Here is a 92,155-nt window from a genome sequence, read left to right on the forward strand (position 1 = left end):
GGCCGCGCGGCCGGACGCCCCCGCGCGGGGGCAGGCCCGCCCCCCGCACCCGCGGTTCAGCGGACGACCACCGTCCGCTGGGCCGAGAAGTCCCCCCATTTGCCGTCGGGGAGTTTGGCCCGGACCTTCACGCTGTAGCGGGTACCGGGCGGGTCGGTGACCACCATGGTGTACTTCGCCCGGCCGTCCGGGGGGTCGCCGCCCCAGACGATGGTGGTGCCGAGTTTCCCGTTGAGGTACAGCTCATGGGATTTGACGTCCCCGCCGAGGTCGGGCGGGAGCCAGCTGAGGTCGATCCGGCCATCGGCGACCTCGGCGGTCAGATCGGTGGGGGCCGTGCTGGGTCCCTTGCCCGCGGCGGGCCGGGTCGTCAGGTCGACGGCGTTGCTGTCGGGCGAGGAGTTCTCGGCGGCGTCCCGGGCCCGGACGGTGAAGGAGTAGACGATGCCGGGGCGCAGTCCGGGGACCTTGGTACTGGTCTCGGTCCCGGCGGCGCTGTGGATCCGGGTGTCCTCCTGGTAGATGTCGTACGCCGTCACCTTGTAGTCGTCGGTCGAGCGGCCCCAGCTGAGGGTGACCGACCGCTGGCCGTCGACCGTGCCGCGCAGCCGGGTGGGGGTGGTGGGGGCCTTCTTGTCGTCCGGGGTGGGGGCGGGGGTGGTGACGGCGGCGGGCGGGCCCGCCGGGGAGACATTGCCCGCGGCGTCCCTGGCCCGGACGGTGAAGGTGTACGCGGTCGCCGGGGTGAGCCCTTCGACATCGGCCATGGTCCGGTCGCCCGGCACGGTCTTGACCTTGCGGTCCTTCTGGTACAGCTCGTATCCGGTGACGGCCTTGTCGTCCTTGGCGGCGTGCCACATGAGGTGGACGGAGGTGGCGCTGCCCGCCTCGGCGTGGACGCCGGTGGGGGTGGTGGGCGGCTTGGTGTCCTTCTTCTCCCCGCCGTCGGAGCAGCCGGTGAGCAGCAGCAGGACGGCGGCGCCGAACAGCGCGGCGGAAGTGGGGGGATGGCGCACGATCGGCCTCCGCTGGCGAGAGCGTGGTAATGGTCCAGACCAACGGGTCCAATATCGCGCCGGTCCGGCTCCGGATCAACCCCTCTTGCCCCGGCTCCCTTTCGGGATCCCCGGGGAAGGGCCCGGCCGGGCGGAAAGTCCGACTTAGAGCCCGCCCGGGTGAACCCTTCCCGGTGACCGGCCGGGCAGTCCGCTGTACGTGCCACAGTTATTCTCCCGGGTCCGTCCGTCTCGTACGGCGTGGCCGGTTCCCCGCGCACTCGTCCCCGGGGACAGGCGCGTTCACGGCCCGGCTGCGTCAGGAAGGCGGGAGACGGAGATGTCGACGCGGAATCGCCCGACCCCGGTACCGGTTTCGGCCGGATCGGAAGTCCTCGAAGTGCTGCGGACCCGGAGCGCGGTCCGCCAGTTCACCGACCGGCCCGTCGGCGACGACGAGTTGGACCGGCTGCTGGACGCCCTGCTGGCGGCGCCCAGCGGCGGCAACAAACAGGCATGGTCCTTCGTGGCCGTCCGCGATCCCCGGACGTTGCGGCTGCTGAGAGCCTTCTCGCCGGGGGTGATCGAGCCCCCTCCGCTGCTCGTGGTGGCCTGCTTCGACCGCTCGCGGGCCGTCAAGGACGACGGCGAGTTCTGGGACGAGGGGCTGCTGTGCGTGGCGATGGCCGTCCAGAACCTGCTGCTCGCCGCGCACGCCATCGGTCTCGGCGGCTGTCCCGCCGCGAGCTTCCGCAAACCGGCTGTCCGGCTGCTGCTGGGACTGCCCGAACACATCGAACCCTTGCTGTTGGTCCCGGTGGGGCAGCCGAGGCGGCCCCTGGTCTCACCACAGCGCCGGAACCGCGAAGAGGTGATCAGCCATGACTACTGGGGGCACGACGCGTGAGTCCGCCGATGAACCGGACGGCGGCGGCCCGCCGGAGGCCGCCGGTACCGGGACCGCACCGGCTGCCGAGGCCACGGGGGCGGACGCGACCGGAGGCGGAGCGGGCCGCGGGACCCCGTACCCCGACCCGTCGACCGACGAGGAGTTGCTGCTGCTCGCCGCCTATCTGTTGAGCAGCGGGCGGGGCCTGCTGGACGAACCGCAGGTGTACGGCACCTTCCGGTGTGTCGACGCGACCCGCCGGGTGCTGGTCCTGCTGCGCCGCCGGGGAGTGGGCCACGAGGAGCTGGACCGGCTCCACCGGGAGCTGGAGGACTTCATGTGCGGTCCGATGACCCCGCGCGATCTGCCCGTCTTCCTCGACGATCTGTGCGGACGGTTCACCGTACTGCTGCGGGACTCCGATCTGATCGCACCGGCCCCGGTACGGGCCCCCGCCCCGGCCGTCTGAGGGGCGGCCGATGACCGGCACCACGACGGGGCGAGCCCCGGAAGGAAGCGTGATATGACGACGGGATTCGACGTTCTGCCCGTCACCCGGACGTGTCAGAGACTCCTCCTGCGCGGCGACCACGCGCTGATCGGGGTCAGTACCGGGAACAGCTACTTCAGCCAGGATCGGCTGGGCGCGCTGCTGGCCTGGGCGGAGCGGCATTTCACCCGGGTCGACCTGCTCTACATCGACACCCATATCGAACCGATGCTGCTGGCCACCGGTATGACTCCGGAACAGGCCGCCAGCCGGACGAAGAGCATGCTCAAGGACGTCCGGCGGAGGATCCGCCGGGCCCTGGAGATGACCGAGTCGGCCGAGGAGGGCCGGATCCGGGTCGGACCGCTCTCGGCTTACCTCCGACTGCCCGAGTATCTGGCGGTGCTGCGGCGGATCGATACGGACCTCGGCGACCGCGGCGTACTCACCCCCTCCGCCGAGGAGCAGGTACGCGAACTGGTGGCGAGCCACGCGCCCGGTGACCCGGACCCGGCGGCCCGGGCCGCGCTGCTCCAGGCGGGTATCGAGTACCTCCGGGCCGAGCTGCCGTTCCTGCTGGACACCCCGGCCATCCTCGGGGTCCCGACCTCCGTCACCTGCTACCACAAACTGATGCCGGTGGTACGGGAGATGTTCGAGGGCCTGGGCTGCCTCAGCCGCAATCCCCGCCAGGGCTTCCTTGTCGTCCGCCCGCCGCGACCCGCGTCCGGGGGCCGTTTCGGAACCCTGCTGCCCGGCCCTTCCGACCGTTTCGACCTATCCGACCCATCCGAACCCTCCGGCCAGAGGAGAGACGAATTGACACTCATCGAACAGTACGACGAGATCTCTGCGGACTACACCGATGTGGAGAGGGTGTTCAGCACCTATCGCACCCTGATCGAGATCCCGTCCCTGCTCCGGGCCATCGGCCCGGTCGAGGGGGCCGCCGTCCTGGACGTCGGCTGCGGGTCGGGGGCGTACACCCGGCTGCTGCGGCGCCGGGGCGCGGCGGAGGTCCTGGGCGTGGATGTCTCCCCCGGGATGGTCGAGGTGGCGCGGCGGTTCGAGGAGCGCGAGCCGCTGGGCGTGCGGTACGCGGTGCACGACGCGGCGGGCATGCCCGAACTCGGCCGGTTCGACGCGGCGGTCGCGGTCGCCGTGCTGCATTACGCGGAGAGCCGGGCGAACCTGCGGAGCATGCTGGAGAGCATCCGGGCGAACCTGGTGCCCGGCGGGCGGTTCGTCGCCTATGTCGGCAATCCCGGGCTCCCGGCGGGCGCCGTCCAGATGAACGGGCTGGTCGTCCACCGTCCGGAGAACGCGCGGGACGGCGATCCCTCGCCGCTGACCATCCCCACGATCCCGCCGACCGTGCTCCCGGCCCGCTACTGGCGCCGCGAGACCATCGAGGAGGTCCTGCTGGAGGCGGGGTTCCACGATCCGGTGTGGGAGCCGCTCGACGGTCTTCCACCGGGTGCGGGCGAGCCGGTGAACCTGCTGTTGAGTGCGCGGGCCAAACCGGTTGGTCGGTCAGCAGCGGACGAGCGGTCGCGCCCTGCGGAGACGGCTCTGTCGGGGGCCTGACCCGGTGGCCGGCCGGGGCCGGACGCCCCGGCCGGCCCGGGCGGGGGCGGCGGCCCCGATTCCGTCCCGCCCGGAACCCGGGGAAAGGGGCTGCCCGCGCCCAAGGGCCCCGGCCTACCATGCGCCGAGATCGACAACTCCGGCGAAGGGCGGCCGTCATGACGAACACTCCCGCGCAGTCGCGGGCGCAGGCGCAGTGGTACTCCCCCACTCCCCTCGCCCCACCCGGTCCGGTGCCGGACGACCGGACCCGGCGGCGGGTCCGGGCCTGGCTCGGCGAACGGACCGACGAGATGGCCGAGTTGCTGATCCGGCTGGTCGCGGTGGAGTCGGAGAACCCGCCGGGCCGGGAACTCGGCCGCTGTGCCGCCACCCTGCGGGACGCCCTGGCCGGGCTGGGGATCGAGGCCCGGCTGCTGCCGGTCACCGCCGCGCCCGCCGGTCCCGAGGATCCGGCGGTCGTCCGGGCGACCGTGGGCGACGGCGACCGGCTGCTCTACTTCCACGGCCACTTCGACGTCGTCCCGGCCCAGGACCGGGGGCAGTTCAGCGCCGTACGGGCGGGCGGCCGGATCACCGGACGCGGTACGGCCGATATGAAGGGCGGCGTCGTCGGCATGGTCTACGGGGCCGTCGCCGCCCGTGAGCTGGGCCTGATCGACGACGGCCGGATCGTGCTGCACCTGGTGTGCGACGAGGAGACCGGGAGCGTCGCGGGCGCCGGTGAACTGGTCGCCCGGGGCCTGATCGACCCGGGCGCGCTGGCCGTACTGACCGCCGAGCCCAGCGGCGGCGCGATCTGGCACGCGGCGCGCGGCGCGCTCACCCTGCGGGTCGACGTCCGGGGCACCGAGGCGCATGTCGGACAGGCCGAGCGGGGGGTGAACGCCTTTCTGCGGATGCTCGACCTGGTCCGGCCCGTCGAGCGGTACGCGGCCGAGCTGGCCGGGCGCCCGACCGGATTCGCCACGGGCCCCGACGATCCGCCGGGCAGTCAGCTGGTGATCGGCGGTCTCGCGGGGAGCGGCGCCAACTTCAATGTCGTACCGGGGACCGCGTACTTCACGATCGACGGCCGGTTCAACCCGGAGGAGGACCCGGTCGTGGAGGAGCGGCGGCTGCGGGCACTGATCGAGGAGGCGGCGCGGGAGACCGGGACCGAGGTCACGGTGGTCCGGACCCAGCTCCAGCCGTCCGCCGCGACGGACCCGGGGCATCCGGCGGCCGGGGTGCTGGCCCGTACGGTCGCCGCGGTCGAGGGCGTACCGGCCCGTTTCGAACTCTGTCCGGGGATCCTGGAGACCCGCTGGTACGCCCGGCATTCCGTACCGGCCTTCGGGTACGGCCCCGGCCGGCTGGACGTGTCGCACGGGCCCCGTGAGTACGTGGAGGAGGCGGCGCTCCACCGGACGGCCGAGGTGTACGCGCTCTATGCGGGTGAGCTGCTGGGCTGACCGAGAGGAGCGGGGCGGAGCGCGGCCCGGCGTACCCCCGGCCGCTGGTGACCCGCCGGGGGCCGTCGGCTCAGCCCCCGGCGGGTACGGCGCCGTGCCGACCCCCGGCGGGTACGGTGTCGGTGGGCGGCACCGACGCTCCAGGCGATACCGAGATCGCGCCGCTGGCGACGGGCGGAACGGCCGAGGACGGAGCGCCGCGAGAGATGTTTCGCCCCCACCGCATCCTCCGCCCGAGCCCGGTCCGTCCCACCGCGCGTGGCCGCACCACGGGGTTACTCAATTAGGCAAGGCGAACCTATCCATCGGGGCCGCCGCCCCCGGGCGGTCGCCCAGGGGCGCGAGGAAACCACGCCACGAGCCGCAGGGGGCCGCGCCCGGGAGCCCGCGGCATGGCCACGGCGCGCCCGGTACCGGAACACGCCGGATCGCGTCGGCGTGGCCCGCGATGAATTCCCGGCCGTGCCCGAGTCTCTGTTGATATGGACTCGACACAGCCCCCTGCCCCGGCCCCCGCGCCCGCCCTCCGCCCCGCCGCCGACGCGGTCGTACGCCTCCTCGGAGGTGTCGACGACGCCCGGCTCGAAGCCCCCACGCCCTGTCCCGACTACGCGGTACGGGAGCTGCTGGGGCATCTGTCGATGCTGGCGACCGCCTTCCGGGACGCCGGGCGCAAGGATCTGGGGCAGACCACGAACACCGCACCGGACAGCGCCCGGCCCGTCCTGGAGCGGGACTGGCGGGATGTGCTGCCGGTCCGGCTGAGGGAGCTGGCGACGGCCTGGAGCCGTCCCGAGGCATGGGAGGGCATGACCAGGGCCGGGGGCGTCACCATGCCCGCCGAGATCGCCGGGCGGGTCGCTCTCGACGAACTGATCGTCCACGGCTGGGATCTGGCGGTGGCCACCGGGCAGCCGTACGACCCGCCGGAGGACGGGCTCCGGGTCGCGCACGACCTGCTGGCGGCGGCCGGGGAGGACGATCCGACCCGGGGCACGATCTTCGGCCCGCCCGTCCCCGTCCCGGCGGACGCGCCGCTGCTCGACCGGGTCGTCGCCCTCAGCGGCCGGCGCCCGGACTGGTCGCCCCGGTAGCCGGGGCGGCCGCGTCAGCCCGGTATCGGCAGTCCGGTATCGGCGGTCCGGCCGGGGACGCGGCCCGGTCCGGCGGTCCCGGATCCCGCCGCCAGCAGGGCCCGTACTCCGGCGCGGAGTTCGTCGTCGGTCCGGATGGCCCGCCCGGTGTCGAGCGGGTCCCGGACGCGGCGGTCGCGTTCCGCGAGGTCGGTCAGCCGGGCCGTGTCGGCGGGGGTCAGGGCCTCGGCGCCCAGCCGCTCCAACGCGGCGAGACAGCCGGGCGGGTCGATACCCCGTTCGAGGGATTCGAGGACGAGGCCGGCCGCGCCGGGCGGTGGCGCCCCGATCGCGTACAGCGCCAGGATCACCGCCGGGACGGCACATGCCGCGTCGAGGAGGCCCGTCAGCGCCGGGACCAGGGGCCGGGCCGCCGGGCCGAGTTCGGCGGCGGCCCCGGCGCAGCGATGCGCCACCCGGGGCGTGCGGCGGCCCGCCGCCGCGGTGAGGACGTCCTGGAGGACGGCGACCGCCTCACCGGGGTCGCCGGTGATCCGGGCCAGGGCCGTGGCCGTGGCCGTGTCGGCGAGGAGTTCGGCTTCGGGCGCGTCCGCCGCGGGACCGGCGAGAGCGGCCCGCAGCCGGGGTATCAGCACCAGCCCGTCGGAGCCGAGTCCGGCGGCGGCGCGGGCGATGTGCTCCCGGGTCGGCAGGGCGTCGGACCCGCCGGCCAGCGCGTCCCTGAGCAGGTCGATCAAGGGCTCGCTCTCCCCGGTGAGGGTGTGCAGGGCGTCGGCGGCGGCGTACCGGTCGGCGGGCTCTCCGGCCGACGCGGTACGCCGCAGCAGGGCGGCGGTCTCCCGGCGGGCCTCGGGCGGGCAGACCGCGACGACGGCCGGGGCGAACTCCGCGGGGGCCCGGGTGAACAGCGCCGTCAGTTCGGGCAGGGCGGCGGCGGCGAGCCCGCCCCAGGCGGTGAGCCGGTCCGCGAGCTGCCGCCCGGCGAGCCGGTCCGCGGGGTGCGCCGGGCTCCAGCCGGTGTCGACGGAGGTCAGGGCGATCCGGATGGAGTTGAGCAGTTCGGGTGTGTAGGCCAGGGGCAGGGCGCCGACGGCCGGTGCCCGCTCGACCAGGACGGCGACGGTACGGCCCCGGGCGCCGAGGTCGCGGCCGAGCAGACGGGCGGCCCCGGCCGGGGTGATTCCGGCCAGTACCTCCAGGGCCCGCGCGGCGAGTTCGCCGCCGCCTTCGGCCAGGGCCGCGAGGGCGGGTACGGCGGCCGCCGCGTGGTCGCCGAGCCGTTCGAGGACCGGGAGGAGCGACGCGGTGTGCGGGAAGGCGGGGTCGTCGAGGAGGGAGACCAGGACGGGCGCGAGCCGGGGCGGCGCGCCGCGCGACACCGTACAGAGGTGTTCGGCGGCCCAGAGGGCTTCGGCGCGGGCGTCGCCGCCGGGGAGCCGGAGCGCCGATTCGACCACTCCGTACGCCGCCTCGCGGCCGGGTCCGGTCTCCCTGGCCAGCAGGACGTCGACCACATGGCGCAGGGGCGCGCCGTAGGCGGCGGCGAACCGGCCGGAGACCAGCGGGGCGGCGGGCAGCAGCGACAGCAGGGCGTCCCGGTGGCTCTCCGTCCAGGCCGCTCCGGCCTCGGCGACGGTCACCAGGGCCGTCAGCCGGGCCTGGGCGCAGTCGCCGTCGCCGTCGCCGTCGGCCAGGGTGTCCCCGGCCCGTTCCACCGCGCCGGCCGGGTCGGCCCTGGCGAGCGCGGCCAGCAGCTCGGCCCGGGCGACCGGGTCCTTCTCCTCGGCGCGGCGGCGGTGCAGGGCGGGCAGGGCGGCGGGGTCGGCGGTGGCCCCGGCGGCCCAGATCGCGGCCCGCCGGATCCGGGCGTCCGGGTCGTCGATCAGCGGCAGGATCAGCGGGAGCCGGGCGGCGACGGCGGCCCGGCAGCCGACGGCCGGGGCGGGCCCCACCGGGCGGCCGTCCTCGGCGCCCGAGGCGATCGCGCCGAGCAGGGCCAGGAGTTCGGCGGGGCGCACTCCGGCGGCGGCCAGCCGGGCGAGGAACGGCACGGCCTCGGCGCTCGCCCCGTACACCGTCCCCTGATGGACGATGCTCCCCCACAGCTCGTCAAGGGCCTCGGACGCCTCGTCCGGGTCGCCCGCGAGGGCCCGCAGCAGCCCGGGAACGTCCTCCGCGGCGCCGTAGGCGTGCTCGGCTTCGGCCCAGCGCACGGCGTCGATGCCGACGAAAACCCGTTCGAGATCCATGCTGCCGAGCATCCCACGAGGGTCTGACATCCCGGCCGGACCGACGGACCGACAAGACCGGCAAGACCGGCAAGACCGGCAACCGCCCCGCGATACGTATCTATTCGGCGCGGGCGAGTACCGCGAGCCGTCCGGCCTCCGCGCGGGTGGCACGGGCGATCGCGGCTTCGTCCACCGTCACCAGGCGGCCGTCCTCGACCACGGGCCGGCCGTCCACGAGGGAGAGCGTGACGGGGGCCGGGGCGCCCAGCACGAGCGCGGCCACCGGGTCGGCGATGGAGGCATGGGCGAGGGTGTCCAGCCGCCAGAGCACCAGATCGGCGAGTTTGCCGGGCTCCAGGGAGCCGGTTTCCGCCTGGCGGCCCAGGACCCGGGCACCGCCGTAGGTGCCGAGCCGGAGCGCCTGACGGGTGGTCAGGGCTGCCGCGCGACGGCCGCCGAGCCTGCCGACCAGCAGCGCGTTGCGGAGTTCGGTGTGGAGTTCCCCGGTCTCGTTGGACGCCGTGCCGTCGACGCCGAGACCGACGGGGACCCCGGCGGCGAGCAGCTCGGGGACCGGCGCGATCCCGGCGGCGAGCCGGGCGTTGGAGGAGGGGCAGTGCGCGACACCGGTTCCGGTCCGGGCGTAGGCGGCGATGTCGGCACCGTTCAGATGGACGCAGTGCGCCAGCCAGACATCGTCGCCGAGCCAGCCGGTCTCGGCGAAGTAGTCGGTGGGCCCCATCCCGAACCGCTCATGACAGAACCGTTCCTCCTCGACGGTCTCGGAGCCGTGGGTATGCAGCCGTACGCCCTTCCGGCGGGCCAGCGCCGCGCCTTCCCGCATCAGTTCGGCGGAGACGGAGAACGGGGAGCAGGGCGCGACGGCGATCCTGGTCATCGCGCCGGGCGACGGGTCGTGGTGCCGGTCGATCGCCTCCTCGGTGGCGGTCAGCGCGCCGTCCAGGCTCTCCACCGCGAAGTCGGGCGGCAGTCCGCCGTCCGAGGCGCCCCGGTCCATGGACCCCCTGGCCAGGGTGAGCCGGACGCCCAGTTCGCGGGCCGCGCCGACGACCGCGCCGGTGAGGTCCCCGGCCCCGCGCGGATGGACGTAGTGGTGGTCGGCGGCGGTGGTGACCCCGCCGAGGGCCATCGTCGCCAGCGACCCCTCGGCCGCCGCGCGGACCATGGGTTCGTCGATCCGCGCCCAGACGGGGTAGAGCGCGACGAGCCAGTCGAAGAGGTGGTGTTCGGTGGCGAGGCCCCGGGTGAGCCACTGGTAGAAGTGGTGGTGGGTATTGATCAGACCGGGTGTGACGAGATGGCCGGTGCCGTCGATCCGGCGGACCGGGCCCATGGGTCCGCCGGGCGCGGGGCCCGGTCCGACCGCCTCGATCCGGTTGCCCCGGACGACGACATGGCCGGTGGCGTACTCGGTGTCGTGGGCGTCGACCGTCGCGACGGCACAGTTCTCGATGACGATCCGCTGCTCCGCCGCGCCCGCCGCCGTCTCGGGCTCGTTTTCCTCCGGGATGGCCGGTCCCTCCGATTCCTCTTGCTCCGACGTCCGGTCGCTCCGGCTTCGCCATGACCCGAGCCGGACCGATACGGGGGTCAGAGGTTGGTCATGTCCACCGGGATGGCCGCGTCGGCGCCGTCCCGCAGTACGGTCGCCTCGATCAGCCCGTAGGGCCGGTCGGCGGCGAAGTAGACCTCGTTGTCGTTGGTCAGCCCGAAGGGTTCGAGGTCGACCAGGAAGTGGTGTTTGTTGGGGAGCGAGAACCGGATCTCGTCGATCTCGCCCCGCTCCTCGATCACCCGTGAGCCCATCCGGTAGAGCGTCTGCTGGAGGGAGCGGGAGTAGGTCCCCGCGAACGTCTCCAGGATGTGCCCGCGGGCCTCGGCGTACGACGTCTCCCAGTCGGGCGCCGGGTGCTGGTCCGAGGTCCAGCCGTACCGCCAGCGGGCGGTGACATCGGTCGCCAGGATCCGGTCGTACGCCTCCTCCAAGGTGGTGTACCGGTCCCTGGCGTACCCCCGGAACTCGGAGTCCGTGGTGTTGAGGAGCGTCAGCTCCGTCAGCCCCGAGATCACCTCCCACGATTCGCCGTCATAGCTGATCTGGGCGAGCCTGGTCTCCCGTCCCGCGCGGACGAAGGAGTGCTGTACGCCGTCCGGCCCCGGATGGCCGGAGCACGTGCGGGAACAGGACCCGGAGCGGGTACGGGAGCGCGCGACGCGCTCCCACGCGTACTCCTCGATCCTTATCCGGGCCCGGTGTACGGCCCGTTGGGAGGTCACGAAGTGCCGGGCCAGCCGGATGCCGAACTGCTCGGCGGAGGCGATGCCGTACTCCTTGGCGAAGGCGAAGACCGTGTTCTTGGTGGTATCGGTCGGCAGGACGGTCGCGTTGGAGCCGGAGTGGTGGGTCTCCGCCATGTCACCGCCGAGCGCGACGGAGACGCTGAGGTCCTTGATGTGGTGGGTGCCGCCGTCCCGGACGATCCGCACCACGCGGTTCTCCGCCTTGCCGTACTGGTTCTGGCCGAGGATCACGGGCATCGTCCTAGCTCCCTCGGTAGACGGAGTAGCCGAACGGACTGAGCAGCAGGGGTACGTGGTAGTGCTCGCCCGGTACGACGGCGAAGGCGACCGTCACCTCCGGGAAGAACACCGGGTCCGGGTCGCCGTCGTGGGCCCCGGCCGCGCCGGTCCGGAAGTACGTCTCCGTCCCGAAGTCGAGCCGGATGCGGGTGGCGTCCTCCGGCGGTGCCGGAAGGTCCTGGCAGCGCCCGTCCGGGCCGGTGGTGGAGCCGCCGCACTCCGTCCACCCGGCTGTCGCCCCGGACCGGGCCGACAATCGGACGGGGACACCGTGGGCGGGGCGTCCGGTACTGGTGTCCAGGACGTGGGTCGATACCGAAGCGGTGGTCTCCGTACTCATCTGCCTGCGCTTCCTCGGCGGTGCCGCCCGGGGAGGGCCGCACTCCGGCGAATGCCGGGGGCCGGTCGGTAGGCCCCGGGCCGAATCGGGAAAGGGACGGAAGGGACTGACAGGAAGGGTCAGCCTTCCGGTACGGAGCCGAGGAGCCGGGTGAGCCGGATGCGGTTGATCCCGGCCAGTTCGGTCCGGACGATCGCCCGCTCCTGTTCCGGCGAATGGCCGACCCTGGCCCGGGCCGCGTCCCGTAGCTGCTCGGCGGTCCGGCCGGTGGCCCGGATCAGCAGCACATGGCCGAACTTCTCCTGGTAGGCGCGGTTCAGCTCCAGCAGCTCCGCCCGCAGCGCGTCGGACGCTCCCGCCAGGCCCCGCTGTTCGCGGGCCGATACCGGGTCGCCGGGCTCCGGGCGGCCGATCGGCGGATGGCCCGCCAGCGCCTCCGCCAGGTCACCGGCCGTCAGCGCGGCCGTCGCGGCGTCGCCGGCGGCGAGCAGCCCGTCCGCGGTCGGATAGGGACGGCCGCCGAGCAGGGCGTCCCGCCAGGCCGTACTGGCGCAGATCGCGTGGAGCGCGGCACCGGCGGCCCGTTCCGGGGCGGAGTTGAACCGGCCGAGCCCGTCGGGCTCCGCCGGACCGCCAAGGGAGCCGGGCGCGGCACGCGTTCCCCGGAGTGGTGGACTCGACGTCACGGGACCTCCGTGGCTGCTGGTCACACGGGTCCGGCCGACCGGAATCGGCGCGTCCCCCGGTCGGTTCCGACGGCCGTGGGCCCGCTCGTCGGGCTCCGCCCAGCTAACGCGCTCCGCCATCCGGCGTCAACACTTTGTTGAAAAACTCCGGCCGGCACGGCGGGGGGTTCGGCCCGGCCTGCCGGCCTCAACGACCCCCGCTCGCCCGCTCCCGGTTGAGGTAGTTGTAGACGGTGAAGCGGCTGACGCCGAGCGCCCCGGCGACGGTCTCCACGCCGTGGCGGACCGCGAAGGCGCCCCGGGCCTCCAGATTCCGTACGATCCGCTGTTTCTCCTTGCGGTCCAGTTCGGCGAGCGGCTTGCCGTGGTCTCGCTCCAGCGCCGCCAGGATCCGGTCGAGGGAGTGGGAGAGCCCGGGGAGCCGTACGGCGACGACGGCGCGGCCCTCCCAGGAGAGCACCACGTCGTCGGGTCCGGCGAGTTCGGGGCGGACGAGTTCGGCGCCGATGGCGTCGGTCAGCGGACGGACGGCGGCGGTCAGCGGATGCGGGTCGGCGCCCTCGCCGCCGCCATCAGCACCTTCGCCGCCGCACCCGGCACCGCCGCCGCCGTGGCCGGTGCTCGTGGCCGGTCCGGCGGAGCCGGGGCCCGGCGCCGTACCGGAAGGTCCGCCGGACACCGGCCGCCGGACGTCGGGGGGAGGATTCATCGCCCCTCCCCCGGCACCACATTGACCTGGAGCGATATCCGGGTCGCCCCGGCCCGCAAGGAGCTGCGCAGCAGGGCGTCCACGGCGGCGAGCACCGTATCGGCCCGCCCCTCCGCCGTATTGCCGAAGGGCCCGACGTCGACGGTGTCCACCCCGGCGTCCAGCATCACCTCGCGGGCGGCGATCGCGTGCGGGGGCGTCCGGTCGAGGTCGAAGGGCTCGGTCGTGAACTCCACCGTCAGTCGCATCCGGTGCCCTCGCTCCCCCGCCGCGACAGCGGCGTTCCGGTCGGCGGAGGCCCGTGCGGACGCCGCGAGGCGACCCTAGCCGGGCCGCGCCCCGCCGTCCTCCCGGTCGCGCGAACCGCCCGCCCCCAACCACCGGACCGGAGGCCGGTCCGCCACAAGGACCTCCACCCGTCCGCCGGTCCGTCCGCGCGCCTCGGCGCCAGTGCGGCGGAATCCGTGCGAGCTGTGTGAGCAGATCCCAGTCCCGGGGCTTGTTGTACGGACTCCTCCAGACGGCGCCGTTCCCCACCCACCAGCCGCGGAAGGAACGGATCCCGTTCAACGTGGCCTCGTCGCCCGGCCGGCCCATGTCGCCGATCCCGGACTCGGTACCGCAGCAGTCGCAGATACTCGCGGTCGGCCAGCCGTCCTCCCAGGTCAAGCCGCCGTCGGTCCAGCGGCACATCCGGCAGATCTCCTCGTCCACGGGGACGAGCCCCGGTGGCGGCCCTGATTGCCCGGCCGTGGCCATCTCGGCCCTCTCCGCGTGAGTCGTCGCCGGATCGGCGTTCTCCCCACCGCAAACCGTTGTCCTCTCCAGCGACTTCGGTTTTCCGGGGGCGTACGGCGCCCCGCCCGCGCCCACGAAGCGCCCCGTCCGGATCACTACCGGCGAGTGGGGGCTCCCGGGCACCCGCCGGGTGCGGGACCATGTACCCGGCCGAACGACCGGCACCGCACAACCGCCGCGTACGGGTGGACGACGACAGAGGGGGACGCCATGACGGCCGAGCCGGTCCAACTGCGCTGCCCCGCCTGCCATCTGGACCATCGCTACGTCTCACCTGTCTACCCCTGCCCCTGTGGTGCCCCCGTATCGGTCCCCCTGCGGGGCACCGCGGCACCGGAAGTGCTGCGCCGCCGGGTCTGGGACGACGAATGGGTGACCGTCCACTGCGAAAGCTGCGGCCGGGACGACGACTGGCCCCGGCCCGAAGTGGGCTGCCCCTGCGGGACCCTGCTCCGCCCTCCGGTACTGACCCCGGACGCGCGGGACGAGGACGCCGCGGCGGCGGACGGCCCGCCGCCCGTCGCGGCCCCCGCGCGGGCCGCCGATCCGGTGGAACGCGTACCCCAGCCGCGTACCGGCGAGGAGCCGCGTCCCCGGTTCCGGCCGGTGCCCATCAGGACCGCCCGGGACGCGGTCGACGCCGCCGGGCGGTATCTGACCTGGCTCGGCTACCGCGATGTGGTGCCGCAGGTGGTGCACCAGCCCGAACCCCGCGCGGGGACCCCGGCGGGGCCCCGGACCCCGGCGGGCACGGATCTGCGCGGTCGCGGCGTGATCGCCCAGGTCGAACCCTCCACCCTGCGGACGACCCTGCGCGATGTGGAGTGTCTCTGGCTCAACGGCCTGACGGCCGCGGCGACCTCGGTCTACTTCGCGCTCGCCGGATATACCGAGGAGGCCCTGGCCCGGGCGGACGAGTTGGCGATACCGCTGTTCACAGTAGATCTCGCGGGCGAACCCCAGCCGGTGAACGGCCCGGCCCGGCGACTGCTGGCATCGGGCGCGCCATGACCCGCCGCAACGCGATATAACGCCCCTATCGGTACGCACGCCGCCGCCCCGCTCAGACGGCGGCGGACGATACGGCCGCGGTCACGGCCACGACCCGTCCCCCGTCGAGCGTCACGGCCTGATCGGCGGCCTCGATCCCGGCCCGCTGCTGGGTGACCAGCAGGGTCGTACGTCCCCGGGTGACGTCGAGGACATCGGCGAGTACGGCGGCGGCCGTCGCCGGGTCCGGCCCCTCCGTGGGTTCGTCGAGCACCAGGACGGGCGGGTCGGCCAGCAGCGCGCGGGCCGGCGGCAGCCGCTGCCGCCGGCCGCCGGAGACCGTGGCCCCGCCCCCGCCGACCAGAGTGTCCCAGCCGTCGGGCAGCGACTCGATCCGGTCGAGGATCCCGGCCCGCCGGGCCGCGCCGCGCAGTTCGGCCCCGGTCGCGCCGGGCCCCCGGCCGCACCCGGCGCACCCGCCTCCGCCACCGGGCGCCCCGCCGGTGGATACTGATTTCCATGCGTATACGACGGGCCGAAGCCGCCGATCTGCCCCTGCTCCAGGACATCGAGCGGGCCGCCGGGGAGCCGTTCCGGGCCCTGGGCATGGTGGAGATCGCCGACGACGAGCCCCCGGCGGCGGACGTCCTGGAGCGCTATCGCGCCGGTGGCCGGGCCTGGGTGGCCGTCGGCGCCGACGACCGGCCGCTGGCCTATCTGATCCATGACACGGTCGACGGCGCCGCCCATGTCGAGCAGGTGTCGGTCCACCCGGACGCGGCCGGCCGCCGCCTCGGCCGCGCGCTGATCGACCGGCTCGGCGACCGGGCGGCGGCCGGCGGACTCGCGGCGCTGACCCTCACCACCTTCGCCGAGGTGCCGTGGAACGCCCCGTACTACAGCAGGATCGGCTTCCGGGTGCTGGCCGAGTCCGAGCTCACGGAGGGGCTGCGGGAGATCCGGCGGACGGAGAAGGAACACGGTCTCGACCGCTGGCCCCGGGTCTGTATGCGGCGCGACCTCCCGGGCCCGGCGACGAAGCTCTAACGATCACGGTCGGCGCCGTCGGCCCCGGGCCACCGGCCGTGCCCGGTCAGTCCGTGGCGTACCGCTCCCGCAGCTCCACCTTGCGGACCTTGCCGCTGACCGTCATCGGGAAGCCGTCCACGATCTCCAGCCTGCGCGGGATCTTGTAGCGGGCGAGCCGCTGTTCGCAGTAGGCGGTCAGGGAGTCGAGGGTGGGCGGGTCGGCGGGGTCCCTGGGGACGACACACGCCACGATCTCCTCGCCGTACCGGGCGTCCGGCACCCCCACGACCTGGACGTCCGCGATCTGCGGATGGGTGTACAGAAACTCCTCGATCTCCCGGGGGTAGACGTTCTCCCCACCCCGGATGATCATGTCTTTGATCCGGCCGACGATCTCGACGAAGCCGTCGGACCGCATCAGGGCGAGATCACCGGTATGCATCCACCGCCCGGCGTCTATCACCTCGGCGGTCCGGTCGGGCTCGTCCCAGTAGCCCAGCATCACGCTGTAGCCGCGGGTGCACAGCTCCCCCGCCTCGCCCCGGGGCAGGGTCACCCCGGTGACCGGGTCGACGATCTTCACCTCGATATGCGGCAGGGCCCGGCCGACGGTGCCGGTACGCCGCTCGATGTCGTCGTCGCGGCGGGTCTGGGTGGAGACGGGCGAGGTCTCCGTCATGCCGTAGCAGATGGCGACGCCCGCCATGTTCATCTCGGTGACGACCCGGCGCATCACCTCCACCGGGCAGGGCGAGCCCGCCATGATGCCGGTCCGCAGGGACGTCAGATCGTGGTCGCCGAACCGGGGGTGGTCGAGTTCGGCGATGAACATCGTGGGGACCCCGTACAGGGACGTACAGCGTTCCGCGGCGACGGCCGCCAGGGTCGCCTCGGGGTCGAAGGAGCGGGCCGGGATCACCATGCACGCACCGTGCGAGGTGGCGGCCAGATTGCCCATTACCATGCCGAAGCAGTGGTAGAAGGGCACGGGTATGCATATCCGGTCCTGCTGGGTGTAGTCCAGGCTCTCTCCGACGAACCAGCCGTTGTTGAGGATGTTGTGGTGGGAGAGGGTGGCGCCCTTGGGGAAGCCGGTGGTGCCCGAGGTGTACTGGATATTGACGGGGTCGTCGCAGGAGACCGCCGCCTCCCGGGCCGCGAACTCCCCGTCGGTCACCCCTTCCGCCGCCGTCAGCAGCCCGTCCCAGGACCCGTCGCCTATGTAGTGCACGGCGCGCAGCCCGGGGCAGTCGGCCCGGACCCGCTCCACCAGGTCGCGGTAGTCGCTGAGCTTGTGCCGGAGGGTGGCGCAGAGCAGGGAGACCCCGGCCTGCCGCAGGACGTAGCCCAGTTCATGGGCCCGGTAGGCGGGGTTGATGTTCACCATCACGGCCCCGACCCGGGCGGTGGCGTACTGCGTGAGCACCCATTCGGGGCAGTTGACGGCCCAGATGCCGACCCGGTCGCCGATGCCGACCCCGGCCCCGATCAGGGCCCGGGCCAGCCGGTCGACGTCGGCGCCGAACTCCTCGTACGTCCAGCGCCGTCCGGTGGGCACGTCGACCAGCGCCTCCCGGTCCGGCCAGGCCGCGATCGCCCGGTCGAGGTTGCGTCCTATGGTGTCGCCGAGCAGCGGGCCGCCGCCGGTGCCGTGGTCGTAGGAGAGTCCGTCGCCCTCCCCGTGGCCGAGGCGCGTGGCGTGGTCGTCGATGAGCGTCATCGGAAGTCCCCCTCGTCGTACTCGGTGGTGACGGCTCCGGTCGCGGTGCGTTCCCGCAGCTCGATCCGGCGGATCTTGCCGGAGACGGTCTTGGGCAGGTCGGCGAACTCGATCCGCCGGACCCGTTTGTACGGGGCGAGCACCGACCGCGAGTGCCGGAAGAGCGCCTTGGCCGTGTCGGGGCCGGGCTCCCAGCCGTCGGCCAGGGTGATGTACGCCTTCGGCACGGCGAGCCGTACCGCGTCGGGCGCCGGTACCACGGCCGCCTCGGCGACCGCCTCGTGCTCCAGCAGCGCGCTCTCCAGCTCGAACGGGGAGATCTTGTAGTCCGATGCCTTGAAGACGTCGTCGGAGCGGCCGATGTAGGTGATGTAGCCGTCGGTGTCGCGGGCGCCGATGTCCCCGGTCCGGTAGTAGCCGTCGGCCATGGCGTCGGCGGTACGCCGGGCGTCGCCCTGGTAGCCCCGCATCAGCCCCACCGGGCGGACCGTCAGATCGAGCGCGATCTCGCCCTCCCGGGCCCCCGGCCGCCCGGTCAGCGGATCGAGCAGCGCGACCCGGTAGCCGGGGCTGGGCCGCCCCATCGACCCCGCCTTCAGCAGCTGGCCCGGGGTGTTGGCGATCTGGACGGCGGACTCCGTCTGCCCGAAGCCGTCCCGGACCGTGACGCCCCATTCCCGCCGGACGGTCTCGATCACCTCAGGATTCAGCGGTTCACCGGCGGCGACGACCTCGCGCGGCGGATTCCGCAGTTGCCGCAGATCGGCCTGGATCAGCATCCGCCAGACCGTGGGCGGGGCGCAGAAGCTGGTGACGCCCGCCCGGTCCATCTCGGTCATCAGCCGGGCCGCGTCGAACCGCTGGTAGTTGTGGATGTAGACGGTGGCCTCCGCGTTCCACGGCGCGAAGAGATTGGACCAGGCGTGCTTGGCCCAGCCCGGCGAGGAGATATTGAGATGGACGTCGCCGGGGCCCAGCCCGATCCAGTACATCGTCGCCAGATGACCGATGGGGTAGGAGGTGTGGGTGTGTTCCACGAGTTTGGGGCGAGCCGTGGTGCCGGAGGTGAAGTAGAGCAACAGCGGGTCGTCCGATCGGGCGAGACCGTCGGGGGTGAACTCGGGCTCGGCGCCGTACGCGTCCTCGTACGGCAGCCACCCCTCGACCGCAGGTCCGACCGCGATCCGCGAGTAGTCCCCGCCCACCTCGGCGAACTTGGGCACATCGGCGGAGCGCGCCACGACATGCGCCGCCCGGCCCCGGCGTACCCGGTCCCGCAGATCGGCCGGTCCCAGCAGCGGGGTGGCCGGGATGACGACCGCCCGCAGCTTCATCGCGGCGAGCGCCGTCTCCCACAGCTCGCGCTGGTTGCCCAGCATCACCAGAACCCGGTGACCGGGCCGTACGCCCCGCGCCCTGAGCCAGTTGGCGACCCGGTCCGAGCGGCGGGCCAGCTCCTCGAAGCTCAGCCGGGTCTCGGTGCCGTCCTCGTCCACGATGTGCAGCGCCGTGCGGTCGTTGCCGTCGGCGATCACATCGAACCAGTCCAGGGCCCAGTTGAAGTGTTCGGGACGCGGCCAGACGAAGCCGTCGTACGCGCCCCGGTAGTCCTCCCGGTGCCGTAGCAGGAAGTCCCGGGCCGCCCGGAACTCCCGTGTCGCATCGCCTGTCGCCATGTGGTCTCCTCCTTGCCGCACCACTCAGTAGCATCGTGTAATCAGTGACGTAGGTCTCACCACCCCCGATCGGGGGTGGTGCGGATACGAGGCGAGCCACGAAGGAAAGCAGGGCCATGCCGGATCCGGCCGAGGCGGTGGAAATGCAGGCGGCGCTGGTGGGGTTGCGCCGCAGCAGCGGATTGCCCGTGGTGTTCGGCGGGCTGTTGCACGAGACGAGCCGATTGCGGATCGCCCATGTCAGCGGGGCATTGACGGCGGCGCTCCACGGACTGGGCATCTCGGCCGGGAACGGCCTCGGCGGGAAGTCCATCGCCCTCTCCCGGCCGTGCGCGGTGACGGACTACCACGTCTCGCGGCATATCAGTCATGAGTACGACGCGGCGGTCTCGGCCGAGGGACTGCGGTCGGTGCTCGCCGTCCCGGTGGTGGTCCGCCGCCGGGTCCGCGGGGTGCTCTACGGGGCGCTGCGCAGACCGGTCGCGCTGGGCGACCGGGTCTTCGACGCGGCGGTGGCCGCGGCGCGCGACGTGGAACAGGCCCTGGTGGTCCGGGACGAGGTCCAGGAGTTGCTGGCGTGCACCCGCGAGCCGATCGCCGACAGCGGCTGCTGGGAGGAGGTCCGCCAGATCCACACCGAGCTGAGGGCGCTCGCCTCGCAGGTCGTGGACCCCGGGCTGCGGGACACGATCCTCGGGGTCTGCGGCCGGCTCTCCGGTGCGACGGTCGCCCCCGAAGGGGCCGTCGAGGCGGTCCCGCCGCCGGTCGCGCTCTCCCCCCGCGAACTGGACGTACTGGCCTGTGTCGCCTCCGGCGCCACCAACTCGACCACGGCGGAACGGCTCGGGCTGCGGCCGGAGACCGTGAAGGGCTATCTGCGGGGCGCGATGCGGAAGCTGGGCGCGCACACCCGGCTGGAAGCGGTGGTCGCGGCCCGCCGGGCGGGGATGCTGCCGTAAGGGAGTGCGGCGACGGCGCGTGCGGTGGCGGGCGGGCCGTTGCACTCCTGGAGGGACAGCAGATTCGTTCGTTCAGAACCCGGGAGTCGTCGATGGCCGTTCGCCGTGTCGTACCCGACATCCGGTCGGAGGCCGTCGCGGAGAGCCGCGAGTTCTACGGCCTCCTGGGCTTCCAGGAGGTCATGAACCACGGCTGGATCGTGACGCTGGCCCCCCGTCCGCCCCGGCGGCGCAGATCAGCGTCATGACCGGCGACACGACGGCGCCGGTCGACCCCGATCTGAGTATCGAGGTGGCCGATGTGGACGCGGCCTACGAGGCCGTGCGCAACAGCGGTGCGGAGATCGTCCACACCTTGCGGGACGAGGAGTGGGGCGTACGGCGGTTCTTCGTACGCGACCCCGGTGGACGGGTGGTCAACGTACTGGCCCACCGCTGAGGTCTCCGCGCCGAGGTCTCCCCCGGCCCGGCCCGGCGTCCGCCCCTCGGGCGCCCGCGCAAGGACGGCGTCAAAACTCGGTACGGGACGATCAGCGACGCGTCATGGAATGTCCCTCCCGGTCCCGGTACGGGCATAGCTTCGGTGCCCGGAACACCCGTGAACCGAAGGACGCAGCGCCATGGAAAGCCCCGCCCCCACCCGTAGCCGCCCCCGGAGCCACGACGGTGTCCGCATCCCCGCGCCCGACGGCGGCCCGGACGCCCCGGACCCCGAGGAACGGCCCGCCGGACGACCTGCCGGAAGGCCCGGGCCCGGCCCGTCGCGACCGCTGTACGTACCGGTCGGGCTCGGCTCTGCGGGCGGGCGCCGGCTCCGGTTCCTGCGGACCCCGCTGGGGGCGCGTACCGCCGTCGCGTTCACCGACCCCCGCAGACTCGCCGCGGCGATGGGCCGGGACGCCCGGTGGATCCGGCTCGCCGAACCGGCGCTGCGCGCCCTGGCGGAACCCCTCGGGGTGACGCTGGTGACGGTCGACCCCCTGTTCACGGCCCCGCTCCCGGCACCCGGCGGCGGTACGGCGCCGAGGACGGCACAGCCGGGCGTACGGCGCCGGGACCCGGCCCCCGATGCCCCGGCGACGGACCACCGCCGTGCCGCGCGCAACTGACCCGGCCCCGGCCCCTGTTCCCTCTTCCCCCTCGTTCCCTCTTCCCCTTGTCCGGACTTCTGGAGGTGTACGGATGACGGCGATACCGGCGATACCGGTACCCGTGTCGATCCCCGAACTCACCGGGCCGCCGCTGTGGCCCGCGTCGGCCGTCGCCGCGCCCGGCGGGGACGTCGCCGTCGCGGGCGTACCGCTGGCGGAGCTCGCCGGGCGGTACGGGACCCCGGTCCAGGTCGTCGACGAGGGCGAGGTCCGGGCCCGCGCCCGGGCCTGGCGCCGGGCGCTGCCCGATGCCGAAGTGGTCTACGCGGCCGAGGCGTTCCTCTGCCGCGCGATGGTGGACTGGATGGCCGAGGAGGGCCTGGGGCTCGCGGTCCGGTCGGCGGCGGAGCTGGAGCTCGCGGCCTCCCGCGGCTTCCCCGTCGACCGGATCGTGCTGCACGGCCATGCCAAGTCGCCGCGCGATCTGCGGACCGCGTCCCGGCTCGGGGTGGGCCGGATCGTGATCGAGTCGGCGGGCGAGATCGCCCGGCTCGCCTCCCGGGTGCCGGGGCCCGACCCGCAGCAGGTGTTGATCCGGGTGGTGCCGGGAGGCGTATCCGCGACGGGGGCCGTGTCCGGAGCCGGGACCGTGTCCGAGGCCGGGCCCGGTGGCCGTCGCGGTGGCCGTACCGTCGGCGGCGACCGCGGCTTCGGGCTGTCGATCGCGGCCAGCGAGGCGGAGGAGGCGGTCGCCCGCATCCTCGGCCAGCCCGGCCTCGAACTCGTCGGACTGCACTGCCGGCCGGGCTCCCGGCTGACGGCACCGGAGCCCCACGCCGCGGCGGTCCGCCATCTGGTGGCGTTCCTGGCCCGGATCCGGGACCGCTTCGGGATCGCGCTGCCGGAGGTCGTCCTCGGCGGCGACCCCGCCGTGCCCGGACTCCCGGGCGCCCCGGCGCCCGCCCCGGCCGCCTACGCCCGCCGGACCCGGGACGCCCTGCTGCGCCACTGCGCCGAAGCCGACTTCCCGCTCCCCCGGCTGACGGCGCAGCCTGGCCGGTCCCTGGTGGCACCGGCGGGGGTGGCGCTCCACCGGGTACTCGCGGTCCGGCGGTCACCCGGCGCCCGGACCCTGGTGGCCGTCGACGGCGGTACCGGCGACGGCCGGACCCGGTACGCGGTCCGGTTGATCGGACGGCCCTCCGCCGCGCCCATGCGGGCGACGACGGTAGTGGGCCCGTACGACGATCCGGACGGCCCGGGCGGCCTTCTGGCGGACGGGGTGGAGCTGCCCGAGGACATCCGCCCCGGTGATCTGCTGGCGGTTCCGGCCTCGGGGGCGTACCACCTGTCGGGGTCGTCAGCGCGCGAACCGGCGGGCCGCCCGCCGGTGATCGCGGTCGCCGACGGCCGCTCGCGGCTGCTGGTCCGCCGGGAGACACCGGAGTTCCACCGCGCCCGCGACATCGGGCTGTAGCGCCTCCCGCTGTGGGGTGCGTCGCGTCGGGGCGCCTGGTGCCGGGGCTCCCCGCCTCGTGCGGGGCCGTTCGCGCCTCAGGCGCCGGCGGGGGCGCCTCCCGCTGTGGGGTGCGCCGCCCCGGGCGCCGGGTGTGGGGTGCCTGTGGCCAGGCGGGTCTGTTCGCGCCTCAGGCGCCGGCGGGGCGGGGTCGCCTCCCGCTGTGGGGTGCTTGGTCCCCGGCCCGCTTGGTGCCGGGGTTGCCTGTGGCCAGGCGGGGTCTTCGCGCCTCAGGCGCCGGCGGGGCTGAGGGAGATGTGACCGTTGCTCCAGCGGCATGCGGGCGCACTTGTGCGGCGTCGGGAGGGTCGGTGGCCTCCGGGCTCACCTCCTCACGGACGGCGGAAGTGAGGGTCTCCTTTAGGAGACCCGATCTTCTCCGCCGCCCGTTGCGGGGGCGACCCTGCACCCCCCGACCACGCCGACTGGTCATGTCTCCTGGTGCTGGAGCCCGTCCCGGGGGAGGGGATGCTGCCACCTGGTGTGGTTGGTCCACCTGCTGGCAGGTGGCTGGCTGGTCGCGCAGTTCCCCGCGCCCCTGACGGGGCCCGTCCTCCTCTACGAGGCCGGCGAGAGGGAGGTGGTCAGGGGCGCGGGGAACTGCGCGAACAGCCACAGGCGGTCCGCAGACCGCGAAGAAGATCAGGCTGCCGGGCGCGGCCCGGGTCGTGGCGCTCACCCGGAGGGCCAAGGCGCTGGGGGTCCCCGACTAAGGCGTCTCGATCCCGACCCGGTAGCCGCTCCGGCCCGGGGCCAGCACCGCGAGGGTGCGTTCGGCCTCTTCCGCCAGCGCCTTCGCCCGCTGCGGCGGCAGTTCGGCGAACGGCCGGGCGGTCAGGGTCACCGGACCGTCCGGCTCCGTGCCTTCGTCCAGCCGCCAGATCCCGGCCAGGAATCCGTCGACGAGGAAGACCGGGAGGGACTGGTTGCCCTTCCAGACGAGCCCCGCGTACCGCGTGTCGCCGACCACGCGCCGCCGGTCGGCGTGTGAGAGCAGCAAATTGTCGAACTCGGGGAGGAACCTCGGCGGGGCGGGGGTGTCCTCGCCGGGGCGCGGCGCGTCGGGCAGATCGAAGAGTTCCACGCCGTACGCGCTCCGGAAGACCGCGAGCCCGGGGCGGAGCCGTTCGAAGGCGTCCCGGGTCCTGGTGAGCCCGGACCAGGTCTGGAAGTCCTTGACGGAGGCGGGCCCGAAGGCGGCCAGATAGCGGCGGACGACGTCGTCGAGGCCGGCCGGCGGGCCCGGCGGGCGACCCAGCCAGTGCTCGGCGGTGGTGAGTCTGACCTGCCCGCCGCGGCCCCACAGCCCGCGCGGCGTGACCTGGACCAGCGGCAGCAGACAGCGGGCGGCGACCGCGAGGGACGCGGGATCGGCGGCGGGCCACTCCGCGAGCAGCGCGGCCCGTAGTTCCGCCATGGTCCGGGGTTCGGCTTCGACCAGTTCACGGGCGGTGGCGGCGAGCCGGTCGAGGTCGACGCCGTCGAGCCCGCCCCGGCCGCGGAACGCCCTCAGCTCGCGGTCGGGGCCACCCGATTGGAGCAGTGGGCGCAGGGCCAGACAGTCATCGGCGGTGTGGGTGTGGAGGGTGGAGCGCATGGTGACCATCCGGGCCACCCGGCGCCCGGCCATCAGTTCGGAGAGTTCGGTGGGGTCGAACCCGTCGAGCCGGGCGGCGAGCGCGTGGTACGGGGGCTTGACGTTCTGCGCCTGGAGCCCGACGAGCCGGGAGACGGCGCTCTCGGCCGAGACCTCGGCCCGGGGCGCGCGGCGCAGCAGGAGCTGCCGGGCGAGGGTGGCGCGGTTGAGGGCGCGGTCGCCGAGTACGGGAGGGGTCGAGGGCGCGGAAGGTGTGGCGGGCATGGCCCCACGGTAACGAGGATCGCGGACAGTTCCGGTCCGCAATGCGGTGTCGCCCGGCCCCGCGCCCCGGCGCCGCCGCCACCGCCCCGGGGTCCGGCCGACGCCGCGCCGTGCCGCTCCCGCGTGGTTATCCTGCACGCACGCCGGGTAGGCGCGGCATCTGCCCACCGAAGGTACGCCGGGCCCGGCCCCGATTCCGGCCGTGGCGGCCCGGCCCGAGGTCGCGGCTCGGGAAGGCGGCGGGCGACCCGTCGTCCTCCCGGGACCCGCGAAGGAGGTGACCTGGATGTCCCCCACCCCGAAGCGGCCCCAGCGCCGCCGCCGTACGGAACCGACGCACACCGACCCGGCGCCGAGGCCGCCGGCCCCGGCTGCCGCCCCGGCCGGATATCCGGCCCGGGAGGAGACGGACGGGGAGCGGACGAGTGTGGTGCAGGCGGCGCTGTACCGCGACGGCCGCCGCGCGTCGACCCCGGATTCGCTGGCGGAGACGTACCGGCAACTGCGTACGCACCCCGACGGCATGGCGTGGATCGGGCTCCACCGGCCGACGGCGGAGGAGCTGTTCTCCCTGGCCGCCGAGTTCGATCTCCATGAACTCGCGGTCGAGGACGCTCTGGAGGCCCATCAGCGGCCCAAGCTGGAACGTTACGGCGACACGCTCTTCGTGGTGCTGCGGGCCGCCCGCTATCTCGACGCCCAGGAGCGGGTCGACTTCGGCGAACTCCATGTCTTCGTCGGCCCCGACTTCCTGATCACGGTCCGCCACGGCGCGGCCCCCGACCTCTCCGCCGTACGCCGCCGGATGGAGGAGACCCCCGATCTGCTCGCCCTCGGCCCCGAGGCGGTGCTCTACGCCGTCCTCGACGCGGTGGTCGACGGCTACGCACCGGTCGTCGCGGGCGTTCAGATCGATATGGACGAGATCGAGACGGAGGTCTTCGGCGGCGACCCCGCCGTCTCCCGCCGGATCTATGAACTAGCCCGCGAGATGGTGGAATTCCAGCGCGCCACCAGCCCACTCGTCGGAATGCTGAACGGGCTGATGGCGGGCTTCACCAAATACGGCACGGACGAGGAACTCCAGCGCTATCTCCGCGATGTCGCCGACCACGTCACCCATACCAGTGAACGGGTCGACGGCTTCCGCCAGGCCCTGGCGGATATCCTCACGGTCAACGCCACCCTGGTCACGCAGCAGCAGAACGCGGAAATGCGCGCCCTGGCCGAAGCCGGTTTCGCCCAGAACGAAGAGGTCAAGAAGATCTCCTCATGGGCCGCGATCCTCTTCGCCCCCACCCTGGTGGGCACCGTGTACGGCATGAACTTCGACAACATGCCGGAGCTGCACTGGGCGGGCGGCTATCCGTTCGCGATCCTGCTGATGGCGCTGGTCTGTACGAGCCTCTACGTGGTCTTCAAACGGCGCGGCTGGCTGTAGCCGGTACCGTCCGGCTTCAGCAACGCCGGACCCCAGCCCCGATGGCGCCGGCGCTGGTCCCGTTCACCACCGGGGTGACGACGGGGTAGCGCTCCACCCCGTCGCAGGGCACCACCTTCGCCGGCGCCAGACAGGCCCGCCGGAAGCCCGTGTTCAGCGTCGGCGTGGCAGAGGCCGTACTGCTCGGCCACGCGGCCGGGGAGTCGATGGCACCGCTGATGGTGACCGGGCCGCCCGAGGTGTCGCCGACCACCAGGACCGCCTGGGCCGCCGTGCTGTCGGCGATCACACACCCCTGGCAGCCGGCCCCCGCCTCCGCCGGGTGCGCCACGGTCGGCGAGCAGGCGTCGAAGACCAGACCGTCCACCGGCCGCCGGTTGGCGGCGGCGCCGGCCGGTCCGGCCGCCAGGACACCGACCGCTAAAACGCCTCCGGCCAGTGCCACGGCCCTGGCGATTCGACGTGTCTTCCTGAGTGCCTCCTGAAATCTCCATGGCCCGTTCGAACACGAGGGGGCATACCCGCCACCTCGGCGCTGGTATTCACCTCATCACCCGGGGATATCTGCACCCATACCCGTGACGGCCAATTCAAGCGGCCGGAAAGGTGTGTTCAGAATTCGGCGACGCAATATGTTACCCACCCGAAAACCATTCGGCGGATTGCCACACGGAGGTAAGGCGACTACGGTATTCGGCCCTTCGAACGGCGGGCGTGAAACGGATGGCGCCGTAAGGGCTGTCCCGTAATCCGCGGCGGATCAGCGCACGGCGTCAGATGCGGTGCGTCGCACGGCGGAGAGTCGTCCTCGTACTGGGCGTATTCGGACGATTCGACAACGCGGCGAAGTGCCGTAGCCGTCGTCGCGCGCCCGCCGGGGATTACGGGACAGCCCTTACGCACGCGTACGGGCGCCCGCCGAGTGGCGGGCGCCCGTAGGCCTCTCGTCGTGGTGCGGTGGCTCAGTCGTAGACGGTGGTGTGGATCCGGCGGGCCGCGAAGGCCAGGCAGAGGGCCGTGGCCGCCAGGAGGTAGCCGGTGTGCCAGAGGAGTTGGGGGGCCAGGTCGCCGACGCAGATGCGGCGGATCAGTTCGACCGCGTGGTAAAGCGGGGTGAACTCGACCAGGATCTGGGCGACGGGCGGATAGTCCTCGGTGGGCGAGAAGGTGCCGGAGAAGAGGAAGAGGGCCATCTGGGCCGTGGTGAGGGCGTCGAAGTCGTGCCAGCCGCGCATCAGGGTGCTGGCCGCCAGGCCGATCGCGGCGAAGGCGACGACCGCGAGGACGGCCGCCGGGAAGGCGAGCAGCGCCCAGCCGGTCGAGACCGTGTCCAGGAGGACCATCGCGACCAGGAAGAGTCCGCAGAAGACCGCGCCGCGCAGGGCGCTCCAGACCACTTCGGCGACGGCCACCTCGCGGGGGCGGACCGGGGTCACCAGGACGGCCTCGTAGACCTTGGACTGCTTCAGTTTGCCGAAGAAGGCGAAGGTGGTGGTGGAGAAGGCGGCCGTCATCGCGGAGGTGGCGAGCATCGCGGGGGCCACGAAGGCGGCGTAGGAGACGTCCTGGCCCCGGTAGCTGATGTCCTTGTCGATCAGGCTGCCGACGCCGATGCCGATGGAGAGCAGATAGAACAGCGGCTCGACCAGGCCGGCGACGACGAGCAGCCAGGCCGACGGGCCGGTCTGCATGGCGCGGGCGTTGCGCAGGACGACCGCGGCCGAGCGGTTGGTGGAGAAGCGTCCGGCGATCGCGTGAGTGAGCATCGGCTCTCCCCTCTCAGCTGTCGAGCCTGCGGCGGAAGGCCGCCTCGGCGCAGATCCAGCCCGCCGCCGCCACCAGCAGCAGGTATCCGATATGGACGAGTACCGGCCAGGCGGTCGATGTGCCCAGCGACGCGGCCCGGACCAGTTCGACGCCGTGCCAGAGCGGGGAGGCGTAGGCCAGCTGGCGGAAGCCCTGGGGCAGTTCGTCGACCGGGAAGAAGACACCGGCGAAGAGGGTGGTGGGGATGACGACGAAGCGGATCAGCAGCTCGAAGTACCCGTCGTTGCGGATGCTCGCCGCGAACGCCATCGTCGGGCCCGCCGCGCCGACCGCCAGCAGGGCGCAGACCAGGGGGACGGTCCATACCCATGGTGAGTGCAGGGTGCCGAAGAGCCAGGCGATGGCGAGGAAGGCGGCGACGGCCATGACCACCATGACGAGGACGTAGAGGATCCAGCCCGCGACCATGTCACGGATGGATACCCGGGTGCCGCGCATGGTGTGGATTCCGCCGACCCATTCGAAGTCGGTGTAGACGCCGTACGTCGACTCGTTGACGGCGATCTGATAGACCGTCGAGGCCAGGATGCCGGGGGCGATCCAGTCCAGGTAGGAGAAGCCGTCGACCTCGCCGACGTAACCGCCGACACCGGCGCCGATGCTCACCAGGAAGAGGTAGGGCAGGGCGAAGAAGGAGAAGACCGACGCTTTCCAGAGCCGTCGGTACAGCAGCATATGCCGTTCGAGGACGGCGACCGAGGGGTGGGCCATCGCTACTCCACCAGCGCCCGGCCGGTGAGGCGGAGGAAGACGTCTTCGAGCGTCGACCGGCGGACCAGGACGCTCGCGGGCCGCAGTCCGCGCCGGTGGACCTCGTTGACGACCGCGTCGCCGTCCCGGGCGTAGACCAGGACCCGGTCCGCCAGCGGGTCGACCCGGTCGCCGATGCCGTCGAGCTTTCCGGCGTACGCGTCGGCCGCGTCGTAGCCGAAGCGGAGTTCGACCACCTCGGGGCTGGAGTGGGTCTCGATCAGGGCCCGGGGCGAGCCCTCGGCGGCGATCCGGCCGTTGTCCATGATGACGATCCGGTCGCACAACTGCTCGGCCTCGTCCATGTAATGGGTACTGATCACCAGGGTCGTGCCGCGTTGCTTGAGCCGGAACAGCCGTTCCCAGAGCAGATGCCGGGCCTGGGGGTCGAGGCCCGTCGTCGGTTCGTCGAGGAGGACGATGTCGGGTTCGTTGGCCAGGGCCCTGGCGATGGTGAGCCGCCGCTTCATCCCGCCGGAGAGGGAGTGCACCCGGTCCTCCGCCCGGTCCTCCAGCCGGGCGAACTCCAGCAGCTCCGCCGCCCGGGCCCGGGCGCGCTGCCGGGACATCCCGAAGTAGCGCGCGTAGGTCGTGATGTTCTCGACCACCGTCAGATCCAGATCGAGGTTGTCGGCCTGGGGGCAGATCCCGAGCCGTTCCCGGATACGGGTCTGCTCGCGGGCCGGATCACGGTCGAGGATCCGCAGTTCACCGCCGGACGGGGCGCTGATACAGCTGAGCATGCGCATGGTCGTCGTTTTCCCGGCACCGTTCGGCCCCAGCAGGCCGAAAGTCTCCCCTCCGCGTAAGTCGAATTCGATGCCGTCGACCGCGGTGAAATCACCGAAGCGTTTCACCAGGTTCCGGGCCCGCACCAGGGTGCGTCCGCCCGGGCCGTCGGCACCCATGGGTCCGTCTTTCACCATCACGTAGTCCTCCGAAATCCCGCACCTGCGCGGCGGGTCTCACGGGCAACCTACAGATTTCAGACCCGAAACAACAGTCCGCTCCACGGCGGGGGTTCGGCAGCCGGGTCGCGGACGGGCCCGAACCCCTTCCCGATTGAATTCGACGCACCCGCACCGGCCCAATTCGCGCTCTCGACTGTGCACTTGTTCGGCGGGTGAACAGGGTCATACAGTGTGGCCATGCGAATTCCCACCATTGACCTCGAATTATGGGCGGCGGGCGGTACCGAAACCCGTCGCGCGATCGCCGAGACGGTTGACGAGGCCCTGCGGACGGCGGGCTTCCTGCTCGTCAGGGGCCATGGGATCGACGCCTCGGCACTGGCGGAGATCCGGGCGGCGGCGCGCCGGTTCTTCCATCTGCCGCGGGCGGCCAAACAGCCGTACGCGGTGCAGGTGGGCGGGCGCGGCTGGCTGGGGCCGGGGGCCGAGGCGAACGCGTACGCCGAGGGCGGCGAGGGGCCGCCCGACCTGAAGGAGTCGTTCGCCTTCGCCTCGTACGACCCCACGGGCGATCCCGTGGTGGACGCCGAGTGGTTCGACGGGCCCAATGTCTGGCCTGCCGAGGTGCCCGCGATGCGGCCCCTGGTGGAGGCGTATCTCGACCGGATGCGCGCACTCTCCGACGGGGTGCTGGAGGTGCTCGGGGTGGCCATCGGCGGCGGCGAGCGGCACTTCACCGCCCATACCGGTCAGGCGACCTGGGGCTTCAACATCAACTGGTATCCGGGGACGGAGCGGGTCGGGCCCGCGGCGCCGGGGCAGTTCCGGATCGGGCCGCATACGGACTTCGGGACGGTGACCCTGCTGGACCGCCAGCCCGGCCTCGGCGGACTCCAGGTCTACACCGACGAGGACGGCTGGCAGGACGCTCCGTACGATCCGGACGCCCTCACCATGAACATCGGCGATCTGATGGCCCACTGGTCCGGGGGCCGCTGGCGGGCCGGGCGGCACCGGGTCCTGCCGCCGCCCCTGGACGCGCCGGACGAGGAGCTGATCTCCCTCGCCTACTTCTACGACTGCGACCTGGGGACCGATGTGGGTGGGATCGACGCCCACGCGTTCCTGCGGGACAAGCTGGCCACGATCATCGCGGATTAGTGGCCCCCGGACGGCGGCGGTCCGCCGGCCCCCCGCGGGGTCGGCGGACCGGGGTCCGGGGCGCGGGACGCCGTACCGGCGCCGTCACTCGGCCTTGCGCAGCGGGTAGTAGAAGGTCGTCGTCCGGCCTTCCTCGACTTCGACCTCCTCCGCCTTCGCCCGGCCGCTGACGATGTCGGAGAGGACCCGGGCGTGGAAGCGGAAGTAGGAGGTCTCGGTGCAGGCGAGATGGTGGCGTACCCGCTTCGAAACCTCGTGCAGATTCCAGGCCGGGATCCCGGGATAGAGATGGTGTTCGGCGTGGTAGTTGGTGTTCCAGTTGAGGAACCCGAACCACTTGCTCCTCGTGTACACCGAATTGGTGTTCCGCCAGGGGTTGTCGGACCGTTCCGCGTAGTAGTGCTCGGGCATGATGGCGAAATTGTTGATGACCCAGGCGATGCAGGCCGGTGCGATGTACAGGGTGAGCATCACCAGCGGCCACAGTACGGTCAGTACGGTGACGGCGAGGATCCAGGTCAGCAGGATCCAGGTATCGCGGCGGATCGCGGACCGGGCCCGTTCGGTCGTGACGAAGTAGGGATACCGGTGCTGTACGGAGGCCGCCGACATCCGCAGGAACCCCAGGAAGTACTCGATATTCAGCATCGCGAGGACGTACTGCCCGAGGGTGGTGATCGAGCCGTCGGGTTCGGGGTCGTCGACGGTATGGGTATTGCGGTGGTGGTGCATATGGAACACCCGGTAGAGGGCGCTGTTCATCAGCAGGACGGTGCCGGACAGCTGGCCGGCGATCCGGTTGCCCCGATGGGTGCTCATGAAGGTGCCGTGCGCGGCGCAGTGCAGCACGTTGTGCAGGGACGCGACCACGAAGGCGGCCAGGGTCCAGCCGACCGCGTAGGCCCACCAGGTGTCGACGGCGAAGGCGCCGGCCACGGTGATCGCGTAGAGCAGGGCGTGGACCGTGGCGCGGCCCAGGGCGAGCCCGCTGGAACGGCGGGTCAGATCACGCAGTTCGGCGGAGGAGAAGACATCGTTCCGGTCGGGCTGGACGTTCTCCTGCGAGAGTGTCATTCCTGAATCTCCCAGAGTTTCGAAGCAGCGCATGGCGGGATCCGGTTCGGTCCGTGCCCCGGCCGCCGGCGGCATGGGCGCGGCGCGGACGGAGGAGTGGGACGGGAAATGGCCGCATTGCCGATGCGCCTGGATTTCCGTGCGGTAGACGCTTTCCCGGTGCCCGCCCGCCCTTCGGACACGGTGTCCGGGTCTCGGCCTCACCGGCAAGCTACAGATTTCGAAACCGAAACAACACCCCCCTCCGCCCAAACGCCCGCCGGGCGCCCCGGTGTGCGGATCGAGACGTGTTCCCGGCGGGTTTTCGGCGTTTCATTCGGGCGGGCCGGGATTCCCGGGGCGGACCGGGCGGACGTACGGCCGTCGCCCGGCGACCCGGTGCGGCGCTCGGCCGGGCACCCGGTACGGCCACCGCCCGGCGCCCCCGTGCGGCAGTCGGCCGGGGGCGGCGGGAGTACGTCGACGGCACGGGCGTCGACCAGCGGAAACCGGACACAGTCGGCGGGTCGGGCGGTGACGGACCGGGGCCGGCGGGGCCGGGCCGCGGTCGGCCCGCCGGGGCGTACCGGCGCCGCGCCGGGCCCGCACGACGGATTCCGTACCCCGGGAATTCGTTGCCGAATTCTTCTCCCACTAGCCGGAACGAAGACACCGGGCCGTTACCGGCAACCTGCAACACTCCCCGGGGCAACGGATTCCAAACCTTCGTTTGAACGAGGGCGCCGCGCCAGTGCCAACGTGGCATTACATTTGTAAAGCTCCCAGAAAAATACCGTCCGCCCGATTGATCCGATAATACTGCGATTTTTCTGGGGGGTGGCACGGTTAATTGGCGGACAAGACGAGCCGGTTGGCCGACTTCCGGCCTATCTCACCTCCCTCTTGCCGCCACGATCACGAATTTGATAGACAGTCACCTCGACCGTTCGATTCACTACGAATGCAGCAGGCGGGGGCATCGTGGACTCTGCGACGTTATCGAGTAGTACAGAAGTGTGCGGACTACTGGACATCGTCACTGTTATCCGAGACGAAATTCTCAGGCGCGGATTGGGCGCCACCCTTGATGGCATCTCCCTGGTCGGCACTGTCCGGCACGGCCGGGACTGGGCCGAGGCCGGCGGTATGGCCGGTATCCGGCCGCCCGATGTGGTGATCGTCAGCGACCTCGGTGAACTCGAAGGCGTGAGCACCGATTTCGGCGGCGTCCGGCCCAAGATCCTTCTTCTGCTCCACAGCGCCGATCTGACCGACCAGCGGATCGGCGGACCCTTCCACCCCGACGGCTTCCTGATCCTCGGCGAGCTGAGCACCACGGCTCTGGAGGACACCCTGCGCCAGCTCGCGGCCGGCCAGGTCCCCATTCCCGCACCGCTGGCCAGGGAGTTGATCCAGCGCGCCAACGGGCTTCCGGTATCCGCCCGGGAGCGCACCGGAACCCTGACCGTACGCGAGAACGAGACCCTGGCCCTGCTCGCCGAGGGGCTCAGCAACAAGCAGATCGCCCGACGACTGTCGATCTCCAGCCACGGCGCCAAGCGGATCGTCGCCAGTGTGCTGCTGAAGCTGGGGGCGCCGAACCGTACGGCGGCCGTCGTCACCGCCATTCAGCGGGGACTCATCCAGCGCTGACCCGACCGTGCACCGCGCGGGCGACGGAATCCCCACCGTCGCCCCGGGGCGACACCCACCCCCCGAGACGACACCCATCCCCCAAGACGACCCCCGACCCAACGACGCCGTTCTCCGACCGGCCGCCCCTACACCGGCCGCGACCCCCGCCGACCGCCACCCTCGTCACCCCCGTCCCCGGCCGGTCCCCACCGGCCACCCGTCCGCCCGCCCGTCCGGCCGCCCGGCGATCACCGCTCCGCCGGTCAGCCCTCCGGCACCAGGACGACCTTCAGCGCCTCCCGCGCGTCGAAGAGCCGATAGCCCCGGGCCGCGTCGGCCAGCGGCAGCCGGTGCGACACCAGCGGGGCCGGGTCCAGCAGCCCGGCCCGGAGCAGGGCGATCACCCGGTCCCGGACCCGGATCGGGTTCCCCACCGCGAAGCGCAGGGTCGTCTCCCGGGCGAAAGCCTCCTTGGCGTCCAGCGGTACGGCCCGCGAGCCGTGCGATCCGACGGCGACGACCGTACCGCCGAAACCGACGTTCGCCAGGGCGGCGACGAGCGCGGCACCGGAGCCGACCGCCTCGATCACGGCGGCGGCGCCCCGGTCCGTACCGTCCCCGAGGGCCGGGCCGAACTCCCCGGGTCCGACGGCCTCGAAGCCCAGTTCGACGGCCTTGGCCCGGCGCCGCGGGTCGGTGTCGGTGACCACGACCCGGGCCGCGCCGAAGACCCGGGCGGACTGGGCCGACAGCAGTCCGACCGGCCCTCCCCCGACCACGCCGACCACATCGCCCGGGGTGATCCCGGCGGCCTCGGCGCCGATGTATCCGGTACTGAGGACGTCCCCGACGAAGAGCAGCTGATCATCGGTCAGATCGCCGGGTGACGGGGAGAGCACCACATCGGCGAACGGGACCCGGACGTAGTCGGCCTGGCCGCCGTCGAGCGCGGCCCCGGCCACGGTGTCGTAGCCGAACAGGGTGGAGTCGGGGCAGTGGTAGTGATGACCCCGGGCACAGCGCCCGCACCTGCCGCAGGCGACGATGTCGGAGGCGCCGACCCGCTGCCCGACGGCGTACGGGACCTCCGCGCCCGCCTCGGTGACGACGCCCACGAACTCGTGGCCGAGGACGCTCCCGGCCCGGAAGTCCGGCAGCTCGCCCCGGTAGGGATGCAGATCCGTGCCGCAGATCGCGGTCCGCGTCACCCGGACCACGGCGTCCCGGTCGTGCCGTACCCGGGGTACCGCGAGTCCGGTGTCGACCTCGATCTTCCCCGGCCCCCGGTAGACGACGCCCCGCATCATGACTCCGCTCCTTCGTCCGGGAGTGCGACGACCGCCCAGTCCTTGGCGGCCACGGTGACACCGAGGGCCCGGTGGGCGGTGGTGCCGTGGTTGATCAGTACGGCCGACCCGGTACCGGCCACGATCTCCAGTTCGGGGTCGGCGGAGTCGAGCCGCGGCCGGATCCCGGCCAGTTCGGCGATCCCCTGGTAGAGCCGGTGCCACGGGGCGGACTCCAGCCGCCCGGGGACGTCCAGGATCCGTTCCAGCGGTACGGCGCAGAACACGGTCCGCCCGGCCCCGACGGGATTGACCACGATCGCCGGGGTGCCGTCGGCGAAGGCCGCGACGGTACGGCCGGTGGTCGCCCGCAGGGTGACGGGGGTGTTCCCGCCGGTCTCCCAGTCGACCGGCCAGTCGGTGCCCAGCCAGCCGAAGGACGCCTTGCCCGGGTCGCCCAGGGCGAAATCGGCGATCTCGGCCCCGGTCAGCTCCTCGCCCGGAAAGCCGTGGTGCCGGTCGCCGAGCGAGATGTACACGGTGGCGCCGCCTTCGGCCGCCGCCCGCAGCCGCCGGACGTCGGTCAGGGTCAGCCGGTCGGCGGACGGGCAGATCACCAGGTCGTGACCGTCCAGGGGGCCGACGGCGAACCGGTAGTCGAGATGTCCGCGTTTGAGCAGCAGATGGGCGTAGAAGGCGGCGACGGTACCGACGCCGTGGTCCAGATACGACTGTGGCCGGGCCCGGACGCGTTCGGGCAGATGGACGGCGATCCGCGGCGGCCGGGGTCCGGGCGTCAGTTCGGCGGCCGACCCGGCCAGCCGGACCAGCCGGTCGAAGGCCGGTTTGGCGGAGCCGTCGAGCCGCCGCAGCCCGGCGAACCGTTCCGCCGGGCGGTCGCGGTACGGCTCCTCCTCCGACGCGATGTCCTGCCAGCACCAGGCCAGTACCCCGCTCGCGCCGTTGGCCAGTGCCGAGGCGGCGGACGCGGCCAGATATCCGGCGGCCGTCTCCTCGTCCACGGCGTAGCTGCCCAGTTCGTCCACGAGGGGCACCCCGTAGGCGGCGGCGTACCGGGCGAGGAACGCGTTGAGGCTGGTGGCCTTGTACGAGAGCGTCGACTCGATGGAGCCCGCCGCCCAGGCCGGGAAGCCGTGGACGCCGACCAGGTCGAGCGGGCCCGCGTTGTCGGCGGAGAACGGGGACGGGCCGAAGACGGAGAGCGCGTTGTTGGCCTGGAGGACGAGGGTGCCGGGGGCCTCCTGCCGCAGGGCGTCCGCCAGCCGCTCGTACCAGGACGCCACCTCGGCCCGGGAGAGCCCGTCGGCCTCGGCCGGGGCCACGGCGGAGATCTCGTCGCCGAGGTCGAACGCGAGGACGTTGCCGTACGGCCGTACGGTACGGGCGACCCGCCGGGCGAACGCCTCCTCGCGCTCCCGCAGCACCGGATCGCGCCACAGGCTCCGGCCGTCGCGCCACGCCGGGTCGAGCAGCTGCCCGTTCATGAAGATGGTGAACACCGACAGCACACAGTTCAGCCCGTGCTCGGCGGCGGTCGCGACGGCCTCGGCGAGCCGGGCGAACGCCTTGGGCTCGGGCCGCCCCTCCTCGGGTTCGAAGTCGCGCCAGAACAGGAAGAGCCGGACGGTGGTGAGGCCCGCCCCGGCCACGGCCGCGAAGTCGTCGCGGATCGCGTCGGCGTCCCAGTCGCGCCAGATCCGGCAGCCCGCCCGGGACGGGTGGTAGTTGACGCCGACCACGGGCACGGGCCGGCCGTCGGCATGGATCCGGCCCGTGTGCGCGGTGTACTCCATCGCTCTACCTCCGGGTCGCCCGGCGCAGGCCGGTGGTGACGGCGTCGGCGACGAACTCGGCGTCGTCGTCGGTCATCCGGGCGTGCAGCGGCAGGGTCAGCAGCCGGGGCGCGACGTCTTCGGTGACCGGCAGCGCCCGGCGGGTACTACCGTGCCGGTCGCGGTAGTAGGTGAACTGGTGGCTGGGCGGATAGTGCACCGAGGTCTGGACCCCGAGGGCGTTCAGCTCGGCCCGCAGCTCGCCCCGGTCGACCCCGGGCGGCAGCAGGGCGACGGCCAGATGGAGGGCGCCCTCGTCCGGGCGGGCGTCGAACGGGATCGGCAGATCGAGCCGCTTGCGGTAGATCCCGTTAATGGCCCGGCGGCGGGCCCGGTCCCGGCCGAGCCTGCCGAGCTGGACCAGTCCGATGGCGGAGGACAGCTCCGTCGGCCGGTAGTTGAGGCCGACGGCGGGTACGTCGTACGCGGCGCCGCCGGTCCGCATCCGTTCGGTGGTGTCGCTGGTCAGGCAGTGGGAGCGCATCGCCCTGATCCGGGCGAGGAGTTCCGGGTCGCGGGCGACCACCATGCCGCCCTCGCCGGTGGCGAGGTTCTTGGTGGCGAAGAAGCTGAAGCAGCCGATGTCCCCGACGGTCCCGGCCGTACCGGACGGGGTGGGGACGACGGGCGCGTGGGCGGCGTCCTCGATCAGCGGGATGCCGTGGGCGCGGCCGATCGCCCGCAGCGCGTCGAGGTCGGCCGGGTAGCCGCCGTAGTGCATGGCGACGATCGCCTTGGTACGGGGGGTGATCAGCCGCTCCACGTCGTAGGGGTCGACGGTGAGGTCGTCCGGGGAGCGGATGTCGGCGAAGACGGGCCGGGCTCCGTGCAGGGCGGTGACCTCGGCGGAGGCCACGAAGTTCAGGGACGGGGTGATCACCTCGTCGCCGGGGCCGATCCCGAGGGCCAGGACCGCGAGATGGAGGGCGGCGGTGCCGCTGCTGACGGCGACGGCGTCCGCGGCGCCCAGGGCCGTGGCGAACTTCTCCTCGAAGGCGCGGGTCCGCCGCCCGAGTGACAGCCAGCGCGAGGCGAGTACCTCCGTGACGGCCTCGATCTCCTCGGGGCCGACGGTGGTGTCGGCCACCGTCACCTTCCACCGGGGGTCGCTGTTCACCCTGTCTCCTTTCCCGTGGGGGCGGTCGCGGCGGGCGGCCGTCCGGTGAGGGCTTGGCGGTATCCGGCGGCCACGTCGTCGGCGACCCGGTCCCAGCCGAAGTCGGTACGGCTCCGGGCCAGTCCGGCGGCGCCCAGCGCGTCCCGCCGGGCCTCGTCGGTGAGCAGCCCGGTCAGAACGCCGGCGAGTTCGGCCGCGCCGGGGCCGACGATCACCCCGTCGACCCCGTCCCGGACCACTTCCCCGACGCCGGGGAAGCGGCCGGTGACCACGGGCCGGCCGCAGGCCCACGCCTCGGTGAAGACCAGTGGGAAGACATCGGCGGTGGTCGGCAGGGCGAGCAGGGCGCAGGCGGCCATGGCGTCGGCCTTCTCCTGGTCGGAGACGGTGCCCAGATCGAGGACCCGGGGATCGGCGCGGACCGCGGCCTCCGCCGGGTCCGCCGGGTCGGGGTCGCCGCCGGGTCCGATCAGGACGAAGGCGGTGTCCGGCAGCCGGTCCCAGACCTGCGGCGCGGCGGCGAGGAGCTGCCGGTAGCCCTTGGTGGCGATCCGGCGGCCCGCGAAGAGCACGATCGGCCCCCGGACGCCGTGCCGGGTACGGAACCCGGCCCGGTCGGGGCGGCCGGGGAGATCGGCGGCCTGGGTGATCCGCCGCATCCGGTCGGCGGGGGCGCCCGCGGCGCGCAGGGTGTCCTCCTCGGCCGCCGTCAGGGTGTAGATGACGGCGGCCCGTTCGCAGGCGGTACGGCCGAGTTCCGGGTCCGGCCAGAGCTGGGGGTCGGTGGCGGGGGTGAGGACGAAGGGGGCCCGGTGGATCCGGGCCGCGACGAGGGCCTGGCGGACGTACTCGGGCCGGCCGAGGTCGTAGGCGTGCACCAGGTCGTACGCCGCCGGTCCGGTGGGTTCGCCGTCGTCGGGCCCGGCGACCCGGACGGCCGCGCGGTCGAGTCCGGGGGGCGGTACGGAGTCGGTGACGGCGGTCATCCGGTGGCCGTTCGCCGCCAGCCGGGCGGTGGTGTGCCAGGCCATCCGCTCGGCGCCCGCGTGGGTGCCCCGGTAGCCGCCGAAGGCCACCTGGACCGCGATCACGAACGGGCCTTCAACCGCTCCGGACGGGCGGCGGCGTACCACTCGTAGGTCTGCCGGAGCCCGGTGTCGAGGTCCACCCGGGGAGTGTGTCCGGTCGCCGCGCGCAGGACCCGCAGATCGGGCAGCCGCCGGTCGGGGGAGCCCGGGGGCGGCTGGTGGATCTCCACCTCGGGTCGGGTGCCCGCGACGGCGAAGAGGCGTTCGGCGAGGGCGAGGGCGGTGATCTCCTCGGTGTCGTTGCCGATATTGGCCACCAGGGGTTCGCCGGCGGGCAGCCGGGTCATCGCGACGGTGGCCGCGACGGCGTCGTCGACATGGCAGAACGACCTGGTCTGGTGGGCGCCGTAGATCCGGAACGGGTTCTCGCCGTCCAGCAGCCGTTCGATGAACTGGGGGATGACATGGGCGTAGCCCATCCTCGGGCCGTAGACGTTGTGGTAGCGGCCGATCCTGATCCGGAACTCCCCGCCGCCGTGCAGCAGCAGCGCCTCGGAGACGACCTTGCCCAGGGAGTACGCCGCCCGGGGCAGCGCCGGGTCGGGCAGGACGTAGGGCACGGTCTCGGGTGCGGGCAGTTCGGCCAGCCCGCTGCGGACGGCGCCGTCGCCGACCTCGCTCGTGGAGCTGAGGAAGAGTGCCGCCGGTTTGTGGCGGAGCGCCCAGTCCAGCACGTTCATGGTGGCCAGGACATTGGTCCGCAGGACGTCGCCCGGGGCCCGGTTGCTCTGGCCGACGCCGACCTTGGCGGCCAGATGGTAGACGTGGTCGACGGGGGGCAGCAGGTCGTCGGGGACGGGGAGCCTGAGGTCGTGCCGGACGACCCGGGCGTCCCGGCGGACGGCGGCGAACTCGTCGTCGGGGCGGCCCCGGGAGTAGTCGTCGATCAGGACGACCTCGGTACCCGACCGGATCAGCTCCTTCGCCAGGTGGAGTCCGATGAACCCGGCTCCCCCGGTGATCAGCGCGCGTTCAGACACGGCCCAGCCTCAGGTAGGTGATGTCGGGGTGGTGGGCGAGGGCGGCTTCGAGGGCGCCCCACATGTCGAACACCACGCGCGGGGCGCGCATCCGGGAGCGGACGGCCTCGGCGGTGACGGCGGCATAGCCCGGGTGGTCGTTGAGGACGATGATCCCGTCGGCGTCGCGCAGCCCGTCGGCCAGGGCGACCGGTTCGAATCCCAGCTCCTCGACGGTCTCCGGGGGGACGAGGAAGTCGTGGGCGGCCAGGGTCGCGACCCTGCCCTTGAGGGCCTTCGCCACATCGGGGGAGGCGGCGCCGCGGACGTCGTCGGTCTCCGGCCGTCCCTTGTACGCGATTCCGCAGACCAGGATCTTGGCCTCGGAGAGCGGCCGGTCGGTGCCGGCCTCGTAGGCGCGGACGAAGCGTTCCACGGCGAAGGCGGGCACGCTCTCGTTGACCCGGCGGGCGGCCGTGACCATGGGGGCGTCGTAGCCGTGGGCCCGGGTGCCGTAGGTGAGGAGATAGGGGTCCTTGGTGAGGCAGCTGCCGCCGACGAAGCCGGGGCGGGCCAGGTCGGGCCGGGGGTAGTCGCGGTTGGCGGAGGCGATCACCTCGTCGGCGTCGAGGCCGAATCCGGCGGCCATCATGCTGATCTCGTTGCCGAAGCCGTAGAGCAGATCGGTGTGCGCGTTGCAGACCAGCTTGATCATCTCGGCGGTCTCCAGGGACGAGACCGGGACGTGCCTGGGGGTGATCAGGGCGTGCAGTTCGCGGGCGCGGTCCCGGGAGCGGTCGTCGAGTCCGCCGACGATCTGCGGCAGTGCGACGAGTTCGGCCAGCGCCCTGCCCTGGATCAGCCGCTCGGGACAGAACGCCAGCAGGGGTTCGGCGATGTGTTTGCGCAGCCGGGGCAGTACGGTCTCGCGGCAGGTCCCGACGGGGACGGTACTGCGGACCACGACCAGGGTGTCGTCCGCCATGGCCTCGGCCACGGCCTCGGCGGCGGCCTCCAGATGCCCCAGGGCCGGATGTCCGGTCTCGGCCGACATCGGGGTGCCGACACAGATGACGACGGCGTGGGGCGCGCGGTCCGGGAGGGTCGCCGAGACGGTGAGGCGGCCCTTCGGCAGCCCTTGGAGGAGCTCGGCGAGGCCCGGTTCGTAGAACGGCGACTCGCCCGCCGCCACGGTCCGGCGGGTCGCCGGGTTGGTCTCGACGCCGACGACGTCGACCCCGGCCGCGGCCAGCGACGCGGCCAGCGGGAGGCCCACGTAGCCGAGCCCCACCACCACTACCGGGCGGCCGTCCCGCCCGTCACCTGGTGTGCTGTCGGTCATCGGTTCTCCCCATTCCGCATCGCCGCGGTCTCCCGCAGCCGATGCCGGTCGATCTTGCCCATGCCTGTACGTGGCAATGCGGTGAGTACGTGGACGCGGTGCGGCACCTCATAGGGCATCAGCCGGGTCCGGCAGAAGGTGAGGACGTCGGCGGAGTCGTGTCCGGGGCGGAGTACGAGGGCGGCGTGGACCTCTTCCTCACCGGCCCGGCCCGGCGCCCCGAAGACCAGTACCTCACTCACCCCGGGATGTTCGGCGACCGCCTTCTCCACCCGGCGGGGACTGACCTTGCGCCCGCCGACGTTGACGAACGCGTCCTTCCGTCCGACGACGACGATCTCGCCGTCCTCGCCGATCTCGGTGAGGTCCCCGCAGGCGAGATAGCCGTCCTCCGTCGGGGGCGGGGCGCCGCCGTCCGCGTACCCCTCGAACATCGTGGAGGTACGGACCAGGAGATGGCCCCGGCCGGACCGGGAGGCCGGGGCGCGGCCGGTCCGCAGCCGCCAGTCGACTCCGGGCGCCATCGCCCCGGCGCTCTCCTCGGCCCACGGCTCGTCCCGGTCGTAGCCGCAGGCGATCAGGCCGGTCTCGGTACTGCCGTAGACCTGGTGGACGGGGACGCCGAGCCGGTCGCCGGCCGCCCGGGCGGCGGCGCCCGCCAGGGGCCCGCCGGAGGAGAGCGCGACCCGGACCCGGCCGCGCGGCCCGGTCCGCGGCAGTACCGGGGTCAGCAGTTGGTACACCAGCGGGGTGCCGAGCAGTACGGTGCTGCCCGCGTCGAGGGCCTCCAGGGCCGCCCCGGGCCGGAACCGCGACATGGTCCGGAGCCCGGCGCCGGAGACCAGTGCCGTGGCCAGCGCGCCCACCAGGCCGAAGGAGTGTGCCAGCGGCACCATGGCGAGCACGGTGTCGGCGGGGGTGATCCGGTGGATGTCCCGGTAGAGCGCGCCGCCGGTGAGGGTGTTGCGCAGGGTCTGCCGGGCGATCCGGGGTTCGCCGGTACTGCCCGAGGTGAGCTGGAGGACGGCCGTCGCGGGGTTCTCCGGCGGCGGTGGCGGGCCCGCCGGGGCGGGTTCGTGCACCAGCTCGTCGAAGGTGCGCCGGTCGAGCCCGGGTACGGGCGCGACGTCGGACGGGCCGACGAGTCCGGCGAGCGGCAGCCGGTGGACGACCGAACCGGCCTCGCCCAGATGGGAGTTCTCCCGTTCGACCAGCAGGGTGTCGACTCCGGCGATGAAGAGCCCCAGCATGGTCGCCACACAGGTCGGCGTGTTGTCCACCAGGACGATCACCGGTCCCGGCGGCCGGTCCCGGGCCGTCAGACGGGCCGCCGCGTTCAGCGCCGCCGACAGCAGCTCCGTACGGGTCATGCTCTGCCAGGCGGCGCTGCCCCGGGTGCTGACGGCGATTCCGTGCGGGTCGCGGGCGGCTGCGGCCCGCAGCAGTCCGACGAGGGACGGGGTCGTCGGGGGCGGCCCGGACCGCCCGGGATCATCGGGCTGTTCGGACCGGCCGGGCCGGTCCGGTGAACCGTCGTCGGTCATCGGCCGCCCGTCCGGCTCGTCGTGCGGTGCGACCGTACGACTCCGGCCAGCGCGGCCGGGCTGGCGTCCTCGAAGACCGCCAGCAGCAGATCGGCGTGGAGCCGGTCGGCCGCCTCGGGGTCGGCCGGTTCGAAGCGTTCGGTGAGCCGGGCGATCAGATCCACGGCCCGCAGGGAGTCGCCGCCGAGGAGGAAGAAGTCGTCGGCGGGTGCCAGGGGCCGGCATTCGAGTACGGTCCCCATGTCCTGGGCGATCTCGTCGGTCAGCTCGTCCGTCGCCTCGTCCGTCGCTGGATCGTCGTTCGTCACAGACCCGTTGGCCTCTCTCGATGCCGTGCCGGAGTGGAGCAGGAGAACCGGTGTGCCGGGTTCGTCGGGCCGGTCTCCCGGCCCGTGCCGGGCCGGGGCGCCGCCGTTGCGTAAATAGAGGTCCGGATCCGCCGCGAAACAGCGCTTGGCCTCTTCGTATCTTTCCGGCGTCCCGATGTCGTGCCACCGGTCGGTGAAGGAATAGATGTGGACCCGCCGCCCGCTTTCTATCATCGACGCGACCAGGTCCGGCATGTCAATGACCTGTCCTGGAATGATGGCTTCGAGTACGGCCGGATCGGCCACATAAATCCCCGCCGATATATCGAGCCGAAGCGTCGGTTTCTCCCAGATCCCGGCCACTTCGCCGTCCCGGACGTCGAGGACGCCGAAGCCGATCGGCAGCGGGCGGCGGAAGGACGCGACGGTGAGCACTCCGCCGCTGTCCTTGTGCGTCCGGTACAGCTCGGCGAAGTCGAGCGCCGTCAGGACGTCCCCGTTCATGACGAGGGCCGGGCCGTGCCACCCGGCGACCCGGGCCAGCGGCGCCGCGGTGCCCAGGGGGCTCGGGTCGGTGCTGTAGTCGATCCGGACTCCCAGCGGCTCCCCGTCGCCGAACTCGGCCCTGATCTGGTCCGCCAGATGGGAGACACAGAGGGTGATATGGCTGAAACCGGCACCTCGGAGCCTTCGGATGATGACTTCGAGGATGGAGTACCGGCTGAGCTGGAGCAGGCCCTTGGGCCGGTTCTCGGTATAGGGCCTGAGGCGGGTGCCTTTGCCTCCGGTCAGGATGATCGCTCGCACTGGGGCCTCCCCGTGTCGCCTCGGTCATCGCGACGGGATCAAGGCTGGCGGCCGGGGACGGTCCGGGGAAGCCTCGAACGGCCGCACCGGGGAGCCTAGCCAAGTGGCCATGCCCGTACTGACCGTGGATTAAGTCCGGGCGCCTTCCATACACTCGTCGCCGACCCTCACGGAAACACGAATCCTGGGCAGGTGGACCTTGCTGGTGCGCTCGGTTGAAGAGGTCGTGGGAAGTGAATGCGATGTGCAGTGGGGTAATGGAACGAGCCGCCGGCTCGTGGTGCGGGCGGATCAATTGGGATTCGGCCTGACCGAGACCTATGTACAACCCGGCAGTGAATCGTATCTGCGCTACGACAACCATCAGGAAGTCTGCTACTGCGTCAGCGGATCCGGTTCAGTGGAGACCGAAGAAGGCGTTTTCGAGATCAAACCAGGGACGCTGTACGCGCCGGGAGTGGGCGAGCCGCACATTCTCCGCTCACAGCACGGGATGACGCTGATGTGCGTCTTCTCTCCGGCCCTGCACGGATCCGAGACCCATCTGCTCACCCCCGGTGTGCATTCGAGTTACTAGGGACGGGACGGTTCCGTGGCCGAGTCACCGACCCGGTGCGATGTCGCCTTCTCCGGCGAGCGGTCCGCCGCCGGACCGGCGACCTGCGCACAACGGCATATGTGGGATCTGATCCGGCGGCGGATGCCGGACTCCGCGTTCTACCACCAGCTCCACTGGGCGAAGCCGTCGCCCGGGAGCAGCATCTCCGATATCCGGGCCGTCCTCGGCGAACTGGTGAGCCGCCATGAGTCGCTGCGTACGGTCTACGGCCCCGGCCCGGACGGCGGACTCCGCCAGCGGGTCCGAAGATCCGGCTCGGTCCCGGTGGACCTCCTGCCGGTCGAGGGCCGGGCGGGACCGGCGGATGCGGCCGGGGCGGTGTCGGCCTGGGAGGCCGGCGTCCGGGCCGCCGGGTTCGACCACGGCTGCGATCCGCCGTTCCGGGCCGCGATCGTGTGCCGGGACGGCGAACCGGTCCGTACCGCCTTCCTCGTCTCCCATCTGGCCGCCGATCTGATGGCGTTACGGGTGGTCGAGGGCGAGTTCGTCCGGCTGACGGCCGACCGGGCGGCGGGCCGGACCCCCGCGCCGCCGCCCCCGTTCCGCCAGCCGCTCGACCAGGCGGAGTTCGAACGTTCCGAACGGGGCCGACGGCTGCTGGACCGGGCCGACCGCTACTGGCACGACCAGCTCGCGGCGCTGCCGCCGACCATGTTCCCGACCCCGGCACGATCACCCACGGAACCGGAACCGGAGCCGGAACCGGAGGCCGCCGGGCCGCCGTTCCCCAGTACGGCCCTGTTGTCACGCGCCGTCGCCCTCGCCCTGCCGGTGCTCGCCGAGCGCTACCGGTCCGGCAGTTCGGCGGTCCTGCTCGCCGCGGTCTCCCTGCTGCTGGCCCGGCGCGGCGGACTCCCCCGGTGCGGGCTCCGGCTGCTGGTCGCCAACCGGAGCGACCCGGCGTCGCGCGGCACCGTGGCCAATCTGCATCTGGAGGTCCCGGTGACCGTCGACGTGACGGGCGAGACCTTCGAAGACGTGGTGCGCTCGGCCCGGGTCGCGGCCCTGCGGGCCTATGCCAACGGGCTGTACGACCCCGGGCGCGCCGAGCGCGCGGTCCGGGAGCACGAACGGGCGCGGGGCGTACCGATCGATCTCTCCTGCTGTTTCAACGACGCCCGCGCGGTCCGGGAGGACCGGCCGGGGCCGGTGCCCCCGACCCCGGCGGAGATCCGGGCCGCGACGGCCGAGACCACCGTCGGGGACGGCGATCTGCACGAGGCGGAGCGTTTCTTCCTGGTGGTCCACGACGATGTGCCCGGCCGGATCCAGCTGGTCCTCGGCGCCGACCCCGGGGTCCTTCCCCCGGCGGCCGTCCGGGCGTTCCTGCGGGCCGTCGAACGGCTGCTGGTCGACCTCGCCGGGGACGGGCCGGGCCGCGCGGAGCGCGCCGGGGCCGCCGCGCGGGGCACCCCGGGACGGCCGTGACGAAACCGAAGACGAAGCCGGTGCCGGTGCCGGTGCCGGTGCGGAGGAGCGGCGGACACCGGTACCGGGCAGCGGACCGGACGACACGAGGTGGTGGCAGATTGGGCGTCGACGAGGAGATCCGCTGGTGGCCGGCGGTCGAGGTGGCCCGGGCCGTCGCCGCGCGCGAACTGTCGGCCCGGGAGTATCTGTCGGCGCTGCTCGCCGCCGTCGAGCGGGACAACCCCCGGCTCCGGCTGGTGGCGACAGTCTGCGAACGGGCCGGGGAGGCCGCGGCGGAGGCGGACGCCGCGACCATGCGCGGTGGCCCGCTGCCGCCCCTGCACGGGGTGGCGATGACGGTCAAGGACTGCTTCTCCACCGCCGGTACCCGGACCACCGGCGGCGCGGCGGCGCTCTCCGCCCACCGGCCCGTCCGGGACGCCGACGCGGTGGCGGCGCTGCGCCGCGCGGGCTGTGTCGTCTTCGGGAAGACGAACCTGCCCGAGTACTCCGCCGACGTGCAGACCCACAACGAGCTGTTCGGCACCGCGCGCAATCCGTGGGATCCGGCGTTCTCGCCCGGGGGCTCCTCCGGGGGTTCCGCGGGCGCGGTCGCCGCCGGGTTCACCCCGGTCGAGCTGGGTTCCGACGTCGCGGGCTCCATCCGGCTGCCCGCCTCGCACTGCGGGGTCCTCGGGCACCGGCCGAGTTTCCGTACCGTACCGACGTACGGACACGTCCCGCCGCTGCCGTTCGCCCATACGGTCCCGGATCTGACGGCGGCCGGTCCGTTCTCCCGTACCGCGGCCGATCTGGTGGCGGTCTTCGAGGCGGTGGCGGGCCCCGACTCGCGCGACGCGCCCGGCTGGCGGCTCGAACTGCCCCCGGCCCGGCCGGTGCGCAGGGTCGCGGCCTGGTTCGACGATCCGTACTGTCCGGTGGATCCGGACGTCCGCCACGTCCTCGAACGTGCGGCGGACCGGCTGGCCGACACCGGGGTCCTGGTGGAGCGGACCGTCCCCAGGGGGGTCCGGCTGGACGCGAGCGACCGGGTCTTCCGGTCCCTGCTCGCCCCGGTCGCCTACGGCCGCTACTCGGTCCGCGACGCCGCGGCGATCGCCCGCGGCGAGCGGAGTCCGGGTGCGGAGCTGGGCGCCGAGCACGTCGGCCAGACCCACCGCTCCTGGGCGGAGGCCGACGGCAACCGGGCCCGGCTACGGCTCCACTGGCGCCGGTTCTTCGAGGAGGCGGGATACGACGCGATCCTGCTGCCGGCCGGCCCGACGGCGGCGCTCCCCCACGACCACCGGCCGCTCGCCGACCGGCACATCGTGGTCGGCGGCCGGCGCCGCCCCTACTGGGACCAGATCGTCTGGGCCGGACTGACCGGGGTGTGCGAGCTGCCCACGACGGTCGTCCCCGCCGGGCTGACCCCCGGCGGGCTGCCGGTCGGCCTCGCGGTGACCGGGCCCTATCTCGGCGACCGTACGACCCTCGCCCTCGCCGGGGCCCTGGAACGCGTACTGCCGCCGCTCGGCCGTCCCCCGGTTCCCGCACCCCCGACGCACACCACCTCCGGGAAGGCAGAAGACCATGCCCGACACCATTGACCTGGTCGTCCCGAATATCGTCGAGTTCAATCTGAGACGCGGGCTGCTGGACCTCGACCCGGGGGTGGAGCGCGACCTGGCCGAGCACGGGACGAACCTGGCCGACCAGTGCGTCTTCTGGAGCGACCGGGAGCGGGTCCTCGTCCTCCCGGCCGGATACTCCGCCGACTGGCTGGCCGATGTCCACGCCGGGCTCGGTTCGGCCGTCCCCCCGGTCGTCGCGCCGGAGCCCGCGACCGGACGGCTGGTCCAGGATCTGCTGGCCGACGAACGGGCCCTCGCCGAGCTGTCGGCCGCGCTCGGCGGGGCGCGCGAGGTGCGGTTCGTCTCCTGGGGCGCGGAGCCCGCCCTCTACGCCCTGGCCACGGTGCTCCGCGCCCAGGGCCGTACGGTCCGGCTGGACGTCCCGGCCCCCGGGGACGCCTGGGCCTGCGAGTATCTGGAGTCCAAGCAGAGCTGTGCCGATCTCGCCGCGCACCTGCCCGGCTTCCGGGTCCCGAAGGGGCTCTCCGTCACCGGCTGGGAGCAGCTCAGGGGTGCGATCGGGGCGATCGCGGGCGACGGCGGCCGGGCCGTCGTCAAGAGCATGTACGGCGTCGGCGGTTACGGCTCCGCCCTCGCCGGGGGCGGGGCCGACGGCATCGCCCGGTTCTGGCAGACCCTGCGGCGGGATCCCTTCTTCGGTACGTTCCCGCTCGCCGTCCAGGAGTACGTCGAGCACACCCCGGAGTGTCCGGCCGTGGACGTCCTCGTCACCGGCGAGGGCCCGCCCCGGCTGGAGTACAGCGTCCTGGGCGTCGACGGGCTGCGGTACCGCAGTCTCCTGCTCGGCCCCGATGTGCTCGAACCCGGGCCGAAGGAACGGATCACGGCGCTCGGTACGGCGGTCCACGGCTTCGCCCGGTCCCTCGGTTTCCGGGGCTGGCTCTCCGTCGACTGTCTGCTCGGCCTCGACGGGGAGCTGTACGTCACCGAGATCAACGCCCGGCGCACCGGCGCGATGCACGCCATCGCGCTCGCCGAACGGTGGGCCGGGGAGCGGGTCGTCGTCCACTCCCACGACGCCCTGCCGCTCCGGCTCGCCGGCGTCCCCTCCTACACCGCGCACGTCCGCCCGGTCTTCGAGGCGCTGTGGGCGAAGGGCGTACGGGCCTATCCGACCACCGTCCGCGCGCTCGGCCGGCACCGGCCGTCCCTGGGCGTGATCGTCGGCGCGGCCGGTGCCGAGGAGGCCGAGGGCATCGCCGAAGAGATCCACCGGGCCGTCAACGCCGCCGTGGCCGGGGCGGTCGCGCCCCTCGCCCGGCCGACCGCGGGGAGCCGCTCATGACCACGGCCACGACCTCCACCACGACCCCTGCCGGAGGGGTTGGTACCGACGCGCGGGACCGGGGCCTTCCGGTGGTGAACCCCGCGACCGGACGGGTCTTCGCCCATGCCCCCGTCTCCACTCCGGAAGGGCTCGACCGGGTGGTGGACGCGGCGGCCGGGGCCTTCGGCTCCTGGTCGGCGCTGCCCCCGGCCCGTCGGCGGGCCCTGCTGCGGCGGTGCCGTACCGTACTCGCCGACCACGAGGGGGAGCTGGCCGGACTGCTCACCCGGGAGCAGGGCAAGCCGCTGCGGGACGCCCTTCGGGAGGTCCGGTCGGCGGCCGACTGGTTCGCCCGTACCGCCGCCCTCGGGCTGCGCGGACGGCGGCTGGTCGACGACGGGACGTCGGAGATCACCCTCCAGCGGGTGCCGTACGGCGTGGTGGCCGCGATCGCGCCGTCCAACTTCCCGCTGCTCCTCGCGGTCTGCAAGATCGCCCCGGCGCTGCTCGCGGGCAATACCGTCGTCCTCAAACCGGCGCCGGAGACCCCGCTGTCCAGTCTGCTGATGGTGGAACTGCTGGCCGGGGTGCTGCCGCCGGGCACCCTGGGCGTGGTCTGCGGCGACGGCGCCGTCGGCGAGCGGCTGACCCGGCACGAGGCGGTCCGGCTGATCTCGTTCACCGGCTCGATCCCGGTCGGCCGGGCCATCGCGGGGGCGGCGGCGGCCGGTCTGAAGGGGATCGTGCTGGAACTCGGCGGCAACGATCCGGCGGTCGTCCTGCCCGACGCCGACCCCGAGGAGGTCGCGCCGCGGCTGTTCGCCCACGCCATGGCGAACAGCGGCCAGTTCTGCGCGGCGGTCAAACGGGTCTACGTACCCCGGGCGCGGCACGACCGCTATGCCGAGCTGCTGGGCGCCCTCGCCCGGTCGGCGGTGGTCGGCGACGGCGCGGACCCGGCGACGGAGCTGGGCCCGCTGGTCTCCGCCGCCCAGCGGGACCGGGTCGCCGCCCTGGTCGAGGGGGCCGTGGCCGCCGGGGCCCGGCTGGTGGCCGGCGGCACCGTACCGACCGGTCCCGGCTGGTTCTATCCGCCGACGGTCGTCGCCGGTCTGCCGCCGGGGACCGAGCTGGAGGCGGAGGAGCAGTTCGGCCCGGTGATCCCCCTGGTGGCGTACGACTCCGTGCCCGAGGCCGTCGAGCGGGCCGGGGCGGGTCCCCACGCGCTCGGCTGGTCGTTCTGGGGCGACGAGCGGGAGGCCCGTGAACTGGCCTCCCGGGTGGAGTGCGGCACCGTCTGGATCAACACCCACGGCGATCTCCGGCACGACGTCCCCTTCGGCGGGCACCGGGAGTCCGGCGTCGGCGTCGAGTACGGCTCATGGGGGCTGCTGGAGTTCACCCGGATCAAGGTCCGCAACATCGCGGTCCGCGAGCGGTCACGGACCCCCTGAGACCTCCCGGGGCCCGGGGCGGGCCGCCGCTCCCCGGCGGCGGCGCCGAACCGCCCGAACCGGCCCCGCTTCCCCGCTCCCCCGTCCCGTCCCCGCACCACCGACCCCCGTCCGTTCCCCGCCACCGACCCCTGTCCACCCCCCGTACAGGCACCCGCAACAGGCTTGGAGAAACGCCATGACCGAAGTCAGCCCCGATCTCGCCGAGCACGCCTTCGACGCCCCCGATCTCACCGGCGTCAATGTGTTCGTCGGCGGCCCCATCCAGCACGCGCTGGGCGGCGCGACCGGCTTCCACTCCCCGCTCCGGCACGCGATCCACGACATCATCGAGGCCGCCACCGCCGCCAACGCCACGGTCTTCTCGGCCCATGTGGCGGAGAAGTTCGGGGTCGACACCCCGCTGTTCACCCCGGACCAGGTCAGTGTGCGGGACTTCAACTGGATGCGGCGCTGCGACGTCTTCGTCCCCGTCCTGCCGGTGGTGGACGGTGAACTGCTCCGTACCGACGGTACGCATATCGAACTGGGCTGGGCCTCCGGCCAGGACAAGCCGATCGTCATGGTGACCCCGGTACCGCTGGCGGAGAACGCCAGCCATCTGCTGCGCGGGCTGCCGATGGTGGGCCGGGTGAGCGTGGTCGACCTGGCGCACGCCCAGCGGAATCCGGACTCGCTGATACGGCTGCTCGCCGCGGTCACGGGCAAGGTGACGGCGACCACATGACCACCGAGGCCGACAACGCCCTCGTGACCCGGGTCCTCGGGATGAGGCTGGTCTCCCCGGTCGTGGTGGGTTCGGGTCTGCTCACCGACCAGGAGCGCAATATCCGCCGGCTGCTGGAAGGCGGAGCGGGCGCGGTGGTGACCAAGACCATCCATCCCTCGCCGCCGTCCGGCGGTGACGAGCGGCTGCTGCGGCTGCCGACCGGGATGCTGAACAGTACGACGTACTCGCGCCGGAGCGTCGACGACTGGCTGGCGATCGTCCGCAGGCTCTCGGTCGACGGGCTGCCGTTCATCGCCTCGGTGCACGCGGACACCCCGGCCGGGCTGGCCCGGCTCTCCGAACAGGTGACGGCGGCCGGAAGTCCGGCCCTGGAGCTGGGGATCTCCTGTCTGAACGACGAGGGGTACGGGGAGGACACACCCGAGCGGGTGGCCGCGTACACCCGGGCGGTCCGCCGGGCCGTCACCGTGCCCTTCAGTGTGAAGCTCGCGGCGGGCGAGGGCCTGATCCCGCGGGTGGAGGCCGCCGTGGCCGAAGGCGCGGACGCGATCACCCTCAGCGACACCATCGCGGGCCTGGCGGTGGAGGCGGCCACCGGACGGGTCCATCTCGGCGGGGCCTACGGCTACTCGGGCCCCGGCATCAAACCGCTCGTCCTGGCCGAGATCTACGCCCTGCGGCGGCGCGGGATCCGGATCCCGGTCCTGGGCGGCGGCGGGGTCCAGGCCGCCGGGGACGTGATCGAGTATCTGAGTGTGGGGGCCGACGCCGTCCAGGTGTACACGACCCTCCACCAGGACATGCACGGCACGCTCGACAAGATCTGCCGGGGGGTCGACGACTGGCTCAGCGGTACGGGGCTCTCGGTGCCCGATCTCGTCGGGCGCAGTCTCACGGCGGCCCCGCCGAAGGAGACCGGAGGCCCCGGGACCAGGGCCGCGAGCGGCAACGGCAACGGCACCCCGGCGGTCGCCGCCGGAGCCGGGGCCGCGCGCGGTCCGGGGTCCGGGAGCGGTGCCGGGCCCGGGAGCGGGGGGCCGCGGTGAGCGACCGTACGTCCGCCGCCCCCGCCCCTCGGCTCTACGGCGATCTGACCAGTACCGAGGTGGAGTCCGCCGTGCGCGGCGCCACCCTGGTCTGGCCGATCGGCGGTCTGGAACAGCACGGACCGCATCTGCCGCTCTCCGTGGACCTCGACATCCCCGAGGCCATGGCCCGGCGGATCGCCGCCGAGCTGGACGGATTCCTGCTGCCCACGCAGCCGGTCTCCGCCCGGTCGCTGCCGCAGAGCGGCGGCGGCGCGCACTGGCCGGGCACCCTGCATCTGCGGGGCGCCACCCTGATCGACAGCCTCACCGACACCCTGCTCTCCCTGGCGCCCCTCGCGCCCGGGCGGCTGGTGATCGTCAACGGCCACTACGAGAACGAGGCACTGCTCTTCGAAGCCATCGAGGGCTGCCGTCCCAAGGCCGCCTTCCCGGAGACCGAGATCACCGCGTTCAGCTGGTGGAGCATGGTGCGGGACGACTGGATCGCCGGGCAGCTGCCCGACTTCCCCGGCTGGCACGCCGAGCACGCCGGGCTCACCGAGACCAGTCTGATGCTCCATCTGCGCCCCGAGTCGGTCCGTCCCGACCGCCCGGAGCACAAGACACCGCCACCGGCCGGGATCTACCGCCATCCCGTGGACGCGGCCCGGATGTCCAACCGGGGTGTCCTGTCGTCCACCACGGGTGCCTCCGCCGAGCTCGGGGCGCTCCTCTTCGAGGAGGTCGTGACGAACGTCCTGGCCGCCGTGGCGTGACCCCGGGAGCGACCGCCGCGCTTCCGGACGTCCGGCCCGCCCGTGAGAACGGAGGGAAGGATCACCGGCCCCGGGTCCCGGGCCGGTGATCCCCCGGACCCGCCGGGTAAGGTTCGCCTTACCTCGTATCGTTCCGGGATCTGGAGGCTCGATGAACCGGCGGACCGTCAAGGGCGGAGCCGACGGCCCGATATGGGGGGTCGCCGAGTACGGAGACCCCTCGGGCCGCGTACTCCTGCTCCACCACGGATCGATCGGATCCGCCGTGCTGCCGGACTTCTGGGACGAGTACGCACGGGCCGCGGGCGTCCGGCTGATCGCCGTCGAACGGCCCGGCTACGGTCTGACCCCGCCCCTGGAGATGCCGTCGATCGCCGCGTGGGCCGCGCTGATGGAGCCCGTACTCGACGCCTGCGGCGTCACGGAGTTCGATGTGGCCGGGATCTCGGCCGGTGCCCCGTACGCCTACGCGCAGGCCGCCGCGCCCGGCTCCCGGGTCCGCCGGGTGTGGGTGCTGAGCGGGCTGCCGTACGTCGACGACGACGGCGTACGGAGCCACTGCCCGGCCGAGGCCCTGACGGTCCGGGCGTTCTACCGCGACACCCCCCGGGACGAGCTGATCGCCCACTTCACCGAGGCCGCGCCCGGCTGGGCCGAAGCCTTCGCCGACCATCCGACGGCCCGGACGGCGCTGGCGGAGATGGCCGGACACGGCTATCTGGGCCCGGCCCGTGAGGTCGAGCTCCAGACCAGGCCCTGGGGCTTCGTGCCCGGGGACATCACCCGGCCGGTACGCCTCTGGCACACGCCCGACGACGACATCGTGCCGTACGAGGCGGTGAGCGCCACGGCCGCGCTGCTCCCGGACGCGGTCCTCACCCGGCAGCCGGAGCCCACCCACGTACCGAGCGATACGACGGTACGGGCCCTCTTCGCCGAGCTGGCCGCCGGGTAGCCCGCCCTCCGGCGTCCACCGGTCCTCCGCCCCGCCTCCATCTCACCTGGTCGTCTCTGGTCATCATGCCGTTCTTCATACCGCCGTCGCGGAAGGTCTCCTCGGTGCGTGCCGCCGTCGTACGGCGAGCTCCGCGCGGTCTGGACGGGCTCGCCGCCGGACTCCTGGCCGCAGGGCTGCTCGCCGTGGTCACCGGGGTACTGCCCGAGGCCGCCGCGGCCGACGCGACGGCCCGGGTGGCGCCCCTGCTGGTCTTCCTCGGCTCGGTGATCGTGCTGGCGGAGCTGACCGGCCGGGCCAGGGTCTTCGACGCGATCGCCACCGGGGTGGCGCGGGCCGGACGCGGCAGCTATCCGCGGCTCTTCCTGCTCTGTGTGCTCTTCGCCTCCGCCGTCACCGTCACACTCAACCTGGACACCACGGCGGTCCTGCTGACGCCGGTGATGCTGGCGCTCGCCGCCCGGGTCGGGCTGGCCTCCGTACCGCTGGCGATGACCACGATCTGGCTGGCGAACACGGCCAGCCTGCTGCTGCCGGTCTCGAATCTGACGAATCTGCTCGCCGCCGACCGGGTGGCGCTCTCGCCCGCGGAGATGGCCGCCGCGATGTGGGCGCCGCAGCTGGTCGCGATCGTGGTCACCACGGCGTGTCTGTGGGGGTTCTACTGGCGGTCGGCGCACCGGGAGCTGGGCGGCTACACCCCACCGCCCAGGCCGGTGCCGGACGATCCGGTGCTGTTCCGGGTCTGCGCCCTGGTGTGCGGGGGCTTTCTGCTGGCGCTTCTGGTCGCCGACGTGCCCCTGTGGTCGGCGTCGCTGACGGCGGCACTGGTCGTGGTGGTGGCGTTCGCGGTCCGGCGGCGGGAGGAGCTGTCCCTCTCCCTGGTCCCGTGGCGGCTGCTGGTGCTGGTACCGGGGATGTTCCTGGTGGTGGAGGCCGTCAACGCCCGGGGGCTCGACTCGCTGCTGACGGCGGCCATGGGCTCGGACGACGGCCTGGTCGGGATGCTGCGCTCGGCGGCCGTGGGCGCGGGTGTCTCCAACGTGCTGAACAATCTGCCCGCCTATATGGCCGGTGAGGCGGCCGTGCCGCCGGCGAACGAGAACCAGTTGCTGGCCCTGCTGGTGGGGGTGAACGTGGGCTCGGTCGTCACTCCCTGGGCGTCGCTGGCGACCCTGCTCTGGTTCGAGCGGTGCCGGGGGCACGGTACGGCGATCGGCCTCGGGCGCTTCATGGGGACGGGTCTGGTGCTGGCGGTGACGGCGACCTCGGCCGCGACGGTGACGCTGGCGCTGGTGGTCTGAGCGCCGGCGCGAGGTGCCGGGGCCTGTCGCGGGCCGGGGCGGGCCGAGCCGTCGGCGGGCGTCCGTACGGGCCGCCGGGGTGTCGTCAGCGGGTGTCGCCCCGGGTGATGGCGCGCAGGGCGGGGAGTTCCCCGGCCAGGGCCGGCTCATGGGTCCTGGCCAGCGCTGTCAGTACGAGGGCGACCGCGACGGCGCCCGGGTCCGGCAGCCCCCGGGAGCGGTCACCGGTATAGCTGGCCCGGCCCCGGCGGGCGGTGAGGGCCGCCGTGGCGCCCGCCCCTTCGATCGCGGCGCGGGCGGCGGCGGTCACGGTCCGGCCGGGATCGGCCGTCGGGGTGAGTTCCAGGGTGTCGGCCGCCGGGGCGAGGGCGTCCACGAGGGTGCGGTCGCCGGGTACCGCGCCGCCCAGGGCGGTGATCCTGAGCAGGGCCTGGCGCAGGGCCGCGGCGATGGCCGGGAGGTCGGCGGGGGCCCGGTCGGCGGTGGTGGCCAGGGCTGTGAAGAGGATCCCGAAGAGCGGCCCGCTGGAGCCGCCGACCCGGTCGCGGAAGGTCTCGGCGAGGGCGCTGGCGCCGGGGACGCCGGAGCGTTCGGTGAGCCGTACGGCCGCCGCGACACCGCCGCAGAAGTTGTCGCCGAAGTCGCCGTCGCCACTGGCCTGGTCGAGTTCGGTGAGGTCGGTATGGGTGAGGGCGCAGATCCGGTGGAGTTCGCCGAGGAATCCGCCGCCGGGCCGGGCCGGGGGCGTACCGGCCGCACCGGGGAAGCCGCCGGTCGCATGGGCGGCGGCAGGGGCGGGCGGGGTGACCTCGCAGGCCCGGGCCGCCGCGGCGCCCGGCAGCCGCAGGGGGGTGTCGGTGGGCGCGTCCCACAGTTCGGCCCAGCCCGGCTCCAGGGCCGTCAGGGTGATGCTGAAGCCCGCCATGTCGAGGGCGGTGACATAGGTCCCGGCGGCGAGCGCGTGGACGGCGATCCCGCGCGCCCGCAGGTACTGGTGGACCAGCGCGCTGACGATACGTATCTCCAGATCGCTGGTGCTGCCCAGGTTGGAGACGACCGCGATCACCCCGTGCGGCCCGGCGGGCACGTCCGCCAGGAGTTCCTCGGTCATCCGGGCTACCAGGAGTTCGACCCCGTGCGGGCCGGTGACGGTATGGGCGGCGCGCTCGCCGTGGATGCCGACGCCGTAGTCGAGTTCATCGGGCCGGAGGTGGAACGCGGGCGATTTGAGTACCGGTGAGGTGTGCGCCCGGGCGCAGACGGCGAGGCTGCGGGAGGCCAGGGCGACCCGGCCGCCGAGTTCGGCCAGGGCGTCGAGGTCGGCGCCCCGGTCGGCCAGGGCGCCCAGCAGCTTCTCCACCACCACGGTGGCGCCCGTTCCGCGCCGTCCGGCGGCCGTGCCGTCGGTGGCGAGGTCGTCGTCCACGACGACCTCGGCGACCTCGACGCCCGCGGCGCGTATCTGCTCGGCGGCGAGGGCGAAGTTGATCCGGTCGCCCGTGTAGTTCTTCACGATGTGCAGCACTCCGGCGCGCTCGCCCAGGTCGGCGGCGGCGAGTGAGGCGGCGGCGATCTGGGCGCTGCCGGGCGAGGTGAAGATGGCGCCGGGGACGACCGCGTCCAGTCCGCCCGGGCCGAGCAGACCGGCGTGCAGGGGTTCGTGTCCGGCGCCGCCTCCGGCGACCAGGGCCACCCGCCGCTCCGGGGCGGGCCGTCTGGCCAGCAGATAGAGGGGTTCCACGGACAACGCGATCCCGGGATGGGTGAGGGCGAGTCCTCGACCGGCCGTGAGAACGGCCTCGTCAGCGGGGAGAAAGTAGCTCATCGCACCTCCAGTCGGGTGAAACCACTGGCACGACGGCGCCGTTGGGTGCGGTACGCGACGATCGCGCGCGGGCGCCGGGCGCTTCGCCTTCTGGACGACTGTAAGCCGCGCGGAGCGGATCGGCGCGAGCAAGGGGGCGTACGCATCGGCGCCGCCCCGGGCGGGAAATCCCCTATTCCCCGGCCCCCCGTTGCTTCGGCCGGAGATCAGCCGGTGCCGTGGCGGTCCCGGCTCGTCCAGCCACTGATCCAATTACCGAGTTCCTGGTCCGCGAGGGAGGAGACCCAGGCATCAGCCAGCTGCAGTCCCTCCGGCGGCGGATTCTCCCCGATACCGATCACCGGCATTCCGGCGCAGACCGCGGAGCGAATTCCGCAGAGGGAATCCTCAATGGCGAGGCAGTCCGCGGGGTCGAATCCGCACCGCGCGGCGGCCTCCTCGTACACATCGGGTTCGGGTTTGGGGCGGACCGGGCCCCCGGGGACGACGACATGCCGGAAGTGCCGGAGCAGTCCGGCGCTGTCGAGGCAGCTCTCCACCACGTCCTGGGGGCAGTTGCTGGCCACCGCGATGGGTACCCGGCCCGCCGCGGAGGTGACCACTTCGGGCGCTCCGGGGCAGGTGGTGGGCTCGGCGGCGGCGAAGGCCCGGAAGGTCCGCAGCAGGTCCTCGGTCATCTCCGCGGCCTTTCTCGGCCGCCCCGCCATGGTGGCCATGAGCCGGCCGCACTCGGTGTAGTGCACCCCCTGGGCCAGCTCGGCGAACTTCTCGTCGGGGACCACGCGATGGTCGTCCAGCACTTTCCGTCGCGCGTCGATCCAGTGCCTCTCACTGTCGAGCAGGGTGCCGTCACAGTCGAACACCACAGCCCGTGGAGACCATTGAGGACTTCTGTTTTTGAGCATGCAACCACCTTCCCGATGGCTTCAGCGGAATCGAACTCCGAATGTCGTGAGCGCTACTCAGGCGCTTTACCGGCGCGCATCGAAGGCGGGCCGTACCGGAGTCGACAAAGTGACTCCTGGAAAGTTATTTGCCACTACAGCCGGAGTCAAGATGCATTCCGAAAGTGACACAAACCGAAGATGCCCGGCCCCGAACAGCAGGTAAATTAAGTCCTATCATCATTCTTCGGCACCCCGGCATTTCGGGAATATTGATTTTGTTTCAGCGCGAAACTGAGCGCTTGATCGATGCATATATGTCCCCCGGGATTATGTTCCTGAAAGGAAGGAAATCGACACGCCGGGGCACGCGGCCCGGTCCGGGGGCGGCTTCCCGGGTGCGGGCACGCCGGGCGCGGGGGACCATCGAAGAGGTGCCGGGGGGCGTCACCGGGGGGTGCGAGCGTCGCGAGCGGACCCGAGGAGGGCCCAGAGATGGTGCCGAAGCCGGATACGGATGTCGTACGGGAACTGGTCGACCGCTACGACACACTGACGGCGGAACCGGCCGCTCGGGCGGACTCCTCGATCCGGCTGGAGGGGATCGTCTACACCCTCTGCGTCATCACCGGGACCCGCCGGGAGTCACAGGCGCTCACCGCCGCGCGCGGACTGCTCTCCACGCGCGGCGGAAGCCGAGGGCTGCCCGGAGAAGGGGGAGCGGCCTACTTCCAGCCGTAGAGCATGTACGGCGCGTACGGGTCGCAGTAGTAGTCGGGGATCAGCCAGATGCTGACCAGGTACTGGCCGGTCGACTGACAGGCCGAGTACGACGGGTGCGTCCCCATCGGGACCCACCCGGAGGCCGCTCCGGACGCCGCCCGCGGGGCGGTGGGAGACTGCGCCGCCTGGGCGGCGGGCGCGGTCAGCAGTGCCGCACCGGTCAGGGCCAGCGCCGCGCAGACGGCGGAGAGCCGGCCTGCCGGGGAGAGCTTTCTGGTCAAGGACATGACGAAGTGCACTCCTTTTCCTGTTGCCCCGGGGGCCGCCGGGGCCGACCCGAGCTTGGCGGCGTTCGGGGCGCGGGGCAACGGGAAGCGCGCGTTCCCGTTGAGGGGCACAGGAACGGGCAGGCGTTCAGCCGGTGGCCTCCGGCGCGCGGCCGGGCCTCCGCCGGACCAGCCAGACCACCGTGGCGATCGCGATCAGGGCCACACAGCCGGTGAAGATCAGCCCCGCCCGGACCAGTCCGAGCGTGACGGCGAGCGCGCCCACCCCGATGACCGGGACCGAGATCCCCGTATAGGCGACGACGAAGAACGAGGAGACGGTGGCGGCCCGGTGGGCGGCGGGCGCGGCGCCACTGACGGCCGTGAGCCCGGCGCGGAAGGCCAGCCCCTGGCCGAGTCCGCCGCACATGCCGCCGATGATCAGCAGCGGCAGGGACCGGGCCCACAGCGAGCCGCCGACCATCAGCACTCCGGCGACCAGGACGAGACAGCCGAGCGGCAGGGCCGGATTCGGCCCGGCGGTCGCCGGGATCCGGGGTGTCAGGGCCTGTCCGGCCGTGGAGGCCAGGAAGACCGCGAAGACGACCGTGCCGCAGACCGCGAGATTCCGCTCCCCCAGCGTCTCGGCGAGAAAGCTCGGCGCGACGGCCGTGAAGAGCCCCAGCAGGGAGAAGCCCGCGAACGCGGCGACGGCGGCGGGCGCGAAGACGGGCCGGACCTCCGGCGGGACGTACAGCCCCTGGGGTACGGGCCGGGCCCGGGGCCGGGGGTCCGGCACGGTCTCGGGGAGCAGCAGCACCACGATCACGGCCGCGGCCAGCAGCCCGAGATGGACCAGGAAGGGCAGGGTCAGCGGGGCGGGCGCGTACTCGGCGAGGAAGCCGGAGAGCAGCGGTCCGCAGCCGAGTCCGCCCATATTGGCGGCGGTCGCGGCGAATCCGGCCCGGGAGCGGTGGGCCGGGTCGGCCAGCTCCAGCACGGTCACGGTGCCCGCCCCGCTGAGGAGTCCGGCGGAGAAGCCGGAGAGCACCCGGCCCGCGTAGAGCAGCGGCAGCCCGTCCGCCAGCAGGAAGCATCCGGCGCTGGCCGCCGCGAAGAGCAGGGCGGCCAGGAGTACGGGCCGCCGGCCGGCGCGGTCGGAGTGGTTGCCCACCAGGAGGAGGGTGAGGATCACCCCGACGGCATAGCTGGCGAAGACCACGGTCACGGTCAGTTCGGAGAAGCCGAGTTGTTCCCGGTAGAGCCCGTACAGCGGGGTGGGCAGGGTCGTGCCCGCCATTCCGGCGGCGAAGACCCCGGCCGCGGCGAGATATCCGGGGCGGTGGCGCGGACGGTCGGCGGGGGTGCTCGCGGCAGCGTTCGCGGGGCCGGGCTGACGGTGGGTCATGGCGGTCAGCCTAGGGACATCGACCGTCTTCTCATCGGATAACCCGCTTTTCCGGCGGAAAGTCGTCGATGACGAGATGAATCCCTACGTACCACCGCCCCGCCTCTCCTTCCCGGGCGGGCGCCCGACCCTGCTGCGCGCCATGTCCCGGCTGCCGGCGCCGCGCGCGGGCCGGGTCGTCCCCGACGGCAAGGAGGTGCACCGGACGCCCGCCCGGGAACTCGCCCGGGTCCTGGGCCTGCTGCCCCAGTCGCCCACCGCGCCCGAGGGCATCACGGTGGCCGGTCTCGTCGGCCGGGGCCGCCATCCGCACCAGGGGATGTTCTCCCGCTGGACCGCCGAGGACGACGAGGCCGTCGCGACGGCCCTGGAGGCGACGGACACCACGGCGCTCGCCGACCGGAGCGTCGACGAACTCTCCGGCGGCCGGCGGCAGCGGGTCTGGATCGCGATGGCGCCGGCCCAGCGGACGGACGTCCTGCTGCTCGACGAGCCGACGACGCTCCTGGACGCCGGCCATCAGATCGAGGTACCGGATCTGCTGACGGATCTGAATCTGGCCCGCGGCACCACGATCGTCATGGTGCCGCACGATCTCAATCTCGCCGCCCGGTACGCGGACCACATCGTGGCTCTGGCCGACGGCCGTCCGCACGCGGCCGGGCCGCCCCGGGACGTGCTGACGGAGGAACCCGTCCGGGCGGTGTTCGGGCTGGCGAGCCGGATCATCGAGGACCCCCTGTCGGGACGGCCGCTGATGCCGCCCATCGGACGGCACAACGTCACCCGGGCGAAGGACGGAGCCTCGGTACGGAAGCCCGTGCCCCCGGCCGCCGACCCGGCGGCGCCGTCCACCGCGCCCACGGCCCCCGGGGCCGCGTCCTCCGCCGCGTCCGGCTGACCGGCGCCGCGCCGTCCGGTGCCGACCGCGTACACCTGTTCCCGGGGATCGTGGCACGATGTGGCCACGGGGCCGTGGGGGGTCCCGTACGGGGAACGGGGGTTGATCCGCCATGGGGTACACGGTTCCCGCGGGTGTGGACACGGCGCCGGACAAGGAGCGAGAGCGGCAGATGCCCATTTCGAGAACGGCCGGCGGGCCGGGCCGGGGACTCCTCCCGGCCGCGGCCGTCGGCGACGGCACAGGCGTGACCGGCCACCGCGCGGGCCCGGCCCCGTACCCGGGGGGCCGTCGTGTCTGATCTCGTCCCCGGAGTGGCGGCGTCCCTGCTGGTCGGCGGGAAGATCTTCAGCCAGACGAACCTGGTCGGCGACGGGGAGCCCCGGCTCCACCCGGCCGTCCGGGACTTCTTCGCCGCCCTGCCCGTCGGACTGCGCGAGCCCTTCATCGGCTACTGCGCCGAATCGGCCCTGGTCTCCGACCAGTTGTGGGGCCTCGACCGGGCCCGGACCGACGGCGGTACGACCACTCTCGCCGAGGCCGCCCCGCACTTCGCCGGTGCGGCGCTGGTCGCCCGTAAGATCCGCGCCGACGGCGATCCCGAGCACGGTACCCCGGCCCCGGTCTGCCGCTCCTGCGGGGCGCTGCTGGACCGGCTCGGTATCGACGTCGTCGCATGACCGCCGGTACGGAGAGCCTGACCGCCGCCGGGTGGTTCGAGGGCCGGGACGTCGGCGTCGAGGCCCAGTTGGCGGCGTTGAAGGCGGTGACGCTGGCGGAGCCGGTGGTCGGCGGCGCGGTCTGGGAGATGTTCCCCGCCGCGGACCGGGCGCTGCGCGAGTTCCACGGGCTGCGGCTGGCCCCGGCCGGACCGGGCCTCGACGTCGCCGCCACGGGCTGTGTGGTGGACCCGGTGGCGGCCCGGCACGCGCTGCGGCCGTTCGCCCGGCTCGGCCGGGCCACCGGCGCGCGGCTCTTCCCCTTCGGCCGGACGGACGCCGACGCGCCGCTCGCGGTCGACGAGGAGGGGCGGCTGTTCGCCGTCGACCACGGGGGCCGCTGGCAGCTCGGCGAGACCGTACGGGAGGGGCTGACCGCCCTGGCCGAGGGCCGGGCGCCGCACCGGGTGGCCGCCCGCAGCTGGACCTGGGACGCGCCGTCGGAGCCGGGGGTGACCCCGCTGCTCAACGCGGTACGCGCGGCGCTGGTCGCGGTCTACGTACTCCATCACCGGGACGTGTTCAGCGCCCGTGAGCTGCGGCTCACCGTCACCCCGCTGCGGGGCGTCGGGGCCCCCGTGATCGACGGGCGGGGCGTACCGCTGCCCGGCGGCTCCCTGACCGAGAGCGCGGAGCCGGTCGCGGCGGCGATGGCGGAGCTGATCGGCGCGACGGGCACCACGGCGACCGGGGCCGAACTGCGGGTGATCGTGCCCGCGCCCGGGGACAGCCGCGCCCCGCGGTCTTCGGTGGTGGCCACGGTCCGTACCGGGCACGCGGCGGCGGCCCCGGGGGCGGTCGAACTGTCCCTCGCGGCGGGCGCGGGCGCGTCCGTCGGCGGGGCCCGTACCGCCGTACTCGGCTGTGCCGACGATCTGACCCGGTACGCGGGCCCCGTCTCCGGCTGACCCTCCGGCCCGGGGCCGTCCCGCTCCGGGCCGACCCCCGCGACGGCGCGCGAGGGGCTGCTGATCCGCAGCGCCGCCAGTGGTGCGGACCATTGCCATCGCTTGGGCATACGCCGGGGCACGTTCGGCACGCCCCCGGGCACACTGACCGCATCCGGGGTCCGGGCCGTTCGGGGGGCGGCCGACGCCCCGTCCGGCGCGACTCCCGCACCGTCGAACGGCCCGGTCCGGCCGGTCGGACGGCGCCCCGGACGGTCTTTCGGTACGTCCCTCCACGGTCCCGCCCCGATGGCGCGCGCCCGCGCGCGCCGGCCCCGAACGCACCCAGTAGGCACATCCATTGAAGGAGAGCCATGTCCTCACGGAAGTACCTGTCCGCGCTCGGTGCCGGAGCGATGCTGCTCGGCGGTCCGAGCGCCGTCGGCGCCCCCGCCGCGTCGGCGGCCCCGGCCGCCGCCCCGGCGTCACCTCCGCCGGTCGTCCGCCCGCTGATCAGCTGCACCCCGGAGAACGTCGACGGCTACACGGGCCGCACCTCGTGCACCAACCTGGGGACGGTCTCGGCCTACCGCGTCCGGGTCACCTGCCGCCGGACCAACGGCACGCTCTTCACCGTCTACGGGGTGTGGAGGGTGGCCGGTTACTCGGTGGCGACCTGCTCGACCACCGGGGCGGCGACGGTCTGGAGCGTCGGTACGGACTACTGAGTCGGGCGGTACGCCGCTCCCCCCTCACGCGCCGCGACCGCGGGCCGGGTCCGCCCGGCCCGCGGCCCCTGCGGCCGGTCACCGGGGGCGGTCGTCGGACCGGTCTCCTGAGGCGATCGGCCCGCCCGTTCCGGTGACGGCCTCCCGCCGCCAGGCCTCACAACCCCGCCACCGACTTGGCGAGCACTCCGCCCGGCGCGCCGTAGACACCGCGGCGAATCGAACGCTCAGCCCTGCGGCGCGGCCCGAACCCCACGATGAACGACAAAGCGAAGAGGCCACCGAGGACCATCGCCGCGAGCGGGTCGCAGACGAGGTGAGCGAAGCAGGCGATACCGGTCCGGACGAGGATCGGCAGGAGCGAGCCGCGCAGCACGGCCCCGAACCGGATCCGTTCCGGCCCCGAAGGCAGTACGCGGTCATGCCAGACCTCGGTGTGGTTCCCGGTCGGACCGTGCTCGGGTCGCATGACGCCGTCGCACCACCGACAGCGGGGAACGTGCACGGCGATCCGGGAGAAACGGGTTGGCCGCTCGGGGCGCCCCGGGCGGCGGGGCGTCCGATTCCGCCCAGGCTCCCCCGGTTCCCGGCGCGTCCCGCCCCGTCCCGTTGATTCCCGGCCCGGGGAATTCCGCCGGCCCGCCGCGCCGAATTCTCCCTACGGCCCTTCCGGTCATACGAAAGGCCCCCTCGCGGAGGGGGCCTTCGCATGCTCAGGACGTTACGGCGATTCGAGGGCCGTCAGCACCACGGGGTGTCCGGGAGTACGTGGTCCGGATAGTCGACGTAGTAACTGGCCATCCAGCCGCTGAAACTGGGCCTGATGACATAGACCCAGTAAGGGTTGCCGCCCACGGTCTGGCTGCCGCGCTTTTGACAGTACGCCTCGAACGGCTGGCCCGGGCTGACCCGGCCGCGGACGTTCGGGCAGTTCGCGACCGACGGCGAGTTGTTGCAGCGCGCGTAGTCGGCGTTGTTGTGGCGGACGTTCACATTGGTCGCCCAGGTCGTGAACGTGCGCTCGACACCGTCGCCCGCGGTGCGCACCACGGGACGGCCATCCGGCGAGACGGCGTCCGTGGCGCCCGCGGGGGCGGTCGCGGTCAGTCCGGTCCCGAGTGCCAGAACCGCGGCGACGAGCATTGATCCGATTTTCATGAAATCCCCCGTCCGACCGGTGGCGTCTCCACCGCAACCGGACGGTCCCATAGTCCACGCCGGAGAACGGGGCGATGAAGGGACAACTCGGCCAAGGAATTACTCCGGTGAATTCCATGGGAATACAAGTGCAGTTGTTCGAAAGAGGTGCGATGAATCGAATCTGCGCATTCGATGCGAACCGACGATATGACCGGCGGGGCGGTGTACGCGCCCCGGCCCTGCGGCCCTTCCCCGGCCCGTCGTCCCGCGTGTCCCGGGCGCCCCGTCCGTCCCGGCGGCGCGGGACCGGGCCCGGCGGAGCGATGGCCGAAATCCATCCGGCCCGTCGGATGCCACCCCATGAGGGGCGTAACTGCCGCCAAGGGGATAATGCCCAGGTGAGCAGCGCCGTTCCCCTTCCGTCCGAGCAGATACCCGAGGACGCCGCAGCATGGCGCTCGGCCGATGCCGGGAGGTGGTCGGCGGCCGGTCCCGGCCAGTGGGCCCATCCGCTGCTCTCGGTCCTCGTCCTCGTCGCGGCCCTGGTGTGGTCGGTCGCGAGCACCCCCGACGAGCCCTGTACGGCGGCCCGGCCCTGCGACACCTCCTGGGACGAGCTGACCGCCTTCGCGCTGGCCCTGCTCGCCGCGTTCTGGATCGTGCGCGCGCCCCGGATCGCTCTGGCACCGACCGCCGGATTCACGTTCTGGAGCGCGGCGGCGGCCCTCGGTCTGTTCCCGCCGGCGCCGCAGCCGTTCCGGGTCGCGCCGGACGCGGCGGCGGCCGCGTATCTCGCCCCCGCCGCCGCGGCCTTCGTGACGGCGGCGCTGACGGCCCGGATCGTCGCCGACCGCCGTCGGCGGGCCGTCGTGGAGGCCGCCGCGGGGCCGGGCCGCCACCGGCTCCCGCCGGACGTCCCCGACCCCCGGCGCGGGCTGCTGCGCTCGGCGCTCGCCCCCGTACTGCTCGCCGCCACCGCCTTCGCGCTCTGGCAGTCGTCCCAGGCGGTCGACGCCTACGAGCGGCGGGCCGCGACGGCGACCCGGGTGACCGCCGAGGTCGCCGCGGCCGACGCCGACCCGGACGATCTCGGCCGGCTGACGGCGGTGGGCCCAGACGGCCGCCGGTACGCCCTGGACACCGTCTTCCCCGAGTACTACCCGGTCGGTTCCGAGGTGGAGCTGGTCGTGGACGGCGACTGGGTCCGGCTGGTCTCCGAGCCGTACGACCTCTTCGACTGGGAGCTGACGGCCCTGCTGACCGTACTGCCGGGGCTGGCCCTGCTGACCGAGGGGCTGACCGGTCTGCGGCGGTTCCACCGGCGGCGGCGGGACGCGTTCCCCGTCCTGCGGGTGCACGTCAGGCCCGACCGGGACGGCCGCCGGATCCGGGTCTTCGCGGCCGACGACCCGGCCGCCGCCCGGCCGCTGTTCCTGCTCCGCCCCGGGCGGCTGGAGTCCTTCGGAAGCGGTGGACGGCGGCTCACCGAGGGACCGGCCTGGGAGGTCCGTGAGGGTGTCCTGTACGGCGTACCGCTGCCCGGCGCCGATACGGCCCTGGTGGCGACGGGCGCGTCGGGCGTCTTCTCGACGGCCCCCGCCGGTCCGTCGGCGTACGGCCCGGGCCGGACCCGGGAGCGGACCCGGGAGCGGGCCCGCCGCAACCGGCACACCGGACGCCCGGTGGCCGAGGTCGCCGCGGAGCTGGCCGCCGGACCCGTTCCGCCCGCCGAGCCCCGGATCTGGACCGCCGACCCGGTCTCCCGGGTGGTGGGCGGGTTCTTCCTGCTGATCTGCTCGGTGGGTTCCGTGCCCCGGCTCGGCTCGGAGGTGTCCCTCTCCTGGGTTCTGGCACTGCTCGCCTTCCCGGTCTTCGCCACGCTCGCGGCGACCGCGCTCAACTGGCGGATCTCGGCGGGCCGTACCGGTGTCCGGCTGGCCGGGGCCTGGCGGGTCCGCCACGTCCCCTGGGACGAGATCACCGGGATCCGGCACGTCGACGACAGCGTCTACGTCGAGCGCACCGCGGGCGGCGAACTCCGGCTCGGCCCGGTGGGGTTCCGGCCGGTCCAGAAACGCCTGGGCACCCCGTCGTCGGCCCACCGCGCGGCGGACGAGCTGCGGGCCCTGTGGCACCGGCCCGAGCTCCGTCCCGTACGCGACCCCGACGGCGACGGTCTCCGTCTGGGCCCGCCGCTCGTCCTCATCGGCGCGGCCGTGATCGTCGCCCTCCGCCTGCTCTGACGCCGGGCCCGGCCGCCGGGCTTGACCTTCCAGCAGCTCGAAGATCCACCATCGTCGTCATGACCGACAACGACCCCATGACACATCCCCGCACCTCCACGGGCACGGACGCCGACGGGGCACTGATGAGCATCGGCGCCTTCGGCCGCCGGGTGGGCCTGGCGCCCAGTGCCCTCCGGTTCTACGACGACTGCGGGGTGCTGCGGCCCGCGGCCGTGGACGAGTCCACCGGCTATCGGCGCTACTCGCCCCGGCAGGAGTCCCGGGCCGTACTCGTCCGCCGGCTGCGGACCGCCGGACTGCCCCTCACCGACGCCCTGGTGGTCCTGGACGGCGACGATCCGGCGGCGGCCCGGAACGTACTGGAGGAGCACGCCGGGCGGGCCGCCCGCACCGCCGCGGCGGCCCGGGAGGCGGTCGGCGGCATCCTGCGGGAGCTGCCGGGCGCGGTACCCGGCCCCGGGGTCCGGGCGACCGTCGGCGGCGCCGAGTTCGCGGGCGCCCTGCGCCAGGTGGCACCCGCGGTCGCCACCGGGGCACACGGCGAGGAGTTCCCGGTCCTCGGCCGGATCCTGCTCGAACTGACCGGGTCCGAACTGCGGGTCGTCGCCACCGACCGCTACCGGATGGCGATCCGCACCCTGCGGACGCTCGGCGGAGCCGGAGAGCCCGACGGCACCGGCGGCACGCCCGTACGGCTGACCCTCGACGGCGGGCGGGCGAAGGAGATCGCCGCCTGGGCCCTGCGGCTGCCGGAGATCACGGTCACACCGGAGACCGGGCTCTTCGGCGGGGACCGGGTTCTGCCGCTCCGCCAGGACCCGGACGGCGAGTACCCCGACTACCGGGCGGTCCTGGCCGCGCTCCCGCCCGTACGGCACCGGATCATCGCCGACCGCGACGCGCTGCGGACCGCCCTCACCGACCGCGACACGATGGGCCACGTCGTGCTGCGCGCCGAGGGCGAGCGGCTGCTGCTCGGCCACCGGCCGGCCGACGGCCCCCACCCCGGAGGCGGCGCGGAAGTCCCCGGCGGTACGGGCGACACATCCGCGTCACCGGAAGGGACCGCGCCCGACGGCCCGGCCGGGTCCGAGGTCGCGGCCGTGCACACGGGCCCGCCGCTGGCGGTCGCCTTCGACCCGGAGGTCCTGCTGCCCGCGGTGGCCGCCGGAGTCGGCCCCGACGTACTGCTGGAGATCTCGGCGGCCGACGGCCCGGTCGTGGTCCGCTCCGCCGACCAGGGCGACTTCACGACCCTGGTGATGCCCGTCCGGCTGTCCGGCCCGGCGGACGACAGTTGAGCGGCACCGAAACCGGCACCGGCCCCGGCACCGGCACCGGCACCGGTTTCGTTTCGTTTCGTTTCGTTTCGGATACCGGTGCCGGGGCCGCCCGGCGGTGGTCAGCTCCCCGCCGGGTACTTCCGCAGCACCTTCCCGCGGGCGTCCGTGAGCAGATAACCCGTCTCCTGGTAGTCGTTCATCAGATAAACGCCCAGTCCGGGCGGGGTATCGAAGACCTTGTTCGCCGGTTTCACCAGCAGATAGCGGCCGGTGACGTCCTTCACCCTCAGCTCCTTCTCGGCCGTCCTGAAGAGGCCCGGTACGGCGTCCCAGTCGAAGCGGCTCAGCTCGACCGGCCGGTTGCCGCTGTTCTCGCTGCCCCGCAGGGCGCCCTTCTTCAGACCGCGTTCGTCATAGGTGAAGGAGTCGTAGCGGGTCTCGCTGCCTCCGACCGCGACCCGGAAGAACACGTACTGGGGATAGACGGTCATACCGAACACCCGGTCGTGGCCCGTCTCGTCGCGCAGCGCCGCGACCGCCGCGCGTATCCGCGCGGGGGTGAGATACGACGACGTCTTCTCGCCGGAGTCCCGGTCCGAGGACGAGCCGCCGGTCTGCCCGGTCGCCTCGCCCGGGGCGGAGGAGCCCGGGGAGACGGTCCCGGAGGATTTCGCGGCGGGCCGGCCGGCCGCGCCGTCCCCATCGCCGTCCTCGGGCAGGACCGACCACACCACGGTGGCCGTCACGGCCGCGCTGAGCAGGACGGCTCCGATCGCCAGCCGGGTCCGCAGCCAGGACGGCCGGGGAAGGACCCGGGCCGCTCCACCGTCCGCCGCGCCCCGGCCGGACACGGGCACGGTGCCGGTGGTTACGCCGGCGGCTATCGGCTCCGGGGCGGTACCGGGCGCCGCCGCGCGGCCGGGTGTCTCCGGCCCCGCGCCCGGCGCGGGCGTCGGCGGGGCGAGCGGATACGAGGTCGCGTCCCCCGTCCCGTACTGCCCCGCCCCGGTCCCGGCGGTGGCGTCCGTACCGGTGTACCCGGCGGGCGCCGCCGGGACCGTCCCGGCGGCCGGACCCCCGGCACCGGCCTCGGCCGCCTCCGCGAGCATCCGGTCGAGGGCCGCCCGGTCGGGCCGGTCGTCCGGCTCCTTCACCAGCACGGCCGTCAGCACACCGGTGAGCGGCCCGGCCCGCTCGGGCGGCGGTACGGACTCGTTGAGTACGGCGGCGAGGGTCGCCAGCGTCGTGCCCCGGCGCAGCGGATGGCGGCCCTCCACGGCGACGTAGAGCATCATCGCCAGCGACCACAGGTCCGACGCGGGTCCGCCCCGCTCGCCGGTGATGCGTTCCGGTGCCATGTAGTCGGGGGTGCCGATGATGGAGCCGGTGGCGGTGAGGACCGTCGACTCGCGGATGGCGGCGATCCCGAAGTCGGTGAGGACCGGGCGTCCGTCGGGCCGCAGCAGCACATTGGCGGGTTTGACGTCGCGGTGCTGGATGCCCGCCGCGTGGGCGGCGCCCAGGGCCGCCAGCACCTCCCGGCCGAGCCGGGCGGCCTCCGCCGGGTCCATCGGGCCCCGGGCCAGCCGGTCGGCCAGCGACCCGCCGGTGACCAGCTCCATCACCAGCCAGGGGTAGGTGTCCTCGCCGCCGCCGTCAACGATGTGGTGGATGGTGACCACATTGGGGTGGTCGACCCGGGCGAGGGCCCGGGCCTCCCGCAGTACCCGGGCCCGTAGCGCGCGGGCGGCGTCCGGGTCGTACTCGGCGAGCGCCGGATCGGGCGGCCTGACCTCCTTCAGGGCCACGGCCCGGTCGAGCAGCAGATCGCGGGCGCGCCATACCGTGCCCATTCCGCCGCCGCCGAGCCGTGCCTCCAGGGCGAACCGGCCGTCGACGACCCGGGCGCCGGGGGCGCCCGGCCGACCCGAACCGCCCGGCCCGCCGGGCCCGTTGCCACCCCCGGTGCCGGGGGCCGGTCCGCCGCCGGTTCTGTCATGGGTTCCGTGGTCGGCGGCGTCGTTCGCGCCGCCCTGTCCGCCGCTCATGGCGGGGAGCATACGAGAACCTTCCGACAGCCCGGGGCGGACCGGCGTCGCGGTCGGCGCGAACGGGCCCGCCGGTCAGGGCTCGAAGTGCGCCAGGGCGGTGTCGAGCACCTGCCGCTCCAGTGGGCTCTGTTCGGCGGAGGCGCAGGTCAGTACGGCGTAGATGGTGTAGTCGGTGGCGGTGAAGACCCGTTCGACGCACTCCCGTACGCCGCCCGTCTCGGCGCTGTCGTACGCGTAGACGAGTTCGGCGGCGTCGCCGGACGGGTTCTCCGGGCCGCCGGTGACCGGGCCGACACTGCGCGCCTTGTAGTCGGCGGCCCGGCCGGCCAGGTCCTTGTTGGCGTAGTCGACGGCGTCGGCCGGGGTGTAGCCGGGTTCGGTGATCTCGAAGATCTGGACCAGGGCGGTGCCGTCGGGCGAGGTGTAGAAGACGCTCGCGCCGACCGTCGAGCGCGACCAGTCCTCGGGCACGGCGAGGGTGAAGCCCTCGGGGTCGGTGGTGACCCGGTAGCCGTCGGGGGCGGTCGTGGTGTCGGTCGACGCGCTGTCGGACGAGGACGGACCGGCCGAGGGCTCGTCGGACGGGAAGGCCGGATCGTCGCTCGCCGAAGCCGGATCCGACGCCGATGCCGACGGGGCCGGGGCGCTCTCGCCGGACGAGGCGGCGGCCGAGGCGGACGAGCCCGCGGTCGGTTTCCCGTCCTCGTCACCGGGTCCCACGGTGAACCAGAGGGTGGCCGCGATCCCCACGGCGGCCAGGGCGGCGGCGACGATCGCCACGACCGGAGCGCGCCGTCCCGGGTCGGGGGGTTCGCCGTCGTCGGCTTCCCCGCCGCCGATCCGGATCGAGGGCTCGGTGTCCGGCGCCGGGAGAACGGGCGGGAACTCGGGGGGCGGGGGCGGCGGGCCCGCCGTGCCCCCGCCACCGGCCGCGGGACCGTCGCCGTCCCCGGCTTCGTACCGCCGGAACGAAGCCGGTTCGGGGCCGGGCTCCCAGCGCTGGCTGTCCGGGTTCCAATGGCTCTCACCGGCCATCTCAGCCTCCGACGAGAGCGGTTACCAGTTGGGCCACGGCGACCCCGGAGCCGAGGGCGCCGACCCATTCACCGGCCGCGGCCAGCGATGTCCGGAGCCGTTCGAGCCGGGCGGGCCCGGCCGCGCCCGCCGAGCTGATCTCCGCCTCGGCCTCGACGAGTTCGGCGTCGAGCACCTCGATCGCCGGGGTGGGCACCAGCCGTTCCAGATCGGCGCGGAGGGTGCGGACCGCTTCCAGCAGTTCGAGCTGGACGGGGTCGCCGCCCGGGGCCGTGGGGTTGTTGACGGTGGACGCCCTGGCGTGGCTGCCGAAGGCGAAGGCGCTGTTGTTCGCCGAGCCGATGTGGACGGGCGGTACCGGGTCGGCGGCGCCGCCGCGGGCGTCGCGCTCCGGGTCCCCGCCGTGGTCAGTCGTCCTTGTCGCCATGCTCTGCCCCCTTGTTGAAGTTGGCGACTTTCGCCGTGCTGTTCTCGCCGAATCCGAAGGCGCTGTTGTTGGCGCTGTCGATGTAGACGCCTCCGCTGACATTGATGATCTTCTGTTCGAACTCCTCGGTCTGCCAGCCCGCGTCGTACAGGGAGTACTTGACGCCCTCGGTGACCCGGTCCTGGATGCTGCGCAGATAGCGCACCACGTCCATCTGCTGGAACAGGGATCCGCCGTCCTCGGCGCCCCGTTCGCGGACGGCGACGGCGGGCCCCTCGGGCAGGGCATCGGCATAGCCGCCGGTGTATCCGTCCCAGCTCTCGACGGCCGTCCGGTAGACGGTCCCCACACTCGACGTGAGGCTCGCGGGGGTACGGGCCACCGCCCAGGCGATCTTGCCGAGCACCCCGCCCGCCGCATAGCGGTGGGCGTCGCGCTCCGCGTCGCGGAAGGCGGATCGCACCGGCTGGAGCACATGCGGCGCGAACTCCAGCATCAGCATGCCGCCCTGGGTGTGCACCCGGACGAAAACGGTGACGACGATGTCCTCGTGCCAGCCGCCGACCCTGATCCGCAGGAAGTGCCGCCGGGCCTCGCCGCCCTCCTCGACGGCGTCGCGGTGATGCTTCTCGATGCCTTCGGGGTCGTAGGGCGCGCTTCCCCGGGCGGTGATCCCGTCGGCGGGCAGGAAGACGACCTCGTCGGTACGGAGCTCCCGGAGCCGGTCGCGTACCGCGTCGGCCGCGTCGGGCGAGTCATGGGGCGCGGGCACGGTCAACGCCTCGACCAGCGGCCGGACCCGTTCGATGACGGTGCGGTTGTCCAGTGTGCTGGGTTCGCGCCCCTTGCGGGGCCGGAGTTCCACCGTGGTGGTCCACGGCTGGAACGCCTCGCCCGCGCCCCGGAACGGGCTCTCCATGTGGTACATGACCAGCGGCGCGTGCTGTTCCTCGCGGATCACCGCCATCCGCAGCCGCTGTCCGGTGGAGGCGGACCGCTCGGCCGGGTCGTCGGCGGTGTGCGGAAAGCGGGCGGCCGAAAGCGTACCGATCAGCAGCTGGGCCACCTGGGCGCGGCGCAGTCCGACCAGGAAGACCAGGCCCGCGTAGAGGAAGACGGCCAGCAGGGCGTAGCCGTGGGGGCGTGCGGTGATGTCGAAGAAGGAGAACAGGTCGCCCAGCGACGTGGTGCCGCCCTCACTGACCACCGACTCGTCGGCGTTGTCGTCGGCGAAGAATCCGCCGATCCCCCGGACCAGCAGCCACAGCAGCAGGAAGGCCAGGATCAGCCGGGCCGACCAGCGCAGCAGGGAGAGCAGGGCCCGGCCCGCCGCCGGGGTCTTCCGGCCGGTGGAGTCCATCCGGGCGACCAGGGCGAGGATCAGGCTGGGGATCATCAGTACGAGGAATTGGCCGCCGGTCAGCGGGATCGCGACCACCCAGAGGGCGAGGATGCCGATGGACCAGGCGAGTTCGCGCCGGCGGGCGTGATGGGCGTGGGCGAGGATCCGGGCCGCGTCGATACCGAAGGAGGGGGCGGTGAAGCGCTCCTGGTGGACGCCCAACTCCTCGATGACCTCGGAGCGGAAGCGGTCGTCGGTCTGGACTCCGGTGCAGAGGTAGCGGCAGGCGTCGCTGGCCTCGGGGGCGACGGGTTCGCGTAATCGGTTCCCGCCCCGCTTCCCGGGCTCCGCACCTGCTGGGCCGGGCACCGCGATAACGGTCACAGTCGGCTCCGTTCTGGGTGGAGGTGCAGGATCGTATGACACGCACAACGCGTCAGGGGGGCCGTTGGACACTTTCGGCGGGGCGGACCCGGCCCACCTGCGGGGACGTCGTTCGCCCGCTGGGGCCGGGGTCCTTTTGTCGTATGGGTGGCGGCGCTTTCCGTCGTACGACGGCCGGAGCCGGGCCGTCCGCCCCGTCGAAGAGGTGGACGGCCCGGCTCCGTTGCGGCGGATCCCCTTGCCGGGGGATCCACCGGTACGTTCCCGAAGGGGACCTACCCGCCGGGCGGCTTCGGCTATCCGCCGCCGCCGTGGTTCCTGCCGGTCGCGCCGGTACGGCGCCGGGCGCGGCCCGGCCGGGTCAGGACGCCTCGACGCGGGAGCGGGGGGCGGGTTCGTGCCAGCCCCGGTCGTACCCGTGGTCGTGGTCGTGACCGTGGTGGTGGCCGTGACCCTGACCGTGGCCGGTTCCGTGGCCCCGGCCGGACGCGTGGCCGTGCTTCTGGCCGTGACCGTGGCCGCCGCCCTGACCGTGGCCGTGGCCCTGGGTGTGGCTCTGGTCCGCGCCCGGTCCGTGCTCGCGGCCGGATCCGGCGGGCCTTCCCGGACCGGCGGGCCGGACGGGTTCCGCGGGCCCGGCGCCCCGTACCAGATCGGTGTCGCTGGTCAGCCGGACGCCGTCGGCCCGCTGGTAGCGATCGGAGCAGAAGGACCAGTCGAGGTTGCCGCGCATCCACGCCTCCATGCCGTCCGCGTACGACTCGACGGCCTGCCGCTCGCCCCGGGTGAGGCCGAGCCACTGGCCGGAGAGGATCCTCAGCTCCTCCCTGGCCTGCCGGAACTCGTCGACCCAGCGGCCCACCCGCTGGTAAACGGCGTCGATGGCCTCCTGGAGGCCGCAGCCGCGCTCCCGGGCGAGGACGAGAACCCCGTTGGTGGTCTCGCCGGCGACGAGTTCCTTGCGCAGGGACACGATGTCATTGACCCAGACGACCACGTCGGACGCCCGGTTGAACATGGTCTGGAACTGGTCCGACTCGTGCAGAAGCGGGGGGATCTCCCGGTCGGAGGCCACCTCCAGCAGATCGAGGGACGGGGTGATCCCGCCGGAGGCGCGGCGGAGCTGGGTGTAGCCGAGCAGCCCGGGCGTGTGGTGGTGGCGGCGGTTGAGGGACTCGTATTTGAAAGCGGCGAGGAAATGGGTCATATGAAGGGTGAAGCGCATTCGCCAGGCCGCGCTCCGGTCGCGGGCGAGGTCGTGCCAGACCCGGGCCAGTATCGCGTCGAGCCGGCTGGCTGTGGTGGCGGACAGGGTGGCGTCGGGGGTCAGCAGTCGCAGGATGCGGAACGCGGACGAGTCGTGGTCGATGGTCCCCTCGGGCTGTCGGTCATGACAGTCGTCGATGACGAACGCCCAGGTGAACCAGCCCGCGACGGCTTCGGCGCGATGCAGGCCCATGGCGGGGTAGGAGCGGGCGATCAGGGTGCCGAGATGGCTGCGGGCGAGCCGGTCGCGGGCGGCCGGGCTGTCGAGCAGATCGTAGGCGTCGGCCCAGTTCATCACCGCCGCCTCCAGCTGGTCGTGCCAGGGGGAGATATGGGGTTCGAGGGTGAGCAGGGGGTGGCCGGGGGCGGGCCACAGTTCGAGCAGGGCGCCGGTGGCGGGGTCGGCGGCGCGGGTGGGGTCGTCCCCGGGGCCCGACCGGGCGGCCGGGTCGGCGTCGGCCGTCACAAGTCGGGTGGCCACCGGGTCCGCCGGGTGCGGGGCGGGCTGGTAGGGCGTGGGCTGCTGCGGCGCGGGCTGGTACGGGACCGGCTGCTGCGGGGCGCCCGGACAGACGGCCGCCTGGTGACCTGCGGACGGGTAGGCGGCCGGCTCGTGCCCGGCCGGCTGCTGCGGGGCGGACCGGGGGCGGGTGCCGCCGGTCGCGGTGAACGCGGTGGTGGTCATGCGCGGGGCTCCGTCGTCATCGGCAGCGGACCGGTGGTCAGTTCGGCCTTGGCCACCGGCCGGATCCGGTGGCCGGGCAGCGGGCGGAGCCGCCAGGCGGCCGTGATCGAGGCGAGGGCGAGGGTGACCTCGTGGTTGGCGAGGACGTCGCCGAGACACTTGCGGCTGCCGCCGCCGAAGGTGACATTGGCGTTGCGGGGCAGTCGGCAGGCGTTCTCGGGGAGCCAGCGGTCGGGGTCGAAGCGTTCGGGGTCGGCGAAGACGGCCGGATCGCGGTGGAGCGCGTAGGGGCTGAAGAGGATGCTCGACCCGGCGGGTACGGGGTGTCCGGCGAGCCGGGTGTCGGTGACCGCCCGGCGGGTGATGAACCAGACCGCCGGGTAGAGCCGGAGGGCTTCGGCGACGACCCGCTGGGTGTACGGCAGGGCGGGGAGGTCTTCGAGCCGGGCGGGGCGTCCGGCGAGGACGAGATCGACCTCGCGCAGCAGCCTGCCCTCCACGTCGGGGTTCTCGGCCAGCAGATGGAACGCCCAGGTGAGGCCGGAGGCGGGGGTCTCGACTCCGGCCGCGAGTACGGTCATCAGTTCGTCGCGGATCTCGGCGTCGGTGAGGCCGAGGCCGGTGCGCTCGTCGCGGGCGTTCAGCAGGACGGTGAGGATGTCTTCGCGTTCGGTGGAGTCGGCGCGGTAGGCGGCGAGCATCCGGGCGATCACGTCGTCGAGCCGCCGCAGGGCCTGTCCGAAGCGGATGTTGGCGACCGTGGGCAGGGCGTGGAGCAGCGGGAAGGGGATGATCATCCGCCGGTAGACGCCCTTCCAGACGACGGGGAAGGAGCGCTGTACCTCGGCGACGGCGTCGGCGGCGATATCGGCGGAGAACATCATCCGGGCGGTGACCCGGGTGGTGAGACGGCTCATCTCGGTCCCGGCGTCGATCAGCCCGCCCGGCCGCCAGGTGCGGGCGAGCGCGGCGGCCTCGTCCTCCATCACCCTGCCGTAGCGGGTGAGCCGGTCGCGCTGGAAGGCGGGCTGGATGAAGCGCCGCTGCCGCCGGTGGGAGGCGGCGGGGCAGGTGCCGACGCCGTCGCCGAGGAGCAGCTTCATCGTGTCGATGAACTCCCCGCCCTTGTCGAACGTCCTGGGGTTGTGCAGCACTTCCTGGACCACGTCGTGGGTGCTGGCGAGATAGGCCGTGGCGGGGCCGATGCGGAGCTGGACCAGATCCCCCTCATGACGCAGCCCGGGCAGGAAGTCGAGGGGGTGGCGGAAGAGCTGGAGAGCGTTGCCCAGGACGGGCAGCCCGCCGGGGGCGCGGCCGAGACGGTAGGAACGCTCGGGCGCGATCATTGTCGTGCTCACGTGAAGAACCCTTACTGCGGGGACGGCAGGACATACCTGTCGCCTGGTCGTGATGAAAGCCGGATTCGTCGCGCGCACCTACGCCCTCGCACCGGAGCGGGTTCGCCGCCCACTGGCCCGCTGCTGATCCGGACTCCGTCGTCCGGACCGCCTTTCAACCTGACGCAGTGACGGCAGGGACGAGCGGGCGTACGGGCGAGATACGCAAAGTACGCATACGGATTGAAACACTGAGTCCGTCCGAAGTGCCATGTGCCACTCCGACCCGCCGGAGTGATACGAGGGACCACTCGAAAGCATTTCCGTACCGGAATGGCTGTTTCCGGTACGACTCGCGCCCGACGGCCGCCGAGGGTCGCGGGCGACGGCCGTCCGGCTCTCAGCTCACCGCGGGGAGTGGGCAGTTGCCCCCGGGGAGCCGCCGCCCCGGGAATCCGGCGACGGCAGGGTGGCCGTCACCGTGAGTCCGCCTCCGGCCCTGGGTTCGGCGCTCACGTCGCCCTGGTGCGTCCGGGCCACCGCCCGCACGATGGAGAGCCCGAGTCCGCTGCCGCGCGCCGAACCCACCCGGTCGGTGAGCCGCCGGAACGGCTCGAAGAGCACCGGGATCTCATGGGCGTCGATCGACGCGCCGGTATTGGTGACGGAGATGAAGGCACCGAGCGGTCCGGTGCCCGTCCTGATCCGGAGCAGCCCCTCGGTCACGTTGTACTTGACGGCGTTGTCGACCAGATTGCGGACCAGTTGTTCCAGCAGTACGGGATCGCCCAGGGCGGGCGCGGCCCGGAGCGCGGCCTCCACCCGCAGCCGCCGGCGCTCCGCGTCGGCAGCCGTATGGGTGAGCACGGCCCCGGCGACGGCCGCGAGATCGACGGGATGCCGTTCGGCGGGGGCGCTCTCCGCCCGGGCCAGGGTGAGCAGCGAGTCGATCAGCCGCTCATGGCGCTCGTTGACCGCGAGCAGGTTCTCGCCCAGTCTGCGGACCTCCTGCGGCGCGTCCCGGCGGGCGACGGCGACCTCCACCAGGGTCCGGCCCACCGCCAGCGGGGTCTTCAGCTCATGGGCGGCGTTGGCGATGAACCGGTCCTGGCCCACGAACGCCTGGTCCAGCCGGTCCAGCATGCTGTCGAAGGAGTCCGCGAGCCGTTTCACCTCGCCCGGCGGCCCGTCGAGATCGATCCGCTGGTGCAGCGTACGGCCCGCGATCCGCTCGGCGGTGGAGGTGATCCGGTTCAGCGGGCGCAGCAGCCGCCCGGCGACCAGCCAGCCCGCGGTGGTGGCGACCACCCCGACCCCGAGCACGGTCAGTCCGCCCTTGGCCATCAGATTGGTCCTCATGGTGGCGAGGACGTGCTCCCGGGACGCCGGATCGATCCGCACCTCCGGCCTGCCCGCCGCCTCGGCCCAGGTCGACGGCTCGGTGGACGGCCGGTCGTTCGGGGTCCCCGTCGGGCCCGGGGCCACATCGTCGGGCCAGGGCGACTCCGGGTCGGGGAAGAAGACCCGTCCCCCGGTGGGGCCGTCCGTCGGCTCCGGTGACGGATTCGCCGACGGCGGGGCCGAGTCGGCCGTGCCGAAGGGCAGGGAGAGGGTGTACCGCATGCTGTTCCCGACGAGGATCAGCGCCCCGCCGAAGATCGCCGCCCCCGCGACGAAGAACAGCAGACCGAAGACGACCGTGAGACGGACCCGCAGGCTGCCGCCGAGCGCGCGCCGGATCATCGGATCCGGTAACCGACGCCGGTCAGCGTCTCGATCACCGGTTCCCCGCCGAGCTTGCGGCGCAGGGACCGCATGGTGACCCGTACCACCGTGGTGAACGGGTCCACGTTCTGGTCCCAGGCCCGTTCCAGCAGCGACTCGGCCGAGACCGGCGCGCCGTCCGCCCGCAGCAGCTCCTCCAGCACCGCGAACTCCTTCCGGGACAGGGCGATGTACCGGCCGTCCCGGGTCGTCTGCCGGAGATGCGGATCAAGCCGGATCCCCGCCCGCTCCAGGACGGGCGGCACGGCGGGCCGCGAGCGGCGGCCGAGCGCCCTGATCCGGGCGACGAGTTCGGCGAAGGCGAACGGCTTCGTCAGATAGTCGTCGGCGCCCAGACCGAGCCCGGCGACCCGCTCGGCGACGGTGGTGGAGACGGTCAGCATCAGGACCCGTACCTCCGCGCCCGCGGCGACCGTACGGCGCAGCACCTCGTCACCGTGGACCAGCGGCAGATCCCGGTCGAGGACCATCACGTCGTACGCGTGCACCGCCAGGTTCTCCAGCGCCGCCTCGCCGTCGTGGACCACGTCCACCGCGAGCCCCTCGTCGCGCAGCCCCTCGGCCATCGCCTCCGCGAGCATCTCCTCGTCCTCGACCACCAGCACCCGCATACGCTTCCACCGCTCCTCGCCACGTCCGAACTGGCTCAAGTATCCGCGTCCGATGTGAAGACAATGTGAGTGGATACGCTCACCGTGATCGCACGCGCCTTCGGGTCAACTGAGAGTGGGCCGCGTCCGTCGCAGGACACCGCCCGCCCGGACCCCGGACACGGTCGTACGGACCGTCCCTCCCGTCCCGGCCCGTGGGACCACCCCCGTCCCCGGACCGGCACGCCCCGGGCGGGCCCGCGCACGGACGCGGCCCGGCTCCGAACGTCCCCGACGAAGGCTGAACTCCCATGGCTGACCGGCTCCCCACCGCACCCCGCCCGAGGAGCCGCCGGTCCCACCGCGCGGCACCCCCGGCCGGTGCGCGGAGACCCGGATCCCGCCGGGCCGGGCGCCGCCGCCGCTCCCCCGCCGCCACCGCCGTACGCGTCCTGCTGCTGCTCCTCTGTACGGCCGCCACCGGATGGGCCGGGCTGCAACTGCTCCCCGGCGGCGGTACCGAGGCCTCCGCGAAACGCTCCCCGTCACCGCAGGCCGGGACCGTCCCCGACCCCGACACGTCCGCCGCCCCGCCGAAGCGCGCGGCCCCCGCCGCCGAACCCCCGTCCCGGGGCAAGGACCGACCGCCCGCCCGCCCCCGCTACCAGGAGAACGGCCCCGGTACGTACACCTGGGCCCGGGGCACCGGCGAGCGCGCCGGAACCAAGGGGCGGCTCGTCCGCTACGGCGTCAAAGTGGAACACGGCACCGGCCTCGACGCCGACGACACGGCCGCCGAGATCCACGGCATCCTGGCCGACCCCCGGGGCTGGACCCGGCAGGGCGCCGCGTCCTTCCAGTTGGTCGACTCCCCGCCGTACGACATGCTCGTCCACGTGGTCTCCCCCGGCACCACCGACGAACTCTGCGGCGCCTGGGGCCTCGACACCGGCGGCCAGGTCAACTGCGCCAACGCACCGCATCTGGTGGTGAACGTCCGCCGCTGGGTCGAACTCAGCGACCAGTACCCCGACCGCCCCGAGGACTACCACGCCCTGATCATCAACCACGAGGCCGGCCACGTCCTGGGCCACGGCCACCGCACCTGCCCCGGCCCCGGCCGCCCGGCCCCCGCGATGATGCAGCAGATCAAGGGCCTCAAGGGCTGTGTGGCCAACCCCTGGGTCCACGACGCCGAGGGCGACTTGATCGACGGCCCGAAGGTGCCGTGACGCGGGGCGGGCGGCGTTACGACAGCTTCCACCCGACCTCCTGATCGGCGTAGGTGCTGCCGATCCGCACGCTGGCGATCTTCTACGTTCTGGGGGCTTCGAAGACGAGCCAGCCGAGGGCTTTCCGGCCGGGCAGGAGGGTGGTGGTACGGAGTGAGGGTCAGGGCGGGGGGTCTTCACTTGCTGGCTTTTGAGGTCGGGTAAGTGAGCGTAACCATGTATGAGTGGGTGTCGTTGTCAGAGTGTGAATCTGACGGAATGGGCGAAGGCGCAGGGCGTGCATCCGCAGACCGCGTATCGCTGGTTCCGTGAGGGGACGTTGCCGGTACCGGCTCAGCGGGTCGGGCCGCGCACGATCCTGGTGAACATCGAGACCAGCACCGCTCCGGATGCGGTGAGCGGCCTGGGGCTGTATGTCCGTGTCTCCTCGCACGACCAGAAGGGCGATCTGGAGCGGCAGTTGGCCCGGTTGTCCGCGTGGGCGGCCAAGGCGGGCGGCAAGGTCGTCCGGGTCGAGTCCGAGATCGGCTCGGGTATGAACGGCAGTCGCAGCAAGGTCCGTCGCCTGCTGGCCGATCCGGACGTGACCTGCGTGGTCGTGGAGCACAAGGACCGGCTCGGCCGCATGAACGTCGAACTCGTCGAGGCAGCCCTGTCCGCACACGGCCGCCGTCTCGTCGTCCTGGATGACGGCGAGGCCGAAGACGGCTTGGTGCGTGACATGGTGGAGGTGCTGACGTCGTTCTGCGCCCGCCTGTATGGCCGCCGGTCGGCGAAGAACCGTGCCCGTAAGGCGTTGGAGGCCGCCGAGCATGGCTGACTCCGCACTCCGCGAGATCGTGCCGTCGTTCGTGGCCCTCGGCCCCGCCGGTGCGGCGGTCCGGGACCGGCTCACGCGCCTGACGGCCGGGGACGGGGAAGTTCTTCGTCTGATCGGCGTGCACATGGGTTCGCTCGCGTCGAAGGACCTCGTGGCCCGCTGCCGGGATGGTCTGGAGCACTCCACTGATACATGGGCTGCGCGGAAACGCTCGCTGACGCCGGAGTCGTCGGCGCGCTGGGCCGGTGCTGTCACCAAAGCCACTCACGATCAGTGGGCGCTCTCACGTCGCGGCCAGCTCGCGCACGTCCGGAATCTCGAAGCCGGGATCAAGACGATCGCGCACCGCCTGTCGCAGCCGATCGGCGCGAAGGGCACGAAGAACGCCCCCGGCGGCTACCGTTCCGAGGGCGAGTGGTTCCACAGGACCCGCCGCCTGCGCGTGCTCGAAGACCGGCTGGAGCGCGAACGCGCTGACCGTGAGAACGGCCGCGTGCGCGTGGTGCGGGGCGGCAAGCGGCTCGCGCGCAACCGGCACAACCTGGCTGCCGCCCGGCTCACCGCCGAACAAAGGCGGGAACGCTGGGAGGCAGAGCGCTGGTTCCTGGCTGCCGACGGCGAGAGCGGGAAGCGATTCGGCAACGAAACGATCCGCGTCACCCCGGACGGGGAGGTGTCGATCAAGCTGCCCGCGCCGCTGGCTCACCTGGCCAACGCCCGGCACGGCCGGTACGTCCTCGCGTGCAAGGTCTCCTTCCCGCACCGCGGCCCCGAGTGGGCCGACCGCATCGAAGCCAACCGGGCCGTCGCGTACCGCATCCACTTCGATGTGGACCGTGGCCGTTGGTACATCACCGCTTCCTGGCAGTACGCCCCGACGAAGACCATCCCGATCAAGTCCGCCCTGGCCGACGGGGTGACCGGTGTCGACACCAATGCCGACCACCTCGCCGTCTGGCGCCTCGACACCCACGGCAACCCGATCGGCCGACCGCGCCGCTTCTCCTACGACCTGTCGGGCAATGCCGACCACCGCGACGCCCAGGTCCGCCACGCCCTGACGCGCCTGCTGAACTGGGCCAAGACCTGTGGCGTGAAGGCCATCGCCGTCGAAGACCTGGACTTCACCGCCGAGAAGACCCGCGAGGAGCACGGCCGCCGGCGCCGCTTCCGGCAGATCATCTCCGGCATCCCCACCGGAAAACTCCGCGCCCGCCTGACCTCGATGGCCGACCAGTCCGGTATCGCGGTCATCGCCGTGGACCCGGCCTACACCAGCCGCTGGGGCGCCCAGCACTGGCAGAAGCCCTTCACCTCGAAGAACCGAAAGACCACCCGTCACGATGCCGCGAGCATCGCGATCGGACGACGCGCCCAAGGGCACCCGATCCGGCGACGGACGGCACCGCCCCCGCACGACCAGAGTGATCGTGCGGGGCATCGGACCGTCCAGGCCCGACCGAGTACCCCAAGGCGTGAGGGAACCCGCCCCCGTATTCCCGGACCACGGACACGATCCGTGCAGCCGGATACAGAGCGAAAGCGGGAGACCAGGACATCCAGAACCGTTCGGAATGTCCGCAGTGCACAGGCTTGGGTCCAAGACTCACTCCTGCTCACTGATTAGGAACGGTGGACGATGGCGTGCGCGGCCGTGATCTTGCGTTCGGCCGCGGCGAGTTGGGCGCGCTCGGCGGGGGTGAGGTCGAGGTCGACGGGGTGGGGGATGCCGCCGGTGAAGCGGACCGGTCGCCCGGAGTAGGTGCCGTCGGGCCGGCGGGTGGAGAGCACGACAGTGGCGTCGGTCAGGCCGAAGGCCGCGCGGAGGGCGGACACCACGGCGGCGGCCGGGCCGCAGCGGACCCGGCCCAGACCTCGGGCTATGACGCGGGGACGGTCGGCGAGCGCGGCCCGGACCAGATCGGGGTCGTGGGCGAGGACCCGGCCTCCGACGGCTGCCCACCGGGCGACGGCCGCCTCGCCGTGCTCGCCGATCACCTGCCCTCCGGTGACGGCCTCGACCGGAACGCCGTGGGCGCGGGCGAGGGTGATCCGGTAGCGGGCGGTGTCCGTCTCCGCCCCGACGCCGTAGACCCTGGCACATCCCGATGCCTCGGCGAACAGCCGCGTCAGGACATCGACCGGGTTGGTGACGACGACGACCGTCCCCCGGTATCCGGCCAGATGGCGGCCGAACCGGCCGATGAGGGGGGCGTTGGCGGTGAGCCCGGCCATCCGGACATCGCAGGTAGCCGAGTTGGTGAACGGGGCGCGGGGGCAGAGGACGATCGCCTCGCACTCCAGCATCCCCGCCGCGTCGGTCCGGGCGTGGCGGGTCGGCGAGCCGAGCACGGCGGCCGCATCCTCCAGATCGGCCACCAGAGCGTCGGCGGACGTCGCGGTCCGGGACGCTGCCCTGGCACCGCACCTCGCGGCGTCGTCGTCCATCACCGGTGCTCCGCATGGATGCAATCCTCCGCCTCGCGATGCACGGCACCAGAAATCGACAACGCGGTCGGGAGGAGCGGGCGGCGTGGCTGGAGGCGAACTGACCCACCGCCCCGGGCCCACGCCACGGGTCGGCACGGGGTCAGTGCCCCGGTCGGCGAAACCGCGGGTTCGGCCCCGGCGGTGCCCCCTCCTGCCCCAGAATCACCGCATGACACAGGCACCATCTCGCTCCACCACGTCCGGCCCGGCCACCGACGACTGGACGGCCCTGCTCACTCAGGCGTTCGGCATCCTGCTCGACCGCCCGCTGACGGAGTACGACACCGACGCCGAGTACGGCGTCTACCTCGGCGGCAACTTCATTCATGAGATCGATTTCGACCACGATCCGGCGTGGGTGACCCCGGCGGCGCTCAGCGGCGCCGAGCCGGTCGTCTGGGACTATTCGCCGTACGACCGGGGCGAGGAGCCGGTGATACGGTTCGACGCCTCCCGCTCGATCTACGAGATCACCGGCGACGCGCTGCCCCCGGCCTTCACGGCCGATCTGGCGGCGGCCTGCTTCACCGAGGGGATGATCCGGGGCGCGGACCTGGCGCCGCTGCTGGCACGGCACGGGATCGACCTCAACGGCCCGGACTTCCCCGGGGAGTGGGCTGTCTATGTCCACCGGATGATCTCGGACGGCACCCTCTTCGACGCGATGCGGGTCGCCACCGGTCTCGGCCACGGCCCGGAGAGCCTGCTGGAGTACGACGGCGAGGCCGATGAGGAGTGGCGGGAGAAGCTGGAGGCCGTCCCCCACGCCGGGCTCCGCGCCCATCTCGCTTACTTCTGCGACGACGGGACGAACGGGCTGATGTTCTACCCCACCCCCATCCACACAGCCACAGACCCGGACGAGGACGCGGACGACGAGCACTGCTGGCCGTTCGACGACTGCCGGGAGGTCGCCCGCTGGGACGAGGGCCAGAACCAGTTCGAGTTCTTCGTCGTACGGCTCAGTGACACGGTCGCCGGGCGGCCGACCGGCTGAGCGACTGAGGGAGTGGGCGGGACCGACGGCAGCGGCCCCGTGCCACGGGTTCGGGCGCCCGGCTACGGCCTTCCGGCCGTATCGGGGCGGGGACGACCACGGCGCGATGGCCGCGGTGCGGCTGGGCTGTGCGCAACGGGACCGGGTGGACACCCGCTCGGTGGTGGAGGGGCTCCCCACGGCAGCAGAGGTCGCCGAGTCCTGCGCCGCGCTGCACGACCCGTCCCGGAACCAGCTCGTCGTGGAGCACCACGGGAACGTCGTCGGCTACTCGACGATCCGGTGGTGGCAGGAGCAGGACGGGACGTGGTTGTACCTGCACCGTGGTCACGTGCTCCCGGAACACCGCGGACTGGGCATCGGATCGGCCCTGCTCTCCTGGGCGGAAGCCCGAATCCGCTGGCCCGCGCAGCGGCACGGCACGACCCGGACGGCCGCGTTCGGCGGGACCGCCACGGCCTGCGAGCAGGAGGCGGCGAATCCGTACGGGTCCTACGACCTCTACCGGAGCGTGGGCTTCCACCCCCGCAACGAGTACGTCCGCTACCGCAAGCCGATCGCCTCGACCCTCGGCCAGGCCGTTTCTTAGGGATCACCTCGCGGCCCGGATGTGCAGGGCCGCGAGGTGGAGGGCTGCTCGGTAGACCGTTGCCGTTTAGTCGTAGCGGGTGGCCAGTCCGCGCCATTGCTTGAGTTTGCTGATGCACCGCTCGACGGTGTTCCGCAGCTTGTAGGCAGCTTTGCCGAAGGCGGGAGGCCTGCCGCCCATGCTGCCGAGGCGCTGGCGGTTGGCGATCTGGTCGGCCGGCTGCGGGATCACCGCCTGGATCTTGCGCTTGCGCAGGTGCTCGCGGATCGCACGGGACGAGTAGGCCTGGTCGGCCAGCACTGCCGTGGGCCGGGTTCTTGGTCTGCCCGTGGGCCTGGTCACGCGGATGGCGGCCATGACCTGCGTGAACGCGGGTGCGTCACCGGACTGGCCAGGTGTGACGACAACGGCCAGTGGGCGGCACCGGCCGTCGGCCGCCGAATGGATCTTCGTGGTCAGCCCGCCGCGGGACCGTCCGAGGGCATGATCGCACGGCTCGCCGGCCAGAGCCCCTTCTGACGGGCTCCGGCGGCGTGCTCACGAGCCGAAACGCTCGGGCAGGTCCATCCACGGCGTGCCCGTGCGGTACTTGAACGCGATCGCATCGATCACCTGCCTGTGATCACGCCACCGCCCGCCCCGTTTCGGCGTCGGGTCCGGCAGCAACGGCTCAATGCGCGCCCACTGGGCGTCAGCCAACGACACACATCAACCAACGATCAGATGATTCCGAGAGAAACGGCCTAGGGTGCCGCGACCCGGGGGCGGGAGCACCCGCGCGTCGGCGGCCCGGTCGAGCCCGAAGAGACGCCCGACGCGCAGCTTTCCGCGTTCCTACACCCGGTTGCGCAGGAAGCTGTCCGGCGCGTTCCTGTAGGCGGCCTCCAGTTCCGCCACGGTCAGGGTGTCCTCGGGGGCCGGGTGGAAGACGCGGAACGGCTTCCCGTAGGCGGAGACGGTCATCGTGTACGGCTCCTTGCCGCCGATCACCCGCATCCTTCGCAGTACCGGCTTCGGGCCCGTGGTCACGGTGAACTCCATCGTCGCGTCCTTCTCCGAAGAAGAAAGCACCAGAAGCCGTTGGCCGTTCTCGGTGATCGTCTTCCGGGTGAAGGGATCGGAGTCAGAGTCGCCGGTCGATTTCTTCGACACGAACTTACGCATTTCGGACCGGAAATCGCACAGACGGACCATCCCCCGTACATGCCGCGTCGGGCGGTCGGGGCTCACCATCCAGCGGTCCGCGAAGAGTTCCACATCGAATTCCCGCTGCTCCGGGCTGATTCCCGGAACGTTCCTGACCCGCGCCTCGTTCATCTTCACGTAGTGCGCGTTGTCGCCGGTTCTCATGATGACGGTGGAGATTCCGGGATCGGCTCTCAGCTCCACCAGGCATTCCTTGCTCCGGCCCGCCTGCACCACGGCGCGCCCCTGCTGCTCCCACCGGGGCAGGCGCCACTCCATGGTCACCGAGGGAGCGTCCATGAATGCCCGAAACGCTGATTCGGCGGTCCGTATCGACGCCTTGTCGGCGATCGGCGGCGTGGCCTCCTCCTTCGGCTTCGCGGTGTTCTCGGGCCGTGCTGAAGCGGTGGTCTCCGCGCCACCGCCCTGGTCGACGACCATGCCTCCATCCCCACAGGCCGCCGTCCCGAGGGCGAGCAGGGCGAGGGCGACGGCGAGTCCACGAGGCGCGGTGGAGGATCTGACGGGCATGGCGGTACGACTCCGGGTGGTTCAAGGGCTGTGCAAGGGGCAAGTGGCCGGACAACAGGGCCCGTCGTGGGGTCCGGGCGGGTGCGGCTCGTGGTGATCTTCGCATTTCGATGGGTCTCATGCCCACCTCAAGGGATGATCGGGGTCCGTACCGAGCCCTGGAGGGGAACTTCGCATGGCCTGGTCCGAGCGGATCGTGGACCGTGACGGCGTACGGCTCGTCTGCCGGGACGGCGGCGGGACGGGGAGACCCGTGATCCTGCTGCACGGGCTCGCGGGGCAGAGCGGCGAGTGGGACGCCACAACCCGGCTGCTGGAAGGCCGGTGTCGGGTCGTCGCCGTCGATCAGCGGGGGCACGGGGCGAGTGAGCGGCGGCCCGAGGACGTGTCCCGGGCGGCGTACGTCGCCGATGTCGTCGCCGTCGCCGAGCGGCTGGGGCTGGTGGACGCCGTGCTGATCGGGCAGTCCCTGGGCGGGCATACCGCGATGCTCACCGCCGCCGAGCACCCCGGGCTCGTCCGGGCGCTCGTGCTGGTCGAGGCCGGGCCGGGGTCCGGGGATCCGAAGGTGCCGGACGAGGTCGGCGGGTGGCTGGACTCGTGGCCGGTGCCGTTCGCGTCGCGGGAGGCCGCGGTCGGGTTTCTCGGGGGCGGTGCCGTGGGCGAGGGGTGGGCGGGCGGGCTGGCGGAGCGGGACGGCGGCTGGTGGCCCCGGTTCGACCGGGATGTGATGGTCCGCTCGCTCGCGGAAGGCGCCCGGCGGACGTTCTGGGAGGAGTGGGAGCGCGTCACCTGCCCGACTCTTCTGGTGTTGGGGCAGTCCGGGTTCGTACCGACGGCCGAGGTCGAGGAGATGCTGCGGCGACGGCCCGGCACGGTGGCCGTGAGTGTGCCCGGGACCGGGCACGATCTGCATCTGGAGCGGCCGGACGCGCTGTTCGCCGTGGTGGCGGGGTTCCTGGACCGGCTCGGCGGCTGACCCGTCGAACGCCGACAGGGCCCCGGGCCGTCAGCGGTGCGCGTACGACCGGACGACCTCCGCCCACGCCCGGGCCGTCCGCGGCCAGACGTCGCGCAGTACGGGCTCGGCCGCGCGGACCGAGGCGACGGCGGCGGCCGGGTCGGCTCCGGCGCGGGCGGCGGCCGGGCCGTCCGAGCGGGCCCAGTCGGCGACGGCGGTGCCGAGCACCTCGGGATGGAACTGGACTCCCCAGGCCCTCGGGCCGACCCGGAACGCCTGGTGGACGCAGTCGGCGCCGGTGAGCAGCGGTACGGCGCCGGGCGGGAGTTCGGCGATCTCGTCCCAGTGCCACTGGGCGGCGGGCGCGCCGTCGGGTACGGAGCCGAAGACCGGGTCCCCGTCGGCGGCGGGGAGTCGGCGCAGCGGTACGGCGCCGATCTCGGGGCCGTACGGGCGGACCCGGACCGAGCCGCCGAGCGCGAGGGCCGTCAACTGGCCGCCGAGGCATATCCCGAGGAGCGGGATCCCCGTGCCGACCGCCTCGCGGACGAGCGCGCGGACCGCGGGCAGCCAGGGCGCCGTGTCGTCGTCCCCGGCGCCGGGCGCGCCGCCGAGGACGAGCAGGCCCGCGTATCCGGTGAGGGTCGCCGGGAGGGTTTCGCCGCGCCAGGGGTGGACGAGGTGCGGTACGAGGCCCGCCGCGTCCGTCTCGGCGCCCACCAGTCCCGGGCCGGTGCCGTCCTCGTGCTGGATCACCAGGATCCGGGGCGCGCCCGGGTGCGTGGTCACCGTCGTCCGCCTTTGCTCGTCCGGGAGGGGTGGGGGCCGCCGGTCGGGGCGGCCCGTCGGGGCCAAAACCTTTTGAGCGGTGAGAGTGGCCAATATGCTCGGCCAAAAGGTTTTGGCAGTCAAGGGATGGCCGAAGATTGGGTGCGCACCGCAGCACCGCACCACCACGCGCGGACCACCGGGGGCGCCCCGGACCCTGAGGAGGGCACGAGCGATGGCCGGACCGGCCCGACCGCAGCACGCTCCCGAGACCACCCGGTCGATCGGGATCAAGGACGTCGCACGGGCCGCCGGGCTCTCCATCACCACCGTCTCGCACGCCCTCAACGGCAAGGGGAAGGTGAACGCCCGGACCCGGGAACGGATCCGGGAGATCGCCGACGACCTGGGATACCGGCCCAACCCTGCGGCCCAGGTCCTGCTCAGCGGCCGGACCGGGGTGGTCGGCCTGGCCGCCGGACATCAGAGCGCCGAGGCGTGGGAGCGCACCTACCGGCCGTACTACGCCTCCCTCACCGCCGGGGCCACCGTCGAGGCGGTCGACCGCGACTACGCCCTGGTCGTCGTCCCGGCCCGGCCCGGCAGCGATCTGTGGACCCGGATCCCGATGGACGGACTGATCGTCGTGGACCCGGTCGCGGGCGATCCGGTGATCGCGGAGGCGGTACGGCGCGGCCTGGCCCTGGTCACCGACGGCCGCCCGCTCGATCCGGAGCACGCCCGGATCCCTTATGTCAGCGGCGACATGTCGGCGGGCGTACCGCTGGCCCTGGACCATCTGCACGGTCGCGGGGTACGCCGGACCGGCCTGCTGACCGGCCCCGAACTGGACTCGTACACCCTCGACAGCGAGCGGGCCTACGCCCGCTGGTGCGCGGAGCGGGGAGTGGCCGGGCGGGTCGAGCGGATCGCTCCGGGCGAGTCCGCCCGGGACGCGGCCCGCAGACTGCTGGCGGCGTCCGCCGGGCGGCCGGACGGCGTCCACGCCCTCAACGAGACCTACGGCGAAGCGCTGCTGGCCGTCGCGGCCGAGGCGGGGCTCTCCGTCCCCGGCGACCTCCAGATCACCGCGGCGGGCGACCCCGGTCCCGGCCCCCGGCCGCCGCTCACCCTGCTCGATCTCGCGCCGCGCCGGATCGGCGCGCTCTGCGCGGGGCTGCTGATCGATCTCCTCGACGGCCGCGCGCCGCGACCGGTCTCCGTTCCGTGCGCGCTGGTGCCCGGCGCCTCGACCCGCCGCTAGAGCCTTTCGTCCGTGATCAGGTCGCGGTCAGCCCTCCTGCGACCGTGGTGGTGCGGTCCGCAGCCGGACGGCCAGGGCGTGGTTTCGGGCCCGGGAGGCCGACCGCTCCCCGGCCTCGGCGAGGACGTCAGCTCTGGCTTCCGGTCCGGCGTCGAACGGCGCCGGAGAGAACCGGTCGTCGGCTTCGGCGTGCCGTTCCCACGCGTCCCGCCAGAACTCCACCGTCCAGCCCGGCCACAACTCCGGTACCTCGTAGGCCTGCGGCGTGGAGAACAGGGACCACCAGCCCAGACGGCGGCGTTCCGGGTCGAGATGGACACCGGCGTTGACGTGCAGACGGCAGCGGCCGTGCCCGGGGGCGTCCGCCAGCCGGTCGAGCAGGGCGGCGCCTTCGAGGACGGGATGATCGAAGGCGTCGGAGGCGACATGGCAGCGGCCGGTGCCGATCGTGATCACCACACCACCCGGGTCGGGCCCGGCCAGGTCCTCGTCGTCGGGGGCGAGGAACGGAGCCGGAGTGAGGTCCGTATCGCGGCAGCGGACGTACTCCGGGTCCAGTCCGGCGTACTCCCGCAGTTCGGCCGGGCCGTCGTACAGCCAGCGGACCTCCCAGCCCGGCCACGCGGCCCGGATCAGCCCGAACACCGCCGCGCGGTGGCGCAGCTCGGTGCTCGGTCCCTCCCAGGCGAAGAACAGAAGCACTTTCCGGCCGAGGTCGAGCAGGACCCCGCCCTGGGCCATGATGTCGTCCAGCCACCAGCCGTCCCGGCGGAGTCCGGGAAGCATCGCGAGTACCGGCGTCGGCCCGTCCAGCAGGTCGAGATCGATTCCGGCCGCCCAGCCGGTCCGGTACAGCTCGTGTGTGCCGTTCTCGCGGACCACGACGATGTTGGCTCTGTCTCCCATGAGGCCAGGATGACCCGGCGGGAGGCTGCCGGTCACCTGTTTTCGGCGGCACGCTCCGGGGCCGCCGGAACGTCCCGCACCGGGGCCGCTCCGGCGGGCACCTGCCGGGAGAATATTCCGGTTCGTCCACCCGGGGCCGTTCGGGGGATGGTTGTAGGCCACGTTCGCGTACATCTGCCGTAGGCCGCGCGGGAGATTTCGCCACCCGACGGCGTTTCCCTTGCGTCGGAAAGCCGTGGCGGCGTATGCCAGCCTCAGAAGAACGGGGGAGACACATGCCCAATGAGGAACGAGAACTGCCGCAATGCCCCGATGCCCGCCACGGCATGTCGACCGGGGCGGGCGCCGGTGTGCAGCGGCGTCTGGAGATGCTGGTACGGGACTTCCGCAGCAGCCGTCCACCCATGCCCGTGGTCGTGCTCCATACCGAGATCGAGGACGCCCCGGCCCGAACGGCCGCAGCCCCGGACGGGACGGATCCGGCTACGACTCCGGTACCGGCAGCGGAACCGGAGGACCAAATCGTCCACCTGATCGAGGAGTTGTACACGGGCCATGACGCGCACGGCTCGCGCTGTGCCGTCGCCACCGACGCGCGGGCGGAGCCGACGGAGGTCCGGCGGGCCGCCGGGCTCGTACGCGATCTCGGGGATCCCCGGCGCTGGGACGGGCGGCGGGCTCTCTACCGCCGCTACTCCTTTCCCCGGGTCCGGCTGGTCCGGGCCATCGAGGAGGCCGTCGGCGAACTCGATCAGGACTGGCCCCGGATGCCCGCGGCGACGGGTTTCACCTCCGGGCTGCCGGATCCCGCGCAGAGCCTGCTCGATCAGCTCGCCCGGCAGCGCTGGCGGCCCGGCGGCTCGTCCCGCTGGAGCGACCGGCTGCGCCTCTTCGACATGGCGCACATCCTGCCGGTCAGCCTGGTCGCGGTACTCGGCGCGCTGATCGCCCGCGCCCCCTGGGCCGTCGCCGTCGCCTCCGGTGCCGGATTTCTGCTCTTCCTGGTCCTGCTGGACAACGTTCTCCCCGGCCGGGCGCCGCTGTTCCTCTGGTTGCGCCGGGAGAGCCGCTGGTTCCTGACCACGACCTTTCTCCGCGCCGCCTCACCCGGCCGCCCTACCGACTTCTCCCTGGTCCGGCCGCTGCACTCCTGGAACGCCATCGCGGCCCGGGCCCATGAGGTCGCCGAGGCGCTGAAGACGGGCGACGACTTCCAGCTCCAGCTGTACGTGCTGGCGCTCTGCGAGGACCTCCGCGACAACCACCGCCGCTGGAGCTGGGACCTGCGCGGCTTCAAACGACCCCGCCCACCCGTGCTGTTCATCCCGCGGGCGACCGCCGACAACGGCGGCATCGAACTCATCAAGGCCGTCAGCGACGTCCGCAGCCGCCGCAGCGAACTCGACCCGCTCCTGATCGTCGCCGCCGTCCGCCCCGCCGACGTCGCCCGGCTGCAACGCAGCGTCGTCCAGGACGCCGACACCGCCGCCTGGACCTGGTACCA

Annotated in this window: 80 protein-coding genes and 5 pseudogenes; 40 read left to right on the top strand and 45 right to left on the bottom strand. The window is 73.1% G+C overall.

All coding sequences use genetic code 11. From position 1 onward, the window contains the following. Window positions 1–56: 56 nt before the first annotated feature. Window positions 57–1,016, bottom strand: a complete 960-nt coding sequence (locus ABZ714_RS21645; protein ID WP_358826914.1) for a fibronectin type III domain-containing protein — start codon at window positions 1,014–1,016, stop codon at window positions 57–59. A gap of 319 nt (window positions 1,017–1,335) precedes the next feature. Between ABZ714_RS21645 and ABZ714_RS21650 the strand changes: the two genes are divergently transcribed. The 5 genes from ABZ714_RS21650 to ABZ714_RS21670 all read left to right on the top strand — a co-directional run bounded on the left by ABZ714_RS21650 (window position 1,336) and on the right by ABZ714_RS21670 (window position 6,509). Continuing rightward, window positions 1,336–1,902: a nitroreductase family protein gene (locus tag ABZ714_RS21650; RefSeq protein WP_358826915.1), complete on the top strand. Its 567-nt coding sequence runs from the start codon at window positions 1,336–1,338 to the stop codon at window positions 1,900–1,902. After that, window positions 1,877–2,353 carry a DUF6092 family protein gene (locus ABZ714_RS21655; protein ID WP_358826916.1) on the top strand — a complete coding sequence of 159 codons (477 nt, stop codon included), beginning with the start codon at window positions 1,877–1,879 and terminating at the stop codon, window positions 2,351–2,353. Before ABZ714_RS21650 ends, ABZ714_RS21655 begins: the two co-directional genes overlap by 26 nt. Before the next feature lie 54 nt (window positions 2,354–2,407). After that, entirely contained in the window at window positions 2,408–3,961 is a 1,554-nt protein-coding gene (locus tag ABZ714_RS21660) for a tRNA-dependent cyclodipeptide synthase (protein WP_358826917.1), read from the top strand. A 158-nt stretch (window positions 3,962–4,119) separates the two neighbouring features. After that, a complete protein-coding gene (locus ABZ714_RS21665; RefSeq protein WP_358826918.1) occupies window positions 4,120–5,415 on the top strand; it encodes a M20/M25/M40 family metallo-hydrolase in 1,296 nt (431 codons plus the stop codon). 482 nt (window positions 5,416–5,897) lie between these two features. Further along, complete coding sequence (locus ABZ714_RS21670; RefSeq protein ID WP_358826919.1) at window positions 5,898–6,509, top strand: TIGR03086 family metal-binding protein; 612 nt, start codon at window positions 5,898–5,900, stop codon at window positions 6,507–6,509. A 14-nt stretch (window positions 6,510–6,523) separates the two neighbouring features. On the opposite strand, the gene ABZ714_RS21675 is transcribed toward ABZ714_RS21670, so the two are convergent. From ABZ714_RS21675 to ABZ714_RS21705, 7 genes are all read right to left on the bottom strand, one after another. Further along, window positions 6,524–8,770 (bottom strand): HEAT repeat domain-containing protein, encoded by a 2,247-nt coding sequence (locus ABZ714_RS21675; RefSeq protein WP_358826920.1) that lies wholly within the window; start codon window positions 8,768–8,770, stop codon window positions 6,524–6,526. Window positions 8,771–8,858: 88 nt separating this feature from the next. Next, window positions 8,859–10,271, bottom strand: coding sequence for an 8-oxoguanine deaminase (locus ABZ714_RS21680; protein WP_358826991.1), 1,413 nt, complete (start codon window positions 10,269–10,271; stop codon window positions 8,859–8,861). 80 nt (window positions 10,272–10,351) lie between these two features. Further along, window positions 10,352–11,299, bottom strand: a complete 948-nt coding sequence (pucL, locus tag ABZ714_RS21685; RefSeq protein ID WP_358826921.1) for a factor-independent urate hydroxylase — start codon at window positions 11,297–11,299, stop codon at window positions 10,352–10,354. Between the two features lie 4 nt (window positions 11,300–11,303). Next, window positions 11,304–11,681: a hydroxyisourate hydrolase gene (gene uraH / locus ABZ714_RS21690; protein WP_358826922.1), complete on the bottom strand. Its 378-nt coding sequence runs from the start codon at window positions 11,679–11,681 to the stop codon at window positions 11,304–11,306. Window positions 11,682–11,800: 119 nt separating this feature from the next. Continuing rightward, window positions 11,801–12,367, bottom strand: coding sequence for a 2-oxo-4-hydroxy-4-carboxy-5-ureidoimidazoline decarboxylase (gene uraD / locus ABZ714_RS21695; protein WP_358826923.1), 567 nt, complete (start codon window positions 12,365–12,367; stop codon window positions 11,801–11,803). Between the two features lie 187 nt (window positions 12,368–12,554). Then, window positions 12,555–12,908, bottom strand: a complete 354-nt coding sequence (locus tag ABZ714_RS21700) for a helix-turn-helix domain-containing protein (RefSeq protein WP_358826992.1) — start codon at window positions 12,906–12,908, stop codon at window positions 12,555–12,557. A gap of 164 nt (window positions 12,909–13,072) precedes the next feature. Continuing rightward, window positions 13,073–13,324 (bottom strand): hypothetical protein, encoded by a 252-nt coding sequence (locus ABZ714_RS21705; protein WP_358826924.1) that lies wholly within the window; start codon window positions 13,322–13,324, stop codon window positions 13,073–13,075. Between the two features lie 227 nt (window positions 13,325–13,551). Here ABZ714_RS21705 and ABZ714_RS21710 point away from each other — a divergent pair, with 227 nt between their 5' ends. After that, the gene (locus ABZ714_RS21710) at window positions 13,552–13,854 is read left to right on the top strand and encodes a hypothetical protein (RefSeq protein WP_358826925.1); all 303 of its coding nucleotides are present in this window, start codon (window positions 13,552–13,554) and stop codon (window positions 13,852–13,854) included. A 230-nt stretch (window positions 13,855–14,084) separates the two neighbouring features. Further along, the gene (locus tag ABZ714_RS21715; protein WP_358826926.1) at window positions 14,085–14,885 is read left to right on the top strand and encodes a hypothetical protein; all 801 of its coding nucleotides are present in this window, start codon (window positions 14,085–14,087) and stop codon (window positions 14,883–14,885) included. A gap of 52 nt (window positions 14,886–14,937) precedes the next feature. Here the strand turns inward: ABZ714_RS21715 and ABZ714_RS21720 are convergent, their stop codons facing one another. Together ABZ714_RS21720 and ABZ714_RS21725 are read right to left on the bottom strand one after the other, a co-directional pair. Continuing rightward, a complete protein-coding gene (locus ABZ714_RS21720; protein WP_358826927.1) occupies window positions 14,938–15,138 on the bottom strand; it encodes a hypothetical protein in 201 nt (66 codons plus the stop codon). 42 nt (window positions 15,139–15,180) lie between these two features. Further along, a pseudogene (locus ABZ714_RS21725) lies at window positions 15,181–15,297 on the bottom strand (ABC transporter ATP-binding protein); the annotation flags it as partial. Between the two features lie 86 nt (window positions 15,298–15,383). Between ABZ714_RS21725 and ABZ714_RS21730 the strand changes: the two are divergent. Continuing rightward, a complete protein-coding gene (locus tag ABZ714_RS21730) occupies window positions 15,384–15,911 on the top strand; it encodes a GNAT family N-acetyltransferase (protein ID WP_358826928.1) in 528 nt (175 codons plus the stop codon). Between the two features lie 46 nt (window positions 15,912–15,957). On the opposite strand, the gene ABZ714_RS21735 is transcribed toward ABZ714_RS21730, so the two are convergent. Both ABZ714_RS21735 and ABZ714_RS21740 read right to left on the bottom strand, forming a co-directional pair. After that, complete coding sequence (locus ABZ714_RS21735; protein ID WP_358826929.1) at window positions 15,958–17,613, bottom strand: AMP-binding protein; 1,656 nt, start codon at window positions 17,611–17,613, stop codon at window positions 15,958–15,960. Beyond that, window positions 17,610–19,289 carry an AMP-binding protein gene (locus tag ABZ714_RS21740; protein WP_358826930.1) on the bottom strand — a complete coding sequence of 560 codons (1,680 nt, stop codon included), beginning with the start codon at window positions 19,287–19,289 and terminating at the stop codon, window positions 17,610–17,612. The genes ABZ714_RS21735 and ABZ714_RS21740 overlap by 4 nt, the downstream gene beginning before the upstream one ends. Before the next feature lie 116 nt (window positions 19,290–19,405). On the opposite strand from ABZ714_RS21740, the gene ABZ714_RS21745 reads away from it, so the two are divergent. From ABZ714_RS21745 to ABZ714_RS21760, 4 genes and pseudogenes are all read left to right on the top strand, one after another. After that, complete coding sequence (locus ABZ714_RS21745) at window positions 19,406–20,248, top strand: helix-turn-helix transcriptional regulator (RefSeq protein ID WP_358826931.1); 843 nt, start codon at window positions 19,406–19,408, stop codon at window positions 20,246–20,248. A gap of 92 nt (window positions 20,249–20,340) precedes the next feature. Beyond that, window positions 20,341–20,687, top strand: a pseudogene (locus tag ABZ714_RS21750) (VOC family protein). A 181-nt stretch (window positions 20,688–20,868) separates the two neighbouring features. Continuing rightward, window positions 20,869–21,357 (top strand): SAV_915 family protein, encoded by a 489-nt coding sequence (locus ABZ714_RS21755; protein ID WP_358826932.1) that lies wholly within the window; start codon window positions 20,869–20,871, stop codon window positions 21,355–21,357. 73 nt (window positions 21,358–21,430) lie between these two features. Beyond that, window positions 21,431–22,816 carry a diaminopimelate decarboxylase gene (locus tag ABZ714_RS21760; protein WP_358826933.1) on the top strand — a complete coding sequence of 462 codons (1,386 nt, stop codon included), beginning with the start codon at window positions 21,431–21,433 and terminating at the stop codon, window positions 22,814–22,816. A gap of 748 nt (window positions 22,817–23,564) precedes the next feature. Here ABZ714_RS21760 and ABZ714_RS21765 read toward each other — a convergent pair. Further along, complete coding sequence (locus ABZ714_RS21765; RefSeq protein WP_358826934.1) at window positions 23,565–24,716, bottom strand: winged helix DNA-binding domain-containing protein; 1,152 nt, start codon at window positions 24,714–24,716, stop codon at window positions 23,565–23,567. A gap of 286 nt (window positions 24,717–25,002) precedes the next feature. On the opposite strand from ABZ714_RS21765, the gene ABZ714_RS21770 reads away from it, so the two are divergent. Next, a complete protein-coding gene (locus ABZ714_RS21770; protein ID WP_358826935.1) occupies window positions 25,003–26,157 on the top strand; it encodes a magnesium and cobalt transport protein CorA in 1,155 nt (384 codons plus the stop codon). A 16-nt stretch (window positions 26,158–26,173) separates the two neighbouring features. Here the strand turns inward: ABZ714_RS21770 and ABZ714_RS21775 are convergent, their stop codons facing one another. The 4 genes from ABZ714_RS21775 to ABZ714_RS21790 form a co-directional block, all read right to left on the bottom strand. Further along, window positions 26,174–26,602 (bottom strand): hypothetical protein, encoded by a 429-nt coding sequence (locus tag ABZ714_RS21775; RefSeq protein ID WP_358826936.1) that lies wholly within the window; start codon window positions 26,600–26,602, stop codon window positions 26,174–26,176. A 517-nt stretch (window positions 26,603–27,119) separates the two neighbouring features. Beyond that, a complete protein-coding gene (locus ABZ714_RS21780; RefSeq protein ID WP_358826937.1) occupies window positions 27,120–27,923 on the bottom strand; it encodes an ABC transporter permease in 804 nt (267 codons plus the stop codon). Window positions 27,924–27,936: 13 nt separating this feature from the next. Then, window positions 27,937–28,695 (bottom strand): ABC transporter permease, encoded by a 759-nt coding sequence (locus ABZ714_RS21785; RefSeq protein ID WP_358826938.1) that lies wholly within the window; start codon window positions 28,693–28,695, stop codon window positions 27,937–27,939. A 2-nt stretch (window positions 28,696–28,697) separates the two neighbouring features. Further along, the gene (locus ABZ714_RS21790; protein ID WP_358826939.1) at window positions 28,698–29,660 is read right to left on the bottom strand and encodes an ATP-binding cassette domain-containing protein; all 963 of its coding nucleotides are present in this window, start codon (window positions 29,658–29,660) and stop codon (window positions 28,698–28,700) included. 222 nt (window positions 29,661–29,882) lie between these two features. On the opposite strand from ABZ714_RS21790, the gene ABZ714_RS21795 reads away from it, so the two are divergent. Then, entirely contained in the window at window positions 29,883–30,806 is a 924-nt protein-coding gene (locus ABZ714_RS21795) for a 2-oxoglutarate and iron-dependent oxygenase domain-containing protein (protein ID WP_358826940.1), read from the top strand. 84 nt (window positions 30,807–30,890) lie between these two features. On the opposite strand, the gene ABZ714_RS21800 is transcribed toward ABZ714_RS21795, so the two are convergent. Continuing rightward, window positions 30,891–31,880 (bottom strand): fatty acid desaturase, encoded by a 990-nt coding sequence (locus tag ABZ714_RS21800; RefSeq protein WP_358826941.1) that lies wholly within the window; start codon window positions 31,878–31,880, stop codon window positions 30,891–30,893. Window positions 31,881–32,930: 1,050 nt separating this feature from the next. On the opposite strand from ABZ714_RS21800, the gene ABZ714_RS21805 reads away from it, so the two are divergent. After that, on the top strand, window positions 32,931–33,512 hold the full coding sequence (locus ABZ714_RS21805; protein WP_358826942.1) for a LuxR C-terminal-related transcriptional regulator: 582 nt from the start codon (window positions 32,931–32,933) through the stop codon (window positions 33,510–33,512). A 245-nt stretch (window positions 33,513–33,757) separates the two neighbouring features. On the opposite strand, the gene ABZ714_RS21810 is transcribed toward ABZ714_RS21805, so the two are convergent. From ABZ714_RS21810 to ABZ714_RS21845, 8 genes are read right to left on the bottom strand one after another with little or no spacing between them, the layout of a single operon-like run. After that, window positions 33,758–34,801: an alcohol dehydrogenase catalytic domain-containing protein gene (locus ABZ714_RS21810; RefSeq protein WP_358826943.1), complete on the bottom strand. Its 1,044-nt coding sequence runs from the start codon at window positions 34,799–34,801 to the stop codon at window positions 33,758–33,760. Then, window positions 34,798–36,594 (bottom strand): hypothetical protein, encoded by a 1,797-nt coding sequence (locus ABZ714_RS21815; RefSeq protein ID WP_358826944.1) that lies wholly within the window; start codon window positions 36,592–36,594, stop codon window positions 34,798–34,800. The genes ABZ714_RS21810 and ABZ714_RS21815 overlap by 4 nt, the downstream gene beginning before the upstream one ends. Before the next feature lie 4 nt (window positions 36,595–36,598). After that, window positions 36,599–37,750, bottom strand: a complete 1,152-nt coding sequence (locus tag ABZ714_RS21820; RefSeq protein WP_358826945.1) for a DegT/DnrJ/EryC1/StrS family aminotransferase — start codon at window positions 37,748–37,750, stop codon at window positions 36,599–36,601. Then, window positions 37,747–38,841, bottom strand: a complete 1,095-nt coding sequence (locus ABZ714_RS21825) for a glycosyltransferase family 4 protein (RefSeq protein ID WP_358826946.1) — start codon at window positions 38,839–38,841, stop codon at window positions 37,747–37,749. Before ABZ714_RS21825 ends, ABZ714_RS21820 begins: the two co-directional genes overlap by 4 nt. Next, a complete protein-coding gene (locus ABZ714_RS21830; protein ID WP_358826947.1) occupies window positions 38,838–39,818 on the bottom strand; it encodes an NAD-dependent epimerase/dehydratase family protein in 981 nt (326 codons plus the stop codon). The genes ABZ714_RS21825 and ABZ714_RS21830 overlap by 4 nt, the downstream gene beginning before the upstream one ends. Further along, window positions 39,811–41,139, bottom strand: coding sequence for a nucleotide sugar dehydrogenase (locus tag ABZ714_RS21835; RefSeq protein WP_358826948.1), 1,329 nt, complete (start codon window positions 41,137–41,139; stop codon window positions 39,811–39,813). The genes ABZ714_RS21830 and ABZ714_RS21835 overlap by 8 nt, the downstream gene beginning before the upstream one ends. Then, a complete protein-coding gene (locus ABZ714_RS21840; RefSeq protein WP_358826949.1) occupies window positions 41,136–42,683 on the bottom strand; it encodes a fatty acid--CoA ligase family protein in 1,548 nt (515 codons plus the stop codon). The genes ABZ714_RS21835 and ABZ714_RS21840 overlap by 4 nt, the downstream gene beginning before the upstream one ends. Then, a complete protein-coding gene (locus ABZ714_RS21845; protein ID WP_358826950.1) occupies window positions 42,680–43,798 on the bottom strand; it encodes a sugar phosphate nucleotidyltransferase in 1,119 nt (372 codons plus the stop codon). Before ABZ714_RS21845 ends, ABZ714_RS21840 begins: the two co-directional genes overlap by 4 nt. A gap of 205 nt (window positions 43,799–44,003) precedes the next feature. Between ABZ714_RS21845 and ABZ714_RS21850 the strand changes: the two genes are divergently transcribed. From ABZ714_RS21850 to ABZ714_RS21895, 10 genes are all read left to right on the top strand, one after another. Beyond that, window positions 44,004–44,375, top strand: coding sequence for an ectoine synthase (locus ABZ714_RS21850; RefSeq protein WP_358826951.1), 372 nt, complete (start codon window positions 44,004–44,006; stop codon window positions 44,373–44,375). 15 nt (window positions 44,376–44,390) lie between these two features. Further along, window positions 44,391–45,845, top strand: a complete 1,455-nt coding sequence (locus ABZ714_RS21855; RefSeq protein WP_358826952.1) for a condensation domain-containing protein — start codon at window positions 44,391–44,393, stop codon at window positions 45,843–45,845. A 101-nt stretch (window positions 45,846–45,946) separates the two neighbouring features. Next, entirely contained in the window at window positions 45,947–47,437 is a 1,491-nt protein-coding gene (locus ABZ714_RS21860; RefSeq protein ID WP_358826953.1) for an amidase family protein, read from the top strand. Further along, on the top strand, window positions 47,421–48,767 hold the full coding sequence (locus ABZ714_RS21865) for a hypothetical protein (RefSeq protein WP_358826954.1): 1,347 nt from the start codon (window positions 47,421–47,423) through the stop codon (window positions 48,765–48,767). The genes ABZ714_RS21860 and ABZ714_RS21865 overlap by 17 nt, the downstream gene beginning before the upstream one ends. Continuing rightward, complete coding sequence (locus tag ABZ714_RS21870; protein WP_358826955.1) at window positions 48,764–50,203, top strand: aldehyde dehydrogenase family protein; 1,440 nt, start codon at window positions 48,764–48,766, stop codon at window positions 50,201–50,203. Before ABZ714_RS21865 ends, ABZ714_RS21870 begins: the two co-directional genes overlap by 4 nt. 178 nt (window positions 50,204–50,381) lie before the next feature. Then, complete coding sequence (locus ABZ714_RS21875; RefSeq protein ID WP_358826956.1) at window positions 50,382–50,930, top strand: hypothetical protein; 549 nt, start codon at window positions 50,382–50,384, stop codon at window positions 50,928–50,930. Beyond that, the gene (locus tag ABZ714_RS21880) at window positions 50,927–51,979 is read left to right on the top strand and encodes a dihydroorotate dehydrogenase (RefSeq protein ID WP_358826957.1); all 1,053 of its coding nucleotides are present in this window, start codon (window positions 50,927–50,929) and stop codon (window positions 51,977–51,979) included. Before ABZ714_RS21875 ends, ABZ714_RS21880 begins: the two co-directional genes overlap by 4 nt. Then, the gene (locus ABZ714_RS21885) at window positions 51,976–52,737 is read left to right on the top strand and encodes a creatininase family protein (RefSeq protein WP_358826958.1); all 762 of its coding nucleotides are present in this window, start codon (window positions 51,976–51,978) and stop codon (window positions 52,735–52,737) included. Before ABZ714_RS21880 ends, ABZ714_RS21885 begins: the two co-directional genes overlap by 4 nt. A 151-nt stretch (window positions 52,738–52,888) precedes the next feature. Continuing rightward, on the top strand, window positions 52,889–53,692 hold the full coding sequence (locus tag ABZ714_RS21890; RefSeq protein WP_358826959.1) for an alpha/beta hydrolase: 804 nt from the start codon (window positions 52,889–52,891) through the stop codon (window positions 53,690–53,692). A 140-nt stretch (window positions 53,693–53,832) separates the two neighbouring features. Next, a complete protein-coding gene (locus tag ABZ714_RS21895; RefSeq protein WP_358826993.1) occupies window positions 53,833–54,996 on the top strand; it encodes an SLC13 family permease in 1,164 nt (387 codons plus the stop codon). Window positions 54,997–55,081: 85 nt separating this feature from the next. Here ABZ714_RS21895 and ABZ714_RS21900 read toward each other — a convergent pair whose 3' ends face one another. Both ABZ714_RS21900 and ABZ714_RS21905 read right to left on the bottom strand, forming a co-directional pair. Further along, window positions 55,082–56,821 carry a dihydroxyacetone kinase subunit DhaK gene (locus ABZ714_RS21900; RefSeq protein ID WP_358826960.1) on the bottom strand — a complete coding sequence of 580 codons (1,740 nt, stop codon included), beginning with the start codon at window positions 56,819–56,821 and terminating at the stop codon, window positions 55,082–55,084. 206 nt (window positions 56,822–57,027) lie between these two features. Further along, a complete protein-coding gene (locus ABZ714_RS21905) occupies window positions 57,028–57,687 on the bottom strand; it encodes an HAD family phosphatase (protein WP_358826961.1) in 660 nt (219 codons plus the stop codon). 513 nt (window positions 57,688–58,200) lie between these two features. Between ABZ714_RS21905 and ABZ714_RS21910 the strand changes: the two genes are divergently transcribed. After that, window positions 58,201–58,446, top strand: coding sequence for a DUF5133 domain-containing protein (locus ABZ714_RS21910; RefSeq protein ID WP_358826962.1), 246 nt, complete (start codon window positions 58,201–58,203; stop codon window positions 58,444–58,446). Here the strand turns inward: ABZ714_RS21910 and ABZ714_RS21915 are convergent. Both ABZ714_RS21915 and ABZ714_RS21920 read right to left on the bottom strand, forming a co-directional pair. Next, window positions 58,431–58,715 carry a hypothetical protein gene (locus ABZ714_RS21915; RefSeq protein ID WP_358826963.1) on the bottom strand — a complete coding sequence of 95 codons (285 nt, stop codon included), beginning with the start codon at window positions 58,713–58,715 and terminating at the stop codon, window positions 58,431–58,433. The genes ABZ714_RS21910 and ABZ714_RS21915 overlap by 16 nt on opposite strands. Window positions 58,716–58,842: 127 nt before the next feature. Continuing rightward, window positions 58,843–60,102, bottom strand: coding sequence for an MFS transporter (locus ABZ714_RS21920; protein ID WP_358826964.1), 1,260 nt, complete (start codon window positions 60,100–60,102; stop codon window positions 58,843–58,845). 76 nt (window positions 60,103–60,178) lie between these two features. Between ABZ714_RS21920 and ABZ714_RS21925 the strand changes: the two genes are divergently transcribed. The 4 genes from ABZ714_RS21925 (at window position 60,179) to ABZ714_RS21940 (ending at window position 63,337) form a co-directional block, all read left to right on the top strand. After that, window positions 60,179–61,003 carry an ABC transporter ATP-binding protein gene (locus ABZ714_RS21925; protein WP_358826965.1) on the top strand — a complete coding sequence of 275 codons (825 nt, stop codon included), beginning with the start codon at window positions 60,179–60,181 and terminating at the stop codon, window positions 61,001–61,003. Between the two features lie 293 nt (window positions 61,004–61,296). Beyond that, window positions 61,297–61,683, top strand: a complete 387-nt coding sequence (locus ABZ714_RS21930) for a YwqJ-related putative deaminase (RefSeq protein WP_358826966.1) — start codon at window positions 61,297–61,299, stop codon at window positions 61,681–61,683. Then, window positions 61,680–62,630: an SUKH-3 domain-containing protein gene (locus ABZ714_RS21935; RefSeq protein ID WP_358826967.1), complete on the top strand. Its 951-nt coding sequence runs from the start codon at window positions 61,680–61,682 to the stop codon at window positions 62,628–62,630. Before ABZ714_RS21930 ends, ABZ714_RS21935 begins: the two co-directional genes overlap by 4 nt. A gap of 353 nt (window positions 62,631–62,983) precedes the next feature. Further along, window positions 62,984–63,337: a hypothetical protein gene (locus ABZ714_RS21940; protein ID WP_358826968.1), complete on the top strand. Its 354-nt coding sequence runs from the start codon at window positions 62,984–62,986 to the stop codon at window positions 63,335–63,337. A 157-nt stretch (window positions 63,338–63,494) separates the two neighbouring features. Here the strand turns inward: ABZ714_RS21940 and ABZ714_RS21945 are convergent, their stop codons facing one another. Continuing rightward, window positions 63,495–63,806 carry a hypothetical protein gene (locus ABZ714_RS21945; RefSeq protein WP_358826969.1) on the bottom strand — a complete coding sequence of 104 codons (312 nt, stop codon included), beginning with the start codon at window positions 63,804–63,806 and terminating at the stop codon, window positions 63,495–63,497. A 272-nt stretch (window positions 63,807–64,078) separates the two neighbouring features. Further along, a complete protein-coding gene (locus tag ABZ714_RS21950) occupies window positions 64,079–64,480 on the bottom strand; it encodes a hypothetical protein (RefSeq protein WP_358826970.1) in 402 nt (133 codons plus the stop codon). Window positions 64,481–64,875: 395 nt separating this feature from the next. On the opposite strand from ABZ714_RS21950, the gene ABZ714_RS21955 reads away from it, so the two are divergent. Both ABZ714_RS21955 and ABZ714_RS21960 read left to right on the top strand, forming a co-directional pair. Continuing rightward, window positions 64,876–66,720, top strand: coding sequence for a hypothetical protein (locus tag ABZ714_RS21955; RefSeq protein ID WP_358826971.1), 1,845 nt, complete (start codon window positions 64,876–64,878; stop codon window positions 66,718–66,720). A gap of 59 nt (window positions 66,721–66,779) precedes the next feature. Continuing rightward, window positions 66,780–68,024, top strand: a complete 1,245-nt coding sequence (locus tag ABZ714_RS21960) for a MerR family transcriptional regulator (RefSeq protein ID WP_358826972.1) — start codon at window positions 66,780–66,782, stop codon at window positions 68,022–68,024. Window positions 68,025–68,125: 101 nt separating this feature from the next. On the opposite strand, the gene ABZ714_RS21965 is transcribed toward ABZ714_RS21960, so the two are convergent. From ABZ714_RS21965 to ABZ714_RS22000, 8 genes are all read right to left on the bottom strand, one after another. After that, the gene (locus ABZ714_RS21965) at window positions 68,126–70,054 is read right to left on the bottom strand and encodes a serine/threonine-protein kinase (RefSeq protein WP_358826973.1); all 1,929 of its coding nucleotides are present in this window, start codon (window positions 70,052–70,054) and stop codon (window positions 68,126–68,128) included. Window positions 70,055–70,129: 75 nt separating this feature from the next. Beyond that, entirely contained in the window at window positions 70,130–71,092 is a 963-nt protein-coding gene (locus tag ABZ714_RS21970; protein ID WP_358826974.1) for a hypothetical protein, read from the bottom strand. Window position 71,093: 1 nt separating this feature from the next. Then, window positions 71,094–71,519: a hypothetical protein gene (locus ABZ714_RS21975; RefSeq protein WP_358826975.1), complete on the bottom strand. Its 426-nt coding sequence runs from the start codon at window positions 71,517–71,519 to the stop codon at window positions 71,094–71,096. Then, window positions 71,500–73,245 (bottom strand): hypothetical protein, encoded by a 1,746-nt coding sequence (locus tag ABZ714_RS21980; RefSeq protein WP_358826976.1) that lies wholly within the window; start codon window positions 73,243–73,245, stop codon window positions 71,500–71,502. The genes ABZ714_RS21975 and ABZ714_RS21980 overlap by 20 nt, the downstream gene beginning before the upstream one ends. Before the next feature lie 361 nt (window positions 73,246–73,606). Then, window positions 73,607–75,196 (bottom strand): hypothetical protein, encoded by a 1,590-nt coding sequence (locus ABZ714_RS21985; RefSeq protein ID WP_358826977.1) that lies wholly within the window; start codon window positions 75,194–75,196, stop codon window positions 73,607–73,609. Further along, on the bottom strand, window positions 75,193–76,554 hold the full coding sequence (locus ABZ714_RS21990) for a cytochrome P450 (RefSeq protein WP_358826978.1): 1,362 nt from the start codon (window positions 76,552–76,554) through the stop codon (window positions 75,193–75,195). The genes ABZ714_RS21985 and ABZ714_RS21990 overlap by 4 nt, the downstream gene beginning before the upstream one ends. Window positions 76,555–76,938: 384 nt before the next feature. Beyond that, window positions 76,939–78,276: an ATP-binding protein gene (locus ABZ714_RS21995; RefSeq protein WP_358826979.1), complete on the bottom strand. Its 1,338-nt coding sequence runs from the start codon at window positions 78,274–78,276 to the stop codon at window positions 76,939–76,941. Then, window positions 78,273–78,929 carry a response regulator transcription factor gene (locus ABZ714_RS22000; protein WP_358826980.1) on the bottom strand — a complete coding sequence of 219 codons (657 nt, stop codon included), beginning with the start codon at window positions 78,927–78,929 and terminating at the stop codon, window positions 78,273–78,275. Before ABZ714_RS22000 ends, ABZ714_RS21995 begins: the two co-directional genes overlap by 4 nt. A gap of 290 nt (window positions 78,930–79,219) precedes the next feature. Between ABZ714_RS22000 and ABZ714_RS22005 the strand changes: the two genes are divergently transcribed. The 3 genes from ABZ714_RS22005 to ABZ714_RS22015 all read left to right on the top strand — a co-directional run bounded on the left by ABZ714_RS22005 (window position 79,220) and on the right by ABZ714_RS22015 (window position 82,587). Beyond that, on the top strand, window positions 79,220–80,140 hold the full coding sequence (locus tag ABZ714_RS22005; protein ID WP_358826981.1) for a DUF3152 domain-containing protein: 921 nt from the start codon (window positions 79,220–79,222) through the stop codon (window positions 80,138–80,140). A 244-nt stretch (window positions 80,141–80,384) separates the two neighbouring features. After that, entirely contained in the window at window positions 80,385–80,960 is a 576-nt protein-coding gene (locus ABZ714_RS22010; RefSeq protein ID WP_358826982.1) for an IS607 family transposase, read from the top strand. Then, a complete protein-coding gene (locus ABZ714_RS22015) occupies window positions 80,953–82,587 on the top strand; it encodes an IS200/IS605 family accessory protein TnpB-related protein (RefSeq protein WP_358826983.1) in 1,635 nt (544 codons plus the stop codon). The genes ABZ714_RS22010 and ABZ714_RS22015 overlap by 8 nt, the downstream gene beginning before the upstream one ends. Here ABZ714_RS22015 and ABZ714_RS22020 read toward each other — a convergent pair. Beyond that, window positions 82,584–83,408: a lactate dehydrogenase gene (locus tag ABZ714_RS22020; protein WP_358826984.1), complete on the bottom strand. Its 825-nt coding sequence runs from the start codon at window positions 83,406–83,408 to the stop codon at window positions 82,584–82,586. The genes ABZ714_RS22015 and ABZ714_RS22020 overlap by 4 nt on opposite strands. Before the next feature lie 211 nt (window positions 83,409–83,619). On the opposite strand from ABZ714_RS22020, the gene ABZ714_RS22025 reads away from it, so the two are divergent. Together ABZ714_RS22025 and ABZ714_RS22030 are read left to right on the top strand one after the other, a co-directional pair. Next, complete coding sequence (locus tag ABZ714_RS22025; protein ID WP_358826985.1) at window positions 83,620–84,447, top strand: hypothetical protein; 828 nt, start codon at window positions 83,620–83,622, stop codon at window positions 84,445–84,447. 106 nt (window positions 84,448–84,553) lie between these two features. Then, window positions 84,554–84,922, top strand: a pseudogene (locus tag ABZ714_RS22030) (GNAT family N-acetyltransferase); the annotation flags it as partial. Between the two features lie 183 nt (window positions 84,923–85,105). Here ABZ714_RS22030 and ABZ714_RS22035 read toward each other — a convergent pair. After that, window positions 85,106–85,741 (bottom strand): annotated as a pseudogene (locus tag ABZ714_RS22035) (IS5 family transposase); the annotation flags it as partial. A gap of 129 nt (window positions 85,742–85,870) precedes the next feature. Then, window positions 85,871–86,752 (bottom strand): hypothetical protein, encoded by an 882-nt coding sequence (locus ABZ714_RS22040; RefSeq protein WP_358826986.1) that lies wholly within the window; start codon window positions 86,750–86,752, stop codon window positions 85,871–85,873. 175 nt (window positions 86,753–86,927) lie between these two features. Between ABZ714_RS22040 and ABZ714_RS22045 the strand changes: the two genes are divergently transcribed. Beyond that, window positions 86,928–87,731: an alpha/beta hydrolase gene (locus ABZ714_RS22045; RefSeq protein WP_358826987.1), complete on the top strand. Its 804-nt coding sequence runs from the start codon at window positions 86,928–86,930 to the stop codon at window positions 87,729–87,731. 30 nt (window positions 87,732–87,761) lie between these two features. Here the strand turns inward: ABZ714_RS22045 and ABZ714_RS22050 are convergent, their stop codons facing one another. Beyond that, a complete protein-coding gene (locus ABZ714_RS22050) occupies window positions 87,762–88,502 on the bottom strand; it encodes a type 1 glutamine amidotransferase (protein ID WP_358826988.1) in 741 nt (246 codons plus the stop codon). A gap of 214 nt (window positions 88,503–88,716) precedes the next feature. Between ABZ714_RS22050 and ABZ714_RS22055 the strand changes: the two genes are divergently transcribed. Next, a complete protein-coding gene (locus ABZ714_RS22055) occupies window positions 88,717–89,745 on the top strand; it encodes a LacI family DNA-binding transcriptional regulator (RefSeq protein WP_358826989.1) in 1,029 nt (342 codons plus the stop codon). Between the two features lie 27 nt (window positions 89,746–89,772). On the opposite strand, the gene ABZ714_RS22060 is transcribed toward ABZ714_RS22055, so the two are convergent. Further along, window positions 89,773–90,651 carry a hypothetical protein gene (locus ABZ714_RS22060; RefSeq protein WP_358826990.1) on the bottom strand — a complete coding sequence of 293 codons (879 nt, stop codon included), beginning with the start codon at window positions 90,649–90,651 and terminating at the stop codon, window positions 89,773–89,775. A gap of 275 nt (window positions 90,652–90,926) precedes the next feature. Between ABZ714_RS22060 and ABZ714_RS22065 the strand changes: the two are divergent. Next, a pseudogene (locus tag ABZ714_RS22065) lies at window positions 90,927–92,155 on the top strand (ABC transporter substrate-binding protein); the annotation flags it as partial.

The organism is Streptomyces sp. NPDC006798 (genome assembly GCF_040635975.1).
GTDB lineage: Bacteria > Actinomycetota > Actinomycetes > Streptomycetales > Streptomycetaceae > Streptomyces.

Coding starts and splice junctions, on each gene's coding strand:
- ABZ714_RS21650 (WP_358826915.1), top strand. CDS start 1,336: ATGTCGACGCGGAATCGCCCGACCCCGGTACCGGTTTCGGCCGGATCG.
- ABZ714_RS21655 (WP_358826916.1), top strand. CDS start 1,877: ATGACTACTGGGGGCACGACGCGTGAGTCCGCCGATGAACCGGACGGC.
- ABZ714_RS21660 (WP_358826917.1), top strand. CDS start 2,408: ATGACGACGGGATTCGACGTTCTGCCCGTCACCCGGACGTGTCAGAGA.
- ABZ714_RS21665 (WP_358826918.1), top strand. CDS start 4,120: ATGACGAACACTCCCGCGCAGTCGCGGGCGCAGGCGCAGTGGTACTCC.
- ABZ714_RS21670 (WP_358826919.1), top strand. CDS start 5,898: ATGGACTCGACACAGCCCCCTGCCCCGGCCCCCGCGCCCGCCCTCCGC.
- ABZ714_RS21675 (WP_358826920.1), bottom strand. CDS start 8,770: ATGCTCGGCAGCATGGATCTCGAACGGGTTTTCGTCGGCATCGACGCC.
- pucL (WP_358826921.1), bottom strand. CDS start 11,299: ATGCCCGTGATCCTCGGCCAGAACCAGTACGGCAAGGCGGAGAACCGC.
- uraH (WP_358826922.1), bottom strand. CDS start 11,681: ATGAGTACGGAGACCACCGCTTCGGTATCGACCCACGTCCTGGACACC.
- ABZ714_RS21705 (WP_358826924.1), bottom strand. CDS start 13,324: ATGCGACTGACGGTGGAGTTCACGACCGAGCCCTTCGACCTCGACCGG.
- ABZ714_RS21715 (WP_358826926.1), top strand. CDS start 14,085: ATGACGGCCGAGCCGGTCCAACTGCGCTGCCCCGCCTGCCATCTGGAC.
- ABZ714_RS21730 (WP_358826928.1), top strand. CDS start 15,384: ATGCGTATACGACGGGCCGAAGCCGCCGATCTGCCCCTGCTCCAGGAC.
- ABZ714_RS21735 (WP_358826929.1), bottom strand. CDS start 17,613: ATGACGCTCATCGACGACCACGCCACGCGCCTCGGCCACGGGGAGGGC.
- ABZ714_RS21740 (WP_358826930.1), bottom strand. CDS start 19,289: ATGGCGACAGGCGATGCGACACGGGAGTTCCGGGCGGCCCGGGACTTC.
- ABZ714_RS21745 (WP_358826931.1), top strand. CDS start 19,406: ATGCCGGATCCGGCCGAGGCGGTGGAAATGCAGGCGGCGCTGGTGGGG.
- ABZ714_RS21755 (WP_358826932.1), top strand. CDS start 20,869: ATGGAAAGCCCCGCCCCCACCCGTAGCCGCCCCCGGAGCCACGACGGT.
- ABZ714_RS21760 (WP_358826933.1), top strand. CDS start 21,431: ATGACGGCGATACCGGCGATACCGGTACCCGTGTCGATCCCCGAACTC.
- ABZ714_RS21765 (WP_358826934.1), bottom strand. CDS start 24,716: ATGCCCGCCACACCTTCCGCGCCCTCGACCCCTCCCGTACTCGGCGAC.
- ABZ714_RS21770 (WP_358826935.1), top strand. CDS start 25,003: ATGTCCCCCACCCCGAAGCGGCCCCAGCGCCGCCGCCGTACGGAACCG.
- ABZ714_RS21780 (WP_358826937.1), bottom strand. CDS start 27,923: ATGCTCACTCACGCGATCGCCGGACGCTTCTCCACCAACCGCTCGGCC.
- ABZ714_RS21785 (WP_358826938.1), bottom strand. CDS start 28,695: ATGGCCCACCCCTCGGTCGCCGTCCTCGAACGGCATATGCTGCTGTAC.
- ABZ714_RS21790 (WP_358826939.1), bottom strand. CDS start 29,660: ATGGTGAAAGACGGACCCATGGGTGCCGACGGCCCGGGCGGACGCACC.
- ABZ714_RS21795 (WP_358826940.1), top strand. CDS start 29,883: ATGCGAATTCCCACCATTGACCTCGAATTATGGGCGGCGGGCGGTACC.
- ABZ714_RS21800 (WP_358826941.1), bottom strand. CDS start 31,880: ATGACACTCTCGCAGGAGAACGTCCAGCCCGACCGGAACGATGTCTTC.
- ABZ714_RS21810 (WP_358826943.1), bottom strand. CDS start 34,801: ATGATGCGGGGCGTCGTCTACCGGGGGCCGGGGAAGATCGAGGTCGAC.
- ABZ714_RS21815 (WP_358826944.1), bottom strand. CDS start 36,594: ATGGAGTACACCGCGCACACGGGCCGGATCCATGCCGACGGCCGGCCC.
- ABZ714_RS21835 (WP_358826948.1), bottom strand. CDS start 41,139: ATGACCGACAGCACACCAGGTGACGGGCGGGACGGCCGCCCGGTAGTG.
- ABZ714_RS21840 (WP_358826949.1), bottom strand. CDS start 42,683: ATGACCGACGACGGTTCACCGGACCGGCCCGGCCGGTCCGAACAGCCC.
- ABZ714_RS21865 (WP_358826954.1), top strand. CDS start 47,421: ATGCCCGACACCATTGACCTGGTCGTCCCGAATATCGTCGAGTTCAAT.
- ABZ714_RS21870 (WP_358826955.1), top strand. CDS start 48,764: ATGACCACGGCCACGACCTCCACCACGACCCCTGCCGGAGGGGTTGGT.
- ABZ714_RS21875 (WP_358826956.1), top strand. CDS start 50,382: ATGACCGAAGTCAGCCCCGATCTCGCCGAGCACGCCTTCGACGCCCCC.
- ABZ714_RS21880 (WP_358826957.1), top strand. CDS start 50,927: ATGACCACCGAGGCCGACAACGCCCTCGTGACCCGGGTCCTCGGGATG.
- ABZ714_RS21890 (WP_358826959.1), top strand. CDS start 52,889: ATGAACCGGCGGACCGTCAAGGGCGGAGCCGACGGCCCGATATGGGGG.
- ABZ714_RS21900 (WP_358826960.1), bottom strand. CDS start 56,821: ATGAGCTACTTTCTCCCCGCTGACGAGGCCGTTCTCACGGCCGGTCGA.
- ABZ714_RS21910 (WP_358826962.1), top strand. CDS start 58,201: ATGGTGCCGAAGCCGGATACGGATGTCGTACGGGAACTGGTCGACCGC.
- ABZ714_RS21915 (WP_358826963.1), bottom strand. CDS start 58,715: ATGTCCTTGACCAGAAAGCTCTCCCCGGCAGGCCGGCTCTCCGCCGTC.
- ABZ714_RS21920 (WP_358826964.1), bottom strand. CDS start 60,102: ATGACCCACCGTCAGCCCGGCCCCGCGAACGCTGCCGCGAGCACCCCC.
- ABZ714_RS21925 (WP_358826965.1), top strand. CDS start 60,179: ATGAATCCCTACGTACCACCGCCCCGCCTCTCCTTCCCGGGCGGGCGC.
- ABZ714_RS21935 (WP_358826967.1), top strand. CDS start 61,680: ATGACCGCCGGTACGGAGAGCCTGACCGCCGCCGGGTGGTTCGAGGGC.
- ABZ714_RS21940 (WP_358826968.1), top strand. CDS start 62,984: ATGTCCTCACGGAAGTACCTGTCCGCGCTCGGTGCCGGAGCGATGCTG.
- ABZ714_RS21945 (WP_358826969.1), bottom strand. CDS start 63,806: ATGCGACCCGAGCACGGTCCGACCGGGAACCACACCGAGGTCTGGCAT.
- ABZ714_RS21950 (WP_358826970.1), bottom strand. CDS start 64,480: ATGCTCGTCGCCGCGGTTCTGGCACTCGGGACCGGACTGACCGCGACC.
- ABZ714_RS21960 (WP_358826972.1), top strand. CDS start 66,780: ATGACCGACAACGACCCCATGACACATCCCCGCACCTCCACGGGCACG.
- ABZ714_RS21965 (WP_358826973.1), bottom strand. CDS start 70,054: ATGAGCGGCGGACAGGGCGGCGCGAACGACGCCGCCGACCACGGAACC.
- ABZ714_RS21970 (WP_358826974.1), bottom strand. CDS start 71,092: ATGGCCGGTGAGAGCCATTGGAACCCGGACAGCCAGCGCTGGGAGCCC.
- ABZ714_RS21975 (WP_358826975.1), bottom strand. CDS start 71,519: ATGGCGACAAGGACGACTGACCACGGCGGGGACCCGGAGCGCGACGCC.
- ABZ714_RS21985 (WP_358826977.1), bottom strand. CDS start 75,196: ATGACCACCACCGCGTTCACCGCGACCGGCGGCACCCGCCCCCGGTCC.
- ABZ714_RS21995 (WP_358826979.1), bottom strand. CDS start 78,276: ATGATCCGGCGCGCGCTCGGCGGCAGCCTGCGGGTCCGTCTCACGGTC.
- ABZ714_RS22000 (WP_358826980.1), bottom strand. CDS start 78,929: ATGCGGGTGCTGGTGGTCGAGGACGAGGAGATGCTCGCGGAGGCGATG.
- ABZ714_RS22005 (WP_358826981.1), top strand. CDS start 79,220: ATGGCTGACCGGCTCCCCACCGCACCCCGCCCGAGGAGCCGCCGGTCC.
- ABZ714_RS22015 (WP_358826983.1), top strand. CDS start 80,953: ATGGCTGACTCCGCACTCCGCGAGATCGTGCCGTCGTTCGTGGCCCTC.
- ABZ714_RS22020 (WP_358826984.1), bottom strand. CDS start 83,408: ATGGACGACGACGCCGCGAGGTGCGGTGCCAGGGCAGCGTCCCGGACC.
- ABZ714_RS22025 (WP_358826985.1), top strand. CDS start 83,620: ATGACACAGGCACCATCTCGCTCCACCACGTCCGGCCCGGCCACCGAC.
- ABZ714_RS22040 (WP_358826986.1), bottom strand. CDS start 86,752: ATGCCCGTCAGATCCTCCACCGCGCCTCGTGGACTCGCCGTCGCCCTC.
- ABZ714_RS22045 (WP_358826987.1), top strand. CDS start 86,928: ATGGCCTGGTCCGAGCGGATCGTGGACCGTGACGGCGTACGGCTCGTC.
- ABZ714_RS22055 (WP_358826989.1), top strand. CDS start 88,717: ATGGCCGGACCGGCCCGACCGCAGCACGCTCCCGAGACCACCCGGTCG.
- ABZ714_RS22060 (WP_358826990.1), bottom strand. CDS start 90,651: ATGGGAGACAGAGCCAACATCGTCGTGGTCCGCGAGAACGGCACACAC.